This is a genomic window from Variovorax endophyticus (assembly GCF_025376855.1).
GTDB lineage: Bacteria > Pseudomonadota > Gammaproteobacteria > Burkholderiales > Burkholderiaceae_C > Variovorax.
Map to the genome: position 1 here is coordinate 278,797 of NZ_JAHUTH010000003.1, position 104,681 is coordinate 383,477.

General features: G+C 69.8%; 96 protein-coding genes and 1 riboswitch (1 of these 97 running past the window's edge). Of the genes, 44 read left to right on the forward strand and 52 right to left on the reverse strand.

What is annotated here, in order from left to right; translation table 11 throughout:
• Together KV106_RS06020 and KV106_RS06025 are read left to right on the forward strand one after the other, a co-directional pair.
• On the forward strand, positions 1 to 302 hold the end of the coding sequence (locus KV106_RS06020) for a response regulator (protein ID WP_261207086.1). Its footprint begins 2,218 nt before the window's first position; 302 of the gene's 2,520 nt are visible here — the last part of the coding sequence; the start codon falls outside the window, past its left edge; its stop codon occupies positions 300 to 302.
• A gap of 61 nt (positions 303 to 363) precedes the next feature.
• Entirely contained in the window at positions 364 to 1,005 is a 642-nt protein-coding gene (locus KV106_RS06025; RefSeq protein ID WP_057593084.1) for a LysE family transporter, read from the forward strand.
• Positions 1,006 to 1,009: 4 nt separating this feature from the next.
• Here the strand turns inward: KV106_RS06025 and KV106_RS06030 are convergent, their stop codons facing one another.
• Positions 1,010 to 1,420, reverse strand: a complete 411-nt coding sequence (locus tag KV106_RS06030) for a RidA family protein (protein WP_057593085.1) — start codon at positions 1,418 to 1,420, stop codon at positions 1,010 to 1,012.
• 116 nt (positions 1,421 to 1,536) lie between these two features.
• Between KV106_RS06030 and KV106_RS06035 the strand changes: the two genes are divergently transcribed.
• A complete protein-coding gene (locus KV106_RS06035) occupies positions 1,537 to 2,463 on the forward strand; it encodes a LysR family transcriptional regulator (protein WP_057593086.1) in 927 nt (308 codons plus the stop codon).
• Positions 2,464 to 2,476: 13 nt separating this feature from the next.
• Here the strand turns inward: KV106_RS06035 and KV106_RS06040 are convergent, their stop codons facing one another.
• Genes KV106_RS06040 through KV106_RS06050 form a run of 3 tightly spaced genes read right to left on the reverse strand, consistent with a single transcriptional unit; the run spans position 2,477 to position 5,521 of the window.
• Positions 2,477 to 3,301: a substrate-binding domain-containing protein gene (locus KV106_RS06040; RefSeq protein ID WP_261207092.1), complete on the reverse strand. Its 825-nt coding sequence runs from the start codon at positions 3,299 to 3,301 to the stop codon at positions 2,477 to 2,479.
• A 49-nt stretch (positions 3,302 to 3,350) separates the two neighbouring features.
• Positions 3,351 to 4,838 carry a sensor histidine kinase gene (locus tag KV106_RS06045; protein ID WP_261207094.1) on the reverse strand — a complete coding sequence of 496 codons (1,488 nt, stop codon included), beginning with the start codon at positions 4,836 to 4,838 and terminating at the stop codon, positions 3,351 to 3,353.
• Positions 4,835 to 5,521 carry a response regulator gene (locus KV106_RS06050; RefSeq protein ID WP_057593088.1) on the reverse strand — a complete coding sequence of 229 codons (687 nt, stop codon included), beginning with the start codon at positions 5,519 to 5,521 and terminating at the stop codon, positions 4,835 to 4,837. The genes KV106_RS06045 and KV106_RS06050 overlap by 4 nt, the downstream gene beginning before the upstream one ends.
• Before the next feature lie 200 nt (positions 5,522 to 5,721).
• Here KV106_RS06050 and KV106_RS06055 point away from each other — a divergent pair, with 200 nt between their 5' ends.
• The 3 genes from KV106_RS06055 (at position 5,722) to KV106_RS06065 (ending at position 10,117) form a co-directional block, all read left to right on the forward strand.
• On the forward strand, positions 5,722 to 6,615 hold the full coding sequence (locus KV106_RS06055; RefSeq protein ID WP_261207097.1) for an alpha/beta fold hydrolase: 894 nt from the start codon (positions 5,722 to 5,724) through the stop codon (positions 6,613 to 6,615).
• An 801-nt stretch (positions 6,616 to 7,416) separates the two neighbouring features.
• Positions 7,417 to 9,639, forward strand: coding sequence for a M1 family metallopeptidase (locus KV106_RS06060; RefSeq protein WP_261207099.1), 2,223 nt, complete (start codon positions 7,417 to 7,419; stop codon positions 9,637 to 9,639).
• 61 nt (positions 9,640 to 9,700) lie between these two features.
• Positions 9,701 to 10,117: a serpin family protein gene (locus KV106_RS06065; RefSeq protein WP_261207101.1), complete on the forward strand. Its 417-nt coding sequence runs from the start codon at positions 9,701 to 9,703 to the stop codon at positions 10,115 to 10,117.
• A gap of 25 nt (positions 10,118 to 10,142) precedes the next feature.
• Here KV106_RS06065 and KV106_RS06070 read toward each other — a convergent pair whose 3' ends face one another.
• The 4 genes from KV106_RS06070 to KV106_RS06085 all read right to left on the reverse strand — a co-directional run bounded on the left by KV106_RS06070 (position 10,143) and on the right by KV106_RS06085 (position 12,891).
• A complete protein-coding gene (locus tag KV106_RS06070; protein ID WP_057593094.1) occupies positions 10,143 to 10,559 on the reverse strand; it encodes a PaaI family thioesterase in 417 nt (138 codons plus the stop codon).
• Positions 10,560 to 10,671: 112 nt separating this feature from the next.
• A complete protein-coding gene (locus KV106_RS06075; RefSeq protein ID WP_261207104.1) occupies positions 10,672 to 11,592 on the reverse strand; it encodes an alpha/beta hydrolase in 921 nt (306 codons plus the stop codon).
• Positions 11,582 to 11,983, reverse strand: a complete 402-nt coding sequence (locus KV106_RS06080) for a RidA family protein (protein WP_261207106.1) — start codon at positions 11,981 to 11,983, stop codon at positions 11,582 to 11,584. The genes KV106_RS06075 and KV106_RS06080 overlap by 11 nt, the downstream gene beginning before the upstream one ends.
• Positions 11,983 to 12,891, reverse strand: coding sequence for a ferritin family protein (locus KV106_RS06085; protein ID WP_057593097.1), 909 nt, complete (start codon positions 12,889 to 12,891; stop codon positions 11,983 to 11,985). The genes KV106_RS06080 and KV106_RS06085 overlap by 1 nt, the downstream gene beginning before the upstream one ends.
• 108 nt (positions 12,892 to 12,999) lie before the next feature.
• On the opposite strand from KV106_RS06085, the gene KV106_RS06090 reads away from it, so the two are divergent.
• Positions 13,000 to 13,899 carry a LysR family transcriptional regulator gene (locus KV106_RS06090; protein WP_261207108.1) on the forward strand — a complete coding sequence of 300 codons (900 nt, stop codon included), beginning with the start codon at positions 13,000 to 13,002 and terminating at the stop codon, positions 13,897 to 13,899.
• Between the two features lie 12 nt (positions 13,900 to 13,911).
• Here KV106_RS06090 and KV106_RS06095 read toward each other — a convergent pair whose 3' ends face one another.
• The 3 genes from KV106_RS06095 to KV106_RS06105 all read right to left on the reverse strand — a co-directional run bounded on the left by KV106_RS06095 (position 13,912) and on the right by KV106_RS06105 (position 16,799).
• On the reverse strand, positions 13,912 to 15,531 hold the full coding sequence (locus tag KV106_RS06095; protein WP_261207110.1) for an ankyrin repeat domain-containing protein: 1,620 nt from the start codon (positions 15,529 to 15,531) through the stop codon (positions 13,912 to 13,914).
• A gap of 117 nt (positions 15,532 to 15,648) precedes the next feature.
• Complete coding sequence (locus KV106_RS06100) at positions 15,649 to 16,095, reverse strand: SRPBCC family protein (protein ID WP_261207112.1); 447 nt, start codon at positions 16,093 to 16,095, stop codon at positions 15,649 to 15,651.
• Positions 16,096 to 16,223: 128 nt separating this feature from the next.
• Positions 16,224 to 16,799 (reverse strand): hypothetical protein, encoded by a 576-nt coding sequence (locus KV106_RS06105; protein WP_261207114.1) that lies wholly within the window; start codon positions 16,797 to 16,799, stop codon positions 16,224 to 16,226.
• A 265-nt stretch (positions 16,800 to 17,064) separates the two neighbouring features.
• Here KV106_RS06105 and KV106_RS06110 point away from each other — a divergent pair, with 265 nt between their 5' ends.
• The 3 genes from KV106_RS06110 (at position 17,065) to KV106_RS06120 (ending at position 21,677) form a co-directional block, all read left to right on the forward strand.
• Positions 17,065 to 18,033, forward strand: a complete 969-nt coding sequence (locus KV106_RS06110) for a Bug family tripartite tricarboxylate transporter substrate binding protein (protein ID WP_261207116.1) — start codon at positions 17,065 to 17,067, stop codon at positions 18,031 to 18,033.
• An 86-nt stretch (positions 18,034 to 18,119) separates the two neighbouring features.
• The gene (locus KV106_RS06115; RefSeq protein WP_261207118.1) at positions 18,120 to 19,649 is read left to right on the forward strand and encodes a sensor domain-containing diguanylate cyclase; all 1,530 of its coding nucleotides are present in this window, start codon (positions 18,120 to 18,122) and stop codon (positions 19,647 to 19,649) included.
• 132 nt (positions 19,650 to 19,781) lie between these two features.
• On the forward strand, positions 19,782 to 21,677 hold the full coding sequence (locus KV106_RS06120; RefSeq protein ID WP_261207121.1) for a GspE/PulE family protein: 1,896 nt from the start codon (positions 19,782 to 19,784) through the stop codon (positions 21,675 to 21,677).
• A gap of 9 nt (positions 21,678 to 21,686) precedes the next feature.
• On the opposite strand, the gene KV106_RS06125 is transcribed toward KV106_RS06120, so the two are convergent.
• On the reverse strand, positions 21,687 to 22,598 hold the full coding sequence (locus KV106_RS06125) for a response regulator transcription factor (RefSeq protein WP_261207123.1): 912 nt from the start codon (positions 22,596 to 22,598) through the stop codon (positions 21,687 to 21,689).
• Positions 22,570 to 25,986 (reverse strand): hybrid sensor histidine kinase/response regulator, encoded by a 3,417-nt coding sequence (locus KV106_RS06130; RefSeq protein WP_261207125.1) that lies wholly within the window; start codon positions 25,984 to 25,986, stop codon positions 22,570 to 22,572. Before KV106_RS06130 ends, KV106_RS06125 begins: the two co-directional genes overlap by 29 nt.
• A gap of 270 nt (positions 25,987 to 26,256) precedes the next feature.
• Here KV106_RS06130 and urtA point away from each other — a divergent pair, with 270 nt between their 5' ends.
• The 8 genes from urtA (at position 26,257) to KV106_RS06170 (ending at position 33,831) form a co-directional block, all read left to right on the forward strand.
• Positions 26,257 to 27,522, forward strand: coding sequence for an urea ABC transporter substrate-binding protein (gene urtA, locus KV106_RS06135; protein ID WP_057593105.1), 1,266 nt, complete (start codon positions 26,257 to 26,259; stop codon positions 27,520 to 27,522).
• Positions 27,523 to 27,673: 151 nt separating this feature from the next.
• A complete protein-coding gene (urtB, locus tag KV106_RS06140; protein WP_057593106.1) occupies positions 27,674 to 28,588 on the forward strand; it encodes an urea ABC transporter permease subunit UrtB in 915 nt (304 codons plus the stop codon).
• 25 nt (positions 28,589 to 28,613) lie between these two features.
• Positions 28,614 to 29,810: an urea ABC transporter permease subunit UrtC gene (gene urtC, locus KV106_RS06145; protein WP_261207130.1), complete on the forward strand. Its 1,197-nt coding sequence runs from the start codon at positions 28,614 to 28,616 to the stop codon at positions 29,808 to 29,810.
• Positions 29,811 to 29,824: 14 nt separating this feature from the next.
• The gene (gene urtD / locus KV106_RS06150; RefSeq protein ID WP_261207132.1) at positions 29,825 to 30,568 is read left to right on the forward strand and encodes an urea ABC transporter ATP-binding protein UrtD; all 744 of its coding nucleotides are present in this window, start codon (positions 29,825 to 29,827) and stop codon (positions 30,566 to 30,568) included.
• 334 nt (positions 30,569 to 30,902) lie between these two features.
• Positions 30,903 to 31,604 carry an urea ABC transporter ATP-binding subunit UrtE gene (gene urtE / locus KV106_RS06155; protein WP_057593109.1) on the forward strand — a complete coding sequence of 234 codons (702 nt, stop codon included), beginning with the start codon at positions 30,903 to 30,905 and terminating at the stop codon, positions 31,602 to 31,604.
• A gap of 27 nt (positions 31,605 to 31,631) precedes the next feature.
• Positions 31,632 to 32,864 (forward strand): formamidase, encoded by a 1,233-nt coding sequence (gene fmdA / locus KV106_RS06160; RefSeq protein WP_261207137.1) that lies wholly within the window; start codon positions 31,632 to 31,634, stop codon positions 32,862 to 32,864.
• A 21-nt stretch (positions 32,865 to 32,885) separates the two neighbouring features.
• Positions 32,886 to 33,230 carry a zinc ribbon domain-containing protein gene (locus tag KV106_RS06165; protein ID WP_057593111.1) on the forward strand — a complete coding sequence of 115 codons (345 nt, stop codon included), beginning with the start codon at positions 32,886 to 32,888 and terminating at the stop codon, positions 33,228 to 33,230.
• Positions 33,231 to 33,480: 250 nt separating this feature from the next.
• A complete protein-coding gene (locus KV106_RS06170; protein WP_261207141.1) occupies positions 33,481 to 33,831 on the forward strand; it encodes an alpha/beta hydrolase in 351 nt (116 codons plus the stop codon).
• A gap of 66 nt (positions 33,832 to 33,897) precedes the next feature.
• On the opposite strand, the gene KV106_RS06175 is transcribed toward KV106_RS06170, so the two are convergent.
• The 4 genes from KV106_RS06175 to KV106_RS06190 are packed head-to-tail and all read right to left on the reverse strand — an operon-like array spanning position 33,898 to position 37,745.
• Complete coding sequence (locus KV106_RS06175; RefSeq protein WP_261207143.1) at positions 33,898 to 35,019, reverse strand: NAD(P)/FAD-dependent oxidoreductase; 1,122 nt, start codon at positions 35,017 to 35,019, stop codon at positions 33,898 to 33,900.
• A 5-nt stretch (positions 35,020 to 35,024) separates the two neighbouring features.
• A complete protein-coding gene (locus KV106_RS06180; protein WP_261207145.1) occupies positions 35,025 to 36,002 on the reverse strand; it encodes a Bug family tripartite tricarboxylate transporter substrate binding protein in 978 nt (325 codons plus the stop codon).
• Positions 36,003 to 36,051: 49 nt separating this feature from the next.
• Positions 36,052 to 36,744 carry an RraA family protein gene (locus KV106_RS06185; protein WP_057593114.1) on the reverse strand — a complete coding sequence of 231 codons (693 nt, stop codon included), beginning with the start codon at positions 36,742 to 36,744 and terminating at the stop codon, positions 36,052 to 36,054.
• Positions 36,741 to 37,745: a hydroxyacid dehydrogenase gene (locus KV106_RS06190; RefSeq protein ID WP_261207148.1), complete on the reverse strand. Its 1,005-nt coding sequence runs from the start codon at positions 37,743 to 37,745 to the stop codon at positions 36,741 to 36,743. The genes KV106_RS06185 and KV106_RS06190 overlap by 4 nt, the downstream gene beginning before the upstream one ends.
• 91 nt (positions 37,746 to 37,836) lie before the next feature.
• On the opposite strand from KV106_RS06190, the gene KV106_RS06195 reads away from it, so the two are divergent.
• Genes KV106_RS06195 through KV106_RS06205 form a run of 3 tightly spaced genes read left to right on the forward strand, consistent with a single transcriptional unit; the run spans position 37,837 to position 41,056 of the window.
• Entirely contained in the window at positions 37,837 to 38,772 is a 936-nt protein-coding gene (locus tag KV106_RS06195) for a LysR family transcriptional regulator (RefSeq protein ID WP_057593116.1), read from the forward strand.
• Positions 38,773 to 38,783: 11 nt separating this feature from the next.
• Complete coding sequence (locus tag KV106_RS06200) at positions 38,784 to 40,079, forward strand: aspartate carbamoyltransferase (RefSeq protein WP_261207151.1); 1,296 nt, start codon at positions 38,784 to 38,786, stop codon at positions 40,077 to 40,079.
• Between the two features lie 44 nt (positions 40,080 to 40,123).
• Positions 40,124 to 41,056 carry a MurR/RpiR family transcriptional regulator gene (locus tag KV106_RS06205; protein WP_261207153.1) on the forward strand — a complete coding sequence of 311 codons (933 nt, stop codon included), beginning with the start codon at positions 40,124 to 40,126 and terminating at the stop codon, positions 41,054 to 41,056.
• Here the strand turns inward: KV106_RS06205 and KV106_RS06210 are convergent.
• On the reverse strand, positions 41,043 to 41,897 hold the full coding sequence (locus KV106_RS06210; RefSeq protein ID WP_261207154.1) for an HAD-IIA family hydrolase: 855 nt from the start codon (positions 41,895 to 41,897) through the stop codon (positions 41,043 to 41,045). The genes KV106_RS06205 and KV106_RS06210 overlap by 14 nt on opposite strands.
• A 193-nt stretch (positions 41,898 to 42,090) precedes the next feature.
• On the opposite strand from KV106_RS06210, the gene KV106_RS06215 reads away from it, so the two are divergent.
• The 7 genes from KV106_RS06215 (at position 42,091) to KV106_RS06245 (ending at position 50,165) form a co-directional block, all read left to right on the forward strand.
• On the forward strand, positions 42,091 to 43,026 hold the full coding sequence (locus KV106_RS06215; RefSeq protein WP_261207156.1) for a phosphate/phosphite/phosphonate ABC transporter substrate-binding protein: 936 nt from the start codon (positions 42,091 to 42,093) through the stop codon (positions 43,024 to 43,026).
• 50 nt (positions 43,027 to 43,076) lie between these two features.
• Positions 43,077 to 43,895, forward strand: coding sequence for a phosphonate ABC transporter ATP-binding protein (locus tag KV106_RS06220; RefSeq protein WP_261207158.1), 819 nt, complete (start codon positions 43,077 to 43,079; stop codon positions 43,893 to 43,895).
• Positions 43,892 to 44,923 carry a phosphonate ABC transporter, permease protein PhnE gene (gene phnE, locus KV106_RS06225; protein ID WP_261207160.1) on the forward strand — a complete coding sequence of 344 codons (1,032 nt, stop codon included), beginning with the start codon at positions 43,892 to 43,894 and terminating at the stop codon, positions 44,921 to 44,923. The genes KV106_RS06220 and phnE overlap by 4 nt, the downstream gene beginning before the upstream one ends.
• A 147-nt stretch (positions 44,924 to 45,070) precedes the next feature.
• Positions 45,071 to 45,271, forward strand: a complete 201-nt coding sequence (locus tag KV106_RS06230) for a hypothetical protein (RefSeq protein ID WP_057598534.1) — start codon at positions 45,071 to 45,073, stop codon at positions 45,269 to 45,271.
• Positions 45,272 to 45,323: 52 nt separating this feature from the next.
• Positions 45,324 to 47,579 (forward strand): phosphocholine-specific phospholipase C, encoded by a 2,256-nt coding sequence (locus tag KV106_RS06235; RefSeq protein WP_261207165.1) that lies wholly within the window; start codon positions 45,324 to 45,326, stop codon positions 47,577 to 47,579.
• Between the two features lie 31 nt (positions 47,580 to 47,610).
• Complete coding sequence (locus KV106_RS06240; RefSeq protein ID WP_261207167.1) at positions 47,611 to 49,650, forward strand: YadA family autotransporter adhesin; 2,040 nt, start codon at positions 47,611 to 47,613, stop codon at positions 49,648 to 49,650.
• A gap of 65 nt (positions 49,651 to 49,715) precedes the next feature.
• Positions 49,716 to 50,165: a DUF3592 domain-containing protein gene (locus KV106_RS06245; protein WP_261207169.1), complete on the forward strand. Its 450-nt coding sequence runs from the start codon at positions 49,716 to 49,718 to the stop codon at positions 50,163 to 50,165.
• Positions 50,166 to 50,168: 3 nt separating this feature from the next.
• On the opposite strand, the gene KV106_RS06250 is transcribed toward KV106_RS06245, so the two are convergent.
• The 13 genes from KV106_RS06250 to KV106_RS06310 all read right to left on the reverse strand — a co-directional run bounded on the left by KV106_RS06250 (position 50,169) and on the right by KV106_RS06310 (position 64,601).
• On the reverse strand, positions 50,169 to 52,442 hold the full coding sequence (locus tag KV106_RS06250) for a glycoside hydrolase family 3 N-terminal domain-containing protein (protein WP_261207170.1): 2,274 nt from the start codon (positions 52,440 to 52,442) through the stop codon (positions 50,169 to 50,171).
• Positions 52,443 to 52,537: 95 nt separating this feature from the next.
• Complete coding sequence (locus tag KV106_RS06255; protein WP_261207171.1) at positions 52,538 to 53,512, reverse strand: tripartite tricarboxylate transporter substrate binding protein; 975 nt, start codon at positions 53,510 to 53,512, stop codon at positions 52,538 to 52,540.
• A gap of 37 nt (positions 53,513 to 53,549) precedes the next feature.
• Positions 53,550 to 54,527, reverse strand: a complete 978-nt coding sequence (locus KV106_RS06260; protein WP_261207172.1) for a D-2-hydroxyacid dehydrogenase — start codon at positions 54,525 to 54,527, stop codon at positions 53,550 to 53,552.
• Positions 54,524 to 55,522, reverse strand: a complete 999-nt coding sequence (locus tag KV106_RS06265) for a Bug family tripartite tricarboxylate transporter substrate binding protein (protein ID WP_261207174.1) — start codon at positions 55,520 to 55,522, stop codon at positions 54,524 to 54,526. Before KV106_RS06265 ends, KV106_RS06260 begins: the two co-directional genes overlap by 4 nt.
• A 29-nt stretch (positions 55,523 to 55,551) precedes the next feature.
• On the reverse strand, positions 55,552 to 56,451 hold the full coding sequence (locus tag KV106_RS06270) for an amidohydrolase family protein (RefSeq protein WP_261207176.1): 900 nt from the start codon (positions 56,449 to 56,451) through the stop codon (positions 55,552 to 55,554).
• Between the two features lie 13 nt (positions 56,452 to 56,464).
• The gene (locus tag KV106_RS06275; RefSeq protein WP_057598145.1) at positions 56,465 to 57,430 is read right to left on the reverse strand and encodes a tripartite tricarboxylate transporter substrate binding protein; all 966 of its coding nucleotides are present in this window, start codon (positions 57,428 to 57,430) and stop codon (positions 56,465 to 56,467) included.
• 46 nt (positions 57,431 to 57,476) lie between these two features.
• Complete coding sequence (locus tag KV106_RS06280) at positions 57,477 to 58,265, reverse strand: class II aldolase/adducin family protein (RefSeq protein WP_261207180.1); 789 nt, start codon at positions 58,263 to 58,265, stop codon at positions 57,477 to 57,479.
• A gap of 34 nt (positions 58,266 to 58,299) precedes the next feature.
• A complete protein-coding gene (gene tcuB / locus KV106_RS06285; RefSeq protein ID WP_314733631.1) occupies positions 58,300 to 59,529 on the reverse strand; it encodes a tricarballylate utilization 4Fe-4S protein TcuB in 1,230 nt (409 codons plus the stop codon).
• Positions 59,513 to 60,940, reverse strand: a complete 1,428-nt coding sequence (gene tcuA / locus KV106_RS06290) for an FAD-dependent tricarballylate dehydrogenase TcuA (RefSeq protein ID WP_261207182.1) — start codon at positions 60,938 to 60,940, stop codon at positions 59,513 to 59,515. The genes tcuB and tcuA overlap by 17 nt, the downstream gene beginning before the upstream one ends.
• A 77-nt stretch (positions 60,941 to 61,017) precedes the next feature.
• Entirely contained in the window at positions 61,018 to 61,944 is a 927-nt protein-coding gene (locus KV106_RS06295; protein WP_057597474.1) for a LysR family transcriptional regulator, read from the reverse strand.
• Between the two features lie 7 nt (positions 61,945 to 61,951).
• Entirely contained in the window at positions 61,952 to 62,830 is an 879-nt protein-coding gene (locus KV106_RS06300) for a bile acid:sodium symporter family protein (protein WP_261207186.1), read from the reverse strand.
• Positions 62,831 to 63,194: 364 nt separating this feature from the next.
• Positions 63,195 to 63,962, reverse strand: a complete 768-nt coding sequence (locus tag KV106_RS06305) for a class II aldolase/adducin family protein (RefSeq protein WP_093344395.1) — start codon at positions 63,960 to 63,962, stop codon at positions 63,195 to 63,197.
• 48 nt (positions 63,963 to 64,010) lie between these two features.
• Positions 64,011 to 64,601, reverse strand: a complete 591-nt coding sequence (locus tag KV106_RS06310; protein WP_057597477.1) for an HD domain-containing protein — start codon at positions 64,599 to 64,601, stop codon at positions 64,011 to 64,013.
• Between the two features lie 174 nt (positions 64,602 to 64,775).
• Here KV106_RS06310 and KV106_RS06315 point away from each other — a divergent pair, with 174 nt between their 5' ends.
• Both KV106_RS06315 and KV106_RS06320 read left to right on the forward strand, forming a co-directional pair.
• Positions 64,776 to 65,495, forward strand: coding sequence for a Crp/Fnr family transcriptional regulator (locus KV106_RS06315; RefSeq protein ID WP_057597478.1), 720 nt, complete (start codon positions 64,776 to 64,778; stop codon positions 65,493 to 65,495).
• Between the two features lie 99 nt (positions 65,496 to 65,594).
• On the forward strand, positions 65,595 to 66,281 hold the full coding sequence (locus KV106_RS06320; RefSeq protein ID WP_261207201.1) for an alpha/beta hydrolase: 687 nt from the start codon (positions 65,595 to 65,597) through the stop codon (positions 66,279 to 66,281).
• 9 nt (positions 66,282 to 66,290) lie between these two features.
• Here KV106_RS06320 and KV106_RS06325 read toward each other — a convergent pair whose 3' ends face one another.
• Complete coding sequence (locus KV106_RS06325; protein ID WP_261207205.1) at positions 66,291 to 67,811, reverse strand: MFS transporter; 1,521 nt, start codon at positions 67,809 to 67,811, stop codon at positions 66,291 to 66,293.
• Positions 67,812 to 67,814: 3 nt separating this feature from the next.
• On the reverse strand, positions 67,815 to 68,366 hold the full coding sequence (locus KV106_RS06330; protein WP_261207207.1) for a GNAT family N-acetyltransferase: 552 nt from the start codon (positions 68,364 to 68,366) through the stop codon (positions 67,815 to 67,817).
• Positions 68,367 to 68,491: 125 nt separating this feature from the next.
• Here KV106_RS06330 and KV106_RS06335 point away from each other — a divergent pair, with 125 nt between their 5' ends.
• Positions 68,492 to 69,370: a LysR family transcriptional regulator gene (locus KV106_RS06335; protein ID WP_057598144.1), complete on the forward strand. Its 879-nt coding sequence runs from the start codon at positions 68,492 to 68,494 to the stop codon at positions 69,368 to 69,370.
• Positions 69,371 to 69,382: 12 nt separating this feature from the next.
• On the opposite strand, the gene KV106_RS06340 is transcribed toward KV106_RS06335, so the two are convergent.
• A complete protein-coding gene (locus KV106_RS06340; protein WP_261207213.1) occupies positions 69,383 to 70,639 on the reverse strand; it encodes a voltage-gated chloride channel family protein in 1,257 nt (418 codons plus the stop codon).
• 78 nt (positions 70,640 to 70,717) lie between these two features.
• A riboswitch (Fluoride riboswitch) is annotated at positions 70,718 to 70,787 on the reverse strand.
• Positions 70,788 to 71,079: 292 nt separating this feature from the next.
• Here KV106_RS06340 and KV106_RS06345 point away from each other — a divergent pair.
• The 5 genes from KV106_RS06345 (at position 71,080) to KV106_RS06365 (ending at position 74,668) form a co-directional block, all read left to right on the forward strand.
• Positions 71,080 to 72,408, forward strand: coding sequence for an MFS transporter (locus tag KV106_RS06345; RefSeq protein ID WP_057597520.1), 1,329 nt, complete (start codon positions 71,080 to 71,082; stop codon positions 72,406 to 72,408).
• Between the two features lie 10 nt (positions 72,409 to 72,418).
• Positions 72,419 to 72,745 (forward strand): ferredoxin family protein, encoded by a 327-nt coding sequence (locus KV106_RS06350; RefSeq protein ID WP_093344382.1) that lies wholly within the window; start codon positions 72,419 to 72,421, stop codon positions 72,743 to 72,745.
• Between the two features lie 37 nt (positions 72,746 to 72,782).
• On the forward strand, positions 72,783 to 73,394 hold the full coding sequence (locus KV106_RS06355) for a DJ-1/PfpI family protein (RefSeq protein ID WP_057597522.1): 612 nt from the start codon (positions 72,783 to 72,785) through the stop codon (positions 73,392 to 73,394).
• 118 nt (positions 73,395 to 73,512) lie between these two features.
• Positions 73,513 to 73,917: a cupin domain-containing protein gene (locus KV106_RS06360; RefSeq protein WP_057597523.1), complete on the forward strand. Its 405-nt coding sequence runs from the start codon at positions 73,513 to 73,515 to the stop codon at positions 73,915 to 73,917.
• A gap of 139 nt (positions 73,918 to 74,056) precedes the next feature.
• Entirely contained in the window at positions 74,057 to 74,668 is a 612-nt protein-coding gene (locus tag KV106_RS06365; protein ID WP_057597524.1) for a helix-turn-helix domain-containing protein, read from the forward strand.
• Positions 74,669 to 74,672: 4 nt separating this feature from the next.
• On the opposite strand, the gene KV106_RS06370 is transcribed toward KV106_RS06365, so the two are convergent.
• Positions 74,673 to 75,839 carry an ABC transporter substrate-binding protein gene (locus tag KV106_RS06370; protein WP_057597525.1) on the reverse strand — a complete coding sequence of 389 codons (1,167 nt, stop codon included), beginning with the start codon at positions 75,837 to 75,839 and terminating at the stop codon, positions 74,673 to 74,675.
• A gap of 83 nt (positions 75,840 to 75,922) precedes the next feature.
• Between KV106_RS06370 and KV106_RS06375 the strand changes: the two genes are divergently transcribed.
• Positions 75,923 to 76,402: an energy transducer TonB gene (locus KV106_RS06375; RefSeq protein ID WP_261207225.1), complete on the forward strand. Its 480-nt coding sequence runs from the start codon at positions 75,923 to 75,925 to the stop codon at positions 76,400 to 76,402.
• 12 nt (positions 76,403 to 76,414) lie between these two features.
• Here KV106_RS06375 and trmB read toward each other — a convergent pair whose 3' ends face one another.
• From trmB to KV106_RS06395, 4 genes are all read right to left on the reverse strand, one after another.
• Entirely contained in the window at positions 76,415 to 77,155 is a 741-nt protein-coding gene (gene trmB, locus KV106_RS06380; RefSeq protein WP_261207227.1) for a tRNA (guanosine(46)-N7)-methyltransferase TrmB, read from the reverse strand.
• The gene (gene gluQRS / locus KV106_RS06385; RefSeq protein ID WP_261207230.1) at positions 77,152 to 78,066 is read right to left on the reverse strand and encodes a tRNA glutamyl-Q(34) synthetase GluQRS; all 915 of its coding nucleotides are present in this window, start codon (positions 78,064 to 78,066) and stop codon (positions 77,152 to 77,154) included. Before gluQRS ends, trmB begins: the two co-directional genes overlap by 4 nt.
• A 40-nt stretch (positions 78,067 to 78,106) precedes the next feature.
• The gene (locus KV106_RS06390) at positions 78,107 to 79,213 is read right to left on the reverse strand and encodes an NAD(P)/FAD-dependent oxidoreductase (RefSeq protein WP_082321844.1); all 1,107 of its coding nucleotides are present in this window, start codon (positions 79,211 to 79,213) and stop codon (positions 78,107 to 78,109) included.
• A gap of 116 nt (positions 79,214 to 79,329) precedes the next feature.
• Positions 79,330 to 80,283, reverse strand: coding sequence for a LysR family transcriptional regulator (locus tag KV106_RS06395; RefSeq protein ID WP_057596748.1), 954 nt, complete (start codon positions 80,281 to 80,283; stop codon positions 79,330 to 79,332).
• Positions 80,284 to 80,444: 161 nt separating this feature from the next.
• On the opposite strand from KV106_RS06395, the gene KV106_RS06400 reads away from it, so the two are divergent.
• The 4 genes from KV106_RS06400 to KV106_RS06415 all read left to right on the forward strand — a co-directional run bounded on the left by KV106_RS06400 (position 80,445) and on the right by KV106_RS06415 (position 83,219).
• On the forward strand, positions 80,445 to 81,146 hold the full coding sequence (locus tag KV106_RS06400; protein ID WP_057596749.1) for a pirin family protein: 702 nt from the start codon (positions 80,445 to 80,447) through the stop codon (positions 81,144 to 81,146).
• Between the two features lie 85 nt (positions 81,147 to 81,231).
• Positions 81,232 to 81,648 (forward strand): DoxX family protein, encoded by a 417-nt coding sequence (locus KV106_RS06405; RefSeq protein ID WP_057596750.1) that lies wholly within the window; start codon positions 81,232 to 81,234, stop codon positions 81,646 to 81,648.
• Positions 81,649 to 81,685: 37 nt separating this feature from the next.
• Positions 81,686 to 82,237, forward strand: a complete 552-nt coding sequence (locus KV106_RS06410) for a flavodoxin family protein (protein WP_057596751.1) — start codon at positions 81,686 to 81,688, stop codon at positions 82,235 to 82,237.
• A gap of 52 nt (positions 82,238 to 82,289) precedes the next feature.
• Positions 82,290 to 83,219, forward strand: coding sequence for a pirin family protein (locus KV106_RS06415; RefSeq protein ID WP_057596752.1), 930 nt, complete (start codon positions 82,290 to 82,292; stop codon positions 83,217 to 83,219).
• 3 nt (positions 83,220 to 83,222) lie between these two features.
• Here KV106_RS06415 and KV106_RS06420 read toward each other — a convergent pair whose 3' ends face one another.
• Positions 83,223 to 83,690 (reverse strand): GNAT family N-acetyltransferase, encoded by a 468-nt coding sequence (locus tag KV106_RS06420; RefSeq protein WP_261207279.1) that lies wholly within the window; start codon positions 83,688 to 83,690, stop codon positions 83,223 to 83,225.
• A gap of 142 nt (positions 83,691 to 83,832) precedes the next feature.
• On the opposite strand from KV106_RS06420, the gene KV106_RS06425 reads away from it, so the two are divergent.
• Entirely contained in the window at positions 83,833 to 84,246 is a 414-nt protein-coding gene (locus KV106_RS06425; protein ID WP_057596754.1) for a hypothetical protein, read from the forward strand.
• Between the two features lie 2 nt (positions 84,247 to 84,248).
• On the opposite strand, the gene KV106_RS06430 is transcribed toward KV106_RS06425, so the two are convergent.
• The 5 genes from KV106_RS06430 to KV106_RS06450 form a co-directional block, all read right to left on the reverse strand.
• Complete coding sequence (locus tag KV106_RS06430; protein ID WP_057596755.1) at positions 84,249 to 85,808, reverse strand: tripartite tricarboxylate transporter permease; 1,560 nt, start codon at positions 85,806 to 85,808, stop codon at positions 84,249 to 84,251.
• Between the two features lie 4 nt (positions 85,809 to 85,812).
• Positions 85,813 to 86,334 (reverse strand): tripartite tricarboxylate transporter TctB family protein, encoded by a 522-nt coding sequence (locus tag KV106_RS06435; RefSeq protein WP_261207303.1) that lies wholly within the window; start codon positions 86,332 to 86,334, stop codon positions 85,813 to 85,815.
• A 101-nt stretch (positions 86,335 to 86,435) separates the two neighbouring features.
• Positions 86,436 to 87,995 carry a sensor histidine kinase gene (locus tag KV106_RS06440; RefSeq protein WP_057596757.1) on the reverse strand — a complete coding sequence of 520 codons (1,560 nt, stop codon included), beginning with the start codon at positions 87,993 to 87,995 and terminating at the stop codon, positions 86,436 to 86,438.
• Positions 87,955 to 88,662 carry a response regulator gene (locus KV106_RS06445; RefSeq protein ID WP_261207324.1) on the reverse strand — a complete coding sequence of 236 codons (708 nt, stop codon included), beginning with the start codon at positions 88,660 to 88,662 and terminating at the stop codon, positions 87,955 to 87,957. Before KV106_RS06445 ends, KV106_RS06440 begins: the two co-directional genes overlap by 41 nt.
• 15 nt (positions 88,663 to 88,677) lie before the next feature.
• Positions 88,678 to 89,472: a sulfurtransferase gene (locus KV106_RS06450; protein ID WP_261207326.1), complete on the reverse strand. Its 795-nt coding sequence runs from the start codon at positions 89,470 to 89,472 to the stop codon at positions 88,678 to 88,680.
• Positions 89,473 to 89,601: 129 nt separating this feature from the next.
• Between KV106_RS06450 and dnaE the strand changes: the two genes are divergently transcribed.
• Together dnaE and KV106_RS06460 are read left to right on the forward strand one after the other, a co-directional pair.
• Positions 89,602 to 93,120 (forward strand): DNA polymerase III subunit alpha, encoded by a 3,519-nt coding sequence (gene dnaE / locus KV106_RS06455; protein WP_057596760.1) that lies wholly within the window; start codon positions 89,602 to 89,604, stop codon positions 93,118 to 93,120.
• 124 nt (positions 93,121 to 93,244) lie between these two features.
• Positions 93,245 to 93,640, forward strand: a complete 396-nt coding sequence (locus KV106_RS06460) for a YgiW/YdeI family stress tolerance OB fold protein (protein ID WP_261207376.1) — start codon at positions 93,245 to 93,247, stop codon at positions 93,638 to 93,640.
• On the opposite strand, the gene KV106_RS06465 is transcribed toward KV106_RS06460, so the two are convergent.
• From KV106_RS06465 to ybgC, 7 genes are all read right to left on the reverse strand, one after another.
• A complete protein-coding gene (locus KV106_RS06465) occupies positions 93,615 to 98,822 on the reverse strand; it encodes a DUF4011 domain-containing protein (protein ID WP_261207378.1) in 5,208 nt (1,735 codons plus the stop codon). The two genes, KV106_RS06460 and KV106_RS06465, sit on opposite strands and share 26 nt — an antisense overlap.
• The gene (locus KV106_RS06470; protein WP_261207390.1) at positions 98,819 to 100,045 is read right to left on the reverse strand and encodes a M48 family metalloprotease; all 1,227 of its coding nucleotides are present in this window, start codon (positions 100,043 to 100,045) and stop codon (positions 98,819 to 98,821) included. Before KV106_RS06470 ends, KV106_RS06465 begins: the two co-directional genes overlap by 4 nt.
• A gap of 67 nt (positions 100,046 to 100,112) precedes the next feature.
• Positions 100,113 to 101,843: a peptidoglycan D,D-transpeptidase FtsI family protein gene (locus tag KV106_RS06475; protein WP_261207401.1), complete on the reverse strand. Its 1,731-nt coding sequence runs from the start codon at positions 101,841 to 101,843 to the stop codon at positions 100,113 to 100,115.
• Between the two features lie 151 nt (positions 101,844 to 101,994).
• A complete protein-coding gene (tolA, locus tag KV106_RS06480) occupies positions 101,995 to 102,951 on the reverse strand; it encodes a cell envelope integrity protein TolA (RefSeq protein ID WP_261207403.1) in 957 nt (318 codons plus the stop codon).
• Positions 102,952 to 102,973: 22 nt separating this feature from the next.
• The gene (locus KV106_RS06485) at positions 102,974 to 103,411 is read right to left on the reverse strand and encodes a biopolymer transporter ExbD (RefSeq protein WP_057594490.1); all 438 of its coding nucleotides are present in this window, start codon (positions 103,409 to 103,411) and stop codon (positions 102,974 to 102,976) included.
• 16 nt (positions 103,412 to 103,427) lie between these two features.
• Entirely contained in the window at positions 103,428 to 104,147 is a 720-nt protein-coding gene (gene tolQ / locus KV106_RS06490) for a protein TolQ (protein WP_057594489.1), read from the reverse strand.
• On the reverse strand, positions 104,144 to 104,593 hold the full coding sequence (gene ybgC, locus KV106_RS06495) for a tol-pal system-associated acyl-CoA thioesterase (protein ID WP_093344330.1): 450 nt from the start codon (positions 104,591 to 104,593) through the stop codon (positions 104,144 to 104,146). Before ybgC ends, tolQ begins: the two co-directional genes overlap by 4 nt.
• Positions 104,594 to 104,681: the final 88 nt, after the last annotated feature.

Sequence of the window (104,681 nt, forward strand, 5' to 3'; positions counted from 1 at the left end):
GCCTGGGCTATGCCACGCTCGAGGCCGGCGACGGCGCCGATGCGCTGCGCATCCTCGAGTCGAACCAGCGCATCGACCTGCTGCTGACCGACGTCGGCCTGCCCGGCGGCATGAACGGCCGCCAGGTGGCCGACGCCGCGCGCACCCTGCGCGCCGGCCTCAAGGTGCTGTTCATCACCGGCTATGCCGAGAACGCGGTGCTGAGCCACGGCCATCTGGCACCCGGCATGCACGTGATGACCAAGCCCTTCGAGATGGATGCGCTGGCGAACCGGGTCAAGGCGCTGATCGAGGCCCGCTGAGGGCAGGGGCGTTCGCCTGCCGCTAGCATCGGCGGGTCCGTTCGCTTCCGTCCCCAGCGCCATGACCCAACTCTCGCCCCTGCTGCTCATCGCCGGCGTCTACCTCGCCGTGCTCGCGAGCCCGGGCCCCAACTTCTTCATCCTGAGCCAGATGGCGCTCGACGGGCGCCAGCGCGAATCGCGCTACGTGGTGCTGGGGCTCACGACCGGCTCGATCTTCTGGGTCGTGCTCTCGCTCGCGGGCATGTCCACCCTGATGGCGCACCATCCGTGGCTGGCCTCGGCCGTGCGTTTCCTCGGCGCGAGCTACCTGGTCTGGTATGGCGCGAGCCTGCTGTGGCGGGCCGTGGCCCGACCCGTGAAGACCGCCGCGGGCAGCGCCCGCCGCGCGCCCGCGGGCACGCGCCGCGATGCGCGCGGCGCCTACCGCGCCGGCCTGCTGACCGGCATCACCAACCCCAAGGGCGCGGCCTTCTGGACCAGCGTGTTCGCGACCCTGGTGCCCGCGCAGGCCGCGGGCTGGTTCTATCCCGCCACCATCCTCATGGTGGCGGTGCTCTCGCTGCTGTGGCACTTCGGCATCACCGTGGTGTTCGGCGCCGAGGCGATCCGCGCGCGCTACCTGCGCGTGGAGCGCTGGGTCGATGGCGTGGCCGGCGGCATGCTGGTCATGCTCGGCGTGCAGCGGATCGTCGCTCGTTAGCGTCTCAGGCGGCGGCCGTTTCCGGCAGCTTCGCGACCACCTTGATCTCGAAGTCGAAGCCGTAGAGCCAGGTCACGCCGATGGCGGTGGCCGTGGGATGGGGCGCCTCGCCCCAGAACTCGGCGAGCACGAGGTTCCAGATGCGCTCGAACTTCGAGGCCGGATCGACGATGTAGACCGTCACGTCGATCACGTCGGCGAAGCTGGCGCCGGCGGCCGCGAGCACGGCATTCAGGTTCTGGAAGGCCAGCCGGACCTGGGCCTCGAGCTCGGGTTCGGGCGAACCGTCGGACCGGCTGCCGACCTGGCCCGAGACGAACAGCAGGCCGTTGGCGCGCACGGCCGGCGAGTAGCGGTGAAGCTCGTAGAGCGCCTGGCGGCCGGCGGGAAAGACGACATCGCGGGGGGAAGACATGGGATTCACTTTCTTCGATGGTTGCGGATGCAGTGAATCTAGGTGTTCGCTCTTCGCGGATAAACGGGCAAGACGCACAATGACTGTTTGACAATCCCAAACAATCGGACCACGACATGGACCGTTTCGATGCGATGCAGGCCTTTGCGCGCGTGGTGGAAGCCGGCAGCTTCACCAAGGCGGCGCAGACCCTGCACATGAGCAAGACCACCGTGACCCAGCTGGTGCAGCAGCTCGAGGCACGGCTGCGCGTGAAGCTGCTGCACCGCACGACGCGGCAGGTCAAGGTCACGGCCGAGGGCACGCTCTACTACGAGCGCGTGGTGCGCCTGCTGGCCGACCTCGAGGATGCCGACACCCGCCTGGCCAGCGTCACGGCCTCGCCCAAGGGGCGGCTGCGCGTCGACGTGCCGGCCCCGCTGGCGCGGCTGATCCTGGTGCCGGCGCTGCCGGCCTTCCATGCGCGCCATCCCGAGATCCAGCTCGACCTGGGCGTGAGCGACCGCGTGGTCGACGTGATCGGCGACAACGTCGACTGCGTGCTGCGCGGCGGCGAGCTCACCGACTCCTCGCTGGTGGCGCGCCGCGTGGGCGACCTGCGGCTCGGCGTCTATGCCTCGCCCGCCTACCTGGCACGCGCCGGTACGCCCGCGCATCCGCGCGAGCTCGAGGATTCGCATCACCGCATCGTCGGCTTCCTGCGCTCGCGCAGCGGCACGCTGGCGCCGATCGCGCTGTCGCGCGCGGGCGAGCAACTCGCCCCGCGCGGCCGCCACGTGGTCGCGCTCGACGACGGCAATGCCTATGCCGCGGCCGGTGTCGCGGGCATGGGCGTGCTCTGGCTGCCGCGCTACATGGCGCAGGCGCACCTCGACAGCGGCGAGCTGGTGCCGCTGTTCGAGGACTGGGAAGTGGCCTCGATGCCGCTGTACCTGGTGTTCCCGCCGAACCGGCACCTGAGCGCGAAGCTGCGCGTGTTCATCGACTGGGTCGACGAACTGATGGCGAAGCATGCGCCGCTCGCCGTGCCGGGCGGCGCCTGAGGCGGCGCGCGCCTCAACGCGAAGCCAGCGGCTCCAGCCCCGTCTTCGCGATCGTCGGCGCGCTGGCCGGCGAGTTCAGGTAGCGGATCAGTTCGCGTGCCGCCTCGGGCTGCGTCGATGCGGTGGCGATGCCGGCCGAGAACACCGTCACCTGCTGCACCTCGGCCGGCAGCGGGCCGACGTAATCGATGCCCTCGATCGGCAGCAGCTCGCTGACCTGCTGCAGCCCGAGCGCGGCGTCGCCGCGCGCCACCACGCTGCCCACGCGCTCGCTGAGGATGCGGCGGCTCTTGGGCTTGACCTGGGCCTCGAGGCCGAGCTTCTTCAGCAGCTCGGTCTCGTAGTAGGTGCCGCTGGCGCTGGCCGAATAGGCGATCGACGGCGCCGCGAGCAGGGTGCGCTTGAGCGCCTCGACGCTCGAGATGTCGGGCCTGGGCGCGCCCTTGCGCACCGCGAAGCCGATCGAGGAACGCACCAGGTCGACCTGGCTGCCGGCCCGCACCTGGCCCTGCGCGACCAGCGCATCGAGCGCGGGCCGGGCCAGGATCACGACGTCGACCGGCTCCTTGCGCGCGAGGCGGCTCGGGATCGAGTCGCTGGCATTGCCCATGGAGGCGCCGTAGGCGGTCTTCACCGCGCGGCCGCTGGCGCGCTCGAAGCCGGGGCGCAGTTCGTTGTAGGCGGCCGTGAAGCCGCCCGAGGTCATCACGTGGAGCTCGGGCTTCGGTGCCGGGGCATTGCCGGCGGGGCTGCCGCAGCCCGCGAGCGCGAGCCCGAGGGCGGCGCCGAGCAGGGCGCGGCGCGTGAAGGCCGCGAGGCGGGGGCGCTGGATTGTCATGGGGTCTCCTGTGTCGATGTCGCGTCCGTCATCGTAGGAGCACCGGCTGTCAATCCGCCGTCAGCACGGCGCGGGTCTTCACCGAGGCCGTGGCGCCCGGCTCGATGCCTTCGCGCGCGAGCGGCAGCCGCACCGTCACCAGCAGGCCCGGGCCGGGCCGCGTGTCGCCGAGCACGATGCTGCCGCCATGTGCCTCGGTGGCCGAGCGCACGATCGCGAGGCCCAGGCCGCTGCCGGTCTGGGTCTGGTCGGGGTCGCGGAAGAAGCGGTCGAACACGCGCTCGCGCAGCTCGGGCGGAATGCCCGGGCCGCGGTCGGCCACGGTCAGTTCGGCCTGCGCGCCGTCGCGCCGGATGCCCACGGTCACGGCCGAGCCCGGCGGCGCGTACTTGGTGGCGTTGTCGATCAGGTTGTCGATCATCGACACCAGGCTGTCGCGATCGCCGGCCACCGGTGCCGGGTCGTCGCTCAGCAGCTCCACCTCCACGCCGCGCGTGCGCGCGAGCACCGACAGCGCGGCCAGCCGTTCCTGCACCAGGTCGTCCAGGCGCAGCAGGGCGGGGCGCGGCGCCGAGACCTGGGCCGCGCTGCGCATCAGGTGCAGCAGCTGGTTCACCAGCCGCTCGGCGCGCGCGCTGGCGCTGACCACGCGCGCCATCAGCTCCTGCTGGCGCGCCGGCGGCACCGGCTCGGGCTGCGCCTGCAGGCCCTGCAGTGCCTCGACGTTCACGCGCAGCGCCGCGATCGGCGTGCGCAGCTCGTGCGCGGCATCGGCGATGAAGCTCTGCTCGCGCTCGATGCTCGCGCGCAGCCGCTGCATCAGCGCATTGAAGTTGTCGACCAGCGGGCGCAGCTCGTCGTGGCGCGTCTGCGTGGCCAGCGGCGCGAGCTCGCGCACGTCGCGCGACGCGATCTCGCGCGCCACCTTGCGCCAGGGCCGCAGCGCGAGCCGGATCGACAGCCAGGCCGGCAGCAGCAGGAAGGGCACGCTGATGACCAGCGGCAGGATGTAGTAGCCGCGCGAATGGAAGGTCAGCCACATCTGCGGGCCGGCCGGCAGCACCAGCGCGACGCGCGTGGCGCCGTCCTCGCTCTCCAGCGAACGCGTGCGCCATTGCTTGCCCTGCGCGGTCACGTCCTCGGCCACGCCGAGGCGGCTGTTGGCGATGTCGGTGGGCACGCCCTCCGAGTGGTAGACCAGCCGGCCGTGCTGCCACACCAGCAGGCTCGGCGAGAGCGAGGGATCGTTGTCGCTGCCCATGGTCTCGCGCAGCGCGGTGTCCATGCGCTGGAGGCTCTCGGCCAGCGCCGCGGGCCGGTCGGCCAGGTTGTGCGCCACCGACAGCACGCTGCGGTGCGAGGTGTCGACCATGCCCATGTCCTCGGTCAGCGAGGTGCCGAGCACGAGGCCCACCGCGATGCTCCACAGCAGCGTGAGCATCGCCACCTGCGCCAGCATCAGCCGGCGCACCAGCGTGGGCCGCAGCAGCCGGCGCCAGCCGCGCGGGGCGTCGGAGGCCGCCGCCGCGGCCGTCAAGACGGCGTTCCCGGCAGCTTCAGCGCGGCCTGGTCGATCACGTAGCCGATGCCGCGCACGGTGCGGATGTAGCCGTCGCCGATCTTGCGGCGCAGGTTCGAGATGTGGACCTCGAGCACGTTGCTGCCATGGGTCTGCCAGGCCGGCAGCACCTGCTGCTCGAGCATGCGCCGCGTGATCACGCGGTCGGTGCGCTTGATCAGCAGGCTCAGCAGCTTGAACTCGCTGCGCGACAGGTCCACCGGCTGGCCGTTGACCTGCACGCGCTGCGTCGGCTCGTGCAGCCACAGGCCGCGCACCTCGAAGGTCACGCCGTCGCTGCCGTAGCTGCGGCGCGCGAGCGCGCGCACGCGCGACAGCATCTCGGCGAGAACGAAAGGCTTCACCAGGTAGTCGTCGGCGCCGTTGTCGAGCCCGAGCAGGCGGTCGTCGAGCGCATCGCGCGCGCTGAGGATCAGCACCGGCAGCCGCGATTCGGCGCGCCGCACGTGCTGCAGCAGGCCCAGGCCGTCGCCGTCGGGCAGGCCCAGGTCGAGCAGCAGAAGGTCGCAGCCCTCGCCATCGAGGATGCGCCGCGCGTCCTCGATGCGGCGCACCCACACCACCTCCATGCCCTGCGTCTGCAGCGCCACCCGGATGCCGGTCGCGAGGTCGAAATCGTCTTCCACCACAAGAATCTTCATGAATGCAATCTAACCGGCGAAGCTGAAGGAATTCCTAAAGCTTCTCGACCAGGCCTGAAAGGTGCAAGGCAGGCCGAGCCGCCGAATCTTCAGCAGACCTTCATCTGCGCCGCCCACGATCCAGCAGGCTCGCGCGTTGCTTCACGGGCCGGTCCCCGGGGCCGGCTTCGCATCCTCCACGTCCTCTTCGCCTTTCGACGATGTCCCTCGACGCCATTTCCTTCCTGCCGCATTTCCGCTCGGCCCAGGCCCATGCGGCACTCTCGCGGTCGTACGACAGCGTGCTCGCGCGCTGGCCGGTGCCGGTGGAATCGCGCCATGTCGACACGCGGCGCGGCCGCGCCCACCTGCTGGCCTGGGGACCGGCCTATGGCGTGCCGGTGCTGCTGCTGCATGCCGAGGGCGGCAATGCCAGCACCTGGGTGCACATGGCCGGCGTGCTCGCGGGTGCGCTGCGCGTGTACGCGGTCGACATCGTGGGCGATGCCGGTCGCAGCGAGGGCCGGCGCCCGGCCAGCGAGGACGACTACTGCGACTGGCTCGAGGACGTGCTGATCGGCATCGGCCGGCCCAAGCTGGGGCTTTGCGGCGCCTCCTTCGGCGCCTGGCTGGCCGCCGCCTACATGCGGCGCTCGCTGCGCCGCGTCTCCAGGCTCGCGCTGCTCGCGCCGCCGCGCATCGGCCCGCGGCGCGTCGTTCCCGCCGTCTTCGCGCTGCTCGCGCGGCTGCATCCCTCCGACGGCAACCTGCGCCGCCTGCAGGCGCTGAGTTCCTCGCCGCATGCCTGCCCGCTGTCCGACTGGGCGCTCGAGGACCTGCTCGTGCGCTGGCGCAGCCAGGGCGCCGGACCGCCGCGCGCCGCCGGCCTGAGCGATGCCGAGATGCGGCTGCTGCCGGCCGGCACCCGCGTGCTGCTCGGCGAGGACGATGCGCTGCATGCCGTCGACGTGGCGAGCCGGCGGCTGCGCGTCAACGCGCCGCGCGTGGAGCTGATGGTGGTGCCCGATGCGGGGCATGCGATCGAGTTCGATCAGGCGCAGCGGGTGGGGCAGATACTGCTCGATCATTTCCGCGGACGCGGCTACGTGCTGTAGCGCGGTCCAAAGTCCGCAGCGGCGGAGGCGACGCGAACCAAAGAACGCGTGCGCCGCGATTGATGCAACTGCGCTGCATCAACGAAAAAGCAACGCGCTGTTGTCCGGGCGCATCGCGTCGAATGCGCGGCGATGCGGATGGCGTGAGTCCATCTTCGTACCTCACGCAGCACCACGCTTCGTTGACTCCATTCTTCGTATGACGCGCGAACAATTTGAGAGGGAAAAGTTCCGCGCTTCGTTGACGCGTGGGGGGAGCGGCAGTTAGAACTGTGCGCACTCGATGGAGGGAGAACGCGTGAAGATCTCGAACACCAAGCGCACATACTCCCGCCGTTGCGTCCTCGCTGCCGATCGCCTCGTGGCCGGTGCGGGAAGACGCAAGGCGGCCGATGGGGCCATGCCGAACGCGGCTTCGTCCATCGCGCGTCGCGTGCATTGCACGCGCGCCCTTCGCTGAATCGAACGCTCCGGCTCCTGGTGCGATTCGTCCTCCCGCTGCCCCGCGCATCGTCGGGTATGCACATCCGCTTCTTCCGCACGCCGAGTCCGCTGATGCCGCGGATCCTCGGCCCGCCGCATCGACCGCCGGTGCGGTAGCACGCGGCACGCGCTTGCCGCGTCCACTGAAACCGCTGCTCATGGCTGGCACTGCCTGCCTGTCGAACGATCGGTTCGACGGGAGGGTGGCGTCTTGCCGACGCGCGAGCCTTTCACCCCCTTAACCCGCGCGCGTTCCATGCAGGAGCCGGCCACACGCCGGCAGGTGCAGGACGGCGCATGTCCCTACAAGAGGCGATCATGAAGAAATTTCTCAAGCCCGCAATCCCGTACTTTGCCATCGGTGCAGTGACCCTTGCCGCGCTCGTGGCTTGCGGTGGCGGCGGTGGCGGCACGCCATCGTTCGGCGGCACCGGCGCGGCCCCCGACACCGGCAACGTGGTGGCGCAGAACGGCGACGCCAACGCGCCCGACGACGGCAATCCCTCGGCCGTGCCCGACGCGGCGGCGAACGGCAACATCGATCGCTCGGCCCAGCCGATGGAGCTGCCCGACACGGTCTGGCCGAAGAACTACAAGCTGTGGTTCCGGCCCGATGCGGCACTCAAGACCTTCACGGGCCGCGGCGACGTCGAGATCGAGGTGCTGAAGCCGGTCGATGCGATCGTGGTGGCCGCGCACGACCTCAAGTTCGCCAACGGCCGCACCACGCTGCGCAAGCTCTCGAGCCCGGGTGAGGCGATCGCGCTGATCCCGACGCCGCAGACGCGCGGCGACTTCGTGCAGCTGCGGCTCAACGACGGCCAGATCGCGAAGGGCAAGTACCTGCTGCACATGGAGTGGGACGGCAAGATCCAGTTCTCCGATGCCGAGTACTGCCCGCCGGCCGAGATGATCAAGAACCCGCTGTGCTCGGCCGCCACCGGCGTGTTCAAGGTCGGCCTCTCCACGCCCGAGGGCGTGAGCAGCGATGCCATCGTGACGCAGGGCGAAACCAACTTCGCGCGCCAGTGGTTCCCGGGCTGGGACGAGCCCGCGTTCCGCCATACCTTCGAGATCTCGGCCGAGGTGCCGGGCGACTGGAAGACGGTGTCGAACGGCGCGCAGAAATCGCAGACCCGGCTGCCCGACGGCTACCAGCTGGTGTCGTTCGAGAAGACGCCCTCGATGCCCATGTATCTGACCTTCTTCGGCGGCGGCAAGTTCGACATCCTCGAAGACACATTCAAGAGCCCGCTCGACGGCAAGACCATGCCGCTGCGCTGGTTCACGCCGCCCGGCCGCTCGACCTGGGCCACCTTCGCGATGGAGTGGACCAAGGTCGCGATGGACTACTACTACAAGTACACCGGCATCCCGCTGCCCTTCGACAAGTTCGACACCGTGGCCGCCAACGACAGCTACGACAACAAGCCCAACACCGGCTTCGGCGGCATGGAGAACTGGGGCTCGATCTTCGAGTTCGCCGACTCGGTGCTGACCAAGCCCGGCGACACGCCCACGCTCTATTCGGTGACGGTGGTCACGCACGAGGTCGCGCACCAGTGGTTCGGCGACCTGGTCACGCTCGACTGGTGGGACAACGTGTGGCTCAACGAGTCGTTCGCGCGCTGGTTCGAAAGGCGCACCACGATCAAGTTCCACCCCGAGTACTACAGCTTCTCGGACTACGTGCTCGACAAGCACAGCGTGATCGTGGCCGACCTCAAGAACACGGCGGTGCCGGTGCAGCGCAACCTCAACGACGCGGGTTCGTTCGGCTTCATCAGCCCGTCGATCTTCGTCTACAACAAGGGCAGCCACGTGCTCGAGACGATCCAGAACTACATCGGCGAGGAGGCAATGCAGAAGGGCCTGCAGATCTACCTGAAGGACTATGCCTATGGCAACGTCACGCCCTCGCGGCTGTGGAGCTCGCTCGAGAAGGCGACCGACAAGAAGGTGAGTGCGATCGGCGACAGCCTGATTCGCCAGACCGGCGTGCCGCTGCTCACGGTCGACGCGCAGTGCGCGGGCGACCGCACCTACGTGGCTATCACGCAGGAGTCGTTCCCGAACCAGAACCAGTACCCGGCCTCGACCTGGACCGTGCCCGTCACGCTCGCCTATGGCGACGCGATGGCGCAGCGCAAGACCTTCGTGATGGACAACAACCGCACCAACCTCGAGCTGCCGGGCTGCACCGCGGTGCTGGCCGGGCCGACCGGGCAGGACTACTACGTGAGCAACTACAGCGCGGGCTCGTGGAGCGCGCTGCTGGCGCAGGCGCAGAACTTCGCCGACAACAAGCCGCTGCTGCTGAACATCGAGCGCGATGCCTTCCGGCTGCTCGGCGTGGGGCGCATCACGCAGGCGCAGTACGACCAGATCAAGGGCGTGCTGAACCTGCCGACCGCGCTGCTGGCCAAGACGCAGGAGAGCCAGCAGAAGATGGCGGCGGTGGATGCGGGCGCCAAGGAGGAGTACCCGCATGCGCTGCGCTTCCAGGGCAGCCTGAAGCTGCGCGAGAACCTCCAGCGCTGACGGCCTGAACCCGCCGGGCGACGCGCCCGGTGGGCCACCCATCTTTCACCGGAGACCATCGATGAGCACATGGAACAACGCACCGCGCGCGCTCGCGTGCATCGCTTGCGCGCTGCTGCTGGCCGCCTGCGGCGCGCGCGGCGGCCCCGAGGCCGAGCTGGTCGGCGTCTATGCCGTGAAGCAGGGCGGGGCGCTCAAGGAGCTGATCAAGATCGAGCGCCAGGGCGGGCGCTACGTGTTGCGCGACAAGGTTCGCACGCCCGACTGGAGCGAGCCCAAGATGCAGCTCGCGCCCGCCACGCGCGACGACTGGCGGCGCATCACCACCGACAGCACGCGGACGGAATTCGTCGGCATGAAGAGCGAGCAGCTCGCGCTGTTCAAGGTGCCGCCGGGCTGGGAGAAGAACGGCTTCCGGACCTCGACCGGCTACTTCCTGTTCTATTCGCACGGACCGGTCGAGGCCTACAAGCTCTGAGCGCGACGCCCGCGTGGGCGCTGGCTCAGGCCGGTAGGGCGAATGTCGCGACCGCGGTCGCGAGCGTCTGGCCGGTGGAGGCCAGGTCCATGGTCACGCGCGCGAAGGCCAGCGAGCGGCCCGAGCGCACCAGCTCGGCATGCGCGAGCACGTCCTCGCCGCCGCCCGCGCGCATGAAGGTCATGTGCAGGTCGACCGTGGCGATCGGGCGGCGCCCGCGGCCGTCGGTCCAGATCGCGAAGCACATCGCGCTGTCGGCCAGCACCGAGAGCGCCTGGCCGCCGAAGATGTTGCCCTCGCGCGTGGCCTGCTCGCCGGCCGGCATGCGCAGCGTGGCCTTGCCTTCGCCCAGCGATTCGACGCTGACGCCGAGGCTGCGCACGCAGCCCGGCAAGGCGGTGGCGAGGACGTCCCTGGCTTCTTCGAGGGTGAACGCGGTCATGGCTGGAGGTCTTTCCGTGGTCGATGCGGTGGAGGGAGGCCGCGCGCCGGCGCGGCGAAGGCCGGCAGCGTACCGCACCGGCGCGGCGCGATCGATTCCCCGAAAGAGATAGTCAGCCGCGCACCGACTCGAGGAAGGCCAGGATCTCCTCGCCCAGCCATTGCTCGCCGCTGTCGAAGTGGGCCATGACCGAGACGTGGTTGTGCCCGGGCAGGCTCAGGTGGCGCGGCGCGTGGCCCCGGGTCTCGGCCATGCGCCAGGCGAACTCGGTCGCGTAGACGTCGAGCAGCGGGTTCTCGTATTCGGCATGCACGACGAAGGTGGGCAGCGCCAGCCGGTGGGCATGCGCCATCGGCGACAGCGCGTCGTAGGCCGCGGCGTCGTCGCCGAAATAGGCGCGCACGCCGGCCGCGTTCGGGTTCTCGGGCCGCGCGTCGGCGCGCAGCCGCGCCGACACCAGCACCAGCGCGCGCAGGTGCCGGCCCATGAAGCCCAGCGAGGGATCGCAGGCATAGCTGGCCGCATGCGTGCCGCCGGCCGAATGCCCGATCAGGCAGATCGCGGCGGGATCGCCGCCGTGCCCGGCCGCATGGCGCGCGACCCAGTCGCAGGCCGCGGCCACGTCGAGCGCGCCCTGCGGATGCATGGCCTCGGGCGCGAGCCGGTATTCGATGTTGATGCCCACGCAGCCTCGGCGCGCGAACCAGCGCAGCACGTTGCCGTACATCGCGGCGTTGATGTCCTTGCCGCCGCGCACGAAAGCGCCGCCATGCACGAACACGATCACCGGCGCGGCCCGCGCGCCGCGCGGCCGGTAGACGTCGAGCACCTGCCGCGGATGCGCGCCGTAGGGCAGGTCCCGCACGACCTCGCAGCCGTGGGCGGGCGCGGCCAGCAGCAGCGGCAGGTAGGCGGCCTTCACGCGGTCGCCGGCCGCGCGGATGTCGGCCTGCCAGGCCGGGCCGGTCTCGCGCAGCATCCGGTCGATGGCTTCGGAGCGTCCGTCGGGGCGCATGCCGTCTTCAGTCGGCACGGAAGGCAGAGGCCTCGACCTCGATGCGCCAGGCCGGCTGCGCGAGCGCCTGCACCACGAGCAAGGTCGAGGCCGGGCGCGCCTCGCCGAGGAAGCCGGCACGCACCGGGCCGAGCCGCGGCACGTCGGCGACGTCGGTCAGGAAGGTCGTGACCTTGACCAGGTGCGACACGTCCATGCCGGCCGCGCGCAGCACGGCCACGAGGTTGGTCCAGGCCTGCCTGGCCTGCGCCTCGAAGCCCTCGGGCAGCGTGCCGTCGGCCGCGGTGCCGATCTGGCCCGCGATGTGCAGCCAGCGGCCCGGCCCCTGGGAGACGATGCCGTGGCTGTAGGCGCCGACCGGCGGCGCGACGTCCCCGGGTGCGAGGCGGATGGCGACGGTGTGCGTCATCAATGCACCGCGCCGTCGAGTTCGGGAATGAACGGGATCTCGACGCCATAGGCACCGATGTCCTCGCGGATCTTGTCGACCCCGCGCTTGATGATGCCCATCTCCTCGTCGGGATGGGTGGCGCCGAGGCCGTGGTCGGCCGCCAGCGCGCGGTTGCGGCCCGAACGCCGGCGTTCGTCCTCGGGCAGGTTGACCACCGCATAGACGCCGTTGAGCAGGCTGCCGCGCAGCTTCTTCGCGACCTTCTCGCCGATGGTGCGCTTCTCGTCGGCCGGCAGCTCGCTGAAGAAGCGCCGCATGATGATGCGGCCGAACTGGATGTGGCGCGCCTCGTCGCGCAGGATCAGCCGGCAGGCCTCGCGGATCGAGCCGAAGCGCGCGTTCTCGTAGCGCGCCTGCAGCAGTTCGCCCGAGAGCTGCTCGAACAGCGTGTTGACCGAGAGGCCCGCGAAGAAGCTCATCGCCTTCTCGTCCTTCTCGTCGTGGAAGCGCGGGATGATGTCGCGGAAGTAGTCGGCCCGCGGCGTGGGCTCGTAGGCCGCGAGGTGCTCGGCGATGCGGAAGCTGGCCTCGTGGTGGCGGAACTCCTCGGCGATGAAGTTCGTGATGTGCTGCTTGATCTCGAAGGGCTGGTGGCCAAAGATCGCCTCGCGCAGCCGCTCGGCGCCATAGGGCGTGGCGCCGTGCTCCATCCAGGCGCGCAGGCTCCACCATTCGGCGCCGGCCTGGCGCACCTCGGGCGGCAGCTCGGCCTCGCGCAGGTCGGCGTAATCGATGTCGGCCACCGGGTCCCAGGCCAGTTCGCGCGCCTGGGTGCACAGGCGCCAGACCTCGGGGTATTCGACCTTCGAGACCACGGGATAGGGGTTCGGCACGGAAGGAATCTCTTCGAGCAGCGAGGCTTGCATGGGCGGTGTCCGTCGTGGGTGGGGGAAAGGCCATGCTAGGAAGGCCGCGCTCATACATCCAATACTGTTTAAAGTGGCTCGTCATTCGCCGCAGCTATCTCCACGCCCATGTTCGAATTCAGACAACTGCGCCAGTTCGTGGTGCTGGCCGAGGAACTGAACTTCGGCCGCGCCGCGATCCGGCTCCACATGTCGCAGCCGCCGCTGAGCGTGGCGATGCGCAATCTCGAGGAGCAGCTCGGCGCGGTGCTGTTCGACCGCAGCCGGCACCACGTGCGGCTCACGCCCGCGGGCCAGGTCTTCCACAAGGACGCGCAGCGCCTGCTGCAGCAGGCCCAGGCGGCCGGCGAGCGCGCGCGCCGCGCGGCGCAGGGGCTGGAGGGTTCGCTGCGGCTCTCGTTCGTGCCGAGCGCCGCGCTCGACGTGCTGCCCGCGATCTTCAAGCGCTTCCAGCACGACTACCCGACCGTGCAGCTGCGCCTCACGGCCGAGACCACCGCGCGCCAGCTCGAGGACCTGCGCAAGGGCGAGGTCGAGCTCGCGCTGGTGGTGGGCCCGGTCTACGAATCGCGCGGGCTGGTGCTGGTGGACCTGCAGGCGCAGAAGTTCGTGATCGCCGTGCCGCGCAGTCATCCGCTGGCGGCGCAGCGTTCGGTGAAGATCGAGGCGCTGGCGGCCGAATCCTTCATCTCGTTCCCGGCCGCGGAGGGCGCGGGCTTCGTCGCCGCGCTGCTCGGCGCCTGCCAGGCGGCGGGCTTCCTGCCGAAGGTGGTGCAGGAGGCCGCGCAGATGCAGTCCATCCTCACGCTGGTCGCGGGCGGCCTGGGCATCGCGTTGGTGCCGGCCGCGATGCGCGTGCTCGCGATGGCCGACGTCGCCTTCCTCGAGATCGCGGGCGCGCGGCCGCCGCCGACCTACCGCCTGGTGTTCGCGCATGCGAGCGGCAACGACAACCCGGTGGTGCAGTCGTTCCTGGCGGTGGCGAGGAAGGCGGTGGAGGAGCGATAGGCCTCGTGGCGGCTACCGGAACGACAGCTTGAATGTCGCCGGCTTGTAGAAGTCCGAGCCTGTGCCCAATGGCGGGACGGCACCGGCCAGTACCGTCAATGACTTGCCCGCGAACTTGCCGATGGGCGTGATTTGCCTGTCGGCGATGAATTCGTCGATCTCGTAGCTGTCGAGGGTTTCTCGACCGGCGGTCCGTACCCGTTTGACGCCGACATCGGCCTTCGGGTCGGTCGTGAAGGCGAAGTAGTGCGTCGAACCGTCGAAGTCCCAGGCGCTCTCTCTCATCGCCACCGAGCCGATGCTGAGGTAGCGGCTGTCCGGGCCCGAGGCACCGACCTTGGTCGGCCCCAGGAGATTCCGCCGGAAGACCGGGGACCGGGACTTCTCGGCCAGTGCCTCGTCCTCGGAGGCCGCCAGCCGGAATGCCATGCCTTCCGGGATCTGCATCAGGAGCCGGAACGGTTGCCGCTTGAGCACGATCGATTCGCCGTTCTTCAGAGGACGGCGAACGCCGGCCTGCTCGATCCAGGCATTCCATTCGTATCGTCCCTGCTTGGCCAGCGCTGCCTGGTAGATGCCAGAGAACCAGTCGAAGTAGGCCGGTTCGGAGGAGGGAATGTAGAAGGCCACTGAGCGCTCGAGCGAGAAGGTCTCGATCTTCTCGGTGTAGATCGCGAGGGGATCGGCGCCCGCACGAAGCAGGGCTTCGGCGATCTCGCGGTCCGCTGCCGTCGACGCGGCCATCAGGGGAGTGATGTCGCTGCCGTTCCCCTCGGCATTTGCGCCGTTCGTCAGCAGCCACTGGGCGATGGCTCGTTCGCCCAGATAGATCGCCTGGGTCAGGGGACAGCTGCGGATGCCGCATTCATCGAGACTGGCGCCCTGCGCCAGCAAGGCCTCGAGAAGTTCCTGGTTCTTGAGATAGATGGCCTTCAGGAGCAGGGTGTTCCCGTTGGAAAGCCGCGCATTGATGCCGGACTTGTCGATCTGGCCGCTTGCCAGAGCATTGCGCAATTCGGCGGCGCTCCTGATCTGGTTCAGCACCCGTCGCGCCTTCAGTTCCGGGTTGCTGCGCAGTGCGTCCGCGGAAGGAAGAGAGAGTGCCGCGTGCAGCGCCACCCAATCCCGCGGGTTCACCTCGCCGACAAACTTGGACGGGCGGTGGCCGGCGACCTGGATCACCGTCCATTTGCCGGTGCGCAGGTCGGGCATGGGCTCGCTGAAGGCATGTTCGGGCGTCGTGAGCACCGCGTTGCGCAGCTTGAGGGGCAGTTCGTTGCTGCGCTCGCCGAGATGCCGGATCGATCGGGCATTCCGCCGCCGGCAGCCGGCGTTCATGTTGGCCGCGCAGTCCTGGGCTTCGGCTTCGGTGTCGAAGACGAACTCGCTGTAGTCATAGGCCATGCCGTCGAAGGTGGCTACGGCCTCTTCCCAGAGCACGATGCCGTCCGCCTCCGGATAGTCTGTGCGCACCGGAGGGGGCGGGCTGGCAACCTGCGAAGGGGGGGCGGAAATGCTGTTGCCCGGTACCGCCCCCAGGTTCGCGGCTGGCGGGCGCAGGACGGAGAGTTGGGCGGCGGCATGCAGGCTTGTCGCCAGGGCCACGATCGCGAGCAAGGAACGTGTGCGCATTGCAGTGTTGTTGTATGGTTTTTTCGACGGCGGCATGCAAGGAATACCCCGCGGGCGGCTGCGTATCGGCCCAAGCCGTCGCACACCCGCCGCGGGCGAGCGCGGTCGGCGCGTTTCTCAGCCCGGAATCTCGGGCTCCACCAGTTGCGCCAGCGCCACCAGCGACTCCTGCCAGCCCAGGTAGCACATCTCGACCGGAATCATCCCGGGGATGCCCTCCTGCACGATGGCCACGTCGGTGCCGCAGGACACGGCGGTCAGCGTGACGGTGGTCTTCATCGTGCCCGGCAGGTTGGGGTCGTCGAAAGTCGCGTCGTAGGCCACGCGCTGGCCCGGCACCAGCTCGAGGTACTTGCCGCCGAACGAGTGGCCGTGGCCCGAGCTGAAGTTGGTGAAGGACATGCGCCAGCTGCCGCCGACCACCGGCTCCATCTGGTGGACCTTGCCGGTGAAGCCGAAGGGCGGCAGCCAGCGCTCGAAGGCGCCGGGTTCGGTGAAGGCGCGGTAGAGGCGCTCGGGCGGTGCGCGCAGCACGCGGTGCAGACGGACGGTATGGGTAGCCATGGTGTGTTCTCCTGGTGAAGTGATGTGGAGGACGACCCTCCACTGACACGACGGATGAGCCTGCGGCACATCGACATGGATCGAAAAATATTTCGAATGGCGGTGACGGCGTGTCGGCCGCGCCTTCGTCAGTATCGAAACTCGGCCAATGATTTGACGATCGGCATCGTCAGCAAGTAAAGGGGAAAGTTTCCGTAGAGGTACTGGCGCGCCTCCGCTTCTCTGTCGGTGACCCTCATCAGGAACCGGCCGCCTTCGAAGTTGAGTCTGATGTCGCCTATGTAGGTGATGGAGTTGGGAAGAATCCGGAACCGGTTCGACGCCTGAAGCCAGGCAAAGTAGGGATACTTTTCGACCTTGCTCCACATGTATTCGCCCGAATCCAGGGGAATGACGACATATTTGGGTTCGGCTTTCGCGAAGACAAAGCCCTTGGGGCCTTTCAGGTTCTCCCCGAAGCGGCTTTCGAACGTGGAGGTCTCGGCGTAGTCGAGGAAACCGAGTCTCGCGTCCTCGCTCGCGGAGACCTTCAAGACCAGCAAACCCTGGTTGGGCTTCAGCGGTTCGCCATCGACTGCCTTGGGCGTATGGACGCAGCCCGCGAACTGCAACACCAAGAAGGCGGCAAGAAGCCCCTTCAGCCCCGCGCGCAGCAAATCGCCAAGGGCTACCTCTCTCCAGGCTCCCGTCTTGTTCGTTTTCATCTTGGTCACTTCTTGTTCTGCCAGAGTCGCCTCAGTCCTCCCTGAGGCTGCGCATGATGTTCCTCGCCGCCTTGCCTCGACTGGCGGCGAGGCTTCGGCGGCGGAATCATAGATGGGCGATCGGCCGGTGGGGCAAACATTGTTCGGCAGTCAGCGGGCGCCGGAGGCCGGTGATTCATTTCATATATGAACGCCGGCCAGTGAACGTATTGGACAGACCGCAACCCCCGTTCGCACCATGCGGTTCCCACCAAGGAGTCCCCCGATGAATCTTCCTCGCACGCTGCTCGCGGGCCTGCTGCTCGTTGCCGCCGGCATCGCCGCGCCGGCCCTGGCCCAGGGCTTTCCCGATCGCCCGGTCACGCTGGTCGTGCCCTATCCGGCCGGCGGCTCGGCCGACATCCTGGCGCGCACGGTGGGGCAGAAGCTGGCGGCGCAGCTCGGGCAGCCGGTGGTGGTCGAGAACAAAGGCGGCGCCGGCACGGCGATCGGCGCGCGCTTCGTCGCGGAAGCGAAGCCCGACGGCTACACGCTGCTGCTCGGCACGGTGAGCTCGCAGGCCATCAACCCGGCGATGTCCAAGGTCGGCTACGACCCGGTGAAGGACTTCGTGCCGGTCAGCGCTCTGGCATCGATCCCCTTCGTGCTGGTGGCCCATCCCAGCGCGCCCTACGGCAGCGTGGCCGAGCTGCTCGCGGCGGCCCGGCAGGCGCCGGGATCGATCAGCTATGCCTCGGCCGGCCCCGGCACCTCGAACCACCTGGCCGGCGAGATGCTGGCCTCGGCCGCCAAGCTCAAGCTGCTGCACGTGCCCTACCGCGGCAGCGCGCCGGCGCTGGCCGACGTGCTCGCGGGCCACGTGCCGCTGATGTTCGACCTGCAGACCACCTCGCTGCCCAACATCGCGACCCACAAGCTCAAGCCGCTGGCCGTGACCGGCAGCCGGCGCAGCCCGCTGCTGCCCGAGGTGCCCACGGTGGCCGAGAGCGGGCTGCCGGGCTTCGAGGTCAGCGCCTGGTTCGGCGTGTTCGCGCCCGCGAAGCTGCCGCCGCCGGTGCTCAGGCAACTGTCGGCCGCCATGGCGAAGGTGCTCGAGGACCCGGCGCTGGCGCAGCGGCTGCGCGAGATCGGCGCCGAGCCCGATCCGCGCAATGCCGCGCAGTTCACCGCCTACGTCGGCGAGGAGGCCGGCAAGTACGCGACGGTCGTGAAGACCGCGGGGCTCGCACCCTGACCGGCCGCTGACGCGGGATCGTGCGCAGGCCGGCCGGGCCGGATACCGGCGAGAATCCGGCCGCCTTCACTGCCGCCAGGTTTCCCGTGTTCCAACGTCCCTCCATTGCCGTGCGCACGATGGCCTTCGTGGCCGCCGTGTGCCTCGCCCTCGTGGGGCTCGACATCTGGCACAGCTGGGAGTCGCGCACGGCGCTGCTCGAGCAGATGGGCGTGGCGACCTCGAACCTGTCGCGCGCGCTGGCGCAGCAGGCCGACGACACCATCAAGCAGGCCGACACCGTGCTGGTCGGCGTGGTCGAGCGCATCGAGCACGAGGGCACGGGGCCGGCCCAGGTCGAGCGGCTGCGCCGCGTGCTGGCCGCGCAGGTGGCCGAACTGCCGCAGCTCGACGCGCTGCACGTCTACGACCAGGACGGCAACTGGGTCGCGAACTCCCGCGCGGCGCCGCCGCAGAACCTCAACAACGCGGACCGCGAGTACTTCGTCTTCCACCGCGACCACCCCGACCGCGGCCCGCACATCGGCATTCCGGTGACGAGCCGCACCAACGGCAAGCGGCTGATCCCGGTGTCGCGCCGCATCGACCATGCCGACGGCAGCTTCGCGGGCGTGGCGCTCGCGAGCATCGACGTCGACTTCTTCCTCAGGTTCTACGACAGCCTCGACATCGGCAAGGGCGGCGCCGCGGCGCTGATCCTCGAGAGCGGCACCATGATGGTCCGCCGCCCCTTCGGCCCGGAGATGGTGGGGCGCGACATGCGCGGCTCGCAGCTGTTCACTTCGTACAAGGAGAACGGCCCGGTCGGCACCGCCTACATCAAGTCGGCGCAGGACGGCGTGCTGCGGCTCAACAGCTTCCGGCGGCTCGACCACTACCCGCTGTTCGTGGGCGCGGCGCTGTCCAAGGACGAGATCCTCGCGGGCTGGTGGAAGGACACCTTCTGGCATTCGGGCGGCGTGCTGGCGCTCAGCGCCGTGGTGGCCTTCGTCGGCCTGGGGCTGGTGCGCCAGATCGAGCGGCGCACGCGCACCGAGGCCGAGCTGCTGCGCGCGCGCGACGCGCTCGAGGCGCTCAACAAGACGCTCAACACGCTGGCGATGGAGGACGGCCTGACGGGGCTCGCGAACCGGCGCCAGTTCGACGTCGCGCTCGACACGGAGTTCGGCCGCGCGGTGCGCAATGCCAGCACATTGGCGCTGATCCTGCTCGATGTGGACCGCTTCAAGGAATACAACGACATCTACGGCCACACGGCCGGCGACGAGTGCCTGCAGAAGATCTGCCGCACCATCGCCAACGTGGCGGCGCGCCGGCCCGGCGACCTCGCGGCGCGCTATGGTGGCGAGGAGCTCGCGGTGCTGCTGCCGGGCACCGACGTCGAGGCGGCCGCGCTGCTGGCCGAACGCATCCGCGCCGCGGTGCGCGCGCTCGAGATCGAGCATGCCGGTGCCATCGACGGCTTCGTCACGCTGAGCGCGGGTGTGGACGCGCTGCGGCCCGAGGCCGGCGCCTTGCAGCCGAAGGAGCTGGTGCGCGGCGCCGACAAGGCGCTGTACGTCGCCAAGTCGGGCGGGCGCAACCGCGTGTGCACCAACGAGACACCGGTGACCTGAACACTTGCGTACTCAGGAGTCCCGCCGGGTAGCGGGCCCTCGCGCGGCGCTCTACGATCGCGCATCCCGCGCGCCGCGATGGCATCGCCGTCCGGCGCGCCGCCCAACCCGACAACAGGAAAAGAACAAGCCATGTCATTCACAGAAGTCGCCGTGCCCGAGCAGCTCGTGCGCGCGCTCGACGCGCAGAGCCGGATGCCGATCACGCGGATCGGCGAGGCGCTGGTCGCGCTCGGCATGATCACCGGCGACCAGCTCGCCGCCGGGCTGCGCCAGCAGCGCCGCGAGCCGCTGGTGCCGCTGGGCGAGACCCTGGTGCGCATGGGCGCCGTGAGCCGCGGCCAGCTGCAGACCGCGCTGGTGCGCAAGATGGGCTATCCGCTGGTCAACCTGCATGTGTTCCCGCCCGCGGCCGAGGCGCTGCGCAAGGTCGCGCATGGCGTGGCGCGGCGGCTGCAGGTCATGCCGCTGATGCTGCACGAGGGGCGGCTGGTGATCGCGATCGACGATCCCACGAGCCGCTACTCGGTGATCGACGAGGTGCAGTTCGTCGCGCAGATGAAGGTGATCCCGGTGGTGGGCCAGTGCCTGGACCTCGACGCCGTGCTGGCCGCGGCCTACGAGAAGATCGGCGACGCGGCCGACGGCGGTGGCGGCGGCGCGGCCCACCTCGACCCGATGCGCCCGCTCGAGTTCGACATGGCCGGCACCACCGAGCTGCTGCAGACACTCGAGAAGGAGGGCCCGGCGCCGGCACCGGCGGAAACGCCGATCGAGCAGTCGGACAACTCGCTGGTGCGCATGATCAACAGCATGATCCAGGAGGCGCATCGCGAGGGCGCCTCGGACATCCACATCGAGAGCTACCCGGGCCAGGAGAAGACGCGCATCCGCTTCCGCCGCGACGGGCTGCTCTACACCTACCTCGAGCTGCCGCCGAGCTACCGCAACGCGATCGTGGCGCGCGTGAAGATCATGTGCGACCTCGACATCAGCGAGAAGCGCAACCCGCAGGACGGCAAGATCAACTTCGCCAAGTACTCGCCGCAGCACAAGATCGAGCTGCGCGTGGCGACCATTCCCACCAACAACGGCCTCGAAGACGTGGTGATGCGTATCCTGGCCTCGGCCAAGCCGCTGCCGATGCAGTCGCTGGGCCTGTCGCCCGACAACCTGCGGCGCCTGACCCACGCGGTGGAACGGCCCTACGGCATGGTGCTGTGCGTGGGGCCCACGGGCTCGGGCAAGACCACCACGCTGCATTCGGCGCTCATGCACATCAACACGCCCGAGCGCAAGATCTGGACCGCCGAGGACCCGGTGGAGATCACGCAGAACGGGCTGCGCCAGGTGCAGATCAATCCGCGCATCGGCTGGACCTTCGCCAAGGCGCTGCGCGCCTTCGTGCGCGCCGATCCCGACGTGATCATGGTCGGCGAGATCCGCGACGAGGAGACCGCGAAGACTGCGGTCGAGGCCTCGCTGACCGGCCACCTGGTGCTGTCGACCCTGCACACCAACAGCGCGCCCGAGACCGTGACGCGCCTGCTCGACATGGGCATGGACCCGTTCAACTTCGCCGACTCGCTGCTCGCGGTGCTGGCGCAGCGGCTGGTGCGCCGCATCTGCGGCCACTGCGTGCGCAGCGCGCCCGCGAGCGAGGAGGCGGTCGAGGAACTGCTGGCCGACTACCTGCACGCCTTCCCGGCCGAGGAGATCCCGGCGCGCCGGCAGGCCACGCTCGATGGCTGGCTGCAGCGCTTCGGCCGCGACGGGCGGCTGCACCTGCACAGCGGCGCGGGCTGCGAGCACTGCGCGAAGACGGGCTTCCGCGGCCGCGTCGGCATCCACGAGCTGATGACGGTCTCGAAGGAGCTGCGCCGGCTGGTGCAGGGCGGGGCGCGCGCCGAGGAGCTGCTGCAGGCGGCGTTGAAGGAAGGCATGCGCACGCTGCGCCAGGACGGCATCGAGAAGGTGCTGGCCGGCCAGACCACGATCGAGGAAGTGCGCGCGACCAGCAACGCCTGAGGACGCGCCTCAATCGAACCGGCCGCTGGCCAGCGCCGCCGCTGCCGCGCGGGTTTCCACGCCGAGCTTCTCGAAGATGTGCTCGAGATGCTTGTTCACCGTGCGCGGGCTGGTGCCGAGGATCTCGCCGATGTCGCGGTTGGTCTTGCCCTTGGCGAGCCACGACAGCACCTCGGTCTCGCGCGGCGTGAGCGCGGCCTCGGCCAGCCGCGCCGACGAGGCACCGCCCGCGCCCTCGCGCTGCACCGCGAACAGCAGCATGGTCTCGCCCAATGCGGCCGCGCCGAGGTTGCGCACCGACAGCCGGATGCCGGCCGCGGTGACCACGCCGAGGGTGACGCCGGGCGCCAGCGCGGCCTCGAGCGCGCGCGGCAGCAGGCCCGGCGCGCGTGCCTCGCCCAGCGCATGCAGCCACAGGCCGGCCTGCGGCGAGCGCCAGGCGACGCGCCCGCGCGCGTCGACGAAGACCACGCCCATGCCGGCCACGTCGACCGCGTCGCGCGCCATGCGCGTGATGCGGGCGTTGCGCGCATGGGTGTGCAGGCGCGCCAGCACCTCCTGGGCGCGGATCGGCTTCACCACGTAGTCGACGCCGCCGCATTCGAAGCCCTCGACCACGTCGGCGGTTTCCGAGAGGCCGGTCATGAAGATCACCGGGATGTGCGCGAGCGCCGCGTCGGCCTTGATGCGGCGGCAGGTCTCGAAGCCCGAGAGGCCGGGCATCATGCCGTCGAGCAGGATGGCGTCGGGCACCACCAGCGCGAGCCGCTGCAGCGCCGATTCGCCGTCGGCCGCCACCAGCACGGTGTAGCCGCTGGCCTCGAGCGTGTCGCACAGCATGCCCAGGCTGCTGGGGGCGTCGTCCACCACCAGCACCACGGGGCGTTCGGCTTCAGGAAGGGGAGGCGAGGGTGTCAGCATCTTCGGCGAGGGCTTGGCGGAGGGAGTCGAGTTCGAAGCGCGCGACCATGCCGCGCAGCCAGGTGCAGGTGGCGGCCGCGCCCGGCGAGCGGGCGGCCAGCCGGTCGAGCGCCTGGTGCAGGCCGCGCACGTGGCCCATCTGCACCAGCCGCATCAGTTCGGCGCGCTCGTCCTCGCCGAGCAGCAGCCGCGGCGGGCGAACCGGCGCGAGCTCCTCGTCGGCCCGCGGGCGCAGCGCGTCGACGGCATCGAGCCATTCGAGGCCGAGGTGGCGCTCGAGCGTGGCGATCAGTTCGGACTCGATCACCGGCTTGCCCACGAAGGCCTGGCAGCCCGCGGCGCGCAGCCGCTCGGCCTGGTTCTCGAACATGTTGGCCGAGACGATGATGATCGGCAGCGCATCGAAGCCCGAGGCCCGCACCAGGCCCGCGGTCTGCCAGCCGTCGAGGTCGTCCATGCTGAGGTCGAGCAGGATCGCCGAGGGCAGCTCCTCGCGCAGGCTGTCGAGGCACTCGGTGCCGCTCGCGGCCTCGCGCACCTCGAAGCCCAGCGGCGCCAGCATGCCGGCCAGCATCTGGCGCTGCACCGGCTGGTCGTCCACCACCAGCAGCGTGCGGCGCTCGCCGAGGTAGCCCGACACCGGCTGGCGCAGCGCGCCGGCCCTGGCCTGCGGGCCGGGGTCGGCCACCGCGCGCAGGTAGACGCGCACGCTGAAGGTGCTGCCGGCCGAGGAGGTGTCGGCCAGCTTGAGTTCGCCGCCCATCAGCGAGGTCAGCAGTCCGGTGATCGTGAGGCCCAGGCCGGTGCCGGGCTCGCCGCGCCGGCGCCCCGCGGCACCGCGCTCGAAGGGCAGGAAGATGCGCTGGTGGTCCTGCGGCGCCACGCCGATGCCGGTGTCGATCACGTCGAAGCGCAGCACCTCGCGGCGCGCGTCCACGTGCAGCGTGACGGTGCCGCTGTCGGTGAAGCGCACGGCATTGGTCAGCAGGTTGATGAGGATCTGGCGCAGCCACTTGGCGTCGGCATGCACCCAGGGCGGCAGCCGCCCGGCGTGGGTGTAGACGAAGGCCAGGCCCTTGTTCTCGGCCTGCGGCCGCACCATGTGCACCACCTGGTCGAGGAAGGCCGGCAATGCCAGCGGCGCCGGCTCGAGCTGCAGCCGGCCGGCCTCGATGCGCGCGAGGTCGAGCAGGCCGTCGATCAGGCCCAGCATGTGCTCGCCGCTGCGGTGGATGGTCTGCACCGCCTCGCGCGGCGGCAGCGCGGCATCGCCCTTGAGCAGGATCTGCGAATAGCCCAGGATGCTGTTGAGCGGCGTGCGCAGTTCGTGCGTCATGCCGGCCACGTAGCGGGTCTTGGCCTGGTTGGCCGCCTCGGCCGCTTCCTTGGCGGCCTGCAGCGCGGCATCGGTGCGCTGGTGGGCCTCGATCTCGAGCGTGAGCAGGTGGTTGTGGCGGTTCGACTCCTCCTGCGCCATCTGCCGGCTCTCGCTGCCCAGCACCACCCACCAGGCCGCCACCGCCGCCACCAGCGACAGCAGGGTGAAGACCTTGAGGAAGGCGTCGCGCAGCCGCGGGTCGACCGCGCTGGCGCCGGTGATCGCCTCCTGCGCGTAGACCACGCCCATCACCGTGGCCAGCAGCGCCACCAGCGAGGCCGCCACCATCAGGTAGTGGGCGACGCGGAAGTTGAGCCGCGCCGACAGCGCCGGCGGCAGCAGCGACTGCAGCCAGCCGCTCATCTGCTCGGCCGCGCGCGAGTCGGTCTTGCAGCGGTCGTGGCAGCGCGATTCGAGCGTGCAGCACAGCGAGCAGATCGGCGCGCTGTAGGCCGGGCAGTGGGCCATGTCCTCCGATTCGAAGCCGTTGTCGCAGACCGAGCACTTGACGATCTGCCCCGGCGTCCAGTGCGCGATGTCGCGCCGCGCGAGGTAGTAGCGCCCGCGCGTGCGCCAGGCCAAAAGCGGCGAGACCGCGAGCGCGGTGGCCAGCGCGATGAAGGGCGAGAAGGAGCGCGCCCACTGGCCGATGGCGCCCGAGTAGGCCAGCATCGCGAGCGCCGCCGCCACCAGCGTGGCGACCAGGCCCACGGGGTTGATGTCGTAGAGGTGGGCGCGTTTGAACTCGATGGTCTTCGGGCTCCAGCCCAGCGGCTTGTTGATGACCAGGTCGGCCACCAGCGCGCCGACCCAGGCGATCGCGATGTTGCTGTAGAAGCCCAGCACGTGCTCGAGCGCGGCGAACACGCCCAGCGCCATCAGCAGGATCGCGATCACGACGTTGAACACCAGCCACACCACGCGGCCCGGATGGCTGTGCGTGAGCCGCGCGAAGAAGTTCGACCAGGCCAGCGAGCCGGCATAGGCGTTCGTGAGGTTGATCTTCATCTGCGAGACCACCACGAACAGCACCGTGATGCCGAGGATCCAGGCCGGGTCGCGCAGCACGTAGGCGAAGCCCGTGAGGTACATCTGCGTCGGCTCGATCGCATGGTTGGCCGGGATCTCGTGCTGCAGCGCGAGGAAGGCCAGGAAGGCGCCGCCCATCATCTTGAGCATGCCCGGCACGATCCAGCCCGGCCCGGCCACCAGCACCGCGGTCCACCAGCGCGCGCGGTTGGCGGCCGTCTTCTCGGGCAGGAAGCGCAGGTAATCGACCTGCTCGCCGATCTGCACCACCAGCGAGAAGGCGACCGTGGCGGCGGCGCCGAACATCAGCGGATCGAAGCCGCTGCTGTTGGAGACCCGGCCCACGAGGCCGGTGAAGTCGGCATAGAGCTCGGGCTTCTTGAGCAGCACCGCGACGAAGGGGCAGACGAACAGCACGATCCAGATTGGCTGCGTCCACAGCTGCAGCCCCGAGATCAGCGTGATGCCGCGCGCCACCAGCGGAATGATGACCAGCGACGACACCAGGTAGAGCAGCCACAGCGGCCAGTCGAGGTACATCTGCAGCGCGAGCGCGAGGATGGCGGCTTCGAGCGCGAAGAAGATGAAGGTGAAGCTCGCGTAGATCAGCGAGGTGAGGGTGGAGCCCAGGTAGCCGAAGCCGGCGCCGCGCGTGAGCAGGTCCATGTCGACGCCGTGGCGCGCGGCGTAGTAGGAGATCGGCAGGCCCGTGAGGAAGGTGATCAGCCCCACCACCAGGATCGCCCACAGCGCGTTCGAGAAGCCGTAGCTCAGCGCGATCGCGCCGCCGATGGCCTCGAGCGCGAGGAAGGAGGTGGCGCCGAAGGCCGCGTTCGCGACCCGGAACTCCGACCACTTGCGGAAGCTGCGCGGCGTGTAGCGCAGCGCGTAGTCCTCCAGCGTCTCGTTCGCGACCCAGGCGTTGTAGTCGCGCCGGATGCGAAAGATCTTCTGCCCGCTCACGGAATTGACGGAAGGCATCGGGGTGTCTCGTGGAGACGGCGACGGCGAGGGGATCGGCATGGTGCAGCTGCATTGCAAGAAGCGCTCCGTGCCCGCCGTGCGCCCCCCGGTCCGTCGTCGTCGGTCCCGCGAGTCTGCGGGCAGGCGATGCGCAGGCCGCTACGTTGAATGACGTATTCGCGCAGCGGCCAGTGATTTCTAAAGTTCCAGCCATGGTGCCAGCCGCACCGTCCGATGCACTTCGATGGTGCGCGGCCTGTACTTTCCTCAACCTGCTGGAGTTCTTCGATGTCGCGTGATTCCGATCTTTCCCTCGATGCCCTGGCATTGCGTCGCCGCCGCCTGCTGCAAGGCGCCGCCGCGCTGCCCGTGATGGGCCTGAGCGGCCTGAGCTTCGGCCAGGGCCAGTTCCCCACGGCCAAGGTCAACACCACCAAGCTGGCCGTGACCGACACCGAGGTGACGGTGGGCCAGCTGCATTCGTCCACCGGCACGATGGCGATCTCGGAGACCGGCTCGATCCAGGCCGAGCAACTCGCGATCGACCAGATCAACGCGATGGGCGGCATCCTGGGCCGCAAGATCAAGGTCATCAAGGAGGACGGCGCCTCCGACTGGCCGACCTTCGCCGAGAAGTCGAAGAAGCTGCTGGTCAACGACAAGGTCGCGGCCGTCTTCGGCTGCTGGACCAGCGCCTCGCGCAAGGCCGTGCTGCCGGTGTTCGAGAAGGAGAACGGCCTCCTGTACTACCCGACCTTCTACGAAGGCCTGGAGCAGAGCAAGAACGTGATCTACACGGGCCAGGAAGCGACGCAGCAGATCATCTGGGGCCTGGACTGGGGCGCGAAGGAGAAGAAGGCGAAGACCTTCTTCCTCGTCGGCTCCGACTACATCTGGCCGCGCACCTCGATGAAGATCGCGCGCAAGCACATCGAGAACTTCCAGAAGGGTTCGGTCAAGGGCGAGGAGTACTACCCGCTGGGCCACACGAACTTCAACTCGCTGATCAACAAGATCAAGGTCGCCAAGCCCGACTGCATCTTCGCGGCCGTGGTGGGCGGCTCGAACGTGGCCTTCTACAAGCAGCTCAAGGCCGCGGGCATCACGGGCGACAAGCAGTTCCTGCTGACCCTGGCCGTGACCGAGGACGAGATGACCGGCGTGGGCGGCGAGAACTTCGCGGGCTTCTACTCGTCGATGAAGTACTTCCAGTCGCTCGACAACGAGAACAACAAGAAGTTCGTGGCCGCCTTCAAGGCCAAGTACGGCAAGGACGCGGTGATCGGCGACGTCACGCAGGCCGGCTACCTCGGCCCGTGGCTGTGGAAGGCCGCGGTCGAGAAGGCCGGCAGCTTCGACGTCGACAAGGTGGTGGCGGGCTCGCCGGGCATCGAACTCAAGACCGCGCCCGAGGGCTACGTGAAGCTCGACGCGAACCACCACCTGTGGAGCAAGGCGCGCATCGGCCAGGGGCAGCCGGACGGGACCTTCAAGGTGGTGGCGGAGTCGGCGGAGTTGATCAAGCCGGATCCGTTTCCCAAGGGCTACCAGTAATCCCTGCCTGCTTGCTTGTCTTTCTCCCTCTCCCTCTGGGGGGGCAGGGGTGGGGGCAAGCGGCGTGACCACCGCGCACGCCGCATGCCCCGATCCCGACCTTCCCCCAGAGGGGGAAGGAGCAACTACCCCAACACCTGGAACTGTCGCCATGACGCTGTCGGACATGTGGAACATCGGCCTGATGCAGGGCTTCGCGGGGCTGAGCCTCTTCGCGGTGCTGCTGCTCATGGGCCTGGGGCTCGCGATCATCTTCGGCCAGATGGGCGTCATCAACATGGCGCACGGCGAGTTCATGACCATCGGGGCCTACTCGGTCTTCCTCGCGGCGCAGGTCACCGAGCACCTGGCACCGGCCTTCATGCCGTACTACTTCCCGATCTCGATCGCGCTGGCCTTCGTGTTCGCCTTCATCGTCGGCTGGCTGGTGGAGTGGGCGCTGATCCGCCATCTCTACAAGCGGCCGCTCGACACGCTGCTCGCGACCTGGGGCGTGAGCCTCGGGCTGCAGCAGATCTTCCGCACCTTCATCGGTCCGAAGGAAGTGAGCCCGACGCTGCCCGAGTGGCTGATGGGTTCGTGGACGCCGCACGAGGGCCTCGACATCCCGATCAACGGCATGTTCGTGCTGGTGCTCACGGCGCTGGTCACGGGCGGCGTGCTGATCGCGCTGCACAGGAGCCGCTGGGGCCTGCGGGTGCGCGCCACGGTGGCCAACCGCACGATGGCCAACGCCACCGGCATCGACACGAAGAAGACCGACCGCCTGACCTTCGCGATCGGCTGCGGCATCGCGGGCGTGGCGGGCGCGGCCTTCACCACCATCGGCTCGACCGGGCCGACCTCGGGCTCGCTCTACATCGTCGACGCCTTCCTGGTCGTCACCTTCGGCGGCGCGGCCAGCCTGCTGGGCACGGTGGTCTCGGCCTTCGGCATCGCGCAGACGCAGTCGGTCTCGGAGTTCTTCATGACCGGCTCGATGGCCAAGGTGCTGACGCTGTCGCTGATCGTGCTGATCCTGATGATGCGGCCGCAGGGCCTGTTCGCCGTCAAGGTGCGTCGCTGACTTTCGCTTTCCCGGAGAACTCCCGATGAATTTCCTCAAGGCCTCGATCCAGCGCTACCAGCTCGGCAGCCTGCTGCTGCTGGTGCTGCTGCTCGCGGTGGTGCTGCCGCTGTCGCTCGACATCTTCCGACTCAACCTGGTGGGCAAGTACCTCACCTATGCCTTCGTCGCCGTGGGTCTGGTGATGGTGTGGGGCTACGGCGGGGTGCTGAGCCTCGGGCAGGGCGTGTTCTTCGGGCTCGGCGGCTACGCGATGGCGATGTTCCTCAAGCTCGAGGCCTCCGACCCGGTGTCGACGAAGATCCAGTCGACGCCCGGCATTCCGGACTTCATGGACTGGAACCAGATCACGGCGCTGCCGGCGTTCTGGCTGCCGTTCAAGAGCCTGCCGCTGACCTTGATCCTGGTGGTGGCGGTGCCGATGGCGCTGGCCTGGCTGATCAGCTTCGCGATGTTCAAGCGCCGCGTGGGCGGGGTCTACTTCGCGATCATCACGCAGGCGGTGGCGCTGATCCTCACGGTGCTGATCATCGGCCAGCAGGGCTACACCGGCGGCGTGAACGGCATGACCGACCTGAAGACGATGCTGGGCTGGGACACGCGCACCGACAGCGCGAAGTACATCCTCTACTACGTCTGCGTGGCGCTGCTGGTGGCGGCCATCGTGCTGTGCCGCTGGATCCAGACCAGCAAGCTGGGCACCTTGCTGCTGGCGATGCGCGACAAGGAGGACCGGGTGCGCTTCTCGGGCTACGACGTGTCGAACTTCAAGGTCTTCACCTTCTGCCTGGCGGCCGGGCTCTCGGGCATCGGCGGCGCGATGTTCGCGCTGCAGGTGGGCTTCATGTCGCCGAGCTTCGTGGGCATCGTGCCCTCGATCGAGATGGTGATCTTCTGCGCGGTGGGCGGCCGCATGAGCCTGGTGGGCGCGGTCTACGGTGCGCTGCTGGTGAACGCGGGCAAGACGCTGTTCTCGGAGAGCTTCCCGGACCTGTGGCTGTTCCTGATGGCCGGGCTGTTCATCGGCGTGACGATGGCCTTCCCGATGGGCCTGGCGGGCCTGTGGGAAGAAAAGATCCGTCCGTGGTGGAAGTCGCGTCGCCAGGCGCTGCGCGTGGCCGCGGTCAAGCCGCCCGCGGTGGCCGCGGCCCCCATCGCACCCGCGCCCACACCCGAGCCAGAACCCACGCTGCCCGACGGCGTGGGCAGCCAGCGCGCCTGAACCGGAGAACGACCATGAGCAACACCGATTTCGCGCTCGCCGTGGAAGACCTCAGCGTGTCATTCGACGGCTTCAAGGCCATCGACGACCTCACGCTCTACATCGACCGCAACGAGCTGCGCGTGATCATCGGCCCGAACGGGGCCGGCAAGACGACGCTGCTCGACCTGATCTGCGGCAAGACGCGCGCCAGCGGCGGCAGCATCAAGTTCAAGAACACGGAGCTCACGAAGATGGCCGAGCACAAGCGCGTGCGGCTGGGCATCGGGCGCAAGTTCCAGACACCGTCGATCTACGAGAACCTCAGCGTGTTCCAGAACCTCGAGGTGTCCTTCCCCAAGGGCCGCTCGGTGTTCGGCGCGCTGGCCTTCCAGTGCGACGACGAAGTCAAGGCACGCGTGCAGGCCGTGGCCACGGAGATCGGCCTGGCCGACCGGCTCGACACCGAGGCGGGCCTGCTGAGCCATGGCCAGAAGCAGTGGCTGGAGATCGGGATGCTGCTGATGCAGGAACCCGAGCTGCTGATGCTCGATGAACCCATCGCCGGCATGAGTGCGCGCGAACGCGAGCTCACGGCCGAACTGCTCAAACGCATCTGCCAGAACCGTGCGGTGATCGTGATCGAGCACGACATGGCTTTCGTGAAGCAGATCGCGCACAAGGTCACTGTGATGCACCAGGGAAAGATCCTGGCCGAGGGGCCGATGGAGAAGGTGCAGGCGGATCCGAAGGTCATCGACGTTTATTTGGGGCATTGATGCGTCTGTTTTGTGCTCTTCGTTCGGGGCGGGCTCACGCCGACGGGGTACTCCCCTCCGCGAATGTCCCCCGGCCTTCGGCCTCCTCCTTGATTTCGCTGCGGGGAGTACCCCATCGACGTGAGCCGGGACACGGCCGTAGAACCGGCCGCACAACGACTGCGCTCCTCGTGCACAGGGCAGTGGGTGCTTCCCGCAGCGAAATAAAGGAGGAGCCGAAGGCGGGGGACATTCGCGGAGGGAAGTACCCGCTGTCCTGTGCACGTGCCCCGAACCGTCGTGCTTCGAACAGCAGCGCCCCCCAAAAAGAACACGCAGGAACAAAGGCCCAACAATGAGCAACATCAACCTCAAGGTAGAAAACCTCCACGTAGCCTACGGCCAGAGCGAAGCCCTGCACGGCATCTCGTTCGAGGGCATGGCCAACGAGACCGTCGCCATCATGGGAAGAAACGGCATGGGCAAGACCACGCTGTTCAAGAGCCTCATGGGCGTGCTCCCCCTCAAGAGCGGCCGCATCGAGGTCGCGGGACAGGATGTTTCGCGCGACGAGAGTTTCAGGCGCGTTGCCAAGGGCATCGCCTACGTGCCGCAGGGCCGCATGATCTTCCCCACGCTGACCGTCGAGGAGAACATCGAGACCGGCCTCGAGAACTCCAGGACCCGCCGCATCCCCGAGGAGATCTACGCGCTCTTTCCCGTGCTGTGGGACATGCGCCGGCGCAAGGGCGGCAACCTCTCGGGCGGGCAGCAGCAACAGCTGGCCATCGCGCGTGCCCTCGTCACCGATCCCAAGGTGCTGCTGCTCGACGAGCCCACCGAGGGTATCCAGCCTTCGATCATCAAGGACATCGCCAAGGCGCTCAACGAGATCCGCAAGCTGCGCGGCCTGACCATCGTCGTGTCGGAGCAGGTGCTGAGTTTTGCCATGGACGTGGCCGACCGCCTGTTCGTGATCGAAGGCGGGCGCCTCGTGCACGAGACCGCGCGCGACAAGACCGACGTCGAGCGCATCAAGGCCTATCTCTCTGTTTAACCACAACCCCAACCAGGAGCCACTGCAATGACGGACACGCTGATCAAGGTCGATCTGACCAAGTCGCCCACCGAGAACGAGATGATCCACAACCGCTGGCATCCGGACATCCCGATGGCCTGCTGGGTCAATCCCGGCGACGACTTCATCCTCGAGACCTTCGACTGGACCGGCGGCTTCATCAAGAACAACGACAGTGCCGACGACGTGCGCGACATCGACCTGAGCACCGTGCACTACCTCTCGGGCCCCGTGGGCGTGAAGGGCGCCGAGCCCGGCGACCTGCTGGTGGTCGATCTTCTCGACATCGGCGCCAAGCAGGACAGCCTCTGGGGCTTCAACGGATTTTTCTCGAAGAAGAACGGTGGCGGCTTTCTCACCGATCATTTTCCCGAGGCGCAGAAATCGATCTGGGACTTCAAGGGCATGTTCACCAGCTCGCGCCACATCCCCGGCGTGAACTTCGCGGGCCTGATCCATCCGGGCCTCATCGGCTGCCTGCCCGACAAGCCCATGCTCGACATGTGGAACGAGCGCGAGAAGGCGCTGATCGCGACCGACCCCGATCGCGTGCCGGGCCTGGCCAACCCGCCGTTCGCGGGCACCGCCCACATGGGCAAGATGACCGGCGATGCGCGTGCCAAGGCCGCGGCCGAGGGCGCGCGCACCGTGCCGCCGCGCGAGCATGGCGGCAACTGCGACATCAAGGATCTGTCGCGCGGCTCGAAGGTGTTCTTCCCCGTCTACGTCGACGGCGCGGGCCTCAGCGTGGGCGACCTGCACTTCAGCCAGGGCGACGGCGAGATCACCTTCTGCGGCGCCATCGAGATGGCCGGCTGGGTGCACATGAAGGTCTCGCTGATCAAGGGCGGCATGGCCAAGTACGGCATCAAGAACCCGATCTTCAAGCCCAGCCCCATCACGCCGCAGTACAACGACTACCTGATCTTCGAGGGCATCTCGGTCGACGAGAGCGGCAAGCAGCACTACCTCGACGTCAACGTCGCCTACCGCCAGGCCTGCCTCAACGCCATCGAGTACCTGAAGAAGTTCGGCTACTCGGGCGCGCAGGCCTACTCGATTCTCGGCACGGCACCGGTGCAGGGCCACATCAGCGGCGTGGTCGACGTGCCCAACTCCTGCGCCACGCTGTGGCTGCCCACGGGCATCTTCGACTTCGACATCAATCCCAACGCCACCGGGCCGGTGAAGATGATCGACGGCAGCATCGACATGCCGCTGTCGCCCGACCTGCGCTGAGGCATTGGAGAAGGAAGCCGCATGCCCACCTACGACTACGACTGCGCACGGTGCGGCGGCTTCGAGGCGCTGCGCCCCTCGGCGCTGCGCGACGAGCCCGCCGCCTGCCCCGACTGCGGCGGCGCCTCACCGCGCGTGCTCTCGGCCGCGCCGCGGCTCGCGCTCATGGCGGCCGACACGCGCCATGCGATGGCCACCAACGAGCGCGCAAGGCACGAGCCCGCGAGCTCGCGCGACTACGCGCGATTGCGCCATCCATCGGGCTGCGGATGCTGCTCGACGAATGCGCGCCGCGGTGCCACGGTGACCGCGTCGAACGGTGCCAAGTCGGCACCGTCGCGGCGGCCCTGGATGATCTCGCATTGAGGATTTGGCAAGTTTTCATGCATGCGTCGGAAGCATGCAAAGGATGCGTGAAAGTAGTGCTTTCAGCCGATCTCCCTATGAAAATGGCAGATTCGGTGGCTCGCTCGCATGCGTGAAACTTGCCCAAAACTTTCTTGATTGTTTCGAAACGGCGAACGCCGTGATTCTTTTTGCGGTGATTCAAAAGGGTCGAACAGGATCAAACTTCTCCTCACGGACAAACCACCGTTCAACCTGAAGGAGATACCAAATGACCGCCTCGAAGATCCTCGCCGCCGTTGCCGTTGCCCTGCTTGCCGCCACCGGCGCACAAGCCGAAACCTATGACGGCGTCCACACCGTGCACTCCACGGTCTCGCGTTCCGAAGTCGCATCGCAAGCCGTGGCAGCCGCCCGTGCCGGCGACGCCTACAGCGAAGGTGCCACCGCCGGTGCGCAACCCTTCAGCTCGACCGCCGATCGCTCGGCCGTCCGTGCCGAAGCCGTTGCCAAGGCCCACGATCCGCTGCAAAGCCTGGACCGCCGCGCCTTCTACCGCGACGAAGTGCCGCAAGCCTACAAGAAGCCCAGCGTGTCGTTCACGCGCCAAGCCGGCCTGTGAGCCAGCGCCGCAGCCATGGCACCTCGGGTGCCGACAGGAACGGGCCTTCGGGCCCGTTTTTTTTGTCTAGCCCATCGCCGACACCAGCCCCGCCACGTGCGCGCCCAGCGCGAGCGAAGCGGTCAGCCCCGGCGACTCGATGCCGAACAGGTTGACCAGTCCGGGTATCCCGTGCACCCGCGGCGTCTGGATCACGAAGTCCGTCGCCGTGTTGTGCATCGACGAGCCCGGTCCCGCGAGGCGCGGGCGGATGCCGGTGTAGCCGGGCTGCAGCTCGCCGTCGCGCAGGCCGGGGTAGTAGCGGCGCACCGCGGGATAGAAGGCCGCTTCGCGCGAGGCATCGAAGCCGTAGTCGACGCCGTCGCGCCAGCCCAGGTCGGGGCCGAACCGGCACTGGCCGCCGAGGTCCAGCGTCACGTGCGCGCGCAGTGCGCCATCGCGCCCCGCCGGGTACACGAGATGGCGAAACGGCGACGGCCGCGCGAGCGAGAAGTAGTGGCCGATCGCGTGGTACAGCGGCGGCACCCGTTCGGCCGGCATGCCCTCGATGCGCGAGGCGACCGCCTGCGCACCCAGGCCGGCGGCGTTCACCACCGTGCCGCACACCACGCTCGTCTCCTCGGCGCCGCCCACGTCGAGCACGATGCCGTCCGCGGTCGGGCGCGCGGCCAGCACGCGGCTGTGCAATGCGAGCGCGGCGCCCGCGCGTTCCGCATCGCCCAGGTACGACAGCATCAGCGCGTGGCTGTCGACGATGCCGGTCGAGGGCGAATGCAGCGCGCCCACGCACGCCACCTCGGGTTCCATCTCGCGCGCCTCGGCCGCGCCGATGAGGCGCAGTTCGGTCACGCCGTGCGCCGCGCCCAGCTTCAGGTAGTTGTCGAGCTCGGGCAGCTCGGCGTCCTCCACCGCCACGATCAGCTTGCCGATGCGCCGGTGGCCGATGCCGCGCTCGGCGCAATAGGCGTACAGCGCGGCCTTGCCGGCCACGCACAGCCTTCCCTTGAGCGAGCCCGGCGCGTACGAGAGACCCGCATGGATCACCTCCGAGTTGCGCGCGCTGGTGTGCGTGCCGATGGCGTGCTCGGCCTCGAGGATCACCACCTCGCGCCCGGCCAGCGCGAGCGAGCGCGCGATCGCGAGGCCCACCACGCCGGCGCCGATCACGACGCAGTCGATCCGGTCCATGCGCTTCAGTCCAGCTTGATGCCGGCGTCGCGGATCAGCGCGCCCCACTTGGCGTGCTCGGCGCGGATGTAGGCATCGAACTGCTGCGGCGTGCCGGTGACGGGGACGCTGCCTTCCAGCGCGAGCTTGTCCTGCACCTCCTTGCGCGCCACCACCTTCACCACGGCGGCGTTGAGGCGCGCCACCACGTCGGCGGGCAGTCCGGCCGGACCGACCAGCCCGACCCAGGTCGTCGCCTCGAAACCCGGGAAGCCCTGCTCGGCCACCGTGGGCACGTCGGGCAGCGCGGGCAGCCGCTGTGCCGAGGTGACGGCCAGCGCGCGCGCCTTGCCGCCCGAGAGCTGCGGCATCACCGACACGCTGCTGCCGAAGTACAGGCCGATCTGTCCGCCCAGCAGGTCGGTCATGGCCGGGCCCGCGCCCTTGTACGGCACCTGCAGCACCTGGAGGCCCGCGCGGCGCGCGAGCATCTCGCCGGCCAGGTGGCCGACTGTGCCGCTGCCGGCCTGCGCGATGCTGAACTGGCCCGGCCTGGCCTTGGCGGCCTTGACGAAGTCGGCCAGGGTGCGCAGCGGCGAGTCGGCGCGCACCGCCAGCACCACGGGCTGCGCCGCCACTTCGGCGATGGGCGTGAAGTCCTTCAAGGCGTCGAAGGGCATCTTCGGATAGAGCCAGGGGTTGATCGTGAGGTTCGAGGTCTGCCCCATGCCGATGGTGTAGCCGTCGGGCGCGGCCTTGGCCACGGCGTCGAGGCCGATGTTGCCGGCGGCGCCCGGCTTGTTGTCGATGACGACCGTCCAGCGCTCGAGCACGGTGAGCCGCTCGGCGATCAGGCGCGAGGTGGCGTCGGTGCCGCCGCCCGGCGTGAAGGGCACCACCAGCCGCAGCGGCTTCTGCGGCCAGTCGTTCTGCGCGCGCGCCATGCCGGCGGCCTGGGCCAGCGCGGCGAGGGTGGCGGCCTGCAGGAAATTTCTTCGGTCCATGTCTTGTCTCCTTGGGTTCTCGTGGGCTCTCTCGGCGGGGGGGCGGGGCTCAGACCGGCAGGCCCTTGGCGCGCAGCACGGCGTCGAAGCGCTCGGGATCGGCGGTGCCGGCGCGGTTGGCCTCGCGGATTGCCGCCTCGCGGGCCAGGTGCGCGCGCGTCTTCTCGAGCACGCTCGCGGCTTCGGCGGCCGGCACGGCGATGACGCCGTCGGCATCGCCCACCACCAGGTCGCCCGGCAGCACGACCAGGCCCGCGCACGAAACGGGCACGTTCACCTCGCCCGGGCCGTCCTTGCTCGGGCCGCGGTGCGTGTGGCCGCGCGCGAAGATCGGCATGCCGTCCCCGGCCCACTCGCACAGGTCGCGCACCGCGCCGTCGATGACCAGGCCGGCCAGCTGTCGCGCGATGCAGGTGGTGCGCATCAGCCCGCCGACCAGCGCCTGCGTGAGGTCGGCGCCGCCGTCGACGACCAGCACGTCGCCCGGCGCGACCATCGTCAGCGCCTTGTGGATCATCAGGTTGTCGCCGGGCCGCACGCGCACGGTGACGGCCGGGCCGCACAGCACCGTGTCGAGCCGCGCGTGGTACTGGCGCAGGCCGACGGTGCCGATGTGGCGGCTCATCGCGTCGCCGATGGCGGCCACGGGCAGCGCGCGAAAGGCATCGACGATGGCGGCATCGGGGCCCGCGGCGCGTGGGTTGATGCGGTAGCCGGGCGGCCAGGAAAGGGGCGTGGTCATGCGTTGACTCCGTGGGCGGGGATGGAGGAGGAAAGGACCTGCGGGTTCACGCAGGCCGAGGGATCGGCGGGACGGCCCTGCAGCCAGCCGAGCACGTTGCGCGCGGCGCCTTCGGCCATGGCCGCGAGCGCGGCCGGCGTGGAGCCGCCGACGTGCGGCGTGAGCACCACGTTGGGCAGGGCCGCCAGCGGGCTGTGCGCGGGCAGCGGCTCGTCGGCCATCGTGTCGAGGCCGGCGGCGTGCAGGTGGCCGCTGCGCAGCGCGTCGACGAGCGCGGCCTCGTCGACCACCTCGCCGCGCGCCGTGTTGACGAGGATCGCGCCGCGCGGCAGGGCCGCGAGCTGCGCCGCGCCCAGCATCCGGTGCGTGTGGCGGTTGAGCGGCACGTGCAGGCTCAGCACCTCGCTCAGCGGCAGCAGCGCCTCGACCGAGGGCAGCATGCGCACGCCGGCCACCGGGGCCGCGCCTTCGCCGATCGCGGGATCGAACGCGGCCACCCGCATGCCCAGCGCCAGGCCCACGCGCGCCACGCGCTGGCCGACCTGGCCGAAGCCGACCAGGCCCAGGGTCCGGCCCTGCAGCTCGACGCCGTCCTGCGCACGCGACCAGCGGCCCTCGTGCAGCTCGCGGTCCATCCAGCCGATGCGGCGCGCGGCGGCGAGCATCAGGCCCAGCGTCATCTCCGCCACCGAGGGCGCGTTGGCGCCGGGCGTGACGTAGACCGGGATGCCGCGCGCCGTGGCGGCCTCGACGTCGATGTTGCTCACGCCCACGCCGTGCTTCGAGACCACCTTCAGCGTGGGACAGGCGGCGATGGCCCGCGCCGACAGCGGCACGGTGCGCGAGACGACCGCGTCGACGGGTTCGCTGGCCATCAGGCGTTCGACCTCCTCGGCGCTGTCCGCGTGCGTGAGGTAGAGGATGCGCGCGCCGGCCGCGGCGAGCAGGTCGGTGCCGGCCTTGGCCAGGCGCGGCGCGGTCACCAGAACGGTGGGCTTCATGGGTCTCCTTGCGATGCGGGGCGGATTCTCGAAAGCCCAACTCATTCCGTCCAATCGATAATGTTCATTCAATGATTCCTCGGAGCTATGAATGGACATACAGCTGCGCGACCTGAAGTACTTCGAGGCGGTGGCCGACGCGGGCCACCTGGGCCAGGCCGCCGACAAGCTCGGCCGCACCCAGCCCGCGCTCACCAAGGCCGTGCAGCGGCTCGAGGAAGCCTTCGGCAGCGCGCTGTTCGAGCGCAAGGGCCGCGGCATCCAGCTCACCGCCGTGGGCGAGGTGCTGCTGGCGCGCGCGCGGCTGCTGCGCGGCGCCACCGAGGAGGCGTTGCGCGAGGTCAGCGATTTCGCCAAGGGCAACGCGGGCCATGTGCGCATCGGCAGCGGCCCCATCGCCGCGGAGCACGTGCTGCCCGAGGTCTGCAACCTGCTGCTGGCCGAGGCCGGCGACACGCGCATCGACATCACCGTCGCGCCCAGCATGGCGCTGCGCGAGCGGCTGCGCGAAGGCGCCATCGACCTGCTGATCGGCCTCATGCCCGAGCACGACCCGGCCTTCGTCACGCATTCGATCGTCGAGGACGTGGTGGTGGTCGCGGCCAGTCCGCAGCACCCGGTGTTCGACATGCCGCGGCCCACGATGAAGGCCCTGCTGCAATGGCGCTGGGTGCTGCCGGCCGATCCCATTCCCAGCCGCCAGTGGCTCGATGCGACCTTCCAGTCGCGCGGGCTGCCGTTGCCGACCGTGCAGGTCAACGCCAACTCGATCCCGCTGCTGCCGCGGCTGATCTCGCGCACCGACCTGCTGAGCTTCCTGTCGCGCCACACGCTGGGCGCGGCGGGGCGCGAAGGCACGCTGCGCGAGGTGCCGCTCAAGGAAACCACGCTGCGCCGCCACTTGGGCGTCACCTACCGCAAGGAGGGCTACCTGTCGCCCGCGGCGCGGCGGCTGGTGACGCTGCTGCGCAGCGAAGGCGAGCAGCTTTTTTCCACGGCGCTGTCGAAATATACGCATTGCGTATAAACTCGCGGCCCATGAACATGCCGCAACAGGTGCTCCTCCGCGACGCGATGCGTCAGCTCAACATGACGCGCGACGCCTTCGCCGAGCGCATCGGCAGCCGGAGAAGGGCGCTCGATGCCTGGCTGCTGCCCGACGAGTCGAACGAATTCCGGGCCATGCCCGAGGTCGCGCGGCGCTTCGTGAGCGAGATCCTGGCCTCCAGTGGGCGGCCCAGCGAATATACGCAGAGCGCACATGATGGCGCGCTGCGCCGGTCGCTCCATGTCGACGGCGCGCAGCACCTGCTGTCGGTGGCCCAGTTCGACCGCGATGCCATCGACGAGCTGTTCCGGCTCGCCGACGTGATGCAGCCGATCGCGCGCCGCCGCAAGGTCAGCCGCGTGCTCGAGGGCGCGGTGCTGGCCAACCTGTTCTTCGAGGCCAGCACGCGCACGCGCGTGAGTTTCGGCGCGGCCTTCTGCCGGCTCGGCGGCTCGGTCTGCGACACGACGGGCTTCACCTTCTCCTCGATGGCCAAGGGCGAATCGATCCGCGACACCAGCCGCGTGATCAGCGGCTATGCCGACGCGATCGTGGTGCGCCATCCCGAGCAGGGCTCGGTCGCCGAATTCGCGCGCGCCACCAATGTGCCGGTCATCAACGGCGGCGACGGGCCGGGCGAGCATCCGAGCCAGGCGCTGCTCGACCTCTACACCATCCAGCGCGAGTTCTCGCGCCTGGGCAAGCTGGTCGACGGCGCGCATGTCGCGATGGTCGGCGACCTCAAGTACGGCCGCACCGTGCATTCGCTGATCAAGCTGCTCGCGCTGTACCGCGGCCTGAAGTTCACGCTGGTCGCGCCGCCGCAGCTCGCGATGCCGGCGGAAATCGTGGCGCTGGTGAGCCGCAACGGCCACGTGGTGGAGACCGCCACCGCGCCGGCGCGGGCGCTGGCTGGCGCCGACGTGGTCTACGCGACGCGCATCCAGAAGGAGCGCTTCGCGCACGACGAGGTGCTGGAGGGCTTCGACCAGGCCTTCGCGATCGACCGCGCGCTGGTCGATGCTTCGTGCCGGAAGGACGTGGTGCTGATGCATCCGCTGCCGCGCGACGGTCGCCCGGGCTCGCACGACCTGAGCACGGACCTCGACAACGACCCGCGGCTGGCGATCTTCCGCCAGACCGACAACGGCATCCCGGTGCGCATGGCGATCTTCGCCACGCTGCTGGGCGTGGACAAACTGGTGAGCCGCTCGATGCGCGACGCGGCCTGGACGCCGCCCTCGCACATCGGCCCCGACGACAGCAGCTTCCACGGCCTCGACTGAGGGATGCGCGAAACCGCCATCGAGCGCGGGTAAGCTCGCCGCCCATGAAGCGCAACTCCACCGCCAAGTCCACCAGCGTCACCCCCGCGCCCAACGGCAAGGCCTCGGCCGCCGATGCCTCCGGCGGCGCCCCGGTGTTCGCGGTGCTCGCGCGCATCGAGACCCTCTGGTCCTCGCTCGGCCCGGTGGGCCAGCGCATCGCCGACTTCATCGTGAAGAATCCGCGCGAGGTGGTCCACATGTCGGTCAGCGAGGTGGCCGAGCGCACCGGTTCGAGCGAAGGCAGCATCGTCGGCCTGTGCAAGAACCTCGGCGCCACCGGCTTCCAGCAGATCAAGATCGCGCTGGCGCAGGAGATCGTGCGGCCGGTGCAGTTCATCCACGAGGACCTCGATCCGCAGGACGCGGCCGATGCGGTGATCCGCAAGATCTTCCAGAGCAACGTGCAGACCCTGCACGACACGCAGGCCACGCTCGACGCCGGTTCGATGGAGCGCGCGGTGAAGCTGCTGCGCGATGCCGAGCGCATCGAGATCTACGGCATCGGCAGCTCCGCCACCATCGCCGAGGACGCGCATTACCGCATGCTGCGCATCGGCCTCAACGCGAAGGTGGTGGTCGATTCGCACGTGCAGGCGATCAGCGCCTCGCTCACCGACTCGCGGGTGGCGGTGCTGACCATCTCGCACTCGGGCAGCACGCACGAGACCGTGACCGCGACGCGGCTGGCCAAGGAGGCCGGCGCCTCGACCGTGTGCATCACCAACTTCGGCAAGTCGCCGATCCAGGCCTTCGCCGACGTGCTGCTGTTCACCATGGCGCGCGAGACCAACTTCCGCACCGAGGCCATGACCAGCCGGCTCGCGCAGCTCGCGATCATCGACGTGCTGATCGCCTGCCTGGCGCTGTCGGACTACGACACCTCGGTGCGCACGCTGCGCCAGACCTTCGACGTGCTGTCGCTCAAGCGGTACTGAGGCGGCTGCGCTCGCTCGGCCGCGCGGGCAGGGCAGTCACCTCGGCCGTGGCGCGCGCATGCAGCAGGCCGGCGACCGACGGCGCCACCGCCTCGGGCGCGGTGCCGACCAGCAGGCAGGCCATGCCCAGCCGCGCGGCGCCCGCGGCATCGGTGGCCGGGTTGTCGCCGATCACCACCGTGCTCGCGGGCTCGGCGCCCAGGCAGCGCAGGCCCTCCTCGAACAGCAGCGGCTCGGGCTTGCCGACGATGCGCCAGGGCTGCGCGCCGCTGGCCGTGAGCACGGCCGCGAGCAGCGAGCCGGTCTCGGGCACCACGCGGCCGTGCGGGCCCGGATGGGTGGCGTCGGCGTTCGTGACCACCAGCCGCGCGCCGCGCAGCAGCTCGTTGGCCACCGCGCCGAGCCGGGCATGGCTGAAGCGCATGTCGAGCGCGAGCAGCACGAATTCGGCCTCGGACGCGACCAGCCGGAAGCCGAGCGCGCGCGCATGGCGCTGCAAGGCGGGCGTGCCCACCACCATCAGCCGCGCGGTGGGGTGCTGGCGCGCGAGCAGGCTCACGGCGAGCTCGCCGGCCAGCACGATGCGCTCGGGCGGCGCGCGCAGGCCGAGCCGGCGCAGCCGCAGCGCGAGGCCCTGGGCGGTGTGGGTCGAGTTGTTCGACACGATCGCGAAGCGGCCCTCGAAACGCTCGAGCAGCTCGGCCGCGCCGTCGATGGCCTCGTTCTGGCGCACCAGCGTGCCGTCGAGGTCGAGCAGCAGGTGGCGCGCCTGCGCGAGCGGTGCCAGGTCCGCTGCCGCGGGGCCTCCCGGCGCCCGGGTCTTGGATGCGATGTTCTTCATGGATCTCCGGTTCGGGCCATCGGGGGAACGGGGTGTCCTGGCCGTGGGGCGGGATTGTATTGAACATTGCTCAGTTGATTGCTAATTTTCAAATGAGCTTATTTCATTTGCTTGTCATCTTCGACTTCTAAAGTTCAACGCAACCGAGCGAGGCACTCGCCCGAGAAACGCCCCCGAACCGAAGGAATCGATCATGAAGAAACTCCTGGCCATCGCCGCCGCCGCCGTCTCGTTCAGCGCGCTGCTGGCCCTCCCGTCCCATGCCCAGTCCGTGGCCGACGGCTCGCGCGAGCATCCGCTGCGCGTGCTGCTGATTCCCGCCGACGGCGGCACCGAGTCGGGCACCAAGGCCGACTACGCGCCGGTGTTCAACGCCATCACGCGCAGCACCGGCCTGAACTTCGACCTCAAGGTCGGCCAGTCCTATGGCGCCGTCGTCGAGGGCATGTGCAACCAGCTCGCCGACATCGCCTTCTTCGGCCCGGTGTCGTACGTGCAGGCCCACAAGCGCGGCTGCGCGCAGCTGCTGGCCGTGGGCGTGGAGAAGGGCGCCTCGGTCTACTACGCCGGCATGTTCGCCAAGGCCAACGCCCCGATCGCCTCGATCAAGGACCTCAAGGGCAAGCGCGTGGCCTTCGGCGACGTGAACTCGGCCTCGAGCTTCACCTTCCAGGTCGCGATGCTGCTCGACGCCGGCATGGACCCGGCCAAGGACCTGTCGGCGATCCGCATGACCGGCAGCCACGCCAGCAGCCTGGCGGCGCTGGTGCAGGACCAGGTCGACGTGGCCTCGCTCTCGTTCGACTCGTACGAGAAGGCGGTCAAGCAGGGCGCGGCCGATCCGAAGATCATCAAGGTGATCGCCAAGAGCATGGCCATTCCCTATCCGCCGCTGGCGCTGAACTCCAAGCTGCCCGAGGCGCTGAAGACCAAGCTCAAGGACGCCTTCCAGACCGTGAACAAGGCCCCTGGCGTCACGCCCGACATGATCCGCGGCTACGGCGGCGGCAAGATCGACGGCTACGACACCAAGTTCTCCGAGGAGGAGTTCAACGTCGCCGCCGAGAAGCTGGGCCTGCTGACCGACGACCTCAAGGGCCGCATCCTCGCCAAGGCGGCCGAGCGTTGATCGCCGGCGATCGCACGCACGCCGCAGCGCCCGCCGCCGGAAGCACGCCCATGCTGCAGTTCGAATCGGTCGCCATGCGCCACCCCGACGGCACGCGCGCGCTCGGCGGCGTCTCGCTCGAGGTGCCCGCGGGCCAGTTCTGCGTGGTGCTGGGCGCCTCGGGCGCGGGCAAGTCGACCCTCTTGCGCACCGCCAACGGCCTGGTCGTGCCCACGCAGGGCACGGTGCGGGTCGAGGGCGTGCGCATCGCGGCGGGCTCGCTGGCGCGCGTGCGTCCGCGCATCGGCATGATCCACCAGCAGTTCAACCTGGTGCTGCGCTCGAGCGTGGCCGAGAACGTGCTCGCCGGCGCCTTGCCGGCCCTGGGCACCTGGCGCGCTTTACTCGGCCTGTTCACCGACGCGCAGCGGCGCAAGGCCTGCGAACTGGTCGAGTCGGTGGGCCTGGGCGAGGAGCACCTGCTGCGCCGCGTGAGCGAGCTCTCGGGCGGCCAGCAGCAGCGCGTGGGCATCGCGCGCGCCTTCATGCTCGATCCGCCGCTGGTGCTGGCCGACGAGCCCGTGGCCAGCCTCGATCCGCAGACCAGCCACGACGTGCTGTCGCTGCTGCGCCGGCAGGCGCGCGAGCGCGGCACCACGGTGCTGTGCAGCCTGCACCAGGTCGAACTGGCCTGTGAGTTCGCCGACCGCATCGTGGCGCTGCGTCGCGGCGTGGTGGTGTTCGACGGCGCGCCGCGGATGTTCCAGTCGCAGGTCTTCGATGCGATCTATGGCCGCGACGATGCGGCCCCCGCGGCCCGGCCGTCGCTGGCCGGCGAGCCCGAGGCGGCGCTGCCGCTGCATGCCGGTGCCCTGGAGCTGGCGCGATGAACACGATCCCGACGACCCCCGAGGCGCGTGCGTCGCGCCCGGCCTCGGCCTGGGACCTGCCGCGGCCCTTCGGCACCCGGACGCTGCTCGTGCTGCTGCTGGTGATCGTGGCGGGCTTCTTCGCGGGCCAGCGCGTGGAACTGGGCCGCATGCTCTCGCTGACCGGCGAGGGCGTGCTCGCCGCGGTGGGCCTGCGCGACGACTCGCAGGTGCTCTCGGGACTGGGCTCGATCGCGCGCTCGCTGTTCCCGCCGCAGATCTCCGAGCAGACCGAGGTCGCGCGCATCGAGGGCTTCGACCGCAACCGGCTGCCCTGGTTCTCGCGCGTCGAGACGATCGAGACGCACGAGCCCAAGCTCAATCCCGAGACCCTGCAGATGGAGGACCGCGTCGAGCGCCGCGAGGTGCTGGTCGAGCCGCTGGGCTATCTGTGGCACGTGGCGGTGAAGATGCTCGAGACCTTCGAGATCGCGGTCTGGGCCACGCTGATCGCGATCGTGCTGAGCGCGCCGCTGGCCTGGTGCAGCGCGAGGAACTACGCGCCCAACCGCCTGGCCTACGGCCTCGCGCGCAGCGTGGTCGGCCTGTTCCGCGCGGTGCCCGAGCTGGTGAGCGCGCTGTTCCTGGTGCTGGCCTACGGCTTCGGCCCGATCGCCGGCGTGCTGGCCCTCGCGCTGCATTCGGCGGGCTTTCTCGGCAAGTTCTACGCCGAGGACATCGAGACCGCCGACGACAAGCCGCAGGAGGCGCTGCGCGCCATCGGCGCCAGCAAGCTCAAGGTGATGCGCTTCGCGGTGCTGCCGCAGGTGATGCCGCAGTTCATCGCCTACACGCTCTACGTGCTCGACCGCAACGTGCGCATGGCCACCGTGGTCGGCCTGGTCGGCGCGGGCGGCATCGGCCAGGAGCTCAAGGGCCGCTACGACATGTACAACTACGCGCACGTCGGCACGATCCTGATCGCGATCTTCCTGACCGTGCTGGTGCTCGACCGCGTCGCCGCCCGGCTGCGCAGCCGCTATGGCTGAGCCCTGAGTCCGAGCGGGCACCGCGTGCGCGGCGCCCGCTTCCTTTCCCCGCCTCTCGTCCGAACTCTCGCGCGGCCCGTCCGCCGCGCGGAGCGGCCTCGGCCGCGCCTTCGTCTCCCATCTCCCTCGATCCGAAAAGGAACCCTCATGAAAACAGCATCTTCCCGGTACGGCCTCGCTGCGGCAGGCCTTCTCCTGTGCCTGAGCCTCGCCGCCTGCGGTGGCGGCGGTGGTGGGGGCGGCGGCCTGCCGTTCCTGCCGCCGGGCCAGACCCCGCCGGCCGGCGACGGCAACAACAACGGCAACGGCAACCCGCCGGCCCAGCCCGCGCTCAAGTGCGCGCCCTGAGCCCGCGCCTTCGTCCCGACATCCCTTCGCCCCCGCGTTGAAAGAACCTCCCATGAACACCCCCTCCCGTCGCGATTTCTTCCGCAAGTCGGCCGGCGCCATCGGCGCGGCCTCGGCCCTCACCATGCTCCCGCCCGTGATCCGCAAGGCACTGGCGGTCGAGGCCGCCGTCGACACCGGCACCATCCAGGACATCAAGCACATCGTGATCCTGATGCAGGAGAACCGCAGCTTCGACCACTACTTCGGCACCCTGAAGGGCGTGCGCGGCTTCGGCGACCGCTTCCCGATCCCGCTGGCCAACGGCAAGTCGGTGTTCTTCCAGCCCGACGTGACCGCGGGCGCGCCCGAGATCCAGCCCTTCCGCCGCGACTCCACGATCGCCAACGCGCTGATCGGCTCGGGCGCGCCGCACAATTTTCCCGACCAGCAGGCGGCCTGGGCGCAGGGGAAGATGGACCGCTGGATCCAGTTCAAGAACCAGGTGACGATGGGCTACTACCTGCGCGAGGACATCCCGTTCCAGTTCGCGCTGGCCGACGCCTTCACGATCTGCGACGGCTACCACTGCTCGATCCTCACCGGCACCGATCCCAACCGCATCGTGTTCTGGTCGGGTTCCAACTTCAATCCCGAGCTGCGCAAGAAGGGCATCAACAGCACCGACACCGATTCGGAACCCGTCAACTCGCGCTGCTGGCCGAGCCCGTCGAACTGGGTCGCGGGCCGCGCGCAGGAGACCGACGGCACCGGCCAGAAGGACCCGACCACGGGCGCCTACAACTACAAGTACGTCAACAACGCGTTCAAGTGGGACACGCTGCCCGACGTGCTGCAGAAGAACGGCATCAGCTGGCACATCTACCAGAACATGAACAACAACTGGACCGGCGCCATGAACGGCTGCCTGGCCTTCCAGAGCTTCCGCACCGCGCAGCCCGGCTCGCCGATCTACCAGCACGGCCTCACAGGCGGCCCCGCCGCGGCCGACGGCGCCACCAACTTCCTGGCCCAGCTCAAGCAGGACGTGATGAACGACACCCTGCCGCAGGTCTCGTGGGTGCTGCCCACGCAGGCGCTGGCCGAGCACCCGGGCAGCAGCGAGGGCGTGGCCGGCGCGGCCGACTTCATCGCCGACGTGCTGGGCGCGCTGACCTCGAACCCCGCGGTCTGGAGCAAGACGGCGCTGTTCGTGACCTTCGACGAGAACGACGGCTTCTTCGACCACCTCGCGATGCCCGCGGTGCCTTCGTACGACGCCAACGGCAACCTGATGGGCAAGTCCACCGTGCCGCTGGACGGCGAGTACTTCGACGCCTCGGTCGGCAGCTACCTCACCGCCGCCGACACCGTGAGCGGCAAGATCCGCCCCTGGGGCCTGAGCTCGCGCGTGCCGATGTACGTGGTGTCGCCGTGGAGCAAGGGCGGCTGGGTCAACTCGCAGGTGTTCGACCACACCTCGATGGGCCGTTTCCTCGAGAAGCGCTTCGGCATCACGATCGACGCCATCAGCCCCTGGCACCGCGCGGTCTGCGGCGACCTCACGAGCTGCTTCGACTTCGTGAGCCCGAACGACCCGGTGGTGCCCAAGCTGCCCGACACCAGCGGCTACCCCGCGATCAACCTGGCGCAGAAGGCGCTGGGCAACACCGGCGTCATCACCAAGGCTCCCAGCCCCGCGAAGCCGCTGTTCCAGGAGACCGGCACGCGCTTCTCGCGCGCGCTGCCCTACGAGCTGCACACCAGCGCGCGCGTCGAGGCGCGCGGCCTGGTCTCGCTGATCTTCAGCAACACGGGCGAGCAGGGCGCGGTGTTCCACGTCTACGACAAGCTGCACCTGGACCGAATCCCGCGCCGCTACACGGTGGAAGCCGGCAAGCAGCTGCAGGACTACTGGGACACCGGCGCCACCGATGGCGGCAAGTACGAGCTCTGGGTCTACGGCACCAACGGCTTCGTGCGCAGCTTCAGCGGCGACGCGATGGCCTCGAACTCGGCCGCCTTCAAGCCCGAGGTGCAGGTCTGCTACGACCCGGCCGCCGGCAATGTCTACGTGAAGGTGCACAACAACGGCAGCGCCGACGGCACGGTGACCGTGCAGTCGAATGCCTACCGCACCGACGGTCCCTGGACCCTCAAGGCGCCGAAGGGCGACATGGGCACGCTGCACTGGGAGCTCAAGGACAGCGGCCACTGGTACGACTTCACCGTGACCGCCGACAACGTGGTGCGCCGCTTCGCGGGCCGGGTCGAGACCGGCAAGCCCGGCGTGAGCGATCCGGCGATGGCGATGCACCTGCAGGGCTGAGCGCGCCTTCCAACCGACGAGGAGAAACACCATGAAGAAGAACAAGCGCATGCCGCGCGGCGCGAGCCTGCTCGGCGCATCGCTCGCCCTGGCCGCGATCTGCGGCCCGGCCCTGGCGCAGACGGTGCCTGTGGTCTGGGACCCGGCCAAGGCCAACCTCGGGATCGGCACCGGTGCCGGCACCGGCGTCACCGGCAGCAACAACCAGGCGATCGGCGAGGGCGCGGGCAAGACGGTCAACGGCAGCGGCAACCAGGCCATCGGCCAGAACGCCGGCAACAACGTGACCGGTTCCACCAACCAGGCCATCGGGCAGGGCGCCGGCAGCAACGTCACCGGCACCAGCGACATCTCGATCGGCCTGGGCGCCGGCAACAACGTCAGCACCAACTGGAACCTCGCGATCGGCAACAACGCCGGCACCAACGTCTCGGGCGGCAATGCCAACGTGGGCATCGGCTTCGAGTCGGGCCAGAACGTCAAGGGCGGCTGGAACCAGTCGATCGGCCGCAGCGCGGGCGACAACGTCACCGGCGACCACAACAACGCCACCGGCTTCCATGCCGGCAGCGGCGTGACCGGCAGCGACAACAACGCCACCGGCACCAACGCCGGCATGACGGTGACCGGCAGCAACAACAACGCCATGGGCAACGGCGCCGGCAACAAGGTCACGGGCAGCGACAACACCGGCATCGGCACCAATGCCGGCAGCAACGTGACGGGCAGCAACAACGTGTCGCTCGGCGAGGGCGCGGGCAACAACGTCGGCACCAACTGGAACCTGGCCATCGGCGAGGGCGCGGGCAGCAACGTGTCGGGCAAGAACGCCAACCAGGCGATCGGCTACTACGCGGGCACCAACGTCAACGGCGGCTGGAACCAGACCATGGGCCGCAGCTCGGGCCAGAACGTGACCGGTGACTACAACAACTCGACCGGCTACGCGGCCGGCTCGAACGTCACCGGCAGCCGCAACGACGCGACCGGCCAGAACGCCGGCCAGAACGTGACCGGCAACGACAACGAGGCCTACGGCACCGGTGCCGGCAGCAACGTCAAGGGCAACGGCAACCAGGCCTACGGCACGGGCGCGGGCAACAACGTCAACGGCAGCAACAACCTGTCGATGGGCCAGGGCTCGGGCGCGGGCGTCACCGGCGTGGGCAACCAGGCCTCGGGCATGCAGGCCGGCGCGGGCGTTTCGGGCAACAACAACATCGCCACCGGCCAGGCCGCGGGCGGCGGAGTGCAGGGCAGCAACAACCTGTCCTCGGGCACGATGGCGGGCCAGGCGGTCAGCGGCAACTCGAACCTCGCGCAGGGCAACAGCGCGGGCCAGCACGTGCGCGGCAACGACAACATCGCGATCGGCTCGGGCTCGGGCGCCTACGTGAGCGCGAACCAGACCGCCTCGATCGGCGCCGGCGCGCGCGCCAGTGCCGACAACGCGCTGGCCATCGGCACCAATGCGCAGGCCTTCGAGGACTCGGGCGTGGCGATCGGCAACGGCGCGACCGTGAACCATGCGAACAGCGTGGCGCTCGGTGCCGGCAGCGCGACCACGCGCGGCGCGCTCGCCAACTACACCGCCATCGGCATGGCCGGCGTGCAGTCGTCGCTGGGCGAGGTGGCGCTGGGCAACCGCCAGATCACCGGCGTGGCCCCGGGCAGCGCGCCCACCGACGCCACCAACGTCGGCCAGGTGCAGGGCATGGTGAAGGAGGGCGTGAGCCAGGCCAATGCCTACACCGACACCGTGGCCGCGCAGGGCCTGCCGATCGGCAAGGCCTACACCGACCTCACGGCCAGCCGCCTGCAGAGCCAGATCGACGACACGGCCCGCCGTGCCTACGCCGGCATCGCCAGCGTGGCCGCGATGGAGGCCGCGCCGATGGTGCCCGGCAAGATCAGCTATGCCGTGGGCCTGGGCAACTACCGCAGCGAGAGCGCGATCGGCGGCTCGCTGCGCCACACCTCGCAGGACGGCCGCTACAGCGTCACGCTCGGCGTGGGCGCGAGCAGTTCGGGCGTGGTGACGCGCGTGGCGCTCACGGGCGTGTTCGACTGAGGGCGCGGGTGGAGAGGAGGCCCTGCTATAACGCAGCGGTCTCCCCGCAACCCGCCGTACCCCTCATGCACAACACGTCGCTGACGCTGCTCAAGTGGATCTTCATCGCCGTCGGCCTGGGCCTGCTGGTCATCGCGATCGTGGTGCCCAACGAGGCCAAGTGGCTGCTCACGCTGCTGGGCCTGATGTTCGCGGGCGTGGGCGGCGGCATCCTGTTCGTCGACGAGCGCAATGCGAAGCGCGCGGCCTGGCTGCTGCAGCACGGCCAGCGCATCGATGCCGAGCTGCGCGAGGTCGAGCTCAACACCACGTTCCAGGTCAACGGCCGGCATCCCTACCGCGCCATCGTCGAGGCGCGCGCCGGGTTCGGGCGCGAACTGCGGCAGTTCCGCAGCGCCAACATCTGGTTCGATCCCACGCGGCACCTGAGCGGGCGCCGGATCGCGGTCTACGTCGATCCCGCGAACCCGAAGCGCTACCACGTGGACCTGTCGTTCCTGCCGCCGCGCGGCTGAGCTTCAAGGCACCAGCGCGAAGCGCGCGTGCAGCCCGCCCACGGCCGAGGGCGACACCCACAGGTCGAAGTCGCCGGGCTCCACGGTGGGCCGCAGGTCGCGGCCGATGAAGGCCAGGTCGGCCGCGCGCAGCGCGAACTCGACCTGCACCGAGGCACCGGGCGCGATGCGCAGCTTGCGGAAGTCCTTGAGCTCGCGCACCGGCCGCGTCACGCTCGCGGTGCGCTGCGCGATGTAGAGCTGCACCACCTCCTCGGCCTCGCGCTGGCCGGTGTTGGTGACGGTGGCGCGCACGCGCAGCGTGCCGTCGGCCATGGACAACCGTTCGCTGTCGAGCGCGACGCCGTCGTAGCGCACCGGCGCGAAGCCCAGGCCGAAGCCGAAGGGATAGAGCGCCTCGTTGGGGGTCTCGATGTAGCGCGTCTTGAAGGCGGTGCCGGGCGCGTCGCTCGGCAGCGGCCGGCCGGTGCGCTTGTGGGCGTAGTAGTAGGGCACCTGTCCCGCCGCCTGCGGAAAGCTCACCGGCAGCCGGCCCGAGGGATTGAAGTCGCCGAACAGCACGTCGGCGATCGCGTGGCCGGTCTGCACGCCGAGGAACCAGGTCACGAGGATCGCGCGCGCATCGCGCACCACCGGCGGCAGCGCCATCGCGCGGCCGTTGCTCAAGAGCACGACGATCGGCTTGCCGGTGGCGGCGACCGCCTCGGCCAGCGCCTGCTGCACCAGCGGCAGGCCGATGTCGGCGCGCGAGCGCGACTCGCCCGACATGCGCTCGCCCTCGCCGATGGCCAGCACCACCACGTCGGCCTGGCGCGCCGCGGCCACCGCGGCCTCGATGCCGCCGGGCAGCAGCGACTCGACGTTCGAGCCGCGCGTGACCGTGAGCGACGCCGCGTCGCCGAGCGCGGCGCGCAGGCCCTGGTCGATGCCCACCGGCGCGCTCTGGCCCGGGAACAGGCTCCAGGCACCCAGCAGGTCCTGCGTGCCCGAGGCGAAGGGGCCGATCAGCGCGACCTTGGTGCCGGTCTTCGCGAGCGGCAGCAGCGCGCCCTCGTTCTTCAGCATCACGATCGAGCGGCGCGCGCTCTCGCGCGCCAGCGCGATGAAGGCCGGGTCCTCGGCGCGCTGCGCGGCCGGCGGGCCGTCGAGGCCGCGCATCGGCTGGTCGAACAGGCCCAGCCTGAGCTTGGCGTACAGCACGCGGCGCACCGCGTCGTCGAGCCGCGCCATCGGCACCTCGCCCGCGGCCACCAGGCCCGGCAGCTCGCGCATGTAGAGGCCGCTCTGCATGCTCATGTCGGTGCCCGCGAGGAAGGCCTGCTTCGCGGCCTCGCGGCCGTTGGCCGCGTAGCCGTGCGCGATCAGCTCCTCGTCGGCCGTGTAGTCCGACACCACGAAGCCGCGGAAGCCCCACTCGCCGCGCAGCACGCCGGTCAGCAGGGCCGGGTTGGCGGTCGAGGGAATGCCCGAGATCTCGTGGAAGCCACTCATCAGCGACAGCGCGCCCGCGTCGAGCGCGGCGCGGAACGGCGGCAGGTAGACCTCGCGCAGCGTGCGCTCGGAGATGTCGACGGTGTTGTAGTCGAGCCCGCCCTCGGCCGCGCCGTAGCCCGCGAAATGCTTGGGCGTGGCGAGCATGGCATCGGCGCGCGACAGGTCGTCGCCCTGGAAGCCGCGCACGCGCGCGGCGGCGAAGCGGCTCGCGAGCAGCGGGTCCTCGCCCACGCCCTCGATGCCGCGGCCCCAGCGCGCATCGCGCGCGATGTCGACCATGGGCGCGAAGGTCCAGCGGAAGCCGTCGGCGCTGGCCTCGACCGCCGCCGCGCGCGCGGTGCGCTCGGCCAGCGCGGGTTCCCAGCTCGCGGCCTCGGCCAGCGGCATCGGGAAGATGGTGCGAAAGCCGTGAATCACGTCGGCGCCGAAGATCAGCGGAATGCCCAGGCGCGATTCCTGGACCGCGATGCGCTGCAGCTCGCGCTTGCGCGTCAGGCCCTCGTTGTTGAAGAGGCCGGTCACGCGGCCCGCGCGCACCTCGTCGGCCTCGAGCTGCGCATTGCGCCGGTTGGCCTGCGGGTTGCCGGGGATGTTGGTGTCGGCCGGGCCGTAGAGGCTCAGCTGGCCGACCTTCTCCTCGACCGTCATGCGCGCGATCAGCGCTTCGATGCGCGGATCGGTGGCGGCCGGGGCGGGCGAGACGGGAGACTGGGCGGAGGCGAGGAGGCTGGCGAGGAGACCGAGGGCAAGAAAGAGGAGCGGGGCTTTTTTTCCGACGTGCATGGGCGCCCATTCTGCAGACATCGCCCGCCGCGGCCGCAAGCGGGTTTCCGCCCTGCCCGTAGGGCGATGTCCGACCCGTTCACACGAGCCGTGGGCTATTCGGCCGTCGCGCCCGATTCCTTTGCCACCTTGACCCACTTGGTGGTCTCGCTGCCGATGAAGGCCGCGAGCTCCGCGGGCTTCATGTGGCCGGCCGTCACGCCCTGTTCCTCGAAGCGCTTCACGACATCGGGTTGCTGCAGTGCGCGCGCCAGTTCGGCGTTGAGCCGCTGCACGATCTCCGGCGGCGTGCCGTGCGGTGCCATCAGCGCGAACCAGGTCGTCATGTCGTAGCCCTTGAGGCCGGCTTCGTCGAGCGTGGGCACGCCGGGGTAGGCGGGCGAACGCGCCCTGGTGGTGACGGCCAGCGCATGCACCTTGCCGGCCTTGATGTGCGGCGAGGCCGAGGGGCTGGTCTCGATCGCCATCTGGATCTGGCCGCCCATCAGGTCGGCCATCATCGGCGCGCCGCCCTTGTAGGGCACGTGCACGATCTCGGTCTTGGTCATCGAGCGGAACAGCTCGCCCGAGATGTGCTCGGTGCTGCCGTTGCCGGCCGAGCCGAAGTTGACCTTGCCGGGATGGGCCTTGATGTAGGCCACGAGTTCGGCGACGGTCTTCGCGGGCACCTTGTCGTTGACGATCAGCACGTTGGGCGTGGAGGCCACCAGCGCCACCGGGTCGAAGTCGCGCTGGAAGTCGTAGGCGAGCTTCTTGTAGAGGCCCGGCGCGATCGCATGCGCGATGGTGGCGAGGAACAGCGTGTAGCCGTCGGCCGGCGCCTTGGCCGCGAGGGTCGCGCCCACGGTGCCGCCCGCGCCGCCGCGGTTGTCGACGATCACCGGCTGCTTGAGCGATTCCGACAGCTTCTGGCCCACGGTGCGCGCGACGATGTCGGTGGTGCCGCCCGCAACGAAGGGCACGACGAGGGTGATGGGCTTGCCCGGCCAGTCGGCGGCGAGCGCGGGCAGGGTGCCCGCGGCGAACAGCAGGGTCGCGAGGGAGGTGCGGAGGAAGGCTTGTCTTTTCATGGTCGTGGGGGTCTTGGTGTTGTTATGAAGAAGGTGGTCAGGCCACGCGGTTCAGCAGAGGAAGGCCGGCGTTCCAGCGCCGCAGGTTGTCGAGGAAGAGGGCGGCCACGCGCGCCTCGTTGCCGTCCGAATGGCCGGCCGTGTGGGGCGTGACGATGACGTTCGGCAGCGACCACAGCGGCGAGTCGGCGGGCAGCGGCTCGTGCGCGAACACGTCGAGATAGGCACCGGCGAGCGCGCCGCCGCGCAGCGCCTCGATCAGCGCGGGCTCGTCGACCACCTCGCCGCGCGCGACATTCACGAGCCGCGCGCCCGGTGGCAGCAGCGCGAGCGCGGCGGCATCGACGAGCCCGCGCGTGCGTTCGGTCAGCGGGCAGGCGAGCAGCAGCCAGTCGGCGCGCGGCAGCACCCGGCCGATGTCCTCGAAGCGCAGGCTCTCGACGGCGGGCGCCAGCGCCGCATCGGCGTTGCTGCGCACCGAGACCACGCGCAGCCCGAGCGCCGACAGCAGCGTGCCCAGGCCCTGCCCGATCGGGCCCCAGCCCACGATCGCCGCGGTCTGGCCCGCGAGGTCGCGCGGCAGCCCGCTGCCCACGAGCGGCGCCCAGGTCTTCTCGCGCTGCGCCGCGAGCAACTGCGGGAAGCGGCGCGCGAGCATCAGCACGCCGGCCAGCGCGGTCTGCACCACCACGCCCGCATTGGCGCCCGAGGAGGTCGTGACCTCGACGCCGCGCGCGCGCAGTTCGCCGTACACGGGCCGGTCGGCGCCCGAGGAATGGGCATGCACCCAGCGCAGCGAGGGTGCATGGCGCAGTGCATCGTGGAAGTGCCGGGTGTGCGGCAGCAGCTCATGCTTGGTCGACAGGCCCGTGACGTCGCGCGAGACGAAGGCCACGTCGGCATCCTCGCCCTCGGCCACCACCACGTACGCACGGCCGGCCAGCGCCTCGGCCAGGCCCGTGCCCGCCTGGCGCGCGGCGGCCTCGGTCATGAGGATGCGCAGCGGCCCGCTCATTCGGCCGTCGCGCCCGACTCGCGAACGATGCTCTTCCATTTCTCGTACTCCTGCCGCGTGAACTTTCCGAACTGCTCGGGCGTGCCGCCCACCGGGTCGGCGCCCTCGCGGATCATCTGCGCTTCGAGCGAGGGCAGCGCGTCGTTGACCGATTTGTTGAGCAGCGCGATCACCGGCGCGGGCGTGCCCTTGGGCGCGAAGAAGCCGAACCAGGAGCCGGCCGAGAAATCGCCGAAGCCCTTCTCGGCTACGGTCGGCACGTCGGGCAGCGAGCGCGAGCGCTTGAGGCTGCTGACCGCGATGGCGCGCAGCTTGCCCGCGCGGATGTGCGGGATCACCGAGGGAATGGTCGCGAACATGAACTGGATGCGGCCCGCGAGCAGGTCGGTGAGCGCGTTGGCGCCCTTGTAGGGCACGTGCAGCGTGTCGGCGCCGATGCGCTTGCCGAGCATGTAGCTCGACAGGTGCGAGGAGGTGCCGATGCCGGTCGAGCCGTAGTTGAGCTTGTTCGGGTTGGCCTTGGCGTAGGCGATGAATTCCTCGAGCGTCTTCGCGGGCACCTCGGGATTCACCACCAGCACGTTGGGCACGTCGGCGATCTGCACCACGGGCACCAGGTCGCGCAGCGGGTCGTAGGGCAGGTTCTTGTAGAGCGTCTGGTTGACGGCCATCGGGCCCACCGAGTTGACGATCAGCGTGTAGCCGTCGGCCGGCGCGCGCACCACGAACTCGGTGCCGATGTTGCCGCCGCCGCCGGGCTTGTTGTCGATCACGAAGGGCTGGCCCAGCTTCTCGGACATCTGCTGCGTGACGGCGCGCGCGAGGATGTCGGTGGTGCCGCCCGCGGTGAAGGCGACCACCACGCGCACGGGCTTGGCGGGATAGGCGGCCTGCGCCTGCGCGCGCGGCGCGGCGCCGAGGCCGGCGGCCAGCAGCAGGGCCGCGGCCAGGCCCAGGAGTCGTCGCGGCAGGAGGGAGGGCTTGTCTCGTTTCATTCTTCTGATCCTCTGGGTGGGGATGGGCTCTACACGGGCGGGGGAAAGTCGTACAGCGCGGCCGGGTTGTCGACCAGCACGCGCCGGCGCTGCGTTGCGTCGGGCAGCCAGCGCGCCAGCAGGTTCAGCAGGGCTCCGTCGTCGGGCACCTGCTGCGCCTCGAAGTAGTTGATGTGCGGCCAGTCGCTGCCCCACACCACGCGCTCGGCATTGGCCTGCAGCAGCGCTTCGGCGAAGGGATCGATGTCGGCGTAGGGCGGCCCCAGGCCGGTGTTGCGGTCGGCGCCCGAGATCTTGGTCCAGGCCTTGCCGTCGGCGAGCAGCCGGCACAGCGTGCGAAAGCCCGGGTCCTCGATGCCGCGCGCGGCCGCCATGCGGCCCATGTGGTCGATCACCAGCGGCAGGCCCAGGCGCAGCAGGCGCGGCGCGAGCTCGACCAGGTCGGGCGCGTGGATCCAGATCTGCGCATGCCAGCCGCGTTCCGCGAGGCGCGGCGCCAGTGCCTCCAGCACCTCGATGCCCACGCCGTTGCGGTAGACCGCATGGCCGTCGCGCTGGAACAGGTTGAAGCGCACGCCGCGGATGCCCGCCGCATGCCAGCGGTCGAGCTCGGCATCGCCGGTGTCGGCGCGCGGCACGGCGATGCCGCGCAGGCGCTCGGGGTACTGCGACAACGCCGCGAGCACCGCGCCGTTGTCGGTGCCGCTGGCGCTGCCGGTCACCAGCACGCCGCGCGCGAGGCCGAGCCGGTCGAGGTGCGCGATGAAGGCCGCGCCCGGGTATTCGGCGGGCGTGTAGCTGCGGTCCTCGGCGAGCGGAAAGCGTGCGTAGGGACCGAAGACATGGGCATGGCTGTCGCAGGCGCCGGGCGGCAGCGCGAAGGCCACGGGTGCGAAGGCCTCGTGCGGAGGCAGGCAGGGGCGGGTCATGCGGCGTGCCTCCTCAGTCGACCTTGAGCTTGCCGCTCTTCGCGAGCAGGCGGGCGCCGGCGTCTTCCTTCTTGAGCGTCGCGAGCCACTCCTCGGGCGAGGAGGCCTGGCCGGGGCTGCCGACCGAGATCAGGCGGCGCTTCACGTTCTCGTCGGCCAGCGCCTTGCGCAGCGCGGCATTGAGCGCCTGCACCACCTCGGCGGGCGTGCCGGCCGGCGCGAGCAGGCCGGTGGCGGTGGTGGCGTCGAAGTCCTTGAGGCCGGCCTCGCGCAGGGTCGGCACGTTGGGCAGCGCGGGGTCGCGTTCCTTCGACATCACGGCCACCGCGCGCAGCATGCCCGACTGGATGTGGGCCGCCGAGCTCGTGAGCTGGTCCACCACCAGGTCGATCTGGCCGCCCAGCAGGTCGGTGAGCGCCGGTGCCGAGCCCTTGTAGGGAACCGTGTTGAGGCTCAGCTTGCCGGCCTGCTCGAGCTGCAGCAGCGCGATGTGGTTGGTGGTGCCCGGGCCCGCATGGCCGGCCGTGACCTGGCCCGGCTTGCCGCGCGCGGCGGTGAGCAGGCCCTCGATGTCCTTGTACGGACCCTGGCCGCGCACCGCGATCACCAGCGGCGTGGTGGCGGCGAGGCCGATGGGCGCGAAGTTGTCGAGCGCATAGGTGGTCTTCGTCATCAGCGGCAGCACCACCAGCGCATTGGGCGTGCTGACCAGCAGCGTGTAGCCGTCGGGCTGCGCGCGTGCCACGTAGGACGCGCCAATGGCGCCGCCGGCACCGGCACGGTTGTCCACGATCACCGACTGGCCCAGGATCTGGCCGAGCGCGGGCGCGAGCGTGCGCGCGACCACGTCGAGGTTGCCGCCGGGCGCGAAGGGCACGACCAGCGTGACGGGCTTCTGCGGGAATTTCTGCGCGAAGGCGGGAACGGCCATGGCCGCGGCGAGCAGCGCCAGTACGGCGGGGAACAGTCTTCTTTTCATCGGGAGTCGTCTTGGTTCTTCTGGGGCAGGCGGGGAGGCGGGGGCTTCAGTCGCGGAAGCCCGGATCCATGCGGTCGAGCTTGCGCAGCAGCGCCGGCCATTCCATGAGCCCGTAGGGGCGGCGCGTGCCGGGCTGGTAGTTGTTCCAGGTCTCCTCGAGCACCTCCTGCGGCACGGCCTTGAGCGGCGTGTTGCACGACATCGCGCCGATCTGCGCGCGGCAGGCCAGCTCGAGCCGGTGCATCCAGTTGAAGGCCTCGCCCACGCTGCGGCCCACCACCAGCGCGCCGTGGTTGCGGAAGATCACGGCCTCGCGGTCGCCGAGGTCCTCCAGCAGCGAGGCCTGCTCGGCGGTGTCGAGCACCACGCCCTGGTAGTCGTGGTAGCCGATCTTGAGGAAGCGCATCGCGGTCTGCGTGAGCGGCAGCAGCCCGCATTCGAGCGAGGACACGGCCATCGAGGCCCAGCTGTGGGTGTGGATCACGCAGGCCACGTCGGGCCGCGCGGCATGCACCGCGCTGTGGATCACGTAGCCGGCCTTGTTGATGCCGTAGTTCAGCTCGCCGAAGTCGGGCGAGGACAGGATGTTGCCGTCCTGGTCGACCTTGATCAGGCTCGAGGCCGTGATCTCCTCGTACATCATCCCGTAGGGGTTGATGAGGAAGGCGCCCTTCTCGCCGGGCACGTGCGAGGAGATGTGGTTGGCCATCATGTCGGACATGCCGTAGAGGTCGACCAGCCGGTAGCAGGCGGCGAGGTCGATGCGCGCCTGCCATTCGGCGGCGGAGCACTTGTCCTTCATGGAGGGGATCTGGAGCACGCCAGGGTTCGTCATCGCGGAGGTCCTTTCTTCGATATCGGGTATGGGTTCAGTCGGCGCCGAGCTGCAGGCGGCTGGGCAGGCGCTTCTCGATCGCGAACTTCAAGAGCGCGGCGCAGCGGAAGATGCCGTGCGCGAACTTGCCGTAGGGCAGCGTGAGGAACAGCGCCATCACCACGCCCAGGTGCACCGCCAGCAGCAGCGCCATGAATCGCGTGTCGCGCCAGGCCAGCAGCGCCAGGCCGGTGAGGCTGGTCAGCAGCAGCAGCGCGACGAAGCCGCGGTCCATGGGCCGCTGCGCGACGTCGCCATGCGCCGGGTCGCGCCGCAGGTTGAGCCACAGGAGGCCGATCGGGCCGACCACCAGGCCGATGCCGCCCGCGGTGCCCAGCAGCACCGGCAGGCTGGTCAGCGCATAGGGCGCATGCAGGTCGAACAGGTAGTGGTAGAGCGTGGCCACGCAGGTCGAGGCGAAGCACAGCATGAAGCCGTAGAAGGTGAAGTGGTGGAAGCGCCGGCGCCACAGCGTGAAGCGGTCGTCCTCGTTGTTGCAGCCCTCGCCATGGCCGCCACCGAGGTACTTCAGGCGCAGCGCGTCGTGCGCCGCTTCCGCGCTCGCGGGCCCGCGCACGCCCGCCATGGCCGGCGCGTTGCCGGGGTCGTTGGCCGGCGAGACCTCGCGCCAGAAGCGCCGCACGCCCAGGGCCAGCGCGAGCAGCACGAACAGCGACACCGTGCCGAACAGCAGCGCGAGGAAGTTGTGCGGGAAGATCGCGTAGAAGTTGCCGGCCAGCGGCTCGTGCAGCAGCGAGCCGCTCATCGCGACCGCGAGCACGAGGAACAGCGCGAGGCCGCCGGCCAGCGCCAGCGCGACCGTGAGCCCGGCCTTCTCGTAGAGCGAGCCCATCGCGGCGGGCCAGGCGTAGTCGTGGTAGGTCTGCATGCGCACCTGGGCCATGGCCTGCGGCACGTTGACCGCGAACTCGTGCGGCGGCGCGTACTGGCAGGCATGCAGGCAGGCGCCGCAGTTGTGGCAGAGGTTGGCCAGGTAGTGCGTGTCGGCCTTGCCGAACTCGAGCCGCCGCGTCATCGCGGGGAACACGGCGCAGAAGCCCTCGCAGTAGCGGCAGGCGTTGCAGATCTGCAGGATGCGCGCGACCTCGCCCTCGGGGGCGGTCAGCGGCAGGGCGGGCTGGATCGGGATCACGCGCGATGGGGTGGCGCCGATGCCGTCCGCATCGGCACGCGCGCGGGCGACGAGATCAGTGAGCTGCTGCAAGAGGGGTCTCCGGGGAATGCTTCGAAAGATGCCGGGCCGCGCGCGCGGCCTGGGTGCCGGCGATGCGGCCGAAGGCCGTGCCGATGCTCATGCCGACGCCCGCCGTGTAGCCCTTGCCGAGCACGTTGCCGGCCATCATTTCGCCGGCCACGAACAGGTTGGGGCTGGGCCGGCCGCCGAAGCGCACGGCCGCGGTCTCGTCCACCTTCAGGCTCAGGTAGGTGAAGGTGATGCCGGGACGCACGGGGTAGGCGTAGAAGGGTGCGGTGTCGAGCGGGCGCGCCCAGTGCGTCTTGGCGGGCGCGAGGCCCTCGGTGTGGCAGTCGTCGAGCGCGGTGTGGTCGAAGCGGCCGACGCGGCAGGCGGCGTTGTAGTCCTGCACGGTGCGCACGAAGGTGGCTTCGTCCAGGCCGATCTTCCGTGCCAGCTCGCCGAGCGTGCCGGCCTGCGTGCCGGTGAACACCGGCGGCATGAAGCGCCCGACCGCCTTCTGGTCGATGATCGACCATGCGATCTGCCCCGGTTGCTGCGCCACCAGCCGGCCCCAGATCGCATAGCGCTTGGGCCAGAAGTCCTCGCCCTCGTCGTAGAAGCGCCGGGCTTCGCGGTTGACCACCACGCCGAGCGAGACGCAGTCGATGCGCGTGCAGATGCCGCCGTCGTAGAGCGGCGCGCGCGCGTCGATGGCGACCATGTGGCCCTGCGAGGGATCGCCGATGCTGTCGGCGCCTGCAGCGATCATGTGCTTGAGCAGCACGCCCTGGTTGAAGCGCGTGCCGCGGATCAGGAAGTTGTCGGCCGGCCATTCGCCGCGCTCGTTCCGGCCCCAGGCCTCGCGCAGCCATTCGCGGTTCGATTCGAAGCCGCCGGCCGCGAGCACGCAGCTCTTGGCCGCGATGCGTTCGCCGGCCTCGGTGCGCACGGCCACGAAGCGCTCGCCGTCGAGCTCGACCGAGGCCACGGGCGTGTCGTAGCGGATCTGCACGCCGAGCCTTTCGGCGCTGCGGTAGTAGGCATTGACCAGCGCCTTGCCGCCGCCCATGAAGAAGGCATTGGTGCGCGCCACGTGCAGCGCGCCCGACAGCGGCGGCTGGAAGTGCACGCCGTGGCCGCGCATCCAGTCGCGGCAGTTCGACGAGGCGCGGATCACGAGCCGCGCGAGGTGCTCGTCGGTGAGGCCGCCCGTCACCTTCAGCAGGTCCTGCCAGTACTCCTCTTCAGGGTAGGCATCGACCAGCACGTCCTGCGGCGCGTCGTGCATGCAGCGCAGGTTGCGGGTGTGCTGCGAATTGCCGCCGCGCCATGCTTTGGGCGAGGCCTCCAGCAGCAGCACCGAAGCGCCGGCCTCGCGCGCCATCAGGGCGGCGCACAGCGCGGCATTGCCGCCGCCGACAACCAGTACGTCTATCACTCGTGGGTCTCCTTGGAATCCAGGAGACTTTAGGCAGCGCGGCCTTCACGCGAAAGGCCGAAAGCGGCAACGGGTGTTCAGTTTTCGAGAAGACTCGCGCCGGTCCAGCGGCCGTCGCGAACGAGGCTGCGCGCGGTGTCGGCGACCACCACGCGCGTGGCCAGCGCGGCCGGCGAGAGCTCGTCGTCCGACAGGCTCACGAGCAGGTTGCGCCGGCCCACGTGCGCATCGGCGATCTGCGTGAGCTCGAGGTCGTCGCGGTCGTGGCGCGCGGTGGCGGCGCCGGGCTGCACGGTGGCGCCGTAGCCGGCGCGCACCGCGTCCATCAGCAGCGCGAGGCCGTCGACCTCGGCCACGATGTTCGGCTGCACGCGCGCGCGCAGGAAGGCCGCCATCAGGGTGGCGCGCAGGCCGTGGCTGCCGCTCGGCAGGATCAGCGGTACCTCGGCCAGCTGCGAGAGCCGCACCTTGGTGCCCATGGGGCGCCTGGCGAGCGTGGGCGAGGCCACGACGAAGAGCTTCTCGGCCAGCAGCGGCGAGACGCTCCAGCGCCGCGGCGTGTCGGTCTGGAACAGCACGGCCAGGTCGAGCTGGCGCGCATGCAGCATGGTCGTGAGATGGCCCGACAGCGCCTCGACCATGTGCAGCCGCACCTCGGGATAGCGCTCCTGCATGGCGCGCATCAGCGGCACGCCGAGCACGGTGGCGGTGGTGGGCGCGAGGCCCACGCTGACATGGCCCGACAGCCGCGCCTGCTGCGCCGCGCGCACCGCGTCGTCGGCATGGCGCAGCGTGAGCTGGGCCTGCTGCAGGAAGGCCAGGCCGGCATCGGTGGGCGTGACGCCCGTGGAACTGCGCTGCAGCAGGCGGGTGGCGAGCTCGCTTTCGAGCCGGCTGATCTGCTGGCTCAGCGCCGAGGTGACCACGCCGAGCTCGACCGCCGCGCGGCCCATGCTGCGCAGTTCGCAGACCTTGACGAAGTAGCGCAGTTGCCTCAGTTCCATGCGCGCATCATCGCGCAGGCGCCACTTCGGGCGCGCGGTGGCGCAGCAGCAACCATCCGAACAGCGGGGCGGTGACGTACATCGCCACCGAGTACACCGCGGCCGGCAGCGCGAGCTGGAAGCTGCCGAGCACGCTGACCGCGACGAAGATCGCCAAGGTGGAGTTGTGGATGCCGATCTCGTAGCTGATGGCGGTGGCCAGCGGCTTCTCGAGGCCCGCGGCGCGGCTCAGGTAGTAGCCCGCGAGCAGGCTCAGCACGTTGAACAGCACCACCGGCAGGCCGATCTCGGCGAAGGTGGCGGCCATGGTCTTCCACTCGTTCGCGATCGCCAGCACCGTGACCACCGCGAGCACCACGCCGCTGAAGATCTTGGTCGGCTTCTCCATGCGCGCCGCGAAGCCGGGCCGGCGCGAGGCCACGAACATGCCGATGGCCACCGGGATCAGCACGATGGCGATCACCTCGACCAGCTTGCGCGTCTGCAGCGGCACCACCTGGCCGCTCTGCGCGAAATGGTTGATGGCCCAGTTGGCGATCAGCGGCAGCGTGACGATCGACAGCAGCGTGTTGACGGCCGTGAGCGAGATGTTCATCGCCACGTTGCCGCCGAACAGGTGCGAGAACAGGTTGGCCGAGATGCCGCCGGGCGAGGCCGCGAGCAGCATGAGCCCGATCGCGAACACCGGCGAGAGCCCGAAGCCCACGATGATCGCGTAGCAGGCCAGCGGCAGGCCGACGACCTGCAGCAGCAGCGCGATGGTCACGGCCTTCGGATGCCGGAACAGGCGCCGGAAGTCGTCGAGCGAGAGCGACAGCCCGAGCCCGAACATCACGAGCGCGAGCGCGCCGAACAGGAAGCGGGTCACGATGAGCGTGGCGTCCATGGGTCTTGTCTCCTCATTCGTTCTTCTGGATCTAAAAAAATGGCTGCCGGCCCCCGTCGCGCGGGTGCTGGCAGCCTGGGAAACCGGGGTCGACGCGTTTTAGGGCCTGTTAACACTATTCAAGGGGTCGCGAAGCTCGCCAGAGCCCGCCCATCAAGGCGCGCGACGACGCGTGTGCGTCCGCACACGCTAGGAGCGCAACGCCGAGGGGCGGGCTTTGGCGAGCTTCCCTCCGGGTTGCCCCGCAAAGGGGCCGTCTGCGGCGTTGCCCGCGCTTGCAAGGCGGACGCCTTGCTGCGCGCGGGCGCCTTGCATCCAGCCCCTTTGCGGGGCAACGCGACCCCTTGAATAGTGTTTACAGGCCCTAGTTTTTGTAGCTGTCGTCGATGCGGTCGAGCTTGCGGATCAGCGAGGGCCAGACGAACATGCCGCCGAGGCCGCCGCTTTGCACCTTCATGGCCTGGCCCACGCCTTCGATGATCTGCGGGTTCACGTGCGTGAGTTCGCTGCCGCCCGACTGGGCCGCGATCTGGATTTGGCAGGTGTTCTCGAAGGTGTACATCGAAAGGAACGCATCGGCAATGGTCTTGCCGCAGGTCAGGAGGCCGTGGTTGCGCAGCATCAGGAAGTTGGCGTGGCCCATGTCGGCCTGCAGCCGCGGCTTCTCGTCATCGCGGAAGGCCACGCCCTCGTAGTCGTGATAGGCCAGCGACGCCAGCACGAAGGTCGACTGCTGGCTGATCGGCAGCACGCCGTTCTTCTGCGCGCTGACCGCGATGCCGGCCTTGGTGTGCGTGTGCAGCACGCACTGGATGTCCTCGCGCGCGGCATGCACGGCGCTGTGGATCACGAAGCCGGCCGGGTTCACGGGGTAGGGCGAGTCGATGATCTTGTTGCACTGCTGGTCGACCTTGACCAGGCTCGAGGCCGTGATCTCGTCGAACATCAGGCCATAGGGATTGATCAGGAAGTGGTGCTCGGGGCCGGGCACGCGCGCGCTGATGTGGGTGAACACGAGGTCGCTCCAGCCGTACAGCGCCACCAGGCGGTAGCAGGCGGCGAGGTCGACGCGCAATTGCCATTCCTCGGCGGAGACGAGCTTCTGGACTTCGGATTGGGTGGTGGCGTTCATGGTGGGGGTCCTTTGGAGGTTGTCGACTGCGTTCGGATGTCCGATTTTTTAAGCCGTGGCCGGCTCCTTCAGCGCCGACTTGTAGATGCTCTGCTTCGGCTGCGCCATCACGCGCCGCAGCATCGGCTCGAATTCGGCGATCGGCAGGGTCTCGGCCTTCGGGTCGAAGGCCGGGTTGTCGTAGAGCGCGCAGAACTCGGCCGTGCGCTCGTAGTGCGGGTGGCCCTTGAAGTTGTCGCGCATGTCGCGGTCCAGGCCGATATGGTGGAAGAAGTAGTGGCCCTGGAAGATGCCGTGGTTCTGCACCATCCAGTGGTTGGCCTCGCTCACGAAGGGCTTGAGGATCGCGGCGGCGATGTCGGGATGGTTGAAGCTGCCGAGCGTGTCGCCGATGTCGTGCAGCAGCGCGCACACCACGTACTCCTCGTCGCGGCCGTCGCGCAGCGCGCGGGTGGCGGTCTGCAGCGAGTGGGTGTAGCGGTCGACCGGAAAGCCGCCGTAGTCGCCCTCGAGGATCTGCAGGTGCTTGATCACGCGCTCCGGCAGGCCGCGCGTGAACTGCATGAATTCGCCGCCGATCAGCTGCCAGTCCTCGCGCGTGCTGTCCTGCATGGTCTTGAAGCTTGCCCGTGCATTCATCGTTGTCGTCTCCGGTGGGTCTCTCGTTCGTGGGTGAGGGCACTGTAGACCCGGGCTTGACGCTCAACTGTCAAGAATTTGACAATTGAGGCTGCAGGTAAACCCCGCCCGCGCCTGTCGCCGACTTGTCTCGCGCCATCGGCCTCCACCTCTTTCCGGCCACCGCCGCACCGCATGTCCGCTCCCGCCAAACCGCGCCTGTCCGCCGCCCATCGCGCGGCGATGGAGTCCAACCCCTGGTTCATGAGCATGCCGCGCGCGCAGCGCGAGAACCTGCTGGGCGCGGCCGAGCTGATCCACCTGCGGCGCGGCGCCATGGTGTTCCGCCAGGGCGATCCGGTGATCGCCGACGGCGGCTTCTTCGGGCTGGCCGCGGGCACCATCAAGATCTCGTCGCTGCGCCAGGACGGCCGCGAGGCGATCCTCGCGGTGCTCGAGCCCGGCAACTGGTTCGGCGAGATCACGCTGATCGACGGCTCGCCGCGCACCCACGACGCCACCGCGCTCGAGGCGCTCGACCTGCTGGTGATCTCGCCGCGGTCCTTCGGGCTGCTGATGCGCGACGTGCTGTTCGCCAACGCGATCGCCGCCATGCTGGCCGCGCGCGTGCGCATGCTCTACGGCCTGGCCGAGGACGCCACGCTGCGCAGCCTGCGCGCGCGCGTTGCGCACCGGCTGCTGGTGCTGGCGCGCGGCGATGCCACGCAGTCGCAGCACACGCGCCAGCGCGTGGCGCTGCCGCAGGAGGCGCTGGCGATGATGCTCGGCGTGACGCGCCAGACGCTGTCGAAGGAACTCAATGCGCTCGCGGGCGAGGGCGTGGTGGCGCTGGGCTATGGCCGCATCGAACTGCTGTCGCTCGAGGCGCTGCAGCGCATGGTCAGCACGGGCTGAACGGTTGTCACCGACGGGTCGATGGCGCGGCGTATAACGGCCTCCCGCCATGCCATGGGGGCCAGGCGGTCTTTCGTTCTACAGGGAAGGTTCCGAATCATGAGCAACATGCCGACAGTCGTTCTGGTCCATGGTTTCTGGGGTGGCGCCGCGCACTGGGCCAAGGTCATCGTCGAGCTTTCGCGCAAGGGCCATGTGGGCATCCGCGCGGTCGAGCTGCCGCTGACCTCGCTGGCCGATGACGCCGAGCGCACGCGCAGGATGGTGGCGCAGGTGCCGGGTCCGGTGCTGCTGGTGGGCCACTCCTATGGCGGCGCCGTCATCACGCAGGCGGGCGACCTGCCGAACGTGGTCGGGCTGGTCTACATCGCGGCCTTCGCGCCCGATGCGGGCGAGAGCCCCGGCGCCATCACCGAGCAGCATCCGCCGGTCGCGGTGCCCAACCTCGCGCCCGACAGCGACGGCTACCTGTGGGTCAAGCCCGAGAAGTTCCACGAGAGCTTCTGCCAGGACCTGAGCGCCGATGAGGGCCTGGTGATGGGCGTGACGCAGAAGGCGCCGCTGGCCAGCACCTTCGGCGACGCCATCACGGCGCCGGCCTGGAAGAACAAGCCCTCGTGGTACCAGATCTCGAGCGACGACCGCATGATCGCGCTGGCCAACCAGGAGCGCATGTCGGCGCGCCTCGGCGCGCGCAAGGTCATCACGCTGGCCGCCAGCCACGCCTCGCTGGCGTCGAAGCCGGTGGAGGTGGCGGCGTTGATCGACGAGGCCGCGAAGGGCTGAGAGCTGGGCTCAGGCGCAGCGCGGTTTCGCGCTGCGCCAGCCGAGCACGGCCACCGAGCAGGCCGCCGCGACGACGATCACCACGGCCACCGCCATCACCGCCACCGCCATCACCGCGAAGAAGGCCTGGTCGAAGGCCGTGTGCGCGAGCGCCACGAGCTGCGTGCCGGCCTGGGTGGGCAGCGTCTCGGCCGCGAGCAGGGCGCCATCGATGCCGTCGCGCGCCGAGGCCGGCACCGCCAGCGTGTCGGGAATGGCCAGCGTGGCCGTGTAGGTCGACGAGAGCACGCTGCCGAGCAGCGCGATGCCGAGCACGCCGCCCAGTTCGTACGACACCTCCTCGATCGACGCGGCCATGCCCGCGTGCTCGGCCGGCGCGTTGTTCATGATCGCGTTCGAGGCCGCCGTGATGGTCGCGCCCACGCCCAGGCCCAGCAGCACCAGCACCGCGAGCTTGAATGCGCCCGTGGCATCGACGGCCAGCGCCAGCCCGCACAGCGAGAGCGCGGTGGCCAGCAGGCCGCCGAGGATCAGCGGGCGCGAACCGATGCGCGGCAGCAGCATGCCCGCGAGCGGGCCCGCCACGAAGGCGGCGAGCGGCACCGGCAGGATCGTCAGGCCGGCCTGCAGCGGCGTGAGGCCGCTCACCAGCTGCAGCCGCTGGCTGAACACCAGCTCGACGCCGATCAGCGCCACCGAGGCCACGATGGCCGCGATCACGCCGCCCGAGAAATAGGGGTCGCGGAACAGCCGGAAGTCGACCAGCGGGCTCGCGCTGCGACGCTGGCGGCGCGCGAACAGCGCCATGGCCAGCAGGCTCAGCGCGCCGCTGATGCCCATCGCGAGGCCCGAGGGCGCGGGCTTGGCGAATTCCTTGATCGCGAGCACCAGGCAGACCAGCGCCACGAACACCTGCACCGAGCCGACGACGTCGAAGGGCTTCGGCTGCGCGGTGGCGCCCGCGCGCCGCCCCGGCAGCAGCCAGGCGCCGAGCACCAGCGCGAGCACGACCACCGGCACGTTGATGAGGAACACGGAGCCCCACCAGAAGTACTCGAGCAGCACGCCGCCGACCACCGGGCCGAACGCGGCGCCGCCCGAGGCGACCGAGGCCCAGACGCCGATGGCGACCGCGCGCTCGCGCTCGTCGGCGAAGGCGAGCCGGATGATGGCCAGCGTGGCCGGCATCATCATCGAGGCGCCCACGCCCAGCAGGCCGCGCGCCGCGATCAGCGCCGCGGGGCTGCCGGCATAGGCGGCGCTCAGCGAGGCCACGCCGAACACGACGAGGCCCGCGAGGAACATGCGCTTGTAGCCCACGCGGTCGCCGAGCGCGCCCATGCCGAGCAGGAAGCCCGACACCACCACGGTGTAGGCGTTGACGATCCAGAGCTTCTCGGACGAGGAGGCCGCGAGATCGTGCGTGAGCGTGGGCAGCGCCGTGTAGAGCACGGTCATGTCGACCACGATCAAGAGCAGCGCCATCGAGACGATCACCAGGGTGACCCATTGCCTGAACACGGTATTCATCGCTCAGGCCTCCAGTTCCTTGAGCATCGTGACCGAGACCGGCATGCAGCCGCGCGCCTCGAAGAAACGGTGCGCGCCCTGGTTGCCGAGGCCGCTCTCGAGGAACAGGCGCGCGATGCCGCGCTGCCGCAGTTCGGCGCAAACCCAGTCGAACAGCTGGCCGCCGACGCCGGCCGACTGGAACGGCGCATCGACCACGAGGTCGTCGAGCGTGGCGAAGGCGCGCGCGGCGCGCCCGACCTCGTCGATGGACACCAGCGCGATCGCGGCCAGCGCATCGCCGGCATGCGCGGTGGCGATCAGCGAGGCGGCCGTGGCCGGCGGCAGCGCGAGCGTTTCCCGCAGTTCGGCGCGCAGCACTTCGGGCAGGTCGCGGCGCCATTCGCCGGGCGCGACGGCGCGCTCGCCCTGCAACTCGGAATGCGAGATGTAGCGCGGGCTCAGCTGGCGCATGAACAGCGCGGCGATGGCGGCTTCCTGCGCCGGGTCGTGGCACCAGTTCAGGTCGATGGGGGCGGTATGGATGCGGGGCATCGCGAGACGGGAGATCGGCATACGAACGGACTTCTCTTTTCAGGGACGGGGCGAGGTCGCCTCGCCTGGACTGCCGATCTTGCTTCAATAGAATGGATGAATAAAGATGAAATCCATCTGATAAATAGATAAAGAGAGGCAGGCCCATGGAATGGACCGTCGACCAGTTGCGCCAGTTCGTCACCACCGCCGACTGCGGCTCGTTCTCGGCGGCCGCGCGCCGGCTCGGCAAGGCCCAGTCGGCCGTGAGCACGGCCATTGGCCTGCTCGAGGCCGACCTCGGCGTGGCGCTGTTCGATCGCTCGCGGCGCAATGCGCAGCTGTCCGAGGCGGGGCAGGTGCTGCTGCTCGAGGCGCGCGAGCTGCTGCGCCAGGCCGAGCAGCTCGACCAGCGCGCGCGCTCGCTGCACGACGGCAGCGAGGCCGCGCTCTCGATGGCCTTCGACGAGGCGCTGCCGTACACCGCCATCGCCACGCTGTTGCGAGAGATCTCGGTGAAGTACCCGAGCCTCGAACTCACGCTGCTCAACGGCACCGCCACCGAGGTGGCCGACTACGTGGAGCAGGAGCGCGCGAGCGTGGCCTTCCATTTCGACCGTGGCCCGGCGCGTGCCTGCTTCGAGCTGCGCCGCATCGGCAGCGTGCCGCAGGGCGTGTTCGTGGCGGTCGACCATCCGCTGGCCGACGGCCGCACCGTGCGGCGCAAGGACCTGGTCGGGCACCGGCAACTGTTGATGCATGCGGACGACGTGCACGAGGTGGCCTACAGCCCGCGCGTCTGGCGCTCCGACAGCTTCTACAGCACGGCCGAGATGGTGGCCGACAAGCTCGGATGGGCCGTGCTGCCCGTCAACATCGCGCACTACGAGGGCTACCGCCAGGCCCTCAAGGAACTGCCGTGCCCCGCGCTCGCGCTGCCGCGGCTGTCGGTGCGCATGCTGTGGCTGCAGGGGCGGCCGCTGGGCGCCACCGCGCTCTACGTGCAGCAGCGCTTCGCGGAGCTGCTGCTCGACAGCACGGCCTGAACCGTCCGGCGTTCAAGCGCGCCTGCCGTCCTCCGCGGCGCGCCCGTGGTGCTTGCGGTGGCCGATGCGCTGCGCGCGGTAGATGCCCGTGTGCCCCGAGAACAGGTAGGCGGTGACGCAGCCGATCGCGGCCAGGGGGCCGATGTCGGCGCCGAACAGTTCCATCGCCATCAGGGTGGTGGCGATCGGGGTGTTCGCGGCCCCCGCGAAGACGGCGACGAAGCCGATGCCGGCCAGCAGCGCGAAGGGCATGTGCAGCAGCGGCGCCAGCGCGTTGCCCAGGGTCGCGCCGATGTAGAACAGCGGCGTGACCTCGCCGCCCTTGAAGCCCGTGCCCAGCGAGGCGACGGTGAAGACCAGCTTGGCGAGGAAATCCCAGGGCTGCATGGGCGCCTGGAACGAGCGGACGATGTCGGGGATGCCCAGGCCGATGTAGCGGTGGGCATCGAGCGCCCACACCGCCGTGGCGATGACCACGCCGCCCGCGAAGGGACGCAGCGGCGGGTAGGCGATCAGGCGCTTGACCAGCGCGCCCAGCGCATGGGCCGCGGTGGCGAACAGCATGCCGACCAGGCCGAACACGATGCCCGCGAGGACCACCGCGAGCACGCGCCAGGCGTCGATGGCGCCCACCGCACCGATCGCATAGTGGGTGTGGTGGATGCCCCAGGCGGTGCAGACCCGGTCGGCCACGAAGGCCGCGACGATGCAGGGAAAGAGCGCGTCGTAGCGCATGCGGCCGATGGCCAGCACCTCGAGGCCGAAGATGGCCCCGGCCAGCGGCGTGCCGAACACCGACGCGAAGCCCGCGGCGATCCCGCTCATCAGCAGCACGCGGCGGTCGTCGCGCTGCAGGTGGAACACGTGCGTGAGCTGATCGGCCAGCGCGCCGCCCATCTGCACGGCCGTGCCCTCGCGGCCGACCGAGGCGCCGAACAGGTGCGAGACCACGGTGCCGCCCAGCACCAGCGGCACCATGCGCAGCGGCACCACCTGGCGAGGGTCGTGGATCTCCTCGATCAGCAGGTTGTTGCCGGCGTCCACCTGCTTGCCGAGCCGGTGATAGGCCAGGCCCACGGCCATGCCGGCGACGGGCAGCAGCCAGACGATCCAGCGATGGGCCTCGCGCCAGGCCGTGGCCAGGTCGAGGGCGTGCAGGAAGAAGGCCGAGGCGGTGCCGGCCAGGGCGGCCACGAGCGTGGCGAGCAGCAGCCATCGGCCGATGAAGGGCAGCAGTTGCAGCGGTTCGAAGTTGGAAAGTTTGCGCATGGTTCAGGGGCTCGGATCGATCGGCCTGACCAGCGGGGGATGCATGCACGCGAGCGCCTACAGCCCTGACGAGGTCAGGTGTCTGTAGGCGTCATCAGCCGCACGGAGGTGCGGCGGTTCGAAGAGGTACGCCATCTCTTGGGCCTGGATTCTAAGAGGGCGGTCTCCGGCGCCGTCCCGTGGCATGGCTCTTGCGAAGAAGTAGCCCGATGGGAAACTTATTCACCAAAAATGGGCAACTCCCGATACGGGATTTACCCCTGGAGCGGCGGATATTTCATCTCAGGGAAAGCGATATGTTTCCCATTGGGAAACAAAACTAATCTTCGCGCAGCTTCCAACGCCCGTGCACGAAAACGGGCAACCCGTGCCGCCGCCGCCCTCGAGGCGGGCGGTCCCCGCCAGCAGAGCCATCAACCTCGCATCGGAGAGCCACCACCATGAATCACCCCGCAAACCCCGCGCTGGCCCAGGAGGGACGGTCGGCCGAGACCGACAGCTCCGAAGTCAGCCGTGTCGTGTTCGCCAGCTCGGTCGGAACCATCATCGAGTGGTACGACTTCCTGATCTACGGCACCGCCGCCGCGCTGGTCTTCAACAAGATCTTCTTTCCCGCCGACGACCCGCTGATGGGCACGCTGGCCGCGCTGGGCAGCGCGGCCGTGGGCTTCTTCGCGCGGCCCTTCGGCGGCGCGGTGTTCGGCTACTTCGGCGACCGGCTGGGCCGCAAGTCGATGCTGCTGCTGACGCTCGCGATCATGGGACTCGGCACCTTCGCCATCGGCCTGCTGCCGACCTACCAGCAGATCGGCATCTGGGCGCCGATCCTCCTGATCGTGCTGCGCATCGTGCAGGGCATCGGCCTGGGCGGCGAGTGGGGCGGGGCGGCGCTGATGGTGCTCGAGCATGCGCCGAAGCGCCGGCGCGGGCTGTGCGGCAGCCTGGTGCAGGTCGGTTTCCCGATCGGCCTGATCCTGTCGGCGGGCGTCTATTCGATGGTGTCGACCCTGCCCGAGGAGGACTTCATGGCCTGGGGCTGGCGCGTGCCCTTCCTGCTGAGCGTGGTGCTGGTGGCGCTCGGTGCCTTCATCCGCACGCGGGTGTCGGAGTCGCCGGTGTTCCTCGAGATGAAGGCCAAGAAGGAGATCGCGCGCAATCCCTTCGCCGAAGCGGTGTTCCGCGATCCGAAGAACTTCCTGATCGCGGTCGGCCTGAAGATCTGCGAAGTCTCGTGGGTCTACATGCTCACGGTGTTCATGGTGGTCTACGCGACCAAGAACCTGGGCCTGCCCAAGGAGATGCTGCTCAACGCGATCATGGTCGCGGCGGCGATCGAGGTGGTGACGATTCCGCTGTTCGGCTGGCTGTCGGACATCGTCGGGCGCCGCCCGTTCTACTTCGCGGGCACGCTCTTCACCATCGTCTTCGCGTTCCCGCTGTTCTGGCTGGTCGACACGCGCGATCCGTGGATCATCATCGCCGCGACCGCGGTGGCGCTGAGCTTCGGCCACGGCCTGATGTTCGGTCCGCAGGCCACCTACTTTCCCGAGCTCTTCGGCGCGCGCGTGCGCTACACCGGCGCCTCCTTCGGCTTCCAGGTGTCGGCCGCGCTCGGCGGCGGACTGGCGCCGATCCTCGCCACCCTGCTGGTGGGCAAGCTCGGCGGCACCGCGGGCGTGTCGATCATGCTGATCGGCCTGGCCTGCGTGACGCTGGTGGCGGCCTTCTTCGCGCACGAAACGCGCGACGACTCGGTGCGCAACTTCTGAGCGCGGCCGCATGACCTTCGTCGTGACCGAAGCCTGCATCGCATGCCGCTATGGCGAGTGCGTGTCGGTGTGCCCGCAGAACGCCTTCCACGAAGGACCGAACTTCGTGGTCATCGATCCGCGCGCCTGCGCCAACTGCGGCCTGTGCGAGATGGTGTGCCCGGTGCAGGCGATCCATCCCGCGGCCGACCTCGCGCCCGACCAGCGCGACTGGATCGCGCTCAATGCGCGGCTCGCGGCGCAGTGGCCGGTGGCGGCCGACACCCGGCCGCTGGCCGATGCCGACGCGCATGCCTTCGACACCGCCAAGCGCGAGCGCCTGATCCTCGAACCATGACCCCCACGCTTTTTTCATTCAGAACGGAGACCCGCGCATGCACATGACCTTCCTGCTCTACGAGGGCATCGAGCCCGTGGACCTCGCCGCCATCGGCGTGGTCTCGATGGCGCGGCGCGTGATCCCCGAGCTCGGCTACCAGACCGTGTCCTTCGACCGCGCGCCGGTCACGCTCGCCAACGGCCTGCAGGTGCTGCCGAACAGGAGCTTCGAGGAGGTGCGCGAGGTCGACGTGCTGCTGGTGCCCGGCGGGCCCGGCTGGCGCGCCGCCTCGCAGGATGCGCGCGTGCTCGAGTTCGTGCGCCGTGTGGCGCCCGAAGCGCTGGTCTGCTCGGTCTGCACCGGCGCGATGATCCTGGCCGAGGCCGGCGTGCTCGACGGCCTGCGCGCGACCACCAAGTTCGAGGTGGTGCCACCCGAGACCTCGCCGCTCGATGAGCTGCGGCAACGCTATCCGGCGATCCGCACCGAGCCCGCGCTCGTGGTCGACAACGGCCGCGTGGTCACTGGCGGCGGCGTCACGCTGTGCATCGACGCCGTGCTGTACCTGATCGAGAAACGCTTCGGCCCCGCACCCGCGGCCGAGGTGGCCCGGATCATGGAATACGGCGCCGCGCGCGAGGCCAACCGGCTGCGCTTCGCCGCCTGATCTGTCCCATGATTTCAAAAGTTGTCCAATGGGAAACTTCGATCTAGAATCGAATCCACCCGCTGCGGCGATGTCCCCCGTCCCCCACCCATCCATTCATTCACAGGAGTCAAACACCATGTCCGCCGTCTTCAAGGAACGCCTCTCCGGCAAGCTGCAACCCACCATCGGTGGTTCCGTCTACGTCGATCCCGCCACGCTCGAATGGCGGCCCTCGCAGTTTCCGAAGATCCAGATGAAGGTGCTCTACCGCAACGACGCATCGGGCGAGATGACGGTGCTGCTCAAGTGGGAGCCCGGCGCGGTGCTGCCGTTCCACAAGCATCCCGAGATCGAGCAGAGCTGGGTGCTCGAGGGTTCGTTCTCGGACCACGACGGCATCTGCCGCGCGGGCCAGTTCGTCTGGCGCCAGCCGGGCTCGCTGCACGAGACGCGCTCGGACGAGGGCTGCACCATCCTCGCGATCTATCGCAAGCCCAATGTGTTCTTCAACGCAGCGGGTTTCGAAGCCGACAAGAACTGAGTTCTTCTCGCGCGGTGCCGGCCATCCGGGCAACCGGGTGTGCCGGCAGGTAAACCGGTTCCGTTAAATTCGGAGCATGGTTGCTTCAAAGAAAACCGCCCGCGCGCCCAGGCGCGCGGCGGCCCCCGCCGCTCCAGCCGTGGCAGCGGCCCCCGCCGAGGTGCCGGCCCATGTGGACCTCGGCGTGCGTCTCAAGCAGCGCCGCCTCGAGGCGGGCCTCACGCTCGCGGCGCTGGCCGAACAGGCCGGCTTCGGCAAGGCCTACCTCTCGCGCATCGAGAGCGGCCAGAAGGTGCCGCCGATCGGCTCGCTGGCGCGCATCGCGAGCGTGCTGGGCATCGAGGCCGCGAGCCTGCTCACCGACAACGCGCATGCGCAGCAGAGCTGGCGCGGCGTGAGCCTGGTGCGGCATGCCGACAAGCGCCCGACCGTGATGGGCGGCAGCGCCTTCGGCTACGACTACTTCGCGCTGACCGACGCCACCACCGACCGCGCGCTGCAGCCCTTCCTGTTCACCTTCCCCGACAAGGTCGACAAGTTCGTGTTCTTCGAGCACGAGGGCGAGGAGATGATGCACGTGCTCACGGGCCGCGTGGAGTGGCAGGTCGGGGGCGACAAGTTCATCCTCGAACCCGGCGACACGCTGCATTTCGACGCGCGCATCCCGCACCGCGGGCATGCGCTCGCGGGGCCGGCCACGGCGCTGGTGGTGATCTATTCGCCCGTGGGCTACCACCCGAACCTGGCCTGAAGCTTCAGCGCAGCACGCGGCCGTCCGAAGAGATGCTGATCAGGTCGATGCTGCGCACGTTGTCGCGCAGGCCCGGGCGCAGGTTGATGCGGAAGCCGCCGACGTCGTAGTCGGTCATCGCGCCCATCACGCGCTGCAGGCTCTGCGGCGTGAAGCCGCGGCCCGCGCGGCGCACCGCCTCGCCCACGGTCTTGGCGGCGATGAAGCCCTCGAGGCCTTCGTACGAAGGTGCCTGGTCGGAGTTGTCGACCGCGGCACGGTACTCCTTGACGATCGGGATCGCCGAAGGCCGCGGCGAGGGCACGACCTGCGAGATCACGATGCCGCCGATGTCCTTGCCGAGCTCGGCGTAGAGCGGGTCGATGCCCACGATCGAGAAGGCCATGAAGCTGCCGGTGTAGCCGCTCTTGCGCAGCGCGCGGATGGCATTGGCCGTGGTGCCAGAGAGCGACACCAGCACGATGGCCTGCGGCGAGGGCTTCTGCACGGCCTTGAGCGCCTCCTCGAGCGGCTTGCCGCCACCCGCGGGCACCAGCGCGGTGGCGACCAGCGGCGGCAGCTTGAGTTCGCTCACAGCCTGCTGCACCGCCGCGAGGCCGGCATGGCCCATCGCGTCGTCGTCGCCCACCAGCGCGATGCGGGTCTGCCCCACGGTGGCGCACTGGCGCACGATCTTCAGCGCCTCGTCGATCATGCCGGGGCGCACATGGAACACGTTGGGATGCGCGGGGCCGCGCAGGGTGTCCGAGGCCGCGAAGGGCGCGAACAGCAGGCTGCCCTGCTGGGTGGCGACCTCGGCGCCGGCATTGCTGCTGGCGGTGCCGACGAAGCCGAACAGCATGTCGGCCTTGTCGCGCGACAGCAGGGTGCGGGCGTTGGCCGCCGCGCGGGCGGCGTCGTAGCCGTCGTCGAGCTGCAGCAGCTTGAGCTGCAGGCCGCTGGCGGCATTGCGCTCGTTGAAGTCGCTCACCGCGAGCCGGCTGCCGGCCGCGAAGGCCAGGCCGATCTCGCCGGCCGTGCCGGTCAGCGGCACCGACTGGCCGAGCAGCACCACGCGGGCGCCGGCGGGCGCGGCCGCGCGGGTGGCCTGCGCGAACGCGCGGGGCAGGGCCGTGCCCAGGGTCAGCAGGGCGCCGGTCTTCATCAGCCACTGTCTGCGTGCGTCGTTCATCGGACACCTTTTGCTAAAAATAGTAAAAAAGTGTAGCAATTTGGATGCCCGACGGGAAGTTTTGCCCATGCAGAATCGCCCGCATGAACAAGATCGCTGTGCTGGCACTGGGATGTGCCGTGTTGGCCGGTTGCACCGACCTGGCCCGGAACAGGGCGCCGGAGGCACCGGAGGCCGGCTTCTCGCAGGGCGGGACCGGGACGCCGGCGCTGGAGATCGCCGCGCCCCCCACGATCGCGCCCGCGCCCGCGCCGATGGCGGATCCGGCACCGGCGCGGCGGCCAGCGCCGGTGTCCGACGCGCGCGTGCTGCAGCGCTCGATCCCGCCCTATCCCTCGCAACTGGCCGAGCAGGGCGTGGCGGGCACGGTGGTCGCGGCCTTCGACGTCGACCCCGAGGGGCGTGCCGATCGCATCCGGATCCTCAGCTCGCCGCATCCGCTGCTGTCGCAGGCGGTGACGAAGTCGCTCCAGGCCTGGCGTTTCGAGCCGGCGCGCGACGCGAACGGCCAGGGCCTGCGCAGCGCGATGCGGTTGCCGTTCCGCTTCGTGGTCGAGGACTGACGCAGGGCGCGCTCAGGCGCGTTCGAACACCAGGTCCCAGACCCCGTGGCCCAGCTTGAGGCCGCGGTTCTCGAACTTGGTCAGCGGCCGGTAGTCGGGCTTGGGCGCGTAGTCGGCGGCGGTGTTGCGCAGCAGCGGCTCGGCCGACAGCACCTCGAGCATCTGCTCGGCATAGGGCTGCCAGTCGGTGGCGCAATGGATGTAGCCGCCGGGGCGCAGGTGCTGCGCGAGCTTGGTCACGAACTCGGCCTGGATCAGCCGGCGCTTGTTGTGGCGCTTCTTGTGCCAGGGATCGGGAAAGAACACGTGCACGCCGGCCAGCGTGGCGGGCTGCAGCATGTGGTCGAGCACCTCGACGGCATCGTGCGCGCAGATGCGGATGTTCGGGATGCTCTGCTCGCCGATGCGCTTGAGCAGCGCGCCCACGCCGGGCTCGTGCACCTCGCAGCAGAGGAAGTCGGTGTCGGGCCGCACGGTCGCGATGTGGGCCGTGGCCTCGCCCATGCCGAAGCCGATCTCGAGCACGGTCGGCGCCTCGCGGCCGAAGGCGGCGGCCAGGTCCAGCGTCTGCTCGCGGTAGGGCAGCAGGAACAGCGGGCCCAGCTCGGCGAAGGCGCGCGCCTGGCCGTCGGTGGTGCGGCCGCCGCGCTTCACGAAGCTCTTGAGGCGGCGGTGCAGCGGATGGGGCGTAGTGCTGTCGCCTGCGTCGTCGGCGGGCGGAAGGTCGTGGGACACGGTATCGGGAAAGGTCATTGCGGCCGCGAATTGTAGAGAGCGCGCCATGCGGGCACCCAGCCGGCCAGCGCCTCGGCGCAGGAAGCGCCCGCGGCCGGGCCCAGGCCGAGCACGCGTGCCGCCGCCTCGAGCGCGGCGCGCGCGGCCTCGGGGGTGGCGGTGTCGAAGGCCGCCGCGCCGTTCTGCTTCGAGAGCTTGTGGCCGTCGGCGCCGCGCACCAGCGGCGTGTGCAGGTAGCGCGGCGTCGGCAGCCCGAGCGCGCGCTGCAGCAGGATCTGGCGCGCGGTGTTGTCGGCCAGGTCCTCGCCGCGCACCACGTCGCTCACGCCCTGGTCGGCATCGTCGACCACCACCGCGAGCTGGTAGGCCCAGGGGCCGTCGGCGCGGCGCAGCACGAAGTCGCCGACCTCGCGGACCACGTCCTGGCCTTGCGCGCCGAGGCGGCGATCGGTCCAGTGGAGTTCGCCCGGCGCCGCGGCCTCGAACTTCTGCGTGGCGAAGCGCCAGGCGCGCGCGGGCTTGCCATGCAGGCCGTCGCGGCAGGTGCCGGGGTAGACGCGCTCGCCATGGCGCTCGTGCTGCCGGCCGAGCCGCGCGAGCGCTTCGTCGATGTCCTTGCGCGAGCAGCCGCAGGGGTAGGCGAGGCCGCGTTCGCGCAGGCGAGCCAGCGCAGCCTCGTAGCGCGCGGTGCGCGCGGTCTGCCACACGGGCTCTTCGTCGGGGATCAGCGCGCAGTCGGCGAGCTGGCGCAGGATGCGCTCGCCCATGCCCGGCAGGCAGCGCTCGGTGTCGGCGTCCTCGATGCGCACCAGCCAGCGCGCCCGCGGGCCTTGCGCGCGCACGTCGAGCCAGCTCGCGAGCGCGGCGACCAGCGAGCCCGCATGCAGCGGGCCGGTGGGCGAGGGAGCGAAGCGGCCGACGGGAGGCATGGAAAACGGCAGGGGGCCGCGGCCGGCCCCGGAACGCGAACTACAGCGCCGCGAGCGCGAGCGACAGGCCCGAGACGAAGGCGTCCTCGACGCGATGGCCGATGCACCAGTCGCCGGCCACGCCGATGCGCGCCTTGGCGTCCCACAGGTGGCTCTGGCCCACCGGCACCTGGGTCTGGGCCTCGGCCCAGCACAGCGCCTGCGCATGGGCCGGCGTGGCATGGATGCCGGTGATCTCGGAGAAGGCGCGCAGCAGCTTGGCCTCGATGCGCGGCGCATCGTCGCGCAGGTGTTCCTGCGACCAGGTGGCGCTGGCCTGCAGGGTCCAGCGCTCGATGCGTTCGCGGCCGGGCTTGGACGATTCGCGCGCCAGCCAGGCCACGCGGTGGTGCGTGCTGCGCGCCGCGTTCCATTGCGGGCCCAGGTGCGACATGGTCGGCTGGTTGGCCTGCGGGAAGGCGATCATCAGCGTCCAGCACGGCGCGATGCGCACCGGCTCGACCGCGCGGCTGATGCTGCGGGACAGCTTGCCGTCCTCGAGCAGCGCGCGGGCGCGCGAGGGCGGCACCGCGAGCAGCACCGCGTCGAAGCCCGAGTACACGCGCTGCGAGTCGCCGGCACCGGCGGTGCGCAGCTGCCAGCGCGCGGCATCGAGCGCGTCGGGCTCGATGCGCGTGACCTGCGTGCCGGTGACCAGGCTGTCGCCCAGCGGCCGCGCCCATTGCGCCACCAGCGAGTCCATGCCGGGCTGGGCCACCCAGTGCGATTCGAGCGAGGGCAGCGCGGCCTCGGCCACGCGGCCGTGGGCATCGAGCACGCGCACGAGGTTGGCGCTCCAGCGCCGGCACAGGCCGGGCACGGTTTCGAGTGCCTGCGCGAAGCGCGCGTCGCGCACGGTGAAGTACTGCGCGCCGCTGTCGAAGCGGCCGAAGGCGGTGTCGACGCTGGCCATGCGGCCGCCCGCCCCGTCGCCGCGCTCGAACAGCGTGACGCGGTGGCCGGCCTGCACCAGCGTGCGCGCGCAGGCCACGCCGGCCATGCCGGCGCCGACGACGGCGTAGTGGCGCGGCGCGGCGGCGGGTGCGGTGTCGGGGGAGGGGGCCGGGGTTCGGTGGCGGTCTGCCTTGGCGCGAGGACGAGTGGTCATGCTGGACCCTTTTCTTGTGACGAGGTGAAGACGGTGGATGCTGCGCCGACTCTAACCCGGTCTGCGCGCGTGCCGCAGCCACCCTGGGGCAAACGACGATGCGCGTCCCGCGGGCATCAACGGCCGCGGTGCCGTTCGAGCAGCGCGCGCCGCGTGCCCTCGTGCTCGAACTGGGCGAGCCACCACTCGAGCGCGCGCCCGGGCTTGCCGGCCGCGCGCACGCGCCAGGCGCAGTGCATGCTGCCCAGCGGCGGCTGGCGCTCGGTGCGGCGCTCGACCAGGTGGCCGGCCTCGATGTAGGGCCGTGCCATCGGCTCGGGCAGGAAGCCGCCGCCCAGGCCGTGCAGCTGCGCCGCGAGCTTGGCCTGCATGGTCGGCACGGTCAGCACGTCCTGTCCGCCGACCAGGTTGACCGTCATGCCGGGACTGCTGCGCGCCGAGTCGGCCGCGGCCACCGCGCGGTACTGGCGCAGCACGGCGTCGCTCAGCGGTTCCTCGAGCCGCGCCAGCGGATGGTGCGGCGCCACCGCGTAGATGAAGCGCAGTTCGCCCAGCGGCAGGCTGCGCAGGCCGGTGGCGGTGAATGCCAGGCTGGCGGCATCGAGCACCGCGCCGATCGCGAGGTCGGCCTCGCCGCTGGTCAGCGCCTCGATGGTGCCCAGCAGGGTCTCGTCGCGCAGCTTCAGGCGGGTCGGCGGCTCGAGCGCGAAGAAGGCGGTGGCGAGGTCGAGCAGCGGATCGCGCGCGATCACGCTGTCGACCGCGATCGTGAGCATCGGCTCCCAGCCGGTGGCCACGCGCTTCACGCGGTTGGCCACGGCGTCGATCTCGCCGAGCAGTCGCGCCGCCTCGCGCAGCAGCTCGGCGCCGGCCTCGGTCAATTTCGCCTGCCGCGCGCTGCGGTCGAACAAGAGCACGTCGAGCGCATCCTCGATCTGGCGCACGCGGTAGCTCAGCGCGCTGGGCACGAGGTCGAGCGCGCGCGCCGCCGCGGCGAAGCTGCCGGTGTGGGCCACGGTCTGCAGCATGGCGAGCGCATCGGGGGTCAGCACGTCGCGGGGGCTGGGCATGGTCGCGGCTCCATCATTCAAAAAATTTGAATGATGCCATCAAAGCGCGGCGCTTTTCCCTCGGGGGCGCGGGCCTAAAGTTCTTCCCATCCGCTGCGCATCCGGCGCGGCATACGAAGAAGGCCGATGATCCCCACGGGACCGGCCCAAGGAGTCCGACGATGTTGCAAGTCCGTAAATCCCAGGAACGCGGTTATGCCGACCACGGCTGGCTGCGCTCGTTCCACAGCTTTTCCTTCGCCAACTACTACGACCCGGCCCACATGGGCTTCGGCAACCTGCGCGTGATCAACGAGGACCGCGTGGCCGCCGGTGCCGGCTTCGGCACCCATGGCCACAAGGACATGGAGATCATCAGCTACGTGCTCTCGGGCGAGCTGGCGCACAAGGACAGCATGGGCAACGTGGAATCGATCCCGCCTGGCGACGTGCAGCGCATGAGCGCCGGCCGCGGCGTGATGCACAGCGAGTTCAACCACAAGGCCGACGAGACCACGCACTTCCTGCAGATCTGGATCCAGCCCAACGTGCGCGGCATCGAGCCCGGCTACGAGCAGAAGAAGTTCGATGCGGCCGAGAAGCGCGGCAAGCTGCGCCTGGTGGCCTCGCCCGACGGCGCCGACGGTTCGGTCACGGTGCATGCCGATGCGCGCCTGTTCGCGGGCCTGCTCGACGGCGACGAGAGCGCGAGCCTCGCGCTCGATCCGAAGCGCAAGGGCTACGTGCACCTGGTGCGCGGCGAGCTCGAGGTCAATGGCCAGAAGCTCGCGGGCGGCGACGCCGCGCTGCTCGAGGGCGAATCGCGGCTGACGCTGGCCGGCGGCAAGGATGCCGAGGTGCTGGTGTTCGACCTCGCCGCCTGATGTGTTCCCGGGCCGGGCGAGGGCCCGGCCTTTTTTCGCGACCCGTTCCCTTCATTCCATTCAACACAACCGAGGAGTTCGAACCATGGCAACCACCACCACCCCCAACGGCGCGCAGGACACGCTGGCGCTGATCGGCCGCATCCTGATCGCCTACCTGTTCATCCCGGCCGGCATCGGCAAGCTCATGGGCTTCGGCGGCACCGTGGGCTACATCACCTCGGCCGGCCTGCCCTTGCCCGAGGTGGCGGCGGCGATCGCGATCGTGGTCGAGCTCGGCCTGGGCATCGCGCTGCTGCTGGGCTTCAAGACCCGCTGGACCGCGATCGCCATGGCCATCTTCACGGTCGCGACCGCGCTGTTCTTCCACAAGTACTGGGCCGTGCCCGACGCGATGAAGATGGCGCAGCAGATCAACTTCAACAAGAACATCGCGATCGCCGGCGGCCTGCTCGCCTTCGCCGCCTTCGGTCCCGGCCGCTTCAGCATCGACAAGCGCTGATCCCCGCATCCATTCCCATCGCAAGGAGCCACCGAACATGAGCAACATCGTCGTCGTCTTCCATTCCGGCTACGGCCATACCCAGCGCGTGGCGCAAGCCGTGGCCGACGGCGCGGGCGCGCAACTGCTCGCCATCGACGCGGACGGCAACCTGCCCGAGGGCGGCTGGGAGACCCTGGCCGCGGCCGACGCCATCATCCTGGGCTCGCCCACCTACATGGGCGGCGTGAGCTGGCAGTTCAAGAAATTCGCCGATGCATCGTCGAAGGTCTGGTACACGCAGGGCTGGAAGGACAAGCTCTTCGCGGGCTTCACCAACAGCGCCACCATCAACGGCGACAAGGTCACGACCATGACCTACCTGTGGACGCTCGCGATGCAGCACAGCGGCATCTGGGTCAGCATGGGCATCCTGCCGACCAACAACAAGGCCGCCACGCGCGATTCGACCAACTACATCGGCGGCTACGGCGGCCTGCTGACGCAGTCGCCCTCGGACGCGAGCCCGGCCGAGATTCCCCGCGGTGACCTCGACACCGCGCGGTCTTTCGGCGAGCGCGTGGCCGCGGTGGCAAGATCGCGCGGCTGACCATCGCCTGAGCGGGCCGCCCCCGGCCCGGGGCACCCACGGAGAGAACACGATGACCGACGCCACCCCCGCCACCCGTTTGCTGCAACCGCACGACAAGGACCTGGGGGGCGGCTTCAACGTGCGGCGCCTGCTGCCCGCGGCCGTGCGCCGCTCGGTCGGCCCTTTCGTGTTCTTCGACCATTTCGGCCCGGCCACCGAGCAGCCGGGCCATGCGCACGACGTGCGCCCGCATCCGCACATCGGCCTGGCCACCGTCACCTACCTGTTCGAGGGCGCGATGATGCATCGCGACAGCATCGGCAGCGTGCAGGAGATCCTGCCGGGCGCCATCAACTGGATGACCGCGGGCCGCGGCATCGTGCACTCCGAACGCAAGCCCGAACGCCTGCTGGCCGAGACCTTCGTCAATCACGGCCTGCAGCTGTGGGCCGCGCTGCCGCAGGCCCATGAGGAAGTGGAGCCCGCCTTCGAGCACACCGCGGCCGATGCGATCCCCGCGCTGTTCGAGCAGGGCGTGGGCGTGCGCGTGCTGGTGGGCGAGGCCTTCGGCGCGCGCTCGCCCGTCACGACCTTCTCGCGGACCGTCTACCTCGACATCGCGCTGCCGGCCGGCGCGAGCTTCGCGCTGCCCGCGCTGGCGCCCGAGCTCGCGGTCTACCCGATCGATGGCGACATCGGCCTCGACGGCGTGGCCGTGCCGATGCACACCATGGCCGTGCTGGCCGACGGGCAGGGCGCCAACCTCACGGCGCCCGTGACCGCGCCGGTGCGGCTGGTGGTGATCGGCGGCGAACCGCTCGACGGGCCGCGCTACATCACCTGGAACTTCGTCTCGAGCCGGCGCGAACGCATCCTGCAGGCCGGCGAGGACTGGGCCGCGCAGCGCATGGGCCACGTGCCCGGCGAGACCGAGTTCATCCCGCTGCCGGGCAAGCCCTTCGGCGTGCGCGAGCCCGACACGGGCAGCACGCCCACCTGAGTTCTACAGCGCGAGCTTGTAGCCCTCGTGGCTCGCCACGAAGCCCAGCCGCTCGTAGAAGCGATGGGCATCGGGCCGGCGCTTGTCGGTCGTGAGCTGCACCAGGGTGCAGCCCCGCTCGCGGCAGCGCGCGATCGCCCACTCGAACATCCGCTGGCCCAGCCCCGCATCGCGCCGCTGCGCCGCGATGCGCACGGCCTCGATCTGGCCGCGCCATGCGCCCTGGCGCGCGATGCCCGGGATGAACGAGAGTTGCAGCGTGCCGACCACCGTGTCGCCCTCGGTCACCACCACCAGTTGCTGGTTCGCATCGGCCGCGATGGCCTCGAAGGCGGCGACGTAGCGCGCATCGACGGCAGCGGGTGAAGCACCCGCGGCCTCGCGTTCGCGGCCCAGCGGATCGTCGGCGAGCAGGGCGACGATGGCGGCCAGGTCGGTGCGCGTCGCGGTTCTGAAAACGATAGGGTTCACTTGTGAAACTCTGTTGCATCGTCGCGCGCCAGTTGGCGCGAAACGTCATCGCCCGATAGTAAAGTGCGCCCGCCGCGAGGGAGGGAACACCGGCCCCGCGACCCACAACCACAACGACGTTGAAGAAAGCGAGCGAGGCGAGATGGCGATTCAGAAGACACCGGAAACGGCACCGGGCGAATACGGCGACCTGTTCGAGTTCCTGATGAAGGAGCTCAAGCTGTTCCAGCGCAAGCTGCTGGTGATGCTCAAGCACGTGAAGACCGGCGAGTCGCAGGTCTACAAGCAGGCCTGGTACGACTTCCACCTCAAGGACCGCCTCACGGCACTGCTCAAGGCCGAGGACTACGCGGCGGTCGCGCAGCTGCCGGTCAACAAGGCCGGCCAGACCGGCATCTACATCGAGACCCGCTACGTGAAGTCGGGCGAGGTGGTGGGCTTCCAGTTGGTGGAAGCGCGGCCGCACGAGGGCGGCCGCTACGTGGGGCTCACGCCGGCCGCGGTCTACACCGAGGCCGACGGGCGCCGCGTGCTGGCCTTCGCCGAAGGCCTCTAAAACTACTTGCCCAGCGTCACCGCTTCGGCCGGTGGCGCACCGTCGGGCGCGTCGGGCAGCAGCTGCGACTTGCGGCGCGAACCGCGCCAGGCCGAGTAGCCCACGCCGATCAGCAGCAGCACGCACAGCCCGATGAAGGTGCCGCTGATCGGGCGCGTGACGAACACCGACATGTCGCCGCGCGAGAGCAGCAGCGCGCGGCGGAAGTTCTCCTCCACCATCGGCCCGAGCACGAAGCCCAGCAGGATCGGCGCGACCGAGAACTCGAGCGACATCAGCAGCGCGCCGATGATGCCGAACACCAGCACCTCCCAGATCTGGAACAGGCTGTTCTGCGTGCTGAACACGCCCACCGCGATGAAGAACATCGCCGCCGGGAACAGGTACTTGTAGGGCACCTTCAGGAGCTTCACCCAGACCCCGATCAGCGGCACGTTGAGCACCACCAGGATCACGTTGCCGATCCAGAAGCTGGCGATCAGGCCCCAGAAGATGTCCGGGTGCTCGGTGATCAGCTGCGGGCCGGGCTGGATGCCCTGGATCAGCAGCGCGCCGAGGATCAGCGCCATCACCGCGTCGCCCGGGATGCCCAGGCTCATGGTCGGGATGAAGTCGACCTGCGTCTTCGAATGCGCAGAGGCCTCGGGCCCGGCCACGCCTTCGATCATGCCGGTGCCGAAGGCCGCGGGCGTCTTCGACACCTTGCGCTCGAGCGCATAGGCGATGAAGGTGGTGATGGTCGGGCCGGTGCCCGGCATCGCGCCGAAGATCGTGCCCACGACGGTGCCGCGGATCATGGCGGGGAAGGCGCGCTTGAGCTCTTCCTTGCTCGGGCGCATGTCGCTGAGCTTGAGCGTGCCGGTGTCGCCGATGCTCTTCATGCGGTTCACGTTGAGCAGGAAGTCGGCCACGCCGAACAGGCCCATCGAGATCGCAACCAGCTCGAGGCCGTCGCTGAGCTCGGGCAGGTCGAAGGCGAAGCGGAAGCTGCCGCTGTTGACGTCGGTGCCGACCACGCCGCACAGCAGGCCGAACACCGTCATCGCCACGCCCTTGAGCGCCGAGCCGCGCGACATGGTCGAGCCCGCGAGCAGGCCCAGCATCATGATCGAGAAGATCTCGGTCGGGCCGAACTTGAACGCGATCTGCACCAGCAGCGGCGAGGCGAAGATCATCACCACGATGCCCACCGAGGCGGCGAAGAACGAGGAGATCATCGTCACGCCGAGTGCCACGCCGCCCTTGCCCTTCTTCGTCAGCGGATAGCCGTCGAGGCAGGTCACCGCGTGCGGCGGGTGCGAGGGCATGTTCATCAGGATGGCGCCGATCGCGCCGCCGTACTGCGAGCCGTAGAAGATGCCGGCCAGCATCAGGATGGCGGGCACCGGGTGCATCACGTAGGTGAGCGGCAGCAGGATCGAGATGGCCTGCAGCGCGCCCATGCCGGGCAGCACGCCGATGAGGTTGCCCACCAGCACGCCGAAGAAGGACCACAGCAGGTTGGAGCCCTGGAACGCGACGCCGAAGCCGAACCAGAGGTCGTGGAGCGATTGTCCGATCATGGTCTCAGCCTCCCCACTGGAACAGCGGCAGCTGCAGGCTCAGCGCCCACCAGAACACCACCACCGCGATGACCATCATCGCGAGCGCGAGCAGGAAGGCCTCGCGCAGCGTGTTGTCGCGGTCGCCGAGCGCCGAGATGAACACGATCGCGAAGGTCGCGGGCAAGAGCCCGCCGTACTCGCCGAGCAGCAGGAACGAGAGGATGCCCAGCACGATGCAGACGCAGCCGCGCAGGTCGGGCAGGCCGGCGGGATGGCCGTGCGAGCCCGCGGCCTCGGGCGCCGGCTGCTGGCCGCGCGCCGAGATCACCATCAAGAGGCCGATGAAGGCCAGCAGCAGCCCGAGGGCGACCGGGAAGAAGCCCGGTCCCATGTGCGCGAGTTCGCCGACGCGGTAGCCGTAGCCGGCGTAGGCGGCGGCCAGTCCGACGATCACCATCAGGGCCCCGCCGTAGTAGTCTTTCTTGAATGTCGATGGGGCGCGCGATGCCTGCGAGGCCGCGCCACCACCCGTGCTGTGCTGCATATGTCTCCTTCGGGCTGAAGCGATGCAGTCTAGGAAGCGGGGCTTTCAATCCCCTTTCGCAACACGCTTGCAAGGGCCTTCGGGGCCCAAAATACGTGTTATCACGTACGAGCGAGCGGCAATCGGAGGATCGCGCGCAGCCCGCCACCGTTGGCGCTCTCGGGCATGTCGGCGCTGTCCAGCAGGATCTCGCCGCCGTTGCGCCGCGCATAGCCGCGCGCGATGGTGAGGCCGAGGCCGGCACCCTGCATCGCGGGTGCGCCCGGGCCCTGCGAGGCCGGGTCGCGCTGGAAGCGCTCGAACACGCTGGCGCGCCGTTCGGGCGCGATGCCCGGGCCGCTGTCGCAGACCTCGGCCAGCGCCTGCGAGGCATCGCGCCGCACCGTCACCGTGATGTTGCCGCCGCGCGGCGTGTACTTGATCGCGTTGTGCACCAGGTTCGCGAGCAGCTCGTGCAGCTCGGCGGGGTTCGCGCGCACCGGGATCACGGGCGAGGCCGCGTCCTCCTCCTCGTCGGGCGCGGCGAGGCCCTCGGTCGCGGTGTCGCCGCGCGCGTCGACCCAGCCCAGGTCCTGGTCGTGCTCGCGCGCGAGTGGCAGGTACTGCAGCACCACGGCGCGCGCGATCGCGTTGAGGTCGACGATCGCGGGCGCGGCGGCCTCGGTCTCACCCTCGTGCGTGGCATGCGCGAGCGCCAGCAACTGCTCGCTCAGGCGCCGCGTGCGCGCGAGCTGCGCGACGATCGCATGCAGCGATTCGCGCATGCGCTCGGGGTCGGTCTCGCGCACCGCGTAGCCGGCCTGGATCGACAGGATGCCCAGTGGCGTGCGCAACTGGTGCGAGGCATCGGCGAGGAACTGCGAATGCTCGGCCACCATGCGGCGATGGCGCCCGATGTGGTGGTTGACCGCGTCGACCAGCGGCACCACCTCCTGCGGCACGCCGGCGGGATCGAGCGGCTGGATGTCGTCGCGCGCGCGTTCGCGCAGCGACCGGCGCAGCCGCTCGAGCGGGCGCAGGGTCCAGGCCACGCCCAGCCACACCAGAAGCGCCATCACCACCACCATGCGCGCGGCGCGCAGCAGCTCCTGGCGCAGCGATTCGTCCTGCGCGCGCCGGCGCGGGCCGGTGCCTTCGGCGGCCTGGATCAGCACGGTGTAGGCGCTGCCCGCGTGGCTGTTGTAGACCGTCTGGCGCAGCGCGGCCACGCGCACCGGATGCTGCTGGTAGGTGGCGTCGTAGAACACCGGCGCGCCCTCGGGGCCGCCGCTCCTCGGCGGCGGCGCGGGCAGGTCGGGCACGCCCATCAGCGTCTGCTCGGTGCCGGTCTCGCCCCGGACCACCGGCGCCGCGCCCACGTGCAGGTACTTGTAGCGCAGGTGGGTCGACTCGAACATCGCCTGCACCGAGAAGGCCTCCTGCACGCGCACGCTGCCGTCGCTCGCCACCACGATGCCGTTGGCCAGCGCCTGCACGGGCTCGAGCAGGCTCTGGTCGTAGGCGTCGACCAGGCTCTCGGTCAGCGCCTGGTAGTCGCTCCAGCTGTCGAGCGCGAGCAGCGCGACCATGCCCGGCAGCAGCAGCGCCAGCAGGCGCGCGCGGATGCCGAAGCGCCAGCTGTCAGTGGGGGACGGAGACGGTGCCGGCGCGTGCGGGTCCATCGGCGATGCCTTCGAGCATGTAGCCCAGCCCGCGCACGGTGACGATGCGCACGTCGCTGTCGGCGAGCTTGCGCCGCAGCCGGTGCAGCACCACCTCGATCGCATCGGGCCCGGCGGTGCTGTCGTTGGTGAACACCTTGCCGAACAGCTGCGACTTGCCGACCGGCGAGCCGCTGCGCATGAGCAGCGCGCTCAGGGCCGCGTGCTCGCGCGGCGTGAGCGCCAGCAGCGTGCCGCGCAGCGTGAAGGCATGGCTCTCGCCGTCGTAGGCCAGCGAGGCGCACTGCAGCCGCGGATGCTGGCGGCCGCGGCTGCGCCGCACCAGCGCGGTCAGCCGCGCCTCGAGCTCGACCAGCTCGAAGGGCTTGGTGAGGAAATCGTCGGCGCCCAGGTGCAGGCCGCGCACGCGGTCCTGCAGCGCGCCCTGCGCGGTGAGGATCAGCACCGGCGTGCGGTCGTCGGCATTGCGCATGTCGGCCAGCACCGCGAGGCCGTGCTTGTCGGGCAGCCGCAGGTCGAGCACCACCGCGTCGTACTCGGTGCCGGCCATGAAGGCCTCGGCGGTGCGCGCATCGGGCGCATGGTCGGTGACGAAGCCGCCCTGCGTGAGCGCGCGCACCAGCCAGGAGGCCATGTCCAGTTCGTCTTCCACCAGCAGGATGCGCATCGCGGGGAGGTCGGCCTATCGTTTCTTGTGGAGATCGGGGTCTTCGGCGGCGCGCGCGCTGGCCTTGGCCGCGCGGGCGCTGAGGTCGGGTGCGAGCGCCTCGCGGCCATCGAACACGAAGCAGTCGCCCCGGTAGTGGGCACCGCCCACCAGCTCGAAGTACTTGAGGATGCCACCCTCGAGCTGCAGCACGTTGTCGACGCCTTCCTCGCGCATCAGGATCGCGGCCTTCTCGCAGCGGATGCCGCCGGTGCAGAAGCTCACCACCGTCTTGCCCGCGAACTCGGCGCGGTGCTCGCGCAGCGCGGGCGGGAACTCGGTGAACTTCTCGATGCGCCAGTCGATCGCGCCCTCGAAGCTGCCGTGGTCGACCTCGAAGGCATTGCGCGTGTCGAGCAGCGCGATCTCGCGGCCCGCGTCGTCGTGGCCCTGGTCGAGCCAGCGCTTGAGCGTGGGCGCATCCACGCCCGGCGCGCGGCCGGCCGCGGGCTGGATCGCGGGGTGGTCCATGCGGATGATCTCGCGCTTGAGCTTCACGAGCATGCGCCGGAACGGCTGGGCGGCCGACCAGCTGTCCTTGGTCTCGAGGTCGGCGAAGCGCGCGTCGGCGCGCACGCCGGCCAGGAAGTCCGCCATCGCGCCGGGCTCGCCGGCCAGAAACATGTTGATACCCTCGGGCGCGATCAGGATCGTGCCCATCAGGCCCAGCGCGCGGCTGCGTTCCAGCAGGCGTTCGCGCAGCGCGGGGCCGTCCTCGATGGCCACGAACTTGTAGGCCGCGATGTTCAATATCTCTTGGGTCTCTTGCACGGCGGGAATTCTAGGCGCCGCTGGTTGACCCGTTCCTGACTCGGGCACTCTCGAACGAGGGGCGGCCCGGGTGTCAATAGGGGCCGCGCCAACTCACATCGTGGAGGCCCGCCTTCCTACAATGGACGGATGTTCGTTCACCTGCGCCTGCACACCGAGTTCTCCGTCGTCGACGGCACCAATCGCATCGACGAAGTCGTCAAGGCCGCCGCTGCCGACAAGCAGCCCGCGATGGCCATCACCGATCTCAACAACCTGTTCGGCGGGATCAAGTTCTACAAGGAAGCGCGCGGCAAGGGCGTCAAGCCCGTGATCGGCGCCGAGATCTTCCTCGAGGGCATGGGCAAGGATGCCGCGACGCTCACGCGCATCGTGCTGCTGGTGCAGAACAAGCAGGGCTACCTCAACCTCTCGGAACTGCTGGCGCGCGCCTGGACGCAGAACGTCGGCCGCGGCCAGGCCCAGGCGGCCTGCAAGCTCGAATGGGTGGAGGAACTGCAGGGCGGGCTGATCGCGCTGTCGGGCGCGCAGGCCGGTCCGCTCGGCGCGCCGCTGGCCGCGGGGCAGGGTGAACGCGCGGCCGAGCTCGCGCTGCGCCTGGCGGGCATCTTCCCGCACCGCTTCTACATCGAGCTGCAGCGCGCCGGCCGTCCCGAGGACGAGCCGCACGTGCTGGCCGCGGTGCAGCTGGCCGCGCGGCTGGGGCTGCCGGTGGTGGCCACGCACCCGGTGCAGTTCGCCGCGCGCGAGGACTACGAGGCGCACGAGGCGCGCGTGTGCATCTCCGAGGGCGAGATCCTCGGCAACCCGCGGCGCGTGCGCCGCTTCACGCCCGAGCAGTATTTCAAGTCGAGCGCCGAGATGCAGGCGCTGTTCGCCGACATCCCGAGCGCGCTGGCCAACACGGTCGAGATCGCCAAGCGCTGCAGCCTGACGCTGGTGCTCGGCAAGCCGCAACTGCCCGACTTCCCCACGCCCTTCGTGAGCGAAGGCGTGCGCATGCCGATCGACGAGTTCTTCCGCCAGGAATCGTTCGAGGGGCTCGAGAAGCGCCTCGAACACCTGTTCCCCGACGTGGCCAAGCGCGACGCGCAGCGGCCGCGCTACGTCGAGCGGCTCGAGTTCGAGATCAACACCATCCTGAAGATGGGGTTCCCGGGCTACTTCCTGATCGTGGGCGACTTCATCAACTGGGCCAAGCAGAACGGCTGCCCGGTCGGTCCGGGCCGGGGCTCGGGCGCGGGCTCGCTGGTGGCCTACGCGCTGAAGATCACCGACCTCGATCCGCTCGAATACAACCTGCTGTTCGAACGCTTCCTGAATCCCGAGCGCGTCTCGATGCCCGACTTCGACATCGACTTCTGCCAGGGCAACCGCGACCGCGTGATCGACTACGTGAAGGACAAGTACGGCCGCAACGCCGTGAGCCAGATCGCGACCTTCGGCACCATGGCCGCGCGCGCGGCCATCCGCGACGTGGGCCGGGTGCTCGACATGAGCTACATGTTCTGCGACGGCATCAGCAAGCTGATCCCGAACAAGCCCGGCATGTCGGTCACGCTGCAGTACCCGCCGGCGCAGAAGATCGAGGGCGACAAGAACAACTACGCGCTCGAGATGGAGCCGCAGCTCGCCGAACGTCTCGAGAAGGAGGAAGAGGTCAAGACCGTGGTCGAGCTGGCGCAGAAGCTCGAGGGCATGACCCGCAACATCGGCATGCACGCCGGCGGCGTGCTGATCGCGCCCGGCAAGCTCACCGACTTCTGCCCGCTCTACCAGCAGCCCGGCAGCGACTCGGCCGTGAGCCAGTACGACAAGGACGACGTGGAGGCCATCGGCCTCGTGAAGTTCGACTTTTTGGGCCTGGCCACGCTGACGATCCTCGAGATCGCGCGCGAATTCATCATGAAGCGGCACAAGGGCCGCGAGAACTTCGCCTACGAGAACATCCCGCTCAACGACGCGCCGACCTACCGGCTGTTCTCCGAGGGCAAGACCGAGGCCGTGTTCCAGTTCGAATCGCGCGGCATGCAGGGCATGCTGAAGGACGCGCGGCCGACCCGGCTCGAGGACCTGATCGCGCTCAACGCGCTGTACCGCCCGGGCCCGATGGACCTGATCCCCAGCTTCGTGGCGCGCAAGCACGGCCGCGAGGACGTGGAGTATCCGCATCCGGCCGTGGCCCAGATGCTCTCGGAGACCTACGGGATCATGGTCTACCAGGAGCAGGTGATGCAGACCGCGCAGATCCTGGGCGGCTATTCGCTCGGCGGCGCCGACCTGCTGCGCCGCGCGATGGGCAAGAAGAAGCTCGAGGAGATGGCCGAGCACCGCGAGAAATTCCGCGCGGGCGCCCTGAGCACGCACGGCATCGCGCAGGACAAGGCCGACGAGATCTTCGACCTGATGGAGAAGTTCGCGGGCTACGGCTTCAACAAGTCGCACGCCGCCGCCTACTCGCTGCTGGCCTATCACACGGGCTGGCTCAAGGTCCACTACACGGCCGAATTCTTCTGCGCCAACATGACGGTGGAAATGGACGACACCGACAAGCTCAAGGTGCTGTTCGAGGACGCGCAGAAGAACTTCGGCCTGACCTTCGAGCCGCCGGACGTGAACCGCGGCAACTACCGCTTCGAGCCGGTCACCGACAAGGTCATCCGCTACGGCCTGGGCGCCGTCAAGGGCACGGGCCAGCTCGCGGTCGAGGCCGTGGTGCGCGCGCGCGAGGAGGGCGGTCCGTTCAAGAGCCTGTACGACTTCTGCGTGCGCATCGATCGCCAGCGCATCAACAAGCGCACGGTCGAGGCGCTGATCAAGGCCGGTGCCTTCGATGCCATCCAGCAGAACCGCGCCTCGCTGATCGCCTCGGTCGACCGGGCCTTCGAGTTCGCCAACGCGACCGCCGCCAATGCTTCGCAGGTCGACATCTTCGGCGACAGCGAGCACGGCTCGGCCACGGCCGAACCCGATCTGGTCGACGCCACGCCCTGGGGCGTGAAGGAGCGGCTCACCTTCGAGAAGACGGCGGTCGGCTTCTATCTGTCGGGCCACCTGTTCGACGAGGTCTCGCACGAGGTGCGGCGCTTCTGCAAGCGCGAGATCACCGACCTGCTCGACAGCCGCGACCAGCAGGTGATCGCGGGCATCGTGAGCGACTTCCGCGTCATCAATGGCCAGCGCGGGCGGCTCGCGATCTTCAAGCTCGACGACAAGTCCGACTCGATCGACGCCACCGCCGACGAGGCGCTGATGAACGCCAACCGCAACACGCTCAAGGACGACGAGCTGGTGATCGTCTCGGGCCGGCTGCAGCCCGCGCGCGGCGGCTTCGAGGCGCGCTTCCAGGTGCAGCAAGTCTGGGATCTGGCCGGCGCGCGCTGCCGCTTCGGCAAGTTCCTGCGCGTGGCGGTCAACGGCAAGGCACCCGACATCGCGCGCCTGCTCAAGGACTTCCCGGCGCGCACCGAGCAGAGCGAGCATGGCGAGCTGGTGCAGGGCCTGCCGGTGCGCCTGTCGATGGCGCGCGGCGGCGCGCAGGTCGAGCTGCAGCTCGGCGAGCGCGCGAAGTTCTTCCCGACCGATGCGGCGCTCGCGAGCTGGACCGCGCAGGCCGAGGCGGGCAAGGCCGCGGTCATCTACGAATAACCGCGCGCCGCGCAGGGGCGGCAAAAAGCGATATGGGGAACTCCGCGCGGCCTGGGCCTTCTTACCGGGGGCAGGCTTCGCGCCTGCGCGTTTTCAACCGGCAGTTCGAGGAGGAACATTCGCCATGCCACACAAGACCGCAACCGGCACCCGCAACGCATCCATCAAGCAGGCCTTCCTGGCCGCCGCCGCGCTGGCGCTGTCGCTGCCCCTGAGCAGCCTGGCCCAGTACAGCGGCCCGAGCTCGGTGCCCGCCATGACCGTCAAGCAATTGCTCGACACCGGCAAGGACGACCAGCACGCCACCTTGCGCGGCTTCATCGTCTCGCACGACGGCGGCGAGCGCTACACCTTCGCCGACGACACCGGCCGCATGAAGGTCGAGATCGACGCCAAGCACTTTCCGCCCGGCGTGAAGATCGACGACAAGGTGCGCGTCGAGATCACCGGCGAGTTCGACAAGGACCTCGTGGGCAACAAGGTCGAGCTCGACGTCAAGCAGCTGGTCGTGATGCGCTGATTGCGCTCTTGCTGACCAGCGCGTGCTCGATCCCGTCGAGCACCGCCTCCGGTGCGTGCAGCCAGTCCTTCGCGAGCACCTGCCGCACCTCCCAGCCGAAGGCATCGAGAATCCGCGGGCGCGAGACATAGCGCTCGAGCACGTTGCGGTTCTCGTAGTGGGCCGCCGTGTCCACGAGGATGCCGAGCGCGTAGTGGCTGTCCCCCGCATCTGAACCCGTGCCGGCGGCACGGATCGCCAGGTCGCAGCGAAAGCGCGACTGGCCCACCTGCTCGTCCACCGCATGGCCGCGCGCGCGCAGCGCGGCCGCGAGCTGCACGCTCACCGCGTCGGCCGGCACGTGGCCTGCCCGCGCCGCGCCGCGCGTCAGCGGGTTCATGCCCTCGAGCACGCGCGTGGCGGTGGCATCGTCGCCGCGCGACAGGCATTCGGCATAGCGCAGGAAATTCTTCAGCGCCGCGGCGCCCTCGTTGTGGTCGTTGGTGATCGCCTCGTGGCGGATCGTCGAGACCACCGCCATGTGGTGGCGCGCGCGGCTGAAGATCACGTTGAGCCGCTTCTCGCCGCCGCGCTGGTTGATCGGCCCGAAGTTCATCAGCATGCGGCCCTCGGCATTCGGGCCGTAGCAGATGCTCAGCAGGATGATGTCGCGCTCGTCGCCCTGCACGTTCTCGAGGTTCTTGATGAACAGGCCGCAGAACTGGTCGTCCTCCTCGCGCACGTACTCGGCCTCGAGCCGTGCCGCGAACTCGGCGTCGGTCGCGGCGAGGCTGTCGAGCTCGGCCTCGATCTCGCCCTGCTGCGCTTCCGAGAAGGCCACGATGCCGAGGCTGCGCCCGGTGCCGCGGCGCAGCAGCTCGCGCACCAGCTGCGCGATGTGGCGCGCCTCGCCGGTGTTGCGGCGGCTGTCGTAGACCGCGTCGGTCACGCGGTGGAAGCTGATGGCGCGCGAGAGCAGCGCATCGGCCTGCGCGGCCACCGACTCGGCCGAGGCGGCGCCCGACTGCACCAGGATCTCGGCGCGCGTCTCGCTCGGCAGGCTGCGGTCGGGGATGGTGTAGAGGTTGCCGGCGTAGAAGGCCGCGTTCGAGAAGCCGATCAGCGACTCGTAGCGGCTGCGGTAGTGCCAGGCCAGCAGGGTGGCCGGCAGGTTGCGCGCGCCCTGGTTCAACAGGCTGTCGGCGTCGAGCACCACCGCGATGCGGTCGCCCTCGTTGTCCTCGTCCTCGACCGACACGGTCTGGTCCTCGGCATCGCGGCCCGACGAGAAGAAGCTCGTAGGCGGCAGCTGCATCTCGTCGCCCACCACGATGATCTGCGGCGCGCGGTAGAGCGCGGGCACCGCTTCCTCGACCGGGATCTGGCTCGCCTCGTCGAAGATCACCACGTCGAACAGGTCGGCCGCGAGCGGCAGCGTGTCGGAAACCGACAGCGGGCTCATGAGCCAGATCGGCTTCATGTCGCGCACCACCTGGCCGGTCTCGCCGCTCGCGAGTTCGCGGATCGCCTTGTAGCGCATGGTCTTGCCGAACTCGTGCTCGAGCTCGCGGCGCCCGGCGTTGTAGCTCTTCTTGAACGCCTTGCCCTCGGCATCGAGCTGGCTCGCGGGCAGGGCGCTCTTGTGCACATGGTCGCGGAAGCGCTGGCGCACGGCCGCGGCCAGGGTGCGCGCATTGCGGCCGAGCAACTGGCGCTCGGCATCGCCCAGGCGCTGCGCATGGCGCGCGAGCGTGGCTGCATCGAAGCGAGGCAGCCAGCGCTCGGTGCGGTAGACGCGCTCCAGGCCCTCGCGCGCGACCGCGAATTCGATCGCCTCGGGCGCGAGCGGCAGGCCGCGCAGCGCGGCGGCCACGGCCGGGTCGGCATCGGCGAGTTCCTGCAGCGGCGCGAGCACCGCGGGCAGGGCATCGGCCTGGTCGTGCAGCGTGCGCGCGAGGTCTTCGAGCGTGGCCAGCGGCAGGCTCGCCGGGTCGTGGACCAGGTCGCGCCACAGCGCATCGAGCGCGTCGCAGCGCGAGCCCGCGGCGACCAGGCGTTCGACGTCGCGGCTCGCGCCGGGTGCGCTGCGCAGATGGGCCTGGAAGGCCACGCGCAGGCTGCCGGCATCGTCGAGGCCGCGCAGCACCTGCATCTGTTGCGCATAGGCCTCGGGATCGGTGCAGCCGTAGTCGGCCTCGAGCTGCGCGGCCTGCTTCCGCAGCGCGGCGCGGGCCGTGTGTTCGGCCAGCAGTTCCTCGAGCAGCTGCGCGGGCTTGGGCCGCACCGCATGCGCGGCGAAGTCGTAGCGGCGCTTGAGTTCGCCCGCGAGCCGCCACCACGAAGGCTGGAGGAAGCGCAGCAGCGAGTGCTGCTGCGCGCGGGCCTGCGCGAGACCGGCCTCGGTGTCGGCCGGCGATAGCCTGTCGCGCCAATGCGTGGTGCGCTGCAGCTTCTCGTCGAGCGCCTGCTGCAGGGCGCGGCGTTCGGCCAGCGCGGCATTCAGCGCCTGGCTCGCGGGATGGGATGCATCGAGCAGCGCGAGCTGCCCGCGCGCGGCCAGCGTCGCGACGCGGCGCGCATCGGCCACCAGCGCGAGCGCGTCGCGCCATGTCACGCCGGCTTCGGCCAGCGGCGGCCAGGCCTCGACCAGCGCATCGCGGCAGGCCCCGCTTTGCGCCGCGGCGCGCCCCGAGCCTTCGACCAGCGCGGCCAGCGGCTTGGGCTGGCGCAGCAGCGCGGGCGCGAGCAGCGCGAACGGATGCTGCGCGAGCGTGGGTGCGTCCAGGCTCTCGATGACGGCCAAGTGCAACCGCGCGGCCAGCTCGGCATGGCGGCGCCATGCCGCATAGTCGGGCAGGGCCTCGGCCTGCAGCGGCGTGAGCTTCGGATCGACGGCCTTGAGCGCGACCAGCCGCGCCACCAGTTCGCGCAGCGTGACGGCCAGGTGCGCGGGCACCTCGCGCATCGCGGCATCGAAGCGCTCGAGCGCGCGCAGGTCGAGGTCCATCGCATCGAGCAGCCGCGTGCGTTCGCCGCCCTCGGCCTCGAGCGTGGAGGGCGCCTCGAGCCACTGCTCATAGGTCTGGCGCAGGTTCTGCACGAAGGCCTTCTTGTCGCCCTGCGAGTCGTGGATCATGCAGCACAGCTCGTCCAGCCCCTGCTGGCGCAGGCGGTGGAACACCACGTCGATCGCGGCGCGCTTCTCGCAGACGAAGAGCACGCGGCGGCCGCGCCCCACGTAGTCGGCGATCAGGTTGGTGATGGTCTGCGACTTGCCGGTGCCCGGCGGCCCCTGGATGATGTAGCTGGCCCCGGTGCGCGCCAGCGCCACGGCGGCGGTCTGGGTCGCGTCGGCCTGCACCACCGGCCATTGCTCGGCCAGCGGCAGCACGGCAGGCGTCTCGGTGTCGACCTGGCGCGGCTGCAGCGAGAACACGCGGTCGAAGGCCTCGCTCGCCATGTCCGATTCGACCAGCCCGCTGTAGTCGCGCACCAGCGACATCTTGCGGTGGTTGAAGTTGCCGAGCGTCACGGCCGTGAGGTCCACGTCCCACTGGTAGGGATTGCCGGCGTTCTCGCGCAATGCGAAGGTCTGGCGCTCGGCCTCGGCGGGCGCCATCTGTGGTGCGCGTGGCGTCGGGCGCGCCCCCACCGCGCCGGCCAGCGGCAACGGCACGCGCTGCACGCGGGCATGGAACAGCTGCAGCCCGCGCGGGCGGAAATCGTCCTGCGCGTAGCTGTAGTCGGTGGCCGCGATGGGCGCGGCCGAGGGCGCGCGTTCGCGCACGCGCCGCTTGAACTGCTCGAGCCGCTGGCGCGCGCGCTGGTGGATCAGCGCGATCTCGGGCTGCCGCAGCACCCGCAACTGCACGCCGGGCTCGGTGCGCGCGATCTGCGCGGCCAGCTCGGCATGGAACTGCTCGATCGAGGTCTCGCGCAGGTCGATGCTCTCGGGCAGCACGATGCCGTAGAGCTGGCGCAGGTGATGCCGCAGCGTCGGGTTGACCTGGGCCTCGGGGCCCGCGGCCTCGAGCAGGTACTGGTCGCGCACGCCCTTCTTGCGCGAGAGGTCCACCGGCAGCATCAGCAGCGGCGAGACGATACGCTCGTCCGCGTCCTCCTTGAGGTTGTGCCAGCGCAGGAAGGCGATCACCAGCGACAGTTGCGACAGGCCGTACTCGGCGCGGTCGCGGCGCGCTTCCTGCAGGATGCGGTCGAGCGCACCGGGCAGGTAGGGCTGGTCCTCGAAGCGCAGCCAGCGCGCGAGCGGCACCGGGTCGCCGCTCGCGACCTCGGCGGCGAAGCGGCCGTCCCACACGCAGAGCTGGTCGACGCGGATGCTCTGCAGGTCGACCACCAGCGGCACGCTGGCCACCGTGAGGTTGACGTGCGCCTGCGTGGGCTTGAAGTACAGCAGCCGGTTGCGCCGCGAGAGGTCGAACAGCCGGTCGCGCAGGTGCAGCTGGATCGCCTGGCGGCGCTGGCCCGCGCCGTCCTTCGGATTCGCGAGGCGCTCCAGGCCCAGGTCCAGCGGCTGATCGCGGTAGGTCTCGAGGCGGCGGATCACCGAGGGCAGGTCGCGCGCGCGCTCGTGTCGGTCGAGCGCCGTCATCTCGACGATCACCGCGGCCAGCACCGGGTGCAGCCGGCGGTTGATCTCGAACAGGTTGCCGCGGTGCTCGGCGAAGCGCGCGAGCTCCTCGCCCTGCGTGAAGTCGAGCCCGCAGGCCAGGCTGGCGAGCACCTGACCCAGGCACAGCATGTCGCTGAGCGCATCGTGGTGCGCGAAGCGCTGCTCCCAGGCGCCGTAGCCGGGCAGGTAGGCCGGGCGCTGCGGCACGGTGTCGGGCGTGGCCTCGGGCAGCACCTCGAGGTTCTCGCGCGCGACGCCGATGCCGCCTTCGACGGTGACGCGCTCCTCGCCCACCACGCGCAGCACCGAGGCCACCGGGCGCTCGAGTGGCGCGATCGCCTGCGGATTGCGCTTCGGCTCGGCGCCCGCGGGCTGGGCCAGTTCCAGCGCGGGCACCTCGTTCACGCGGTAGGCCATCGCATGGCCCAGCGCGGCGACACGGCCCTGCTCGTGCAGCGCCGAGACCTCGCGCAGCAGCGGCAAGGCGAGGGCCAGCACGTCGTCGGTCTGCAGGCCGCCGTGCGCATCGGCGGTGTCGAGCAACTGCAACAGCGGTGCGATGCCCGTCATGCCGTGGCGCTCCGTGCGTGCTGGGCCCGGGCCTTGTCGAGCACGCTGGCGGCGTCGCGCTTGACGCGCGCGAGCGTGCGCCTGGCCAGCTTGAGGTCCTGCGCGAGCCGCTGTTCGAACGGCGCGGCGCAGCCCAGCGGCTCGGCCAGCGCGAGCGCCGCGGCCAGCGCGGCATCGTCGAGCTCGGGATCGGCCGCGACGAAATCGACCAGCACGCTGGCCATGTAGTCGTGCAGCCCGGCGGGCAGCGGATCGGGCGGCGGCGGCGCCACGGCCTGCGGCAGCGAGGGCACGAAGCCCGGGAAGAAGCGCCGCGCATGCGCAAGCAGCGCCTCGGACTGCATGAAGGGCTCGCGCAGCAGCCGCGCGACCACGGCGCGCGTCAGGCCACCCACGCGTTCCTGGCCCAGCACGTCGAGCGTGGCGAGGTCGAGCGGGCCTTCGAGCGCGCCGGCCAGCCAGGCATCGGCCTGCGGATCGCGCTCGCTCCACAGCCGCAGCGCGCGGGCGCGCACGAAGACCTCGGGATGGCTGGTGCCGCGCGTGGCCGCCTCGGGCCCGGCGCTGATCTCGTCGGCCTGGCGCAGGTAGCTCGCGGCGTGGACCTGCGCGAGGCCGGTCTGCACCTTGACCAGCGCGCTCACCGCGGGCTCGAGCGCGCCGCAGCCCACGCAGGCGCCGCGATCCGCGAAGGCCTCGGTGTAGAGGCTGTGGCGCCGCGCGGTCTGCAGGTGGCTCGCGTCGGCGCGCGGATCGGCCGCGGTCGCCTGCAGCAGCCGGTCGACCGCCAGGTGGCGGCCGTCGTCGCGCGTCCACAGCAGGTGGTGGGCCAGTTCGTGGCCGAGCACGGCCTGCAGCTCGGGCCCCTGCAGCCGCTCGAGCAGCGGGCCCGAGAGCACGATGTGGGCCTCGCCCGGCAGCGTGTGGATGGCGGCGTTCATCGCGCCGTCCTGTCCTTGGTAGAGGGTGATGGGCACCGTGACGCCGAGCCGCTGCGCGACCAGCGCGGCATGCGCGTGCAGCTCGGGATGCGCGTCGGCGTCGAGCCGGTACGACTGGCGCAGCAGCTCGGCACGCACGGCGGCCGCATGCTCCTCGCGCGCCTCGGCCGAGGCGGCCCAGCGCCAGGCTTCGGGCTCGTTCGCCTGCAGGTGGGCGGCCAGCGCCTGCTGGTAGGGCAGTGGAACGAGGTCGCCGAGCGCGACGGGAGAGGAGTCGACCATGTCGGGATCGCCGGTAACAAGAGTTGCCGACGATCCTAAACGAGCACCGTGGCGGCGCCGTCCTTCGTCAGTGCGCCATCGGCGCGACCGCGAGGTCGGGCAGCACGTTCATGATGCGCAGGGTCTCCTGCACCACCTGGCTGAACACCGGCGCGGCCACCAGCCCGCCGAAGTACTTGCCGGCGCCGGGCTCGTCGACCATCACCGCGACGATGATGCGCGGCTTGTCGATCGGCGACATGCCGGTGTACCAGGCGCGGTACTTGTCGGAGGCATAGCCCTTGCCGACCTGCTTGTGGGCGGTGCCGGTCTTGCCGCCGACCGAATAGCCCATGGTCTGGGCCAGCGGCGCGGTGCCGCCGGGCGCGGCCGCCAGGTGCATCATCTGGCGCACCTCGCTGGCCACCAGCGGCGAGAACACCTGCACGCCCGTGGGCGGCGTGCCGTCGTTCTTCAGCAGGCTGACCGGGATCACCTCGCCGTCGTGCGCGAAGGCGGTGTAGGCATGGGCGATCTGGAACAGCGAGGCCGACAGGCCGTAGCCATAGGACATGGTGGCCTGCTCGATCGGCCGCCACGACTTCCACGGCCGCAGCCGGCCGGTCACCGCGCCCGGGAACACGGTCTGCGGCTTCTGGCCCAGGCCGACCGCGGTCAGCGAGTTCCACATCTCCTGCGCCGACATGCGCTGCGAGATCTTGGTGGCGCCGACGTTGCTCGACTTCTGGATCACGCCCTCGACCGTGAGCACGCCGAAGTTCTCGTCGTCGTGGATGGTGGCGCCCGAGACGGTGATGCGGCCCGGGTTGGTGTCGATGATGGTCTTGGGCGTGACGCGGCCGAGCTGCAGCGCGGTCGCGATGGTGATCGGCTTCATGGTCGAGCCGGGCTCGAAGACGTCGGTCATGGCGCGGTTGCGCAATTGCTCGCCGCTGAGGTTGCGCCGGTCGTTGGGGTTGTAGCTCGGGTAGTTGGCCATCGCCAGCAGCTCGCCGGTGCGCGCGTCGACCACCACCACGCTGCCGGCGCGGGCCTTGTTCGCGACCACGGCGTCGCGGATCTTCTCGTAGGCCACCGATTGCACGCGGTCGTCGATGCTCAGCTGGATGTCGCGCCCGTCGGTCGGCGGCACCTGGTCCTCGGTGTCCTCGACGATGTGGCCGAGCCGGTCCTTGAGCACGTGGCGCGAGCCGGCCTTGCCGGCGAGGTCCTTGTCGAAGGCCAGCTCCACGCCTTCCTGGCCGATGTCCTCGACGTTGGTGAAGCCGGCCAGGTGGGCCGCGGCCTCGCCCTCGGGGTACTGGCGGCGGTAGTCGCGGCGCAGGTAGAGGCCCTTGATGCCGAGCGCCGCCACCTGCTTGGCGACCGACTCGTCGACCTGGCGCCGGATCCAGACGAAGCTCTTGTCCTCGTCCTCGAGCTTCTTGTCGAAGTCCTTCTGCGGCATGCCGAGCAGCCGTGCCGCCTCGTGCAGCCGGGCCTGCACGGCGGGGTCGTCGCGCTCGATGTCCTCGGGAATGGCCCAGATGCTGGGCGCGGGAATGTCGGAGGCCAGGATCAGCCCGTTGCGGTCGAGGATGCGGCCGCGGTTGGCCGGCAGCTCGAGCGTGCGCAGGTAGCGCACCTCGCCCTGGTGCTGGAAGAAGTCGTTGTCGAAGACCTGCACGTAGGCCGCGCGCACCGCGAGCAGCAGGAAGCCGAAGGCCACGGCCGCGACGATGAGCTTGCTGCGCCAGACCGGTGTCCTGCTCGCGAGCAGGGGGCTGCTGCCATACCGGATGTGTCCGTTGGGCTTCATCGTTCTTGTGAGGGAGCGCTCTTCCCCGCCGTGTTGTTGTGGGCGGTAGAGGGGCCCGGAGGCCGCGAGTTCCGGGCCGGCGCGCGCGCTCATTCGGCGCTAAGACTGCGACGGCGCGGGGCCGTGGCCCCGCGCCGCGCGCTTCAGTGCATCACTGCGATTTCGGCCGCACGCTGATGATCGGGAACGGCGAGGGCACGCGGCCGTCGACGTCGCGCGGCATCACCTCGGTCTTCTGCACCGCGCGCAGGGCGGCGTCGTCCCAGGCGGCATTGCCGCTGGACTTCACGAGGCGCGGCGTGCCGACGATGGTGCCGTCGGGAGAGGTCTGGATCTGGATCTCGGCCGCGGGGTTGTCGCTGATCGAGTTCGGATCGAACACCACGTTGCGCTTGATCAGCGCGGCCACGCGGCCGAAGTAGCCGGCCGACGGACCGCCGCTGCCCGCGCCCTTGCCCGAGCGCGGACCGCTGGTCTGCTCGGCCGTGGAGCCGGCCTGGCCCATCAGGCGGCGCAGGTTGTCCTGGCGGTCCTTGTCGAGCTGCGCCTTCTGCTGCTCGAGCTTCTTGGCGTCGTCGCGCTTCTTCTGTTCCGCGAGCTTCTGCTGCTCGGCCTGCTTCTGCTGCTGCAGTTCCTTCTGGCGCTCTTCCTCGCGCTTCCTGGCCTCGAGCTGGTCCTTCTCCTTCTTGGCCTGCGCTTCCTGGCGCTTCTTTTCCTGCTGGCGCTGCTGTTCCTGTTCGCGCTCGCGCTGTTCCTTTTCCTCGCGCAGCTTCTTCTCGCGCTCGAGCGCGATGTCGGGCGCCTTGGGCGCCGGCGTGGGATCGGGCCGCACGGCCTGCGGAGGAGGCGGCGGGGGTGGGGGAGGCGGCGGTGCGGGCGTGGGCTCGGGGGCCGGCGGCGGGTTGGCGATGCGCGGCGCGGCCACCTGCTGCGTGGGCGACCACAGCTCGGCTTCCACCGCGTCGTCGTCGCCTTCGCTCTTCCAGCGCACGCCCCAGGTCAGGGCGGCGATCAGCAGCGCGTGCGCGATCAGTGCGAGCACCACGGCGCGCGGCGTGCCGCGCTGCGGCGGCGGCGCGAACTCGGGGCGATCGAGGGCGAGTGACATGCGTTCTCGGGTCCGGCTGGCGCTACTTGGCGTTGGTGGTCTGGACCGACAGGCCCACGCGCTCGATGCCGGCGCGCTTGAGCTGGTTCATGGCCTTCACCACGGTCTCGTACTTGACCGACTTGTCGGCGCTGATGACCACCGGGCGCTGGTCGTCGCCGTTCTGCGCGGCCTTGGCGATGCTGCCGATCTGCGTCATCGGCACCGAGGCGCCACCGGTGCCCTGGGAGGGATCCTTCTTGACCTGGACCTCGTCGTCGCTCTTGATGACGATCTCGATCGGCTTGTCGGGCTGCTTGTTGGCGCGGTCGACCGTGGGCAGGTTGATCACGCTCGGCGTGATCAGCGGCGCGGTGACCATGAAGATGATCAGCAGCACCAGCATCACGTCGATGAACGGGACCATGTTGATCTCGTTGATCGTGCGGCGACCGCGGCCGCGGGACGAAACGGCGGGCATGCGTGCGCGCTCCGGTTCAGCGGTTGGTGGCCGAGGGACCCGCCGGGGCCGCCGCGGACGGGTTGGAGGACAGGTTGCGCTGGAGGATGTTCGAGAACTCCTCGATGTAGGTCTCCAGGGCGATCGCGATCTTGTCGATCTCGCGCGCGAAGCGGTTGTAGCCCACCACGGCCGGGATGGCGGCGAACAGGCCGATGGCGGTGGCCACCAGCGCTTCGGCGATGCCGGGTGCCACGGTGGCGAGCGTGACCTGGGTCAGCGCGGCCAGGCCGGTGAAGGCATGCATGATCCCCCAGACCGTGCCGAACAGGCCGACGTAGGGCGAGACCGAGCCCACGGTCGCGAGGAAGGACAGGTTCTGTTCGGCCGCGTCGAGTTCGCGCTGGAAGCTCGCGCGCATCGCGCGGCGGGCGCCGTCGAGCAGCGTGGCGGCGTCGCTCACGTGGCGTTCGCGCAGCTTCTGGTATTCGCGCATGCCCGAGGCGAAGATGCGTTCCATGGGCCCGGCGAACTTGGCGTTCTGCGCCGCCGAGGCGAACAGCTCGTTGAGGCTGGTGCCCGACCAGAACTCGCGTTCGAAGTCGTCGTTGAGCGCGCGCATGCGCTTGAGCGCGAAGTACTTGCGGATGATCGCGGCCCAGCTCGCGATCGAGACGATCACCAGGAGGAGCACGACCGCTTGCACCATGAAGCTGGCATGGAGCAGGAGATTGATGATGGAGAGATCTTGATTCATGGCTTGAAGGGTTGAGTCATGGAGCCGCGATAGCGTTCGAGGGTTCCCGAAACCTGCGCCGGAATCCGTGCCGGGCGCAGGCTGGCGGCGTCGACCCAGCCGATGCGGATCGTGCCTTCGCACAGGAGGGTGGGGGTGGCGCCCGCCTGCTCCGGCTTCAGCAGCACGGTCTGCGCGATTATCAGTGAGGCGGAGCCCATCTGGCGCAGGTCGGCGGTGACGATGAGCTGGTCGTCGAGGCGGGCGGGGCGGTGGTATTTGATCTGGGTCTCGCTGACGACGAACTGGCCGCCTGTTTCGTTGCGCAGCTTGTTCTGCTCGACGCCCAGGGAGCGCAGCCATTCGGTGCGGCCGCGTTCCATGAACTTGAGGTAGTTGGCGTAGAAGACGATGCCGCCGGCGTCGGTGTCTTCCCAATAGACGCGTAGGGGGAACTCGTAAGTCATTGCTTGTTGTGTTCTTCTTTTAGGCTGTTGGCCGGGTCTCGCCCCGGCGGGCGAGTCACTTTCTTTTGCTTCGCCAAAAGAAAGTAAC

Bases quoted from the DNA above. Each gene is read 5' to 3' on its own strand.
- KV106_RS06255 (WP_261207171.1), bottom strand. From the start codon at position 53,512: ATGAAAAGACAAGCCTTCCTCCGCACCTCCCTCGCGACCCTGCTGTTC.
- urtC (WP_261207130.1), top strand. From the start codon at position 28,614: ATGAATTTCCTCAAGGCCTCGATCCAGCGCTACCAGCTCGGCAGCCTG.
- KV106_RS06125 (WP_261207123.1), bottom strand. From the start codon at position 22,598: ATGCTGACACCCTCGCCTCCCCTTCCTGAAGCCGAACGCCCCGTGGTG.
- urtE (WP_057593109.1), top strand. From the start codon at position 30,903: ATGAGCAACATCAACCTCAAGGTAGAAAACCTCCACGTAGCCTACGGC.
- KV106_RS06060 (WP_261207099.1), top strand. From the start codon at position 7,417: ATGAAGAAATTTCTCAAGCCCGCAATCCCGTACTTTGCCATCGGTGCA.
- KV106_RS06065 (WP_261207101.1), top strand. From the start codon at position 9,701: ATGAGCACATGGAACAACGCACCGCGCGCGCTCGCGTGCATCGCTTGC.
- KV106_RS06310 (WP_057597477.1), bottom strand. From the start codon at position 64,601: ATGAATGCACGGGCAAGCTTCAAGACCATGCAGGACAGCACGCGCGAG.
- KV106_RS06470 (WP_261207390.1), bottom strand. From the start codon at position 100,045: ATGGTCGACTCCTCTCCCGTCGCGCTCGGCGACCTCGTTCCACTGCCC.
- KV106_RS06090 (WP_261207108.1), top strand. From the start codon at position 13,000: ATGTTCGAATTCAGACAACTGCGCCAGTTCGTGGTGCTGGCCGAGGAA.
- KV106_RS06335 (WP_057598144.1), top strand. From the start codon at position 68,492: ATGGAATGGACCGTCGACCAGTTGCGCCAGTTCGTCACCACCGCCGAC.
- KV106_RS06375 (WP_261207225.1), top strand. From the start codon at position 75,923: ATGAACAAGATCGCTGTGCTGGCACTGGGATGTGCCGTGTTGGCCGGT.
- KV106_RS06415 (WP_057596752.1), top strand. From the start codon at position 82,290: ATGACCGACGCCACCCCCGCCACCCGTTTGCTGCAACCGCACGACAAG.
- KV106_RS06435 (WP_261207303.1), bottom strand. From the start codon at position 86,334: ATGCAGCACAGCACGGGTGGTGGCGCGGCCTCGCAGGCATCGCGCGCC.
- KV106_RS06070 (WP_057593094.1), bottom strand. From the start codon at position 10,559: ATGACCGCGTTCACCCTCGAAGAAGCCAGGGACGTCCTCGCCACCGCC.
- KV106_RS06240 (WP_261207167.1), top strand. From the start codon at position 47,611: ATGAAGAAGAACAAGCGCATGCCGCGCGGCGCGAGCCTGCTCGGCGCA.
- KV106_RS06080 (WP_261207106.1), bottom strand. From the start codon at position 11,983: ATGACGCACACCGTCGCCATCCGCCTCGCACCCGGGGACGTCGCGCCG.
- KV106_RS06300 (WP_261207186.1), bottom strand. From the start codon at position 62,830: ATGGACGCCACGCTCATCGTGACCCGCTTCCTGTTCGGCGCGCTCGCG.
- KV106_RS06175 (WP_261207143.1), bottom strand. From the start codon at position 35,019: ATGGACCGGATCGACTGCGTCGTGATCGGCGCCGGCGTGGTGGGCCTC.
- phnE (WP_261207160.1), top strand. From the start codon at position 43,892: ATGAACACGATCCCGACGACCCCCGAGGCGCGTGCGTCGCGCCCGGCC.
- KV106_RS06280 (WP_261207180.1), bottom strand. From the start codon at position 58,265: ATGACGAACCCTGGCGTGCTCCAGATCCCCTCCATGAAGGACAAGTGC.
- dnaE (WP_057596760.1), top strand. From the start codon at position 89,602: ATGTTCGTTCACCTGCGCCTGCACACCGAGTTCTCCGTCGTCGACGGC.
- KV106_RS06245 (WP_261207169.1), top strand. From the start codon at position 49,716: ATGCACAACACGTCGCTGACGCTGCTCAAGTGGATCTTCATCGCCGTC.
- KV106_RS06030 (WP_057593085.1), bottom strand. From the start codon at position 1,420: ATGTCTTCCCCCCGCGATGTCGTCTTTCCCGCCGGCCGCCAGGCGCTC.
- tolQ (WP_057594489.1), bottom strand. From the start codon at position 104,147: ATGAATCAAGATCTCTCCATCATCAATCTCCTGCTCCATGCCAGCTTC.
- KV106_RS06035 (WP_057593086.1), top strand. From the start codon at position 1,537: ATGGACCGTTTCGATGCGATGCAGGCCTTTGCGCGCGTGGTGGAAGCC.
- KV106_RS06275 (WP_057598145.1), bottom strand. From the start codon at position 57,430: ATGAAAAGAAGACTGTTCCCCGCCGTACTGGCGCTGCTCGCCGCGGCC.
- KV106_RS06395 (WP_057596748.1), bottom strand. From the start codon at position 80,283: ATGCCCAGCCCCCGCGACGTGCTGACCCCCGATGCGCTCGCCATGCTG.
- KV106_RS06250 (WP_261207170.1), bottom strand. From the start codon at position 52,442: ATGCACGTCGGAAAAAAAGCCCCGCTCCTCTTTCTTGCCCTCGGTCTC.
- tolA (WP_261207403.1), bottom strand. From the start codon at position 102,951: ATGTCACTCGCCCTCGATCGCCCCGAGTTCGCGCCGCCGCCGCAGCGC.
- KV106_RS06025 (WP_057593084.1), top strand. From the start codon at position 364: ATGACCCAACTCTCGCCCCTGCTGCTCATCGCCGGCGTCTACCTCGCC.
- KV106_RS06085 (WP_057593097.1), bottom strand. From the start codon at position 12,891: ATGCAAGCCTCGCTGCTCGAAGAGATTCCTTCCGTGCCGAACCCCTAT.
- KV106_RS06185 (WP_057593114.1), bottom strand. From the start codon at position 36,744: ATGACCACGCCCCTTTCCTGGCCGCCCGGCTACCGCATCAACCCACGC.
- KV106_RS06265 (WP_261207174.1), bottom strand. From the start codon at position 55,522: ATGAAACGAGACAAGCCCTCCCTCCTGCCGCGACGACTCCTGGGCCTG.
- KV106_RS06355 (WP_057597522.1), top strand. From the start codon at position 72,783: ATGCACATGACCTTCCTGCTCTACGAGGGCATCGAGCCCGTGGACCTC.
- KV106_RS06100 (WP_261207112.1), bottom strand. From the start codon at position 16,095: ATGGCTACCCATACCGTCCGTCTGCACCGCGTGCTGCGCGCACCGCCC.
- KV106_RS06390 (WP_082321844.1), bottom strand. From the start codon at position 79,213: ATGACCACTCGTCCTCGCGCCAAGGCAGACCGCCACCGAACCCCGGCC.
- KV106_RS06360 (WP_057597523.1), top strand. From the start codon at position 73,513: ATGTCCGCCGTCTTCAAGGAACGCCTCTCCGGCAAGCTGCAACCCACC.
- KV106_RS06485 (WP_057594490.1), bottom strand. From the start codon at position 103,411: ATGCCCGCCGTTTCGTCCCGCGGCCGCGGTCGCCGCACGATCAACGAG.
- KV106_RS06120 (WP_261207121.1), top strand. From the start codon at position 19,782: ATGTCATTCACAGAAGTCGCCGTGCCCGAGCAGCTCGTGCGCGCGCTC.
- KV106_RS06315 (WP_057597478.1), top strand. From the start codon at position 64,776: ATGTCCGCTCCCGCCAAACCGCGCCTGTCCGCCGCCCATCGCGCGGCG.
- KV106_RS06040 (WP_261207092.1), bottom strand. From the start codon at position 3,301: ATGACAATCCAGCGCCCCCGCCTCGCGGCCTTCACGCGCCGCGCCCTG.
- KV106_RS06230 (WP_057598534.1), top strand. From the start codon at position 45,071: ATGAAAACAGCATCTTCCCGGTACGGCCTCGCTGCGGCAGGCCTTCTC.
- urtA (WP_057593105.1), top strand. From the start codon at position 26,257: ATGTCGCGTGATTCCGATCTTTCCCTCGATGCCCTGGCATTGCGTCGC.
- KV106_RS06215 (WP_261207156.1), top strand. From the start codon at position 42,091: ATGAAGAAACTCCTGGCCATCGCCGCCGCCGCCGTCTCGTTCAGCGCG.
- KV106_RS06345 (WP_057597520.1), top strand. From the start codon at position 71,080: ATGAATCACCCCGCAAACCCCGCGCTGGCCCAGGAGGGACGGTCGGCC.
- KV106_RS06325 (WP_261207205.1), bottom strand. From the start codon at position 67,811: ATGAATACCGTGTTCAGGCAATGGGTCACCCTGGTGATCGTCTCGATG.
- KV106_RS06235 (WP_261207165.1), top strand. From the start codon at position 45,324: ATGAACACCCCCTCCCGTCGCGATTTCTTCCGCAAGTCGGCCGGCGCC.
- KV106_RS06170 (WP_261207141.1), top strand. From the start codon at position 33,481: ATGACCGCCTCGAAGATCCTCGCCGCCGTTGCCGTTGCCCTGCTTGCC.
- KV106_RS06445 (WP_261207324.1), bottom strand. From the start codon at position 88,662: ATGCGCATCCTGCTGGTGGAAGACGAACTGGACATGGCCTCCTGGCTG.
- KV106_RS06465 (WP_261207378.1), bottom strand. From the start codon at position 98,822: ATGACGGGCATCGCACCGCTGTTGCAGTTGCTCGACACCGCCGATGCG.
- KV106_RS06260 (WP_261207172.1), bottom strand. From the start codon at position 54,527: ATGAGCGGGCCGCTGCGCATCCTCATGACCGAGGCCGCCGCGCGCCAG.
- KV106_RS06205 (WP_261207153.1), top strand. From the start codon at position 40,124: ATGAAGCGCAACTCCACCGCCAAGTCCACCAGCGTCACCCCCGCGCCC.
- KV106_RS06305 (WP_093344395.1), bottom strand. From the start codon at position 63,962: ATGAACGCCACCACCCAATCCGAAGTCCAGAAGCTCGTCTCCGCCGAG.
- KV106_RS06405 (WP_057596750.1), top strand. From the start codon at position 81,232: ATGGCAACCACCACCACCCCCAACGGCGCGCAGGACACGCTGGCGCTG.
- KV106_RS06410 (WP_057596751.1), top strand. From the start codon at position 81,686: ATGAGCAACATCGTCGTCGTCTTCCATTCCGGCTACGGCCATACCCAG.
- KV106_RS06295 (WP_057597474.1), bottom strand. From the start codon at position 61,944: ATGGAACTGAGGCAACTGCGCTACTTCGTCAAGGTCTGCGAACTGCGC.
- KV106_RS06105 (WP_261207114.1), bottom strand. From the start codon at position 16,799: ATGAAAACGAACAAGACGGGAGCCTGGAGAGAGGTAGCCCTTGGCGAT.
- KV106_RS06110 (WP_261207116.1), top strand. From the start codon at position 17,065: ATGAATCTTCCTCGCACGCTGCTCGCGGGCCTGCTGCTCGTTGCCGCC.
- KV106_RS06190 (WP_261207148.1), bottom strand. From the start codon at position 37,745: ATGAAGCCCACCGTTCTGGTGACCGCGCCGCGCCTGGCCAAGGCCGGC.
- KV106_RS06210 (WP_261207154.1), bottom strand. From the start codon at position 41,897: ATGAAGAACATCGCATCCAAGACCCGGGCGCCGGGAGGCCCCGCGGCA.
- KV106_RS06400 (WP_057596749.1), top strand. From the start codon at position 80,445: ATGTTGCAAGTCCGTAAATCCCAGGAACGCGGTTATGCCGACCACGGC.
- KV106_RS06130 (WP_261207125.1), bottom strand. From the start codon at position 25,986: ATGCCTTCCGTCAATTCCGTGAGCGGGCAGAAGATCTTTCGCATCCGG.
- KV106_RS06370 (WP_057597525.1), bottom strand. From the start codon at position 75,839: ATGAACGACGCACGCAGACAGTGGCTGATGAAGACCGGCGCCCTGCTG.
- KV106_RS06440 (WP_057596757.1), bottom strand. From the start codon at position 87,995: ATGGACCCGCACGCGCCGGCACCGTCTCCGTCCCCCACTGACAGCTGG.
- KV106_RS06220 (WP_261207158.1), top strand. From the start codon at position 43,077: ATGCTGCAGTTCGAATCGGTCGCCATGCGCCACCCCGACGGCACGCGC.
- KV106_RS06425 (WP_057596754.1), top strand. From the start codon at position 83,833: ATGGCGATTCAGAAGACACCGGAAACGGCACCGGGCGAATACGGCGAC.
- KV106_RS06340 (WP_261207213.1), bottom strand. From the start codon at position 70,639: ATGCGCAAACTTTCCAACTTCGAACCGCTGCAACTGCTGCCCTTCATC.
- KV106_RS06475 (WP_261207401.1), bottom strand. From the start codon at position 101,843: ATGAAGCCCAACGGACACATCCGGTATGGCAGCAGCCCCCTGCTCGCG.
- KV106_RS06270 (WP_261207176.1), bottom strand. From the start codon at position 56,451: ATGACCCGCCCCTGCCTGCCTCCGCACGAGGCCTTCGCACCCGTGGCC.
- fmdA (WP_261207137.1), top strand. From the start codon at position 31,632: ATGACGGACACGCTGATCAAGGTCGATCTGACCAAGTCGCCCACCGAG.
- urtD (WP_261207132.1), top strand. From the start codon at position 29,825: ATGAGCAACACCGATTTCGCGCTCGCCGTGGAAGACCTCAGCGTGTCA.
- KV106_RS06055 (WP_261207097.1), top strand. From the start codon at position 5,722: ATGTCCCTCGACGCCATTTCCTTCCTGCCGCATTTCCGCTCGGCCCAG.
- KV106_RS06095 (WP_261207110.1), bottom strand. From the start codon at position 15,531: ATGCGCACACGTTCCTTGCTCGCGATCGTGGCCCTGGCGACAAGCCTG.
- KV106_RS06200 (WP_261207151.1), top strand. From the start codon at position 38,784: ATGAACATGCCGCAACAGGTGCTCCTCCGCGACGCGATGCGTCAGCTC.
- KV106_RS06195 (WP_057593116.1), top strand. From the start codon at position 37,837: ATGGACATACAGCTGCGCGACCTGAAGTACTTCGAGGCGGTGGCCGAC.
- gluQRS (WP_261207230.1), bottom strand. From the start codon at position 78,066: ATGCCTCCCGTCGGCCGCTTCGCTCCCTCGCCCACCGGCCCGCTGCAT.
- KV106_RS06350 (WP_093344382.1), top strand. From the start codon at position 72,419: ATGACCTTCGTCGTGACCGAAGCCTGCATCGCATGCCGCTATGGCGAG.
- urtB (WP_057593106.1), top strand. From the start codon at position 27,674: ATGACGCTGTCGGACATGTGGAACATCGGCCTGATGCAGGGCTTCGCG.
- trmB (WP_261207227.1), bottom strand. From the start codon at position 77,155: ATGACCTTTCCCGATACCGTGTCCCACGACCTTCCGCCCGCCGACGAC.
- KV106_RS06460 (WP_261207376.1), top strand. From the start codon at position 93,245: ATGCCACACAAGACCGCAACCGGCACCCGCAACGCATCCATCAAGCAG.
- KV106_RS06330 (WP_261207207.1), bottom strand. From the start codon at position 68,366: ATGCCGATCTCCCGTCTCGCGATGCCCCGCATCCATACCGCCCCCATC.
- KV106_RS06050 (WP_057593088.1), bottom strand. From the start codon at position 5,521: ATGAAGATTCTTGTGGTGGAAGACGATTTCGACCTCGCGACCGGCATC.
- KV106_RS06165 (WP_057593111.1), top strand. From the start codon at position 32,886: ATGCCCACCTACGACTACGACTGCGCACGGTGCGGCGGCTTCGAGGCG.
- KV106_RS06430 (WP_057596755.1), bottom strand. From the start codon at position 85,808: ATGATCGGACAATCGCTCCACGACCTCTGGTTCGGCTTCGGCGTCGCG.
- ybgC (WP_093344330.1), bottom strand. From the start codon at position 104,593: ATGACTTACGAGTTCCCCCTACGCGTCTATTGGGAAGACACCGACGCC.
- KV106_RS06320 (WP_261207201.1), top strand. From the start codon at position 65,595: ATGAGCAACATGCCGACAGTCGTTCTGGTCCATGGTTTCTGGGGTGGC.
- KV106_RS06180 (WP_261207145.1), bottom strand. From the start codon at position 36,002: ATGGACCGAAGAAATTTCCTGCAGGCCGCCACCCTCGCCGCGCTGGCC.